The sequence below is a fragment of the Halochromatium roseum genome (assembly GCF_016653315.1).
Classification (GTDB): Bacteria; Pseudomonadota; Gammaproteobacteria; order Chromatiales; family Chromatiaceae; genus Lamprobacter; species Lamprobacter roseus.
On sequence record NZ_NHSH01000044.1, the window covers coordinates 1 to 114,830 of the forward strand.

110 protein-coding genes and 1 tRNA gene (1 of these 111 running past the window's edge) are annotated in these 114,830 nt (G+C 61.4%); 39 read left to right on the forward strand and 72 right to left on the reverse strand.

Annotated features, from left to right (window positions below; genetic code table 11):
• Nucleotides 1–173, forward strand: a 173-nt coding sequence (locus CCR96_RS05730) for an IS1 family transposase (RefSeq protein ID WP_242518334.1), incomplete at its 5' end; no start/stop codon positions are given.
• 31 nt (nucleotides 174–204) lie between these two features.
• A complete protein-coding gene (locus CCR96_RS05735; protein ID WP_201218741.1) occupies nucleotides 205–759 on the forward strand; it encodes a hypothetical protein in 555 nt (184 codons plus the stop codon).
• An 11-nt stretch (nucleotides 760–770) separates the two neighbouring features.
• Here CCR96_RS05735 and CCR96_RS05740 read toward each other — a convergent pair whose 3' ends face one another.
• From CCR96_RS05740 to CCR96_RS05755, 4 genes are all read right to left on the reverse strand, one after another.
• Complete coding sequence (locus tag CCR96_RS05740; RefSeq protein WP_201218743.1) at nucleotides 771–1,712, reverse strand: aldo/keto reductase; 942 nt, start codon at nucleotides 1,710–1,712, stop codon at nucleotides 771–773.
• Between the two features lie 5 nt (nucleotides 1,713–1,717).
• Nucleotides 1,718–4,567, reverse strand: coding sequence for a cation-transporting P-type ATPase (locus CCR96_RS05745; protein ID WP_242518604.1), 2,850 nt, complete (start codon nucleotides 4,565–4,567; stop codon nucleotides 1,718–1,720).
• Nucleotides 4,568–4,863: 296 nt separating this feature from the next.
• Nucleotides 4,864–6,690 carry a hypothetical protein gene (locus CCR96_RS05750; RefSeq protein ID WP_201218745.1) on the reverse strand — a complete coding sequence of 609 codons (1,827 nt, stop codon included), beginning with the start codon at nucleotides 6,688–6,690 and terminating at the stop codon, nucleotides 4,864–4,866.
• A gap of 262 nt (nucleotides 6,691–6,952) precedes the next feature.
• Entirely contained in the window at nucleotides 6,953–7,132 is a 180-nt protein-coding gene (locus CCR96_RS05755) for a hypothetical protein (protein WP_201218747.1), read from the reverse strand.
• Nucleotides 7,133–7,478: 346 nt separating this feature from the next.
• Between CCR96_RS05755 and CCR96_RS05760 the strand changes: the two genes are divergently transcribed.
• On the forward strand, nucleotides 7,479–7,679 hold the full coding sequence (locus tag CCR96_RS05760) for a hypothetical protein (RefSeq protein ID WP_201218748.1): 201 nt from the start codon (nucleotides 7,479–7,481) through the stop codon (nucleotides 7,677–7,679).
• Here CCR96_RS05760 and CCR96_RS05765 read toward each other — a convergent pair.
• The 6 genes from CCR96_RS05765 to CCR96_RS05790 form a co-directional block, all read right to left on the reverse strand.
• Complete coding sequence (locus tag CCR96_RS05765) at nucleotides 7,676–8,083, reverse strand: hypothetical protein (RefSeq protein WP_201218751.1); 408 nt, start codon at nucleotides 8,081–8,083, stop codon at nucleotides 7,676–7,678. The two genes, CCR96_RS05760 and CCR96_RS05765, sit on opposite strands and share 4 nt — an antisense overlap.
• A gap of 72 nt (nucleotides 8,084–8,155) precedes the next feature.
• A complete protein-coding gene (locus CCR96_RS05770) occupies nucleotides 8,156–8,458 on the reverse strand; it encodes a DUF3240 family protein (protein WP_201218753.1) in 303 nt (100 codons plus the stop codon).
• Nucleotides 8,459–8,555: 97 nt separating this feature from the next.
• Entirely contained in the window at nucleotides 8,556–11,681 is a 3,126-nt protein-coding gene (locus CCR96_RS05775; RefSeq protein WP_201218755.1) for an efflux RND transporter permease subunit, read from the reverse strand.
• The gene (locus tag CCR96_RS05780) at nucleotides 11,681–12,805 is read right to left on the reverse strand and encodes an efflux RND transporter periplasmic adaptor subunit (RefSeq protein WP_242518606.1); all 1,125 of its coding nucleotides are present in this window, start codon (nucleotides 12,803–12,805) and stop codon (nucleotides 11,681–11,683) included. The genes CCR96_RS05775 and CCR96_RS05780 overlap by 1 nt, the downstream gene beginning before the upstream one ends.
• Before the next feature lie 125 nt (nucleotides 12,806–12,930).
• Nucleotides 12,931–14,121, reverse strand: coding sequence for a TolC family protein (locus CCR96_RS05785; protein ID WP_338035821.1), 1,191 nt, complete (start codon nucleotides 14,119–14,121; stop codon nucleotides 12,931–12,933).
• A gap of 350 nt (nucleotides 14,122–14,471) precedes the next feature.
• Entirely contained in the window at nucleotides 14,472–15,191 is a 720-nt protein-coding gene (locus tag CCR96_RS05790; protein ID WP_201218759.1) for a cytochrome b/b6 domain-containing protein, read from the reverse strand.
• Nucleotides 15,192–15,454: 263 nt separating this feature from the next.
• Here CCR96_RS05790 and CCR96_RS05795 point away from each other — a divergent pair, with 263 nt between their 5' ends.
• The gene (locus tag CCR96_RS05795) at nucleotides 15,455–16,165 is read left to right on the forward strand and encodes a DUF3581 family protein (RefSeq protein ID WP_201218761.1); all 711 of its coding nucleotides are present in this window, start codon (nucleotides 15,455–15,457) and stop codon (nucleotides 16,163–16,165) included.
• A 126-nt stretch (nucleotides 16,166–16,291) separates the two neighbouring features.
• Here the strand turns inward: CCR96_RS05795 and CCR96_RS05800 are convergent, their stop codons facing one another.
• Entirely contained in the window at nucleotides 16,292–16,777 is a 486-nt protein-coding gene (locus CCR96_RS05800) for a CreA family protein (RefSeq protein WP_476702831.1), read from the reverse strand.
• Between the two features lie 294 nt (nucleotides 16,778–17,071).
• Between CCR96_RS05800 and CCR96_RS05805 the strand changes: the two genes are divergently transcribed.
• The 5 genes from CCR96_RS05805 to CCR96_RS05825 all read left to right on the forward strand — a co-directional run bounded on the left by CCR96_RS05805 (nucleotide 17,072) and on the right by CCR96_RS05825 (nucleotide 24,481).
• The gene (locus CCR96_RS05805) at nucleotides 17,072–20,194 is read left to right on the forward strand and encodes an anti-phage-associated DUF499 domain-containing protein (RefSeq protein ID WP_338035822.1); all 3,123 of its coding nucleotides are present in this window, start codon (nucleotides 17,072–17,074) and stop codon (nucleotides 20,192–20,194) included.
• A complete protein-coding gene (locus tag CCR96_RS05810; RefSeq protein WP_201218762.1) occupies nucleotides 20,191–20,823 on the forward strand; it encodes an anti-phage-associated DUF3780 domain-containing protein in 633 nt (210 codons plus the stop codon). Before CCR96_RS05805 ends, CCR96_RS05810 begins: the two co-directional genes overlap by 4 nt.
• A gap of 29 nt (nucleotides 20,824–20,852) precedes the next feature.
• Nucleotides 20,853–21,584 (forward strand): NYN domain-containing protein, encoded by a 732-nt coding sequence (locus CCR96_RS05815; RefSeq protein WP_201218764.1) that lies wholly within the window; start codon nucleotides 20,853–20,855, stop codon nucleotides 21,582–21,584.
• 79 nt (nucleotides 21,585–21,663) lie between these two features.
• Nucleotides 21,664–23,280, forward strand: coding sequence for a DUF1156 domain-containing protein (locus CCR96_RS05820; RefSeq protein ID WP_242518610.1), 1,617 nt, complete (start codon nucleotides 21,664–21,666; stop codon nucleotides 23,278–23,280).
• A 463-nt stretch (nucleotides 23,281–23,743) separates the two neighbouring features.
• Nucleotides 23,744–24,481, forward strand: a complete 738-nt coding sequence (locus CCR96_RS05825; protein ID WP_201218766.1) for a transposase — start codon at nucleotides 23,744–23,746, stop codon at nucleotides 24,479–24,481.
• Between the two features lie 83 nt (nucleotides 24,482–24,564).
• On the opposite strand, the gene CCR96_RS05830 is transcribed toward CCR96_RS05825, so the two are convergent.
• A complete protein-coding gene (locus tag CCR96_RS05830) occupies nucleotides 24,565–26,721 on the reverse strand; it encodes a recombinase family protein (RefSeq protein ID WP_201218768.1) in 2,157 nt (718 codons plus the stop codon).
• Between the two features lie 208 nt (nucleotides 26,722–26,929).
• Nucleotides 26,930–27,079, reverse strand: a complete 150-nt coding sequence (locus CCR96_RS05835; RefSeq protein ID WP_201218770.1) for a hypothetical protein — start codon at nucleotides 27,077–27,079, stop codon at nucleotides 26,930–26,932.
• A 244-nt stretch (nucleotides 27,080–27,323) separates the two neighbouring features.
• Here CCR96_RS05835 and CCR96_RS05840 point away from each other — a divergent pair, with 244 nt between their 5' ends.
• Nucleotides 27,324–28,493 (forward strand): hypothetical protein, encoded by a 1,170-nt coding sequence (locus tag CCR96_RS05840; RefSeq protein ID WP_242518611.1) that lies wholly within the window; start codon nucleotides 27,324–27,326, stop codon nucleotides 28,491–28,493.
• 19 nt (nucleotides 28,494–28,512) lie between these two features.
• A complete protein-coding gene (locus CCR96_RS05845) occupies nucleotides 28,513–28,890 on the forward strand; it encodes a DUF4258 domain-containing protein (protein ID WP_201218772.1) in 378 nt (125 codons plus the stop codon).
• Here the strand turns inward: CCR96_RS05845 and CCR96_RS05850 are convergent.
• Complete coding sequence (locus CCR96_RS05850; RefSeq protein ID WP_201218774.1) at nucleotides 28,866–29,048, reverse strand: plasmid mobilization protein; 183 nt, start codon at nucleotides 29,046–29,048, stop codon at nucleotides 28,866–28,868. The two genes, CCR96_RS05845 and CCR96_RS05850, sit on opposite strands and share 25 nt — an antisense overlap.
• A 29-nt stretch (nucleotides 29,049–29,077) precedes the next feature.
• Between CCR96_RS05850 and CCR96_RS05855 the strand changes: the two genes are divergently transcribed.
• The 3 genes from CCR96_RS05855 to CCR96_RS05865 are packed head-to-tail and all read left to right on the forward strand — an operon-like array spanning nucleotide 29,078 to nucleotide 33,396.
• Nucleotides 29,078–30,379, forward strand: coding sequence for an RNA-guided endonuclease InsQ/TnpB family protein (locus tag CCR96_RS05855; protein WP_201218776.1), 1,302 nt, complete (start codon nucleotides 29,078–29,080; stop codon nucleotides 30,377–30,379).
• Between the two features lie 42 nt (nucleotides 30,380–30,421).
• Nucleotides 30,422–30,622, forward strand: coding sequence for a DUF2283 domain-containing protein (locus CCR96_RS05860; protein ID WP_201218778.1), 201 nt, complete (start codon nucleotides 30,422–30,424; stop codon nucleotides 30,620–30,622).
• Entirely contained in the window at nucleotides 30,619–33,396 is a 2,778-nt protein-coding gene (locus tag CCR96_RS05865) for a phospholipase D-like domain-containing anti-phage protein (protein WP_338035823.1), read from the forward strand. The genes CCR96_RS05860 and CCR96_RS05865 overlap by 4 nt, the downstream gene beginning before the upstream one ends.
• Nucleotides 33,397–33,418: 22 nt before the next feature.
• Here CCR96_RS05865 and CCR96_RS05870 read toward each other — a convergent pair whose 3' ends face one another.
• On the reverse strand, nucleotides 33,419–33,703 hold the full coding sequence (locus CCR96_RS05870; protein WP_201218780.1) for a hypothetical protein: 285 nt from the start codon (nucleotides 33,701–33,703) through the stop codon (nucleotides 33,419–33,421).
• A gap of 52 nt (nucleotides 33,704–33,755) precedes the next feature.
• Here CCR96_RS05870 and CCR96_RS05875 point away from each other — a divergent pair, with 52 nt between their 5' ends.
• Entirely contained in the window at nucleotides 33,756–34,952 is a 1,197-nt protein-coding gene (locus CCR96_RS05875) for an RtcB family protein (protein ID WP_201218782.1), read from the forward strand.
• A 118-nt stretch (nucleotides 34,953–35,070) separates the two neighbouring features.
• Here CCR96_RS05875 and CCR96_RS05880 read toward each other — a convergent pair whose 3' ends face one another.
• The 15 genes from CCR96_RS05880 to CCR96_RS05950 form a co-directional block, all read right to left on the reverse strand.
• Nucleotides 35,071–36,348 (reverse strand): carbohydrate porin, encoded by a 1,278-nt coding sequence (locus CCR96_RS05880; RefSeq protein ID WP_201218784.1) that lies wholly within the window; start codon nucleotides 36,346–36,348, stop codon nucleotides 35,071–35,073.
• Between the two features lie 39 nt (nucleotides 36,349–36,387).
• Complete coding sequence (locus CCR96_RS05885) at nucleotides 36,388–36,819, reverse strand: helical membrane plugin domain-containing protein (protein ID WP_201218786.1); 432 nt, start codon at nucleotides 36,817–36,819, stop codon at nucleotides 36,388–36,390.
• 11 nt (nucleotides 36,820–36,830) lie between these two features.
• Nucleotides 36,831–37,964: an NAD(P)/FAD-dependent oxidoreductase gene (locus CCR96_RS05890; protein ID WP_201218787.1), complete on the reverse strand. Its 1,134-nt coding sequence runs from the start codon at nucleotides 37,962–37,964 to the stop codon at nucleotides 36,831–36,833.
• Between the two features lie 72 nt (nucleotides 37,965–38,036).
• Nucleotides 38,037–38,267: a sulfurtransferase TusA family protein gene (locus tag CCR96_RS05895; RefSeq protein WP_201218789.1), complete on the reverse strand. Its 231-nt coding sequence runs from the start codon at nucleotides 38,265–38,267 to the stop codon at nucleotides 38,037–38,039.
• A gap of 45 nt (nucleotides 38,268–38,312) precedes the next feature.
• Nucleotides 38,313–38,705, reverse strand: a complete 393-nt coding sequence (locus tag CCR96_RS05900) for a DsrE/DsrF/DrsH-like family protein (RefSeq protein WP_242518613.1) — start codon at nucleotides 38,703–38,705, stop codon at nucleotides 38,313–38,315.
• Between the two features lie 120 nt (nucleotides 38,706–38,825).
• Nucleotides 38,826–39,659, reverse strand: coding sequence for an ABC transporter permease (locus CCR96_RS05905; protein ID WP_242518614.1), 834 nt, complete (start codon nucleotides 39,657–39,659; stop codon nucleotides 38,826–38,828).
• 78 nt (nucleotides 39,660–39,737) lie between these two features.
• Nucleotides 39,738–40,559 carry an ABC transporter permease gene (locus CCR96_RS05910; protein WP_201218791.1) on the reverse strand — a complete coding sequence of 274 codons (822 nt, stop codon included), beginning with the start codon at nucleotides 40,557–40,559 and terminating at the stop codon, nucleotides 39,738–39,740.
• Entirely contained in the window at nucleotides 40,556–41,872 is a 1,317-nt protein-coding gene (locus tag CCR96_RS05915; protein WP_420827254.1) for an ABC transporter substrate-binding protein, read from the reverse strand. Before CCR96_RS05915 ends, CCR96_RS05910 begins: the two co-directional genes overlap by 4 nt.
• A 205-nt stretch (nucleotides 41,873–42,077) precedes the next feature.
• Nucleotides 42,078–42,869: an ABC transporter ATP-binding protein gene (locus tag CCR96_RS05920; protein WP_201218793.1), complete on the reverse strand. Its 792-nt coding sequence runs from the start codon at nucleotides 42,867–42,869 to the stop codon at nucleotides 42,078–42,080.
• A 124-nt stretch (nucleotides 42,870–42,993) separates the two neighbouring features.
• On the reverse strand, nucleotides 42,994–43,419 hold the full coding sequence (locus tag CCR96_RS05925) for a hypothetical protein (RefSeq protein ID WP_201218794.1): 426 nt from the start codon (nucleotides 43,417–43,419) through the stop codon (nucleotides 42,994–42,996).
• Nucleotides 43,412–44,161 (reverse strand): thiocyanate hydrolase subunit gamma, encoded by a 750-nt coding sequence (gene scnC / locus CCR96_RS05930; RefSeq protein WP_201218795.1) that lies wholly within the window; start codon nucleotides 44,159–44,161, stop codon nucleotides 43,412–43,414. Before scnC ends, CCR96_RS05925 begins: the two co-directional genes overlap by 8 nt.
• A 36-nt stretch (nucleotides 44,162–44,197) precedes the next feature.
• Entirely contained in the window at nucleotides 44,198–44,566 is a 369-nt protein-coding gene (locus tag CCR96_RS25040) for an SH3-like domain-containing protein (protein ID WP_201218796.1), read from the reverse strand.
• Nucleotides 44,544–44,990: an SH3-like domain-containing protein gene (locus CCR96_RS25045; protein ID WP_201218797.1), complete on the reverse strand. Its 447-nt coding sequence runs from the start codon at nucleotides 44,988–44,990 to the stop codon at nucleotides 44,544–44,546. The genes CCR96_RS25040 and CCR96_RS25045 overlap by 23 nt, the downstream gene beginning before the upstream one ends.
• A 582-nt stretch (nucleotides 44,991–45,572) precedes the next feature.
• Nucleotides 45,573–46,013, reverse strand: coding sequence for a cyanase (gene cynS, locus CCR96_RS05945; protein ID WP_201218798.1), 441 nt, complete (start codon nucleotides 46,011–46,013; stop codon nucleotides 45,573–45,575).
• Nucleotides 46,014–46,107: 94 nt separating this feature from the next.
• Complete coding sequence (locus CCR96_RS05950; protein ID WP_201218804.1) at nucleotides 46,108–46,800, reverse strand: energy-coupling factor ABC transporter permease; 693 nt, start codon at nucleotides 46,798–46,800, stop codon at nucleotides 46,108–46,110.
• A 201-nt stretch (nucleotides 46,801–47,001) separates the two neighbouring features.
• Here CCR96_RS05950 and cynR point away from each other — a divergent pair, with 201 nt between their 5' ends.
• Together cynR and glcF are read left to right on the forward strand one after the other, a co-directional pair.
• Nucleotides 47,002–47,934: a transcriptional regulator CynR gene (gene cynR / locus CCR96_RS05955; protein WP_201218806.1), complete on the forward strand. Its 933-nt coding sequence runs from the start codon at nucleotides 47,002–47,004 to the stop codon at nucleotides 47,932–47,934.
• A gap of 371 nt (nucleotides 47,935–48,305) precedes the next feature.
• The gene (glcF, locus tag CCR96_RS05960; RefSeq protein WP_201218808.1) at nucleotides 48,306–49,604 is read left to right on the forward strand and encodes a glycolate oxidase subunit GlcF; all 1,299 of its coding nucleotides are present in this window, start codon (nucleotides 48,306–48,308) and stop codon (nucleotides 49,602–49,604) included.
• 91 nt (nucleotides 49,605–49,695) lie between these two features.
• Here the strand turns inward: glcF and CCR96_RS05965 are convergent, their stop codons facing one another.
• The 5 genes from CCR96_RS05965 to CCR96_RS05985 form a co-directional block, all read right to left on the reverse strand.
• The gene (locus CCR96_RS05965) at nucleotides 49,696–50,580 is read right to left on the reverse strand and encodes a PhzF family phenazine biosynthesis protein (RefSeq protein WP_201218810.1); all 885 of its coding nucleotides are present in this window, start codon (nucleotides 50,578–50,580) and stop codon (nucleotides 49,696–49,698) included.
• Nucleotides 50,581–51,112: 532 nt separating this feature from the next.
• A complete protein-coding gene (locus tag CCR96_RS05970) occupies nucleotides 51,113–52,585 on the reverse strand; it encodes a sensor histidine kinase (protein ID WP_201218812.1) in 1,473 nt (490 codons plus the stop codon).
• Nucleotides 52,586–52,651: 66 nt separating this feature from the next.
• Entirely contained in the window at nucleotides 52,652–53,317 is a 666-nt protein-coding gene (locus CCR96_RS05975) for a response regulator transcription factor (protein WP_201218814.1), read from the reverse strand.
• 6 nt (nucleotides 53,318–53,323) lie between these two features.
• Nucleotides 53,324–53,620, reverse strand: coding sequence for a PepSY domain-containing protein (locus CCR96_RS05980; protein WP_201218816.1), 297 nt, complete (start codon nucleotides 53,618–53,620; stop codon nucleotides 53,324–53,326).
• 157 nt (nucleotides 53,621–53,777) lie between these two features.
• Entirely contained in the window at nucleotides 53,778–54,158 is a 381-nt protein-coding gene (locus tag CCR96_RS05985) for a DUF6746 family protein (RefSeq protein ID WP_201218818.1), read from the reverse strand.
• Nucleotides 54,159–54,324: 166 nt separating this feature from the next.
• On the opposite strand from CCR96_RS05985, the gene CCR96_RS05990 reads away from it, so the two are divergent.
• Nucleotides 54,325–54,756, forward strand: a complete 432-nt coding sequence (locus CCR96_RS05990; RefSeq protein ID WP_201218820.1) for a DUF3775 domain-containing protein — start codon at nucleotides 54,325–54,327, stop codon at nucleotides 54,754–54,756.
• A 209-nt stretch (nucleotides 54,757–54,965) separates the two neighbouring features.
• Here CCR96_RS05990 and pnp read toward each other — a convergent pair whose 3' ends face one another.
• From pnp to rimP, 7 genes are all read right to left on the reverse strand, one after another.
• Entirely contained in the window at nucleotides 54,966–57,068 is a 2,103-nt protein-coding gene (gene pnp, locus CCR96_RS05995; protein ID WP_201218822.1) for a polyribonucleotide nucleotidyltransferase, read from the reverse strand.
• Between the two features lie 171 nt (nucleotides 57,069–57,239).
• Nucleotides 57,240–57,509, reverse strand: coding sequence for a 30S ribosomal protein S15 (gene rpsO / locus CCR96_RS06000; RefSeq protein ID WP_201218828.1), 270 nt, complete (start codon nucleotides 57,507–57,509; stop codon nucleotides 57,240–57,242).
• 320 nt (nucleotides 57,510–57,829) lie between these two features.
• A complete protein-coding gene (gene truB, locus CCR96_RS06005; RefSeq protein ID WP_201218829.1) occupies nucleotides 57,830–58,747 on the reverse strand; it encodes a tRNA pseudouridine(55) synthase TruB in 918 nt (305 codons plus the stop codon).
• A 44-nt stretch (nucleotides 58,748–58,791) separates the two neighbouring features.
• A complete protein-coding gene (gene rbfA, locus CCR96_RS06010) occupies nucleotides 58,792–59,244 on the reverse strand; it encodes a 30S ribosome-binding factor RbfA (RefSeq protein ID WP_201218830.1) in 453 nt (150 codons plus the stop codon).
• Nucleotides 59,245–59,257: 13 nt separating this feature from the next.
• Nucleotides 59,258–62,080 carry a translation initiation factor IF-2 gene (gene infB, locus CCR96_RS06015; protein ID WP_201218831.1) on the reverse strand — a complete coding sequence of 941 codons (2,823 nt, stop codon included), beginning with the start codon at nucleotides 62,078–62,080 and terminating at the stop codon, nucleotides 59,258–59,260.
• A 15-nt stretch (nucleotides 62,081–62,095) separates the two neighbouring features.
• Complete coding sequence (gene nusA, locus CCR96_RS06020; RefSeq protein ID WP_201218832.1) at nucleotides 62,096–63,598, reverse strand: transcription termination factor NusA; 1,503 nt, start codon at nucleotides 63,596–63,598, stop codon at nucleotides 62,096–62,098.
• A 51-nt stretch (nucleotides 63,599–63,649) separates the two neighbouring features.
• A complete protein-coding gene (gene rimP / locus CCR96_RS06025; RefSeq protein WP_201218834.1) occupies nucleotides 63,650–64,147 on the reverse strand; it encodes a ribosome maturation factor RimP in 498 nt (165 codons plus the stop codon).
• A gap of 294 nt (nucleotides 64,148–64,441) precedes the next feature.
• Between rimP and CCR96_RS06030 the strand changes: the two genes are divergently transcribed.
• A complete protein-coding gene (locus CCR96_RS06030; protein WP_338035824.1) occupies nucleotides 64,442–65,014 on the forward strand; it encodes a SprT family zinc-dependent metalloprotease in 573 nt (190 codons plus the stop codon).
• A gap of 40 nt (nucleotides 65,015–65,054) precedes the next feature.
• Here CCR96_RS06030 and CCR96_RS06035 read toward each other — a convergent pair whose 3' ends face one another.
• Nucleotides 65,055–65,456: a DUF6858 family protein gene (locus CCR96_RS06035; RefSeq protein ID WP_201218838.1), complete on the reverse strand. Its 402-nt coding sequence runs from the start codon at nucleotides 65,454–65,456 to the stop codon at nucleotides 65,055–65,057.
• Nucleotides 65,457–65,580: 124 nt separating this feature from the next.
• Nucleotides 65,581–66,579, reverse strand: coding sequence for an SLAC1 anion channel family protein (locus CCR96_RS06040; protein ID WP_201218840.1), 999 nt, complete (start codon nucleotides 66,577–66,579; stop codon nucleotides 65,581–65,583).
• A 263-nt stretch (nucleotides 66,580–66,842) separates the two neighbouring features.
• Between CCR96_RS06040 and CCR96_RS06045 the strand changes: the two genes are divergently transcribed.
• Nucleotides 66,843–67,517, forward strand: coding sequence for a cysteine hydrolase family protein (locus CCR96_RS06045; RefSeq protein ID WP_201218842.1), 675 nt, complete (start codon nucleotides 66,843–66,845; stop codon nucleotides 67,515–67,517).
• 161 nt (nucleotides 67,518–67,678) lie between these two features.
• Here the strand turns inward: CCR96_RS06045 and CCR96_RS06050 are convergent, their stop codons facing one another.
• Nucleotides 67,679–68,179, reverse strand: coding sequence for a DUF2202 domain-containing protein (locus CCR96_RS06050; RefSeq protein ID WP_201218844.1), 501 nt, complete (start codon nucleotides 68,177–68,179; stop codon nucleotides 67,679–67,681).
• Nucleotides 68,180–68,290: 111 nt separating this feature from the next.
• On the opposite strand from CCR96_RS06050, the gene CCR96_RS06055 reads away from it, so the two are divergent.
• From CCR96_RS06055 to CCR96_RS06075, 5 genes are all read left to right on the forward strand, one after another.
• Nucleotides 68,291–68,842 carry a winged helix-turn-helix domain-containing protein gene (locus CCR96_RS06055; RefSeq protein WP_274601078.1) on the forward strand — a complete coding sequence of 184 codons (552 nt, stop codon included), beginning with the start codon at nucleotides 68,291–68,293 and terminating at the stop codon, nucleotides 68,840–68,842.
• Entirely contained in the window at nucleotides 68,835–70,433 is a 1,599-nt protein-coding gene (locus CCR96_RS06060) for a HAMP domain-containing sensor histidine kinase (protein WP_201218846.1), read from the forward strand. The genes CCR96_RS06055 and CCR96_RS06060 overlap by 8 nt, the downstream gene beginning before the upstream one ends.
• On the forward strand, nucleotides 70,433–74,140 hold the full coding sequence (locus tag CCR96_RS06065) for a CHASE domain-containing protein (protein ID WP_201218848.1): 3,708 nt from the start codon (nucleotides 70,433–70,435) through the stop codon (nucleotides 74,138–74,140). Before CCR96_RS06060 ends, CCR96_RS06065 begins: the two co-directional genes overlap by 1 nt.
• 3 nt (nucleotides 74,141–74,143) lie before the next feature.
• Entirely contained in the window at nucleotides 74,144–75,598 is a 1,455-nt protein-coding gene (locus CCR96_RS06070; protein WP_201218855.1) for a diguanylate cyclase, read from the forward strand.
• Nucleotides 75,599–75,685: 87 nt separating this feature from the next.
• The gene (locus tag CCR96_RS06075; protein ID WP_201218857.1) at nucleotides 75,686–77,269 is read left to right on the forward strand and encodes a C1 family peptidase; all 1,584 of its coding nucleotides are present in this window, start codon (nucleotides 75,686–75,688) and stop codon (nucleotides 77,267–77,269) included.
• 248 nt (nucleotides 77,270–77,517) lie between these two features.
• Here the strand turns inward: CCR96_RS06075 and CCR96_RS06080 are convergent, their stop codons facing one another.
• Together CCR96_RS06080 and CCR96_RS06085 are read right to left on the reverse strand one after the other, a co-directional pair.
• A complete protein-coding gene (locus tag CCR96_RS06080; RefSeq protein WP_201218859.1) occupies nucleotides 77,518–78,012 on the reverse strand; it encodes a DUF2452 domain-containing protein in 495 nt (164 codons plus the stop codon).
• A 143-nt stretch (nucleotides 78,013–78,155) separates the two neighbouring features.
• On the reverse strand, nucleotides 78,156–78,998 hold the full coding sequence (locus tag CCR96_RS06085) for a pteridine reductase (protein WP_274601079.1): 843 nt from the start codon (nucleotides 78,996–78,998) through the stop codon (nucleotides 78,156–78,158).
• Nucleotides 78,999–79,115: 117 nt separating this feature from the next.
• Between CCR96_RS06085 and CCR96_RS06095 the strand changes: the two genes are divergently transcribed.
• A complete protein-coding gene (locus CCR96_RS06095) occupies nucleotides 79,116–80,498 on the forward strand; it encodes a class I SAM-dependent methyltransferase (RefSeq protein WP_242518625.1) in 1,383 nt (460 codons plus the stop codon).
• Nucleotides 80,499–80,536: 38 nt separating this feature from the next.
• On the opposite strand, the gene CCR96_RS06100 is transcribed toward CCR96_RS06095, so the two are convergent.
• Nucleotides 80,537–81,439 carry a complex I NDUFA9 subunit family protein gene (locus CCR96_RS06100; protein ID WP_201218863.1) on the reverse strand — a complete coding sequence of 301 codons (903 nt, stop codon included), beginning with the start codon at nucleotides 81,437–81,439 and terminating at the stop codon, nucleotides 80,537–80,539.
• An 81-nt stretch (nucleotides 81,440–81,520) separates the two neighbouring features.
• Between CCR96_RS06100 and CCR96_RS06105 the strand changes: the two genes are divergently transcribed.
• Nucleotides 81,521–82,354 (forward strand): sulfite exporter TauE/SafE family protein, encoded by an 834-nt coding sequence (locus CCR96_RS06105; RefSeq protein WP_242518627.1) that lies wholly within the window; start codon nucleotides 81,521–81,523, stop codon nucleotides 82,352–82,354.
• 70 nt (nucleotides 82,355–82,424) lie between these two features.
• On the opposite strand, the gene CCR96_RS06110 is transcribed toward CCR96_RS06105, so the two are convergent.
• Together CCR96_RS06110 and CCR96_RS06115 are read right to left on the reverse strand one after the other, a co-directional pair.
• Nucleotides 82,425–83,048, reverse strand: a complete 624-nt coding sequence (locus CCR96_RS06110; RefSeq protein WP_201218865.1) for a hypothetical protein — start codon at nucleotides 83,046–83,048, stop codon at nucleotides 82,425–82,427.
• A 216-nt stretch (nucleotides 83,049–83,264) separates the two neighbouring features.
• Nucleotides 83,265–85,205: a transglycosylase SLT domain-containing protein gene (locus tag CCR96_RS06115; protein WP_201218867.1), complete on the reverse strand. Its 1,941-nt coding sequence runs from the start codon at nucleotides 85,203–85,205 to the stop codon at nucleotides 83,265–83,267.
• Nucleotides 85,206–85,361: 156 nt separating this feature from the next.
• Here CCR96_RS06115 and CCR96_RS06120 point away from each other — a divergent pair, with 156 nt between their 5' ends.
• Together CCR96_RS06120 and CCR96_RS06125 are read left to right on the forward strand one after the other, a co-directional pair.
• A complete protein-coding gene (locus CCR96_RS06120; protein WP_201218869.1) occupies nucleotides 85,362–86,186 on the forward strand; it encodes an inositol monophosphatase family protein in 825 nt (274 codons plus the stop codon).
• 210 nt (nucleotides 86,187–86,396) lie between these two features.
• The gene (locus CCR96_RS06125; protein ID WP_201218871.1) at nucleotides 86,397–86,840 is read left to right on the forward strand and encodes a tetratricopeptide repeat protein; all 444 of its coding nucleotides are present in this window, start codon (nucleotides 86,397–86,399) and stop codon (nucleotides 86,838–86,840) included.
• Nucleotides 86,841–86,909: 69 nt separating this feature from the next.
• Here the strand turns inward: CCR96_RS06125 and CCR96_RS06130 are convergent, their stop codons facing one another.
• Nucleotides 86,910–87,968, reverse strand: a complete 1,059-nt coding sequence (locus CCR96_RS06130; protein WP_201218873.1) for a 3-deoxy-7-phosphoheptulonate synthase — start codon at nucleotides 87,966–87,968, stop codon at nucleotides 86,910–86,912.
• 450 nt (nucleotides 87,969–88,418) lie between these two features.
• Here CCR96_RS06130 and CCR96_RS06135 point away from each other — a divergent pair, with 450 nt between their 5' ends.
• Entirely contained in the window at nucleotides 88,419–89,174 is a 756-nt protein-coding gene (locus tag CCR96_RS06135) for a lipocalin family protein (RefSeq protein WP_201218875.1), read from the forward strand.
• Nucleotides 89,175–89,176: 2 nt separating this feature from the next.
• Complete coding sequence (locus CCR96_RS06140) at nucleotides 89,177–91,324, forward strand: peptidoglycan-binding domain-containing protein (RefSeq protein ID WP_201218877.1); 2,148 nt, start codon at nucleotides 89,177–89,179, stop codon at nucleotides 91,322–91,324.
• A 25-nt stretch (nucleotides 91,325–91,349) separates the two neighbouring features.
• Here CCR96_RS06140 and CCR96_RS06145 read toward each other — a convergent pair whose 3' ends face one another.
• From CCR96_RS06145 to CCR96_RS06170, 6 genes are all read right to left on the reverse strand, one after another.
• The gene (locus CCR96_RS06145) at nucleotides 91,350–91,622 is read right to left on the reverse strand and encodes an oxidative damage protection protein (protein ID WP_201218879.1); all 273 of its coding nucleotides are present in this window, start codon (nucleotides 91,620–91,622) and stop codon (nucleotides 91,350–91,352) included.
• Between the two features lie 18 nt (nucleotides 91,623–91,640).
• Nucleotides 91,641–92,780 carry an A/G-specific adenine glycosylase gene (gene mutY / locus CCR96_RS06150; RefSeq protein ID WP_338035825.1) on the reverse strand — a complete coding sequence of 380 codons (1,140 nt, stop codon included), beginning with the start codon at nucleotides 92,778–92,780 and terminating at the stop codon, nucleotides 91,641–91,643.
• 24 nt (nucleotides 92,781–92,804) lie between these two features.
• Entirely contained in the window at nucleotides 92,805–95,267 is a 2,463-nt protein-coding gene (locus tag CCR96_RS06155) for an AsmA family protein (protein WP_201218880.1), read from the reverse strand.
• Between the two features lie 20 nt (nucleotides 95,268–95,287).
• Nucleotides 95,288–95,671: a putative signal transducing protein gene (locus CCR96_RS06160; RefSeq protein ID WP_338035826.1), complete on the reverse strand. Its 384-nt coding sequence runs from the start codon at nucleotides 95,669–95,671 to the stop codon at nucleotides 95,288–95,290.
• Nucleotides 95,644–95,717: transfer RNA gene (locus CCR96_RS06165), tRNA-Gly, on the reverse strand. Before CCR96_RS06165 ends, CCR96_RS06160 begins: the two co-directional genes overlap by 28 nt.
• 71 nt (nucleotides 95,718–95,788) lie before the next feature.
• Complete coding sequence (locus tag CCR96_RS06170; protein WP_201218882.1) at nucleotides 95,789–97,609, reverse strand: AMP-binding protein; 1,821 nt, start codon at nucleotides 97,607–97,609, stop codon at nucleotides 95,789–95,791.
• Nucleotides 97,610–97,770: 161 nt separating this feature from the next.
• On the opposite strand from CCR96_RS06170, the gene thiS reads away from it, so the two are divergent.
• The 7 genes from thiS to CCR96_RS06205 all read left to right on the forward strand — a co-directional run bounded on the left by thiS (nucleotide 97,771) and on the right by CCR96_RS06205 (nucleotide 103,376).
• The gene (thiS, locus tag CCR96_RS06175) at nucleotides 97,771–97,971 is read left to right on the forward strand and encodes a sulfur carrier protein ThiS (RefSeq protein ID WP_201218884.1); all 201 of its coding nucleotides are present in this window, start codon (nucleotides 97,771–97,773) and stop codon (nucleotides 97,969–97,971) included.
• 298 nt (nucleotides 97,972–98,269) lie between these two features.
• Nucleotides 98,270–99,067, forward strand: coding sequence for a thiazole synthase (locus CCR96_RS06180; protein WP_201218886.1), 798 nt, complete (start codon nucleotides 98,270–98,272; stop codon nucleotides 99,065–99,067).
• 36 nt (nucleotides 99,068–99,103) lie between these two features.
• On the forward strand, nucleotides 99,104–100,036 hold the full coding sequence (gene trmB, locus CCR96_RS06185; RefSeq protein ID WP_201218888.1) for a tRNA (guanosine(46)-N7)-methyltransferase TrmB: 933 nt from the start codon (nucleotides 99,104–99,106) through the stop codon (nucleotides 100,034–100,036).
• Entirely contained in the window at nucleotides 100,036–100,803 is a 768-nt protein-coding gene (locus CCR96_RS06190) for an ABC transporter ATP-binding protein (protein WP_201218896.1), read from the forward strand. The genes trmB and CCR96_RS06190 overlap by 1 nt, the downstream gene beginning before the upstream one ends.
• A gap of 2 nt (nucleotides 100,804–100,805) precedes the next feature.
• Complete coding sequence (locus tag CCR96_RS06195; protein WP_201218898.1) at nucleotides 100,806–101,603, forward strand: ABC transporter permease; 798 nt, start codon at nucleotides 100,806–100,808, stop codon at nucleotides 101,601–101,603.
• A gap of 239 nt (nucleotides 101,604–101,842) precedes the next feature.
• Complete coding sequence (locus CCR96_RS06200; RefSeq protein WP_201219025.1) at nucleotides 101,843–102,373, forward strand: type II toxin-antitoxin system antitoxin; 531 nt, start codon at nucleotides 101,843–101,845, stop codon at nucleotides 102,371–102,373.
• A 4-nt stretch (nucleotides 102,374–102,377) separates the two neighbouring features.
• Nucleotides 102,378–103,376: an Abi family protein gene (locus CCR96_RS06205; protein ID WP_201218900.1), complete on the forward strand. Its 999-nt coding sequence runs from the start codon at nucleotides 102,378–102,380 to the stop codon at nucleotides 103,374–103,376.
• A gap of 378 nt (nucleotides 103,377–103,754) precedes the next feature.
• Here the strand turns inward: CCR96_RS06205 and CCR96_RS06210 are convergent, their stop codons facing one another.
• Both CCR96_RS06210 and CCR96_RS06215 read right to left on the reverse strand, forming a co-directional pair.
• On the reverse strand, nucleotides 103,755–103,994 hold the full coding sequence (locus CCR96_RS06210; RefSeq protein WP_201218902.1) for a PIN domain-containing protein: 240 nt from the start codon (nucleotides 103,992–103,994) through the stop codon (nucleotides 103,755–103,757).
• A 16-nt stretch (nucleotides 103,995–104,010) separates the two neighbouring features.
• Complete coding sequence (locus tag CCR96_RS06215; protein WP_201218904.1) at nucleotides 104,011–104,244, reverse strand: hypothetical protein; 234 nt, start codon at nucleotides 104,242–104,244, stop codon at nucleotides 104,011–104,013.
• Nucleotides 104,245–104,811: 567 nt separating this feature from the next.
• On the opposite strand from CCR96_RS06215, the gene CCR96_RS06220 reads away from it, so the two are divergent.
• Nucleotides 104,812–105,291 carry an AAA family ATPase gene (locus tag CCR96_RS06220; protein WP_207191882.1) on the forward strand — a complete coding sequence of 160 codons (480 nt, stop codon included), beginning with the start codon at nucleotides 104,812–104,814 and terminating at the stop codon, nucleotides 105,289–105,291.
• A 153-nt stretch (nucleotides 105,292–105,444) separates the two neighbouring features.
• Here the strand turns inward: CCR96_RS06220 and CCR96_RS06225 are convergent, their stop codons facing one another.
• The 13 genes from CCR96_RS06225 to CCR96_RS06280 form a co-directional block, all read right to left on the reverse strand.
• Nucleotides 105,445–105,753 (reverse strand): type II toxin-antitoxin system RelE/ParE family toxin, encoded by a 309-nt coding sequence (locus CCR96_RS06225; RefSeq protein WP_201218908.1) that lies wholly within the window; start codon nucleotides 105,751–105,753, stop codon nucleotides 105,445–105,447.
• Entirely contained in the window at nucleotides 105,753–106,025 is a 273-nt protein-coding gene (locus tag CCR96_RS06230; protein WP_201218910.1) for a YlcI/YnfO family protein, read from the reverse strand. The genes CCR96_RS06225 and CCR96_RS06230 overlap by 1 nt, the downstream gene beginning before the upstream one ends.
• A gap of 333 nt (nucleotides 106,026–106,358) precedes the next feature.
• Entirely contained in the window at nucleotides 106,359–109,490 is a 3,132-nt protein-coding gene (locus CCR96_RS06235; protein WP_201219014.1) for a type III restriction-modification system endonuclease, read from the reverse strand.
• A gap of 105 nt (nucleotides 109,491–109,595) precedes the next feature.
• Complete coding sequence (locus CCR96_RS06240; RefSeq protein WP_338035827.1) at nucleotides 109,596–110,768, reverse strand: ATP-binding protein; 1,173 nt, start codon at nucleotides 110,766–110,768, stop codon at nucleotides 109,596–109,598.
• A complete protein-coding gene (locus CCR96_RS06245; protein WP_201218919.1) occupies nucleotides 110,726–111,001 on the reverse strand; it encodes a PIN domain-containing protein in 276 nt (91 codons plus the stop codon). The genes CCR96_RS06240 and CCR96_RS06245 overlap by 43 nt, the downstream gene beginning before the upstream one ends.
• Nucleotides 110,991–111,206, reverse strand: coding sequence for a DUF2281 domain-containing protein (locus CCR96_RS06250; RefSeq protein WP_201218921.1), 216 nt, complete (start codon nucleotides 111,204–111,206; stop codon nucleotides 110,991–110,993). Before CCR96_RS06250 ends, CCR96_RS06245 begins: the two co-directional genes overlap by 11 nt.
• A 69-nt stretch (nucleotides 111,207–111,275) precedes the next feature.
• Nucleotides 111,276–111,521: a type II toxin-antitoxin system Phd/YefM family antitoxin gene (locus CCR96_RS06255; protein WP_201218923.1), complete on the reverse strand. Its 246-nt coding sequence runs from the start codon at nucleotides 111,519–111,521 to the stop codon at nucleotides 111,276–111,278.
• An 88-nt stretch (nucleotides 111,522–111,609) separates the two neighbouring features.
• On the reverse strand, nucleotides 111,610–111,942 hold the full coding sequence (locus CCR96_RS06260; protein WP_201218925.1) for a hypothetical protein: 333 nt from the start codon (nucleotides 111,940–111,942) through the stop codon (nucleotides 111,610–111,612).
• A complete protein-coding gene (locus tag CCR96_RS06265; protein WP_200249280.1) occupies nucleotides 111,942–112,166 on the reverse strand; it encodes a hypothetical protein in 225 nt (74 codons plus the stop codon). Before CCR96_RS06265 ends, CCR96_RS06260 begins: the two co-directional genes overlap by 1 nt.
• Before the next feature lie 6 nt (nucleotides 112,167–112,172).
• Nucleotides 112,173–114,041 (reverse strand): site-specific DNA-methyltransferase, encoded by a 1,869-nt coding sequence (locus CCR96_RS06270; RefSeq protein ID WP_201218927.1) that lies wholly within the window; start codon nucleotides 114,039–114,041, stop codon nucleotides 112,173–112,175.
• Between the two features lie 294 nt (nucleotides 114,042–114,335).
• The gene (locus CCR96_RS06275) at nucleotides 114,336–114,575 is read right to left on the reverse strand and encodes a hypothetical protein (RefSeq protein ID WP_201218929.1); all 240 of its coding nucleotides are present in this window, start codon (nucleotides 114,573–114,575) and stop codon (nucleotides 114,336–114,338) included.
• Complete coding sequence (locus CCR96_RS25050; protein ID WP_274601080.1) at nucleotides 114,572–114,694, reverse strand: hypothetical protein; 123 nt, start codon at nucleotides 114,692–114,694, stop codon at nucleotides 114,572–114,574. Before CCR96_RS25050 ends, CCR96_RS06275 begins: the two co-directional genes overlap by 4 nt.
• Nucleotides 114,691–114,830, reverse strand: partial view of a DUF4391 domain-containing protein gene (locus tag CCR96_RS06280; RefSeq protein ID WP_201218931.1) — the end only. Its footprint extends 592 nt past the window's final position; 140 of the gene's 732 nt are visible here — the last part of the coding sequence; the start codon falls outside the window, past its right edge; the stop codon is at nucleotides 114,691–114,693. The genes CCR96_RS25050 and CCR96_RS06280 overlap by 4 nt, the downstream gene beginning before the upstream one ends.

The following is a 114,830-nucleotide window of genomic DNA, read 5'->3' on the forward strand; positions in this document are numbered from 1 at the left end:
AGCAAGTGACTGGTAAGGCCAATACACAAAAAATTGAACGCAAGCATCTTACGCTCAGAACACGTATTAAACGCCTGGCACGGAAAACCATCTGTTTTTCCAAACTCGACGTCATGCACGATACTGTCATTGGGCTTTTTATCAATCGATATGAGTTCGGCCTTGCCGTGTGAGAAACACATGTAGAGCACTACCCGCAATCTGTTGGAGGCGCGCATTCGTGAACTACGCAGGGAAGCAGTTGGTAAAGCCTTTCAGCAGACGCTGTTCGGTGATGAGACTGCGTCACGCGTTACCGTCACCGATCAGTATGCCTTCGAGTTTCACGCCCAAGCCTATGCACCCAGCCACGACTACGATGGCCGCTTCGGACAGTTCGACTTTCGCAATCATTTCTATGGCCGCATCGGGGATTTCGACAGCAAGGAAGAATTTGAATGCGCCTGCTGGCTGGACATACAGGCTCAACAAGGACGCCTCCAGTTCTGGGTACGCAACCTCGTTCGGCGCGAAGGTAGCTCGTTTTTCCTGCAGAAGGCTGATGGGCGCTTCTACCCGGACTTTCTGTGCCAACTACCCGGAACCGTCGATAAGCCAGGACCGGTTCTCGCGGTCGAATACAAGGGCGCAGACCGCTGGACTGCTGCGGAGGATGACCGCCTGATCGGCGGCCTTTGGGCACGTCTGTCTGAAGGGCGCTGCCGGTTCGTTATGGTCAAGAATAAACGCTGGGAGTGGATCTCAGAACATCTGAAGTAGCATAACTGCCCTCAGAGCGCTGCAAAATCTCGCGCCATCCGCCGCCGCAGCGCCGCATCCGGCAGCGGCTCGGCGGCAGCCGCCATATTCTCGCGCATGTGCGCCACTTGACTGGTCGCTGGAATCGCGCAGGTGACCGCCGGATGGGCGACGATGAACTTGAGCAAGGCCTGCGCCCAGCTCTGACAGCCGATCTCCGCCGCCCAGCCCGGTAGCGGATGCCCTTCAGCCCGATGGATCAGCGTCTTACCCTGAAATGGCCGATTGGCGATCACCGCGATCCCCCGCGCTTGCGCCAAGGGCAGCAGGCGTTGCTCGGCCTCCCGGTCGACGATGTTGTAGGTGAGCTGCACGAAGTCGATCGGCTCGTCGCGCATGATCTGCTCCAACTCGCGATGACGCCGTCCATGCGAAGTGGTGACGCCGATGTAGCGCACCCTGCCCTCGTCCTTCATCTGCTTCAGGGTCTGCAGATGCGCCTGCCAGGCGAGCAGGTTATGAACCTGCAGCAGGTCGAATCGCTGCAGGCCCCAGAGCCGCGCCGATTCAGCGATCTCGATCGGCCCCGCGGGGCCAGAGCGGGTCCAGACCTTGGTTGCCGAGAACAGGCCCTGGGTGTCGTCGATCCGCGGCAGCACGCGCCCGAGCACCGCTTCCGCCGAGCCATACATCGGCGAGGAGTCGATCATGCCGCCACCGGCGGCGAAGAAGGCGCGCAGGATCTCGGTGCGGACCGCCAGCGCCGCCGGGTCATCGCCGACATTGAAGGTGATCCAGGTGCCCATGCCGATCACCGGCAGCGGCTCGCCACTCTTCGGGATCGGCTTGGTCAGCGGCGTGCTTTTCAGCGCGGCAGCCAACCGCGGCGAACCACTCGCGGCCGCCACGGCCAGGGCCAGCCGCAGGAACGCTCGTCGACTGAGTCCGTGCTTGGCCAATGAATCGATCTCCATGCTGATCACTTGCTCACCTCACTGCGCCGGCGACGAACCCGGCCCTTCTCATACTCGACAACGAACAACACCGAGGAGGCAACCAGCACGATCAGCAGCCAATGGCCAGCGCCGAGCGCGGCGGTCCCAAACAGCGTCTGCAGCGGCCCCCAGTAGGTGAAGGCGAGCTGGAACAGGATCAGCAAGCCCACCGCGAGCAGGACATAACGATTTCCGAACAACCCGCGCACGTTGAGCACCGGCGCCTCCATATAACGCGAGTTGAACAGGTAGAAGATCTCGAACATCACCAGGGTATTCACCGCCACGGTGCGCGCATGCTCGATGTTCGCGCCCAGCAAGCGATCGAGCAGGAACAGGCCGAAGGTGCCTAGCATCAGGATCAGCGAGACATAGCCGATGCGCCAGAGAAAGGTCAGGCTCAGCACCGGCTGTCGCGCGTCACGCGGTGGGCGGTTCATCATGCCCGGCTCCGGTGGCTCAAAGGCCAGCGCCAGCGCCAGGGTCACGGCGGTGATCATGTTCACCCAGAGGATCTGCACCGGCGTCAGCGGGAACTGCTGAAAGCCGAACAGGATGGCGCCGAGCACCACCAGCGCCTCGCCGCCATTGGTCGGCAGGATGAACAGGATCGCCTTGCGCAGATTGTCATAGACGGTTCGGCCTTCCTCGACCGCGTTGGCGATCGAGGCGAAGTTGTCATCCGCCAGCACCATCTCGGAGGCCTCCTTGGCCGCCTCGGTGCCGTTGATACCCATGGCCACGCCGACATCGGCGCGCTTGAGCGCTGGCGCATCGTTGACCCCGTCGCCGGTCATCGCGACCACGGTTCCGGTCTGCTGCAGCAGCTTCACCAGCCGCAGCTTGTGCTCCGGGGTCACGCGGGCGTAGACATCCACCTCGGTGACCCGGCGTTGCAGCTCGGCGTCGTCCATCGCATCCAGCTCGCGCCCGGTCAAGGCGGTCTCGGTGCTGAGCAGGCCGATCTGGCTCGCGATCGCCTTGGCCGTGGTCGCGTGATCGCCGGTGATCATCTTCACCCGGATGCCGGCTTGCTGACAGACGCGCACCGCGGCGATCGCCTCCTCGCGCGGCGGGTCCATCAGCCCAAACAGGCCGAGCAGCGTCAGCCCCTGCTCGACGTCCTTGAAATCCAGATCGCTTTGATGCGGCTGACCCGGCTTGACCGCCACCGCCAGCACGCGCTGACCGGCCGCGGCCATGGTCTCCATGCGCTGCTGCCAGGCCGCCAGGTCCAAGGGCCGATCGCCATCCGCCGCGCGCTCGCTCGCGCAGCGTTCCAGCACCACCTCGGGCGCGCCTTTGACAAAGATGAATGACTCCGAGGCATGGTTATGATGCAGGGTCGCCATGAACTTATGGCTGGACTCGAACGGGATCAGGTCCGTGCGCGGTCGCTCCTTGGCCAGCAGCTCGGTATCCAGCCCGGCCTTGACCGCCGCGACCAGCAGCGCGCCCTCCATCGGGCCGCCATGCACCCGCCACTCGCCCTCGTGCAGCTCCATCGCGGCGTCGTTGCAGAGCGTCACCCCGCGCAATGCGGCGATCAGCAGCGGATCGGCCTGGGCATCGATCGGCTCATCTTCGGCCAAGAAGACGCCATGCGGGTCATAGCCGGTGCCGGTCAGGCGCAGCTCGCGCGCTTGGGTGGCGATGGTGCCGACGGTCATCTCGTTGCGGGTGAGGGTGCCGGTCTTGTCCGAGCAGATCACGCCGACCGTGCCCAGCGTCTCGACGGCGGGTAGCCGGCGAATGATGGCGTTGCGCCCGGCCATCCGTTGCACGCCGATCGCCAGCGTGATGGTCATGATCGCCGGCAGGCCTTCCGGGATCGCCGCCACCGCCAGCCCGACCGAAGCCAGGAACATCTCGGCGGCACTGTAATCACGCACCAGGTAGCCAAAGGCGAAGCTGGCCGCGGCCAGCACCAGGATCGCCAGCGTCAGCCAGCGACCGAACTGGGCCATCTGCCGCAGCAGCGGCGTGGTCAGCTGTTGCACCTCGGCGACCATGGCGCTGATGCGGCCGATCTCGGTGCCGGCGCCGGTCGCGACCACGATGCCGGTGCCCTGCCCGTGCGTCACCAGGGTGCCGGAATAGGCCATGCAGCGCCGATCCGCGAGGACCGTCTCGGCGTCCAAGGCCTGGGTGCCCTTCTCGACCGGCACCGACTCGCCGGTCAGCGCCGCCTCTTCGATCTCCACCCCCTTGGCGCGCAGCAGGCGCAGATCGGCCGGCACCTTATCGCCGGACTGCAGCGCGACCAGATCGCCTGGCACCAGGGTGGTCGCATCGACGGTCAGCAGTCGGCCATCGCGCCACACCCGCGCAGTCGGCGACAGCATGCCGCGGATCGCCTTGAGCGCATCCTCGGCCTTGCCCTCCTGCACGAAGCCGATGATGGCATTGACCAGCACCACCGCGAAGATGACGCCGGCATCCAACCAATGCTGCAGCAGCGCCGTCACCACCCCAGCGACGATCAGCACATAGATCAGCACGTTATGGAACTGCGCCAGGAAACGCATCAAGGGCGTGCGCGGCTTGGCCTCGGGTAGCTTGTTCGGTCCATGCTCGCTGAGCCGTCGCTCGGCCTCCGACCGCGGCAAGCCCTCCTCGCTGCCGCCGAGCTGTTGCCGCACGGCGCTGGCCTCCAGCGCATGCCAGTCCGGCACCGCCTCAGCCGGCGATGTCTCCGCGGCTGGCAGGGCCGTATTGCGCCCTCGCCACCACCAGAGCACAGCCCCAGCGGCCAGTGCCAGTATCAACACAGCCATGAGGCCGAACGTCAGCAGCCAAGGAAAACCGGAGGTTGCAACGGTTGGGTCGGGCATCGATCGTCTCGCAGTTAGCGCCTCTAGCCGGGCTTTGATCGCATCCTAACAAGACAAAGGCCATTTCCAAAAACGCTTGTACCGCAGGCTGCCGGACTTGACGGATCATCAAACAACAACGGCCTAGCTTTAAGAAGAACCACGGATGGACACAGATGCGCACAGATCCTCGCTGTTTCTATCCGCGTTCATCGGTGTTTATCTGTGGTTCTTATCTTTGGGAAGCCGGTTACAGTCGCTACGGGGCGCATCATTGGCAGGCTGGTCAAAGCGCCATGAGCAACCTCAATCGCACCTCACTCCGAAGCCTGATGCAAAGTGATCTGGGTGAACGGGATGGTCCAGCCATGACGGTTGCAAGCATCGACCAAGATGCGCTGGATGCCGGCACGGATCAGCTCGCTGCGCGGGGCGGCAGCGCCCTCGAGCCGGACTTCGACGCGGTAATCCAGTGACGAAGCACCAGCGCTCACGAAGCACACACTGACCGCGCGCAACTGACCCTTATCGAGCAACGACGGCAGCTCATCTTCAAGCCCCGCTTGCATCAGATCCGGCACCTCGGTGGTCGCGATGGCCTGATGGCGATAATCGATGCCAAAACGCTCGACGATGCGGAAGCGCTCGGCGAGCCGCTGCGGATGCTGCCGCAGAAAGTCCGGGGTCGGATAGAGGATCTCGGCGCCACCCAGGTCAGTCAGGCGCACCGCGCTGGGGCTTTGATGACTGATCTGACCGAGCAGCCCACCTTCGAGCTGGACCCAATCGCCTTGGCGAGTCGGGAACCAGGCCTCATCGGTGCCAGCGGGACGCGAGTGATAGCCCACCAGGTCGCGCACCGGCAGTTCCTGAACACCACCATCAAGCTCGGGATTGACCAACTTGGCTCGGAAGGCAAGGGATTCGACCCGATATGGCACCTCGTTGAAGAGAATGCGCTCGCCCTCGCGCACGGTGCCAACGTTGAGGATGAGCTTCACCGATTCGATCTGACCCGGCAGGGTATGGATGCTGGCCCAGCCGATACCGAGCAGGAAGATGATGATGATGCCGAGCATGAACCAATCGCCAGCGGCGTTGAACACCGCCATCATCGCCAGCAAACCACCAAGGACGCTGAACGCGTGCAGCAACAACAACGCCAGGCGGCTACTGAATTGATTCTCGGCTTGCGGCTTGCGTAAGCGCATCAGCTGGGTTGCAAGCCAGCGCACGCCAAAAAAGACAACGGCAAAGGCGGCGATCGCCAGCAGCAGGTTCAGACCGCGGGTTTGCACGAAGTGGCGCGCGTAGGAGGTGGTCTCATCCAGCAACGACTGGCGCTCATCGAGCTTATTCTGCAACTGCAAGTCGAGCGCGGTGTAGCGATTGTTCGCCTCGCCAGCGAGCCGCTGCCAATGCTCCAGACGCGCCTCGAGACGCTCGCGTAGCGAGCCTGAAGGCTCTTGCTCAAGCAGCCATTGCAGCCGATCCACCGCCTGCCCGGCTTGGCTCTTGCGCTCAGCGATGGTGTCGAGTTCAGCGCGCAGCTCGCCGATGGCACGCGACTCGGCCGTCGCGCTCTTCAGCTCCGCCAGGATCGGCTTGAGCAGGTTGCTCAGCTCCTGCTGCCAATCGAAGGATTCCGCCTCCTCCTCGATGAAGGGACTCAGGTCGATCTCCAACGCAAAGCGATCGAACTGACGGCGATCCTCGGTCAATTCCGCACGCAACCCGCGCAGACGATCAGCCAGCTCCTCACGGGTAACCTGATCCTGGGCGTCAACCAACTGCTGCTGAACCTCGTCGACCTGTTGCTCTTTACTGGCCAAGGCCTGGTGCAAGGCCTTCAGTGATTCAAGCGCCATCGGGTCAAGCGGATCACCCTCCTCCGCATCGATCTCGGCCGTCAATCCAATCTGTGGGTTGGTGCCCTCGGTGGCTAGGGTATCTTCGCTACCAACACCAATGTCCGACGGTCGCTCGCTGGACGCCTCAGCAGCCGTCCGCGCCTGTACGCCACCGACATCTTCCGACATTGACTCCGGGGCTGACGGCTGGCCCAGCAGTGGGCCTGCGCTGCCAGCCGTGACCAGGATCAGCAGGATCGCAAGCGTTATCGATGGGGAAAAACGTCGGGACATTGCAGAACCTCAGCCTCGATTTCAAACAGTCGATCCGGACCTAATCGCGAGTCACGCCACTTCAGTGCTTGAGCGCGCCAAACCGGCCGCGGACGCAGCGTCCGCATACAACAAGTCGCTGCGCCCGTCGCCCACATGCCAAAACTGGATCAGGCGACAGCGCAGCTTGTACGACGCGATTTAATCACGCTATCGGCACCAGCAGCTTGCGACTGCTGCCTGAGAGTAGCATCGACGAATGCTGCTCGGCGCCGCCAGTCCGTTATTGATATCTCTCGCAGCCGGACTTGTCTTTGATCGCATCCAAGAACACCGCATCGTACCAGGGCACCTCTAAATCGCAGATGTGGTAGAGGTTAACTGAATTGGAGTGCCCCTTGAAGAAAAAGCCAATGCCGACGACCACAATGGCGAACAAAATCAGCGGGAACAGTGATCTCATCTACGTTTCTCCTCATTTGATGGCCGCGAAGCCAATTTTTATTTCGATCTCACTGCGAATAGGAAACCGAAGGCGATTGTTAGAAAAGCTCGTACCGAATTGCGCCGGGTTTTCGTCCGTCTTCAAGGAAACCTGCCGGAAGCATAGCCGGGGATATAACCGGTGATGCGGAGGCGCAAGGCGGGCAAAAAGCCCAGCAAGGCGGTATAAGATTCGACAGAAACCGCCTAAGCACCCCGGCGAGCCTTCAGGGGCACTACTCCCTGAGGTTAGCTGTGGCTGCAGGGCGGGTCAACGCTGAATCCATACGATCCTTGGCCGTTCCAGCGGCGCCGCGAGCTCTCAAATGCCAGCCAAGCCGTTTGCCGACAACAAACCTCCGATCCAGGCCTTGCTACTGGATATGGACGGCATTCTCTATCACGGGAATAGCCTGTTAGCGGGCGCTGCGGCCCTGCTGCGGCGTATCGAGGCAACTCAGCATCTGTTCCTAACCAACAACCAGCTTAATGGACCCAGCAAAAGCCGTTCCCGAATCGCCACTTAGCCGCCGCTGCCGCTGTGCTCAATCTGCACCCTATGGGCGGTCCCAGAGGCTGCGCTCAGGCGCGCATGAAAATGGGCGGCGAGATCCTGCCGATTGCCGCGCATCGGCGCGACCTCAGTCTGCTCGAGCAGTTCGCCATCGGCATCGAGCAACGAGATACGCACCTTGCCCGGGATCATGCCCCGATGCGGGATCACGCGCGCCAGCTCGCCGCTAACGCTGATCGATCCTGCACCAGGCTCGACCCTGACGCGGCTGAAGTGATAACGACTCGAGGTTGCGCGCTCAACCACAAGCGCATCTGTACGATCGCTCAGCGGCTGATTGGCACAGGCTGGCCCCAAGACGACGCTGAGGGCGATGAGCAGCGAGACCCGAGTGATGCGAATTGAGTTTTTGTTCATGAGGTCATCTCCAATGGTTAAACGAAATGATCGACGAGGTGAGACAGCCCACTGCAGCGCGCCGATTGATAATCAGTCGATGTGGCCAGCCGCGAGCATCGGCAGCAGCCAGTAATGCAGCCCACTGCCGCTGAAGTCGGCACGCACGGCCGCGAGCAATGCATGCGCGGCCGGTTCCGGCAGTTCGAGCAGAAACATCACGCGTCGGCTGCGCCCTGCCACTTGCTCGGCCAGGCTCATCGACTGCTCGGAAGAGCCATGACCGGCGATCGGCAGGCTGGTAAAACCGGACACCTCGGCGCGCTCGAGCAGCCATTCGGCCAGGCTGTCCTCGAGCTTCGGCGAGCAGATCAGATGCAGTAGGCAAGCGGGCATCAGCAGTCTCCAGTCAGGCTTAGAATCAGATCGGCGCACCCATCATTCAGGTTGCCGGTCGTCATGTTGCTAGCGGTCAAATGGTCGACGATCCGACTCAGCCGAAGCGCCGATACAGGATCGGCAACAGCACCAGCGTCAGCAGCGTCGAGGAGACCAGCCCACCGATGACGACGATCGCCAGCGGACGCTGGATCTCGGAGCCGGGGCCGGTCGCGAACAGCAGCGGCGCCAAACCGAAGGCAGCCGTGGTGGCGGTCATCAACACCGGTCGCAGGCGACGCTTGGCGCCCTCGACCACCACCTCCTGCATTGGCCGTCCCATCGCCCGCAACTGGTTGAACCAGGTCACCAACATGACCCCGTTCAGCACCGCGACACCGAGCAGCGCGATGAAGCCGACCGAGGCCGGCACCGACAGGTACTCACCGGTCAGGGCCAAGGCCACCACGCCGCCGATCAGCGCAAAGGGAATATTCGAGAGCACGAGTAGCGATTGGCGTAGCGAGCCGAAGGTCGAGAACAGCACCAGGAAGATCAGCACCAGCGCCACCGGCACCACCAGCGCCAAGCGTGCCGCGGCGCGCTGCTGATTCTCGAACTCGCCGCCCCATTCGATCCAATAGCCGATCGGCAGCTCCACCTGCTCGGCCACGGCCGCGCGCGCCTCCGCGACGAAGCCGACCAGATCACGTCCGCTGCCAACATTGGCGATCGCCGTCGACATGCGGTTGCCAAGCTCGCGCGAGAGCACCACCGGCCCCTCGACGCGCTCGATGCGCACCAGGTTCTCGACCGGCACCGTGCGCCCGTCCGGCAGCGCCAATTGCAGCCCACGGAAGCGCGCCGGCGAGGCTCGCAGCGCCTCGGAGGCACGGATCACCAGAGGCCGACGCTTGCCCTCGCGATAGACAGTGCCGACCTCAAGCCCCTCGATCTGCGCGCGCAACATCGCCGCCAGCGCGTCGGCATCGACCCCAAGGCGCCCTGCCTCGAGCCGATCGACGACCAGATTCAGATACTGCGCCCCCTCGTTCTTCGGCGTGAACACATCCTCGGCGCCGTCGAGCTGCTCAAGCACGGCGACGATCTCCTCGGTGATCCGGTTCAGCTCGTCCTGATTGCCACCGAAGACCTTGACCGCCAGATCGCCACGCACCCCGGTGAGCATCTCCGAGACGCGCATCTCGATCGGTTGGGTAAAGGCATAGTCAAGTCCCGGGAAGCCCTCGAGCACCTCGCGGATCGCATCGACCAGTGCATCCTTGGTCGCGAAACGCCAGTCCTCGCGTGGCGCCAGGATCAGGAAGCTGTCGGTCTGATTCAGCCCCATCGGGTCCAGCCCCAGCTCATCGGAGCCAGTGCGCGCGACGACGCCGCGCACCTCGGGCACCGCCTCCATGATCGCCTGCTGCACGCGCAGGTCGATGTCGAGGGATTGCTCCAGGTTGATCGACGGCAGTTTCTCCAGCTGCACGATCAGATCGCCCTCATCCATGGTCGGCATGAAGGTCTTGCCGACCCGCAGATAGAGCGCGCCAGCGCCAACCAACAGCGCCACGGCCAATCCAACGATCAGCCATTCGCGTTTCAGCGCCCAGGTCAACGAGGGGCCATAGAGCTTGAGCAGCTGGCGCACGACCCAAGGCTCCTCGGCGCCGCCCTTGCCGAGCAGGTAGGAGGCCAGCACCGGGATCACCGTGAGCGACAGCAGCAGCGCGCTCACCAGCGCAAAGACGATGGTCAGCGCCACCGGCACGAACAGCTTGCCCTCGAGACCTTGCAGGGTGAGCAGCGGCAGGAACACGATGACGATGATCAGGGTGCCGGAGGCAACTGGCAGCGCCACCTCGCGCGTCGCCCGATAGATCAGATGCAACCGCGGAAGCCGACGCGCGCCGACTTCGGCCCGCGGCTCATCCCCCGCATCGTTTCCGGCGCCTTTAGCGGCCTTGTTCCCATGGCCGCCCTGACGCGCGAGCTGAGTGACCACGTTCTCGACCACGACCACCGCCGAATCGACCAGCATGCCGATCGCGATCGCCAGGCCGCCGAGCGACATCAGGTTGGCCGAGAGTCCAAACATCCGCATCAAGACGAAGGTCGCCAGCGCCGCCAGCGGCAGGATCAGCGCCACCGTCAGCGCCGCGCGCAGGTCGCCGAGGAAGATCACCAGCAGCAGCACGACCAGCACCACCGCCTGCACCAAGGCCATGCTCACCGTCGACACCGCTCGGTCGACTAGCACGCCGCGATCGTAGAAGACATCGATCTGGATACCCTCGGGCAGACCGGCCGCCAGCTCATCGAGCTTAGCCTGGACGCTGGCGACCAGCTTGCGCGCATTGGCGCCGCGCAGTCCGAGCACCAGCCCTTCGACCGCCTCGCCGTCGCCGTTACGTGTTACCGCTCCATAGCGGGTCAGCGCCGCGCGCCGCACCTCAGCCACATCGGCGACGCGCACCGGCTGGCCGGCATCGCCGCCGACGACGATCGCGGCCAGATCGTCCAAGGTCTGAATCGCGCCCTCGCTGCGCACCAGCAGCACCTCTTCGCCATCATCGAGCCGGCCAGCACCATCGTTGCGATTATTGGCCTCGATCGCCGCGCGCAGTTGCCCGAGACTGATGCCGTAGGCACTCATGCGCGCGTTATCTGGCTCGACCTCGAAGGTGGTCACGAAACCGCCGAGGGCATTGACATCGGCGACACCGGTCACCGAGCGCAGCGCCGGACGGATGGTCCAGTCGAGCAGGTCGCGCTTCTCGGCCAGGGTCAGCGCATCACCCTCGATACTGAACATGAACATCTCGCCGAGCGGCGTGGTCAGCGGTGCGAGGCCGCCCTCGATGCCCGCCGGCAGGTCGCCACGGATCGCCGCCAGCCGCTCCGCCACCTGTTGGCGCGCCCAATAGATATCGGTGCCTTCGTCGAAGTCGACGGTGATGTCGGTGAGGCCGTACTTGGCGATCGAGCGCAGCATGACCTGATTCGGAATGCCGAGCATCTCGATCTCGATCAGGCTGGTGATCCGGGTCTCGATCTCCTCCGGCGTCATCCCGGGGGCCTTGATCACCACCTTCACCTGCGGCACCGAGACGTCGGGGAAGGCATCGATCGGGGTCTGTTGGAAGGCGCGCCAACCGGCCCCGACGAGGGCCAGGGCCACCAATAGCATCAGCAGCCGCTGGGTCAGCGCGAAACCGATCAGGCGACCAAACATCAGCGATCGGCTCCCTGCTGGAGATCGGGTTTCGCATCCGGTTCGGGAGCGACATCAACCTCCGGCCGGGCGCCGAGCCAGGCCGCCTTGAGCTCGACCACGCCCTTGACCACGACCTGATCCGAGGCCTGGAGCGGTCCGGTCACCACGGTCTCGCCCTCCTCCTCGGCGACCAGCCGCACTGGGACTGGCTCGAAGCCGCCCTCGCGCGCGACGAACAGCATTGCCTCACCGGCTTGGCGCACCACCGCCACCGCCGGCACCCGCCAGCGTCCACCAGCCGCGCTGGATGCAGCGAGCTGAACCTCGATGAACTGGCCCGGACGCAGCTGCTCGGCACCATCGGCGACCTCGGCACGCACCAACACGCCCTGGTCTTGGCTATGGACCAGGCGACCGATGGTAATGATCCGCCCCTCAATGCCCAGCGTCGGCAGCAGCGCCTGGCCGTCGGGCGCGAGCCCCGCGACCTGGTCGACCGGCACATGCACCTCAATCCACAGGGGCTTGAGGTCGGCGATCCGATACAGCGGGGTGGCCGCGGTCAATGATTCGCCGGTGCTGACCATCTGCTCCAGCACCACGCCCGCGATCGGCGCACGCACGGGCAGGCTGGTGGTCAGGGTACGGCTGCGGGCGAGGGTATCGAGATCAGCTGCGGACATTCCGGCCAGCGCCAGCACCTGGCGGCGCTGCTCGACCATGGTCGCAAGCTCGTCGCGGCGCGCTTGGCTCTCGAGCAGTCGGCGCTCGGCGATCACCCCTTCGCGCTGTAGCATGCGATCGCGCGCGACCTCGCTCTCGGCCAGCGCCAGGCGGGTCAAGGATTCGAGATAGTCGCTCTGCGCCGAGACTAGATCCGGACTCTGCAGAAGTGCCAGCATCTGCCCCGCGGTTACGCGTTCGCCTTCGGCGACCAGCAGCGTCTCGACCACCCCGGCCTTGCGCGCGGCCACCACCCGCAGTTGCGGATTCGGCACCGCGACGCGTGCCGGATAGCGGCGGGTCAACGTGGTTTCAGCGGGTTGCGGCGAGGCGAGCTGGATGCCGAAGCGGTCCTGCTCGGCTGGTGTCAGTGGGATCAGATCAGCTGCGGCTGCACTCTTAGCGCTCGTGGCACTCAAGATAAGCAGGGTCGCTCCTAGTGCGAGGCCAAGCCTCGGAGCGAGCGCGCACAACAAGCGCTGAGCTCGGCCCGACTGCGCTGTCATATCTGAGGCTGGCAACTGACCGTTGCGGTTGGAGCACATCATTGCGGGATCATCCCTAAGGCTTGATTGACTCGCGCCAGCGCCTGGCCTTGTTCGGCGCGGCGCAGGGCGAGGTCGAGATTGGCTTCGCGGGCGCGTCGCTCGGCAAGCAGCCGCTCGGCGAGATCGGTCTCGCCGAGCTCGAAGGCACGCTGGGCGACCGACAGCGCATCGGCGGCCAAGCTTGCGCGCCGTTCGGCGACCTGCAAGGCATCCGCGGCGCCGCGCCGACCGAGCACTGCCGCCACCAACTCCCGCTCGGCCTCGCGGCGCATCCGGTGCAGCTCGGCCAGGCGCTCGGTCACCTGCCGCTCGCTGGCGGCGATCTCCGGTGCCGATTGACTGGCCAGGCCGAACGGGATCGACAGCTCCAGCTGCAGAGCATCGTCGTCAGGGAAGGCACGCGCGTCGCGCGTCCGCCTGCCACCGAGACTCAGAATGGGATTGCCACGGCGATCGCTGACGACCTGATCACGCTCGGCGCGTGCGCGCGCCAATGCGGCATCGGCCTCGGCGAGGAGCGGATGATCGTTGGGTAGGCCGCCAGCGCCCTGGCCGTCATCGGCAAAAGCCCCAGCCTCCTGGCCAGCAGTGATCGGTGGCAGGCTGGGCCAGTTCAGTGGCTCCGGCAACTGCAGCCGGCCAGTGATCTGCACATAGGCCGCTCTCGCCTGCTCCCAGTCCGCAAGCGCCGCGGTCAGCTCGGCCTGGCGAGCGAGTGTCTCCTGCTGCGCCGTCAGCAGATCGAGCCGCGCCAGCTCGCCAGCGTTGTAGCGTTTAGCCACCACTGACTCGAGTCCGCGTGCGGCCTCATAGGCGGCGTTCGCCTGCTGCAGCTGGACCTCGGCGAGCTTGGCTGCCCAGACCGCATCACGTACCACGCCGGCAACCTCCCAGCGCAACAGCCGCGCCAGGGCCTCGGCCCGCAGACCGAGCGAGTTCGCCAGCTCCAGGCGCGCGCGGCGCTGGCCGGGCAGCCAGAGCGGCAGCTCAAGCAAGGCCTCGACCTCGTAGGCACCGTCATCGCCGGTGAAGCGATCGGACACCCCTTTGAGGCGCAGCGCCGGATCAGCGGCGGTCCAGGCACCGGCCTGGCGACGTACCGCGTCGGCCTCGCCGCGCAGCGCATCCGCGCGGATCAGCTGCCCGGCTTGCTCCAATGCGGCAGCGACGGCCTCAGCGAGCGTCACAGGTGATGCCGCATTGGCTCCAACGGCACGAGTCTTATCAGCCGTACCAGCAATAGCAGCAGCACCAGCAGCGTTAGCAGCACTAGCAATACCAACAGAACCAGCGATATCAGTAGACGCTAAAGCGCCGGCAGGCGAAGCAGCGTCAACCGTCATGGATGCTGTCAGAACCAACATCGACAGCAGAAACCAGGCTGCACTAAAGCGCGCACTCAAGCTCTTGCAACGCCATCCAGCTGGCACCTGCACGCGCGCACCTGCTCGCCCAGTCAGGCGCCGAGCACCGGGAGCGACTTGGCGCCAAGAACCAGCATAGGTGACGCGTTGGCACCTAAAAGCGGCGGGCAGATTCATTGGCCGAGCGGTCGTTTGCGACCAGTGACCATGCTGCGTGGCAGGTTCTCGCGCGTGACGATGCTCGCGAAGACGACGCCTACGATGTGCAGCAAGACCAGTATCAGGACCAGATTGGCGAAGGCTTCATGCAGTTCCTCCCAGAGCTCCTCGGCGCCCTCCTGCGCTTCGCGCTGTCCAGACCCGCGCTCGGTATAGCCTTCACCGGCGCGCTCGCCATGTTCTTCGTCGTCATCATCAGCCTGAGCCGTCGAGACCAGTGCGAAAGGCGCGGCACCCTGGTTGAACTCATCGGTACTCACGAAACCCGCGAGCGGCCCGGCGTTCTCCTCCAGTGCATACAGCACCAGCCCAGAACCAACGATGGCGAGCATGCCAGCCAGCAGAGCCCAAACCATCACCGCCCCAGCCGGGCTATGCCCGATGTGGCGGATCGCCTTGAAGCGGACCAGGTCGATCAGATAGGCCAGCACCGCCTTGAGCGGAAAGGCGAAATCGGAGAACCGCGCGTGCTGCGGTCCAACGAAGCCCCAGATGATCCGTGCCAGGACCAGGACGCCGATCAGATAACCGGTCCAGACATGCAGCAGCTCCACGTCCTCGCTGAAATAGGCGACGAAGAACCCGACCGCGAGGGTCCAATGGAAGACGCGGACGAAGATGTCCCAGACCTGAATCGAGTCCGGCTGAGGGGCTGCACCGCTTGGATCGGACATGGCGTTTCTCGCTTGGTCGCAGAGCGTCACCCGCCTGCTGTCAACCAGTGAACGGCCGCTCGCGGGGACTCGAGATGGAACTTGATCGCGAGAGCCTAATGGTTGAAGCTGAAACCAAACTGAAAGGCGACCATGGCCGGGTCGCAAATCCCGTCTGGGCCCTGGACTTCAGCAGCCAGCGACCTGCCCCAGCGGCAGCCCTAGTCGCAGTCCCAGCCGCAGTGGCAGTTCGTCGGGCCGCCCCTCTCTTGGAGCTTTGAGCCATGTTTCTCGATCCTTTCCACGCCGTCGAAGACGGCAGGCTGCGCATCTCCGGAGCGCAAGGCAGCGCCTTCGCGAAGCAGATCGCGGGTGACTTCAATCCGATCCACGATGCCACGCATCCGCGCTTCTGTGTCCCGGGCGATCTGCTCTTTGCGCTGGTCCTCGCCCGCTGTGGTCTGGCGCGTCGGATGACCTTTCGCTTCACCGGAATGGTCGCCGCGGATGCCGCGTTGACAGTCATTGAGCAAGACGACGGTATCCTGGTCGAGACGGCCGAGGGCAAGCCCTGTCTCGAGGTCGAGCGGTCGGGACCGGTAACCAAGGATTTGGCCTTGATCGAATCGCTGGTCCGCCGCTACGTCGCCTTTTCGGGGCAGAATTTTCCGCACATCCTGGTGCCGCTGATGGAGCAGCAGGGGGTGATGATCAATCCGGATCGGCCGCTGGTGATCTATGACCGGATGGCGTTCGAGCTGGACCGAGTGGACGACCCGGACGTGGACATTGCGCTGGAATCGACCGAGCTGGAGGTGAAAGGCAAGCGCGGCGAGGCCCGACTCGGATTCCGCCTCACGACGGCCGGAGAGCCGGTCGGACAGGGCGCCAAGACCCTCATCCTGAGCGGGCTGCGGGCCCATGAGCCCGCCGTGTTGCAAGGGTTGGTCGAGCGCTATGCCGAGCGCAAGGCCGCTGGGCTCGCTCGGGTCTGAGCGACTTGTGCGGAGCGACTTGTGAGGAGCGACTTGGCAACCGCGCCGCAGCGCCACAGCACGCGGTGGTCGGTCCCGGCTCCTTGCCTGTTCGTGCCCCGGCCAACGGGGCTTGCCGACTCGCGATTAAGGCTTCACGGTCGCGGCCCAGGGGCGGATGACGACCACCGAGAGGCTGTTCTTCGGCGAGCCTTCGATGATGCGGTCGCTAAAGTTCAAGTAGACGAGGGTATTGCGCGGGGCATCATAGAAGCGGACCACCTGCATGCTCTTCGTGAACAGCGAGGTGCGCTTCTTGAACACCTCGTCGCCGTCGCGCTTGCCACTGGCGATCTCGTCGGGGAGACTGATCGAGCCGACTTGGCGGCAGGCCAGCGAGGCGTCCGAGGTGTCCTCGGCGACGCCCACAGCGCCACTAACGCCGCCGGTCTTGGCCCGGCTCAGGTAGCAGGCGACGCCAGGGATATCCGGGTCTTCGAAGACTTCGACGACGATCTTGTCGTTGGGTCCGACCAGCTTGAACTTGGTGCCGACCTCGCCGACCAATTCGGCACGGGCGGCAAAAGGCAGGACCAGGACAACGAACAGGGTTAGGGACAGGGTGCGGATGATCGGGAGCAAGGGCGTCTCCAGGTTGCGGGTCGTCGGGGGCTTCGCCGGCTTCAGACGGATTATCCCTCAACCGCAGCAGGGCTTCTCAGCCCTTGCGTTACCGGGGAGCCATGCGACTCTGATAGGCGGACAGAGCGCACCTGTTAAGGATAGCGGTTTGCGGTGCTGCTGCCGAGTCCTATGGGCCCTTTTCCCTGACCCTTTGGCGAGTCGTCGGGCCTACCTGAACATATAGCGATTCACAGGTTGATAGAATGCGCCTGATGGACACTCTGATCGACACCGGGGAACACTGTGCTTGCGACCGTTCGTGACGCCTGCCAAATCCATCCGATGGTCCACGACTACCGGATGACCGAGGCCATCGAAAACCTCTCCGATCTCATCACCGATCAAGGTGACGGACGCGCCTTCTTCGCCCGCAACTACATCACCCAAGGCATGGCCGACCTGTTCCGCGAGGGCCTGTTGCGCCTGAGCGGAAAGTCCGATCAAGCCGCCTTCGAGCTGGCCCAGGCGATGGGTGGCGGTAAGACGCACATGATGACCGCCTTGGGACTGCTGGCGAAGCATCCTCACCTGCGCGCCGAAGTGCTTCCCGCGGAGCTGGCCGCGCGCCTGGATTTCGGACCCGCGCGCATCGCCGCGTTCAACGGCCGCAACGACCCGGATCACTATGTGTGGGGCGAGCTGGCCGAGCAACTGGGTCAGGCCGAGCAGATTCGCCCCTACTGGATCGATGGTCCGCGCGGCGTCGATGAGGCCAAATGGATGGCGATCATCGGCGACACGCCAACCCTGATCCTACTCGACGAACTGCCACCGTATCTGCTCAACGCCAGTACCCGTGCCGTCGGCAAGGGCTCATTGGCCGATGTGGTCACCTACAGCCTGAGCAACCTGCTCACCGCCGCGATCAAGCTCCCACGCTGCTGTGTGGTGATCGCCAACCTCGCCGGTAGCTACGAGGCGCAGACCAAGGACCTGGCACGGGTCATGTCCAATCTGCAGCAGGAAGCCAATCGCCAAGCCCAGTCGATCACCCCGGTACAGCTCGCTGGCAACGAGATCTACGAGATCCTCAAGAAACGGCTGTTCACCGACTTGCCCGATGCCACAACGGTGGATTCCGTCGCCGAGGCCTTCGCCGAGCAGGTCAAAGCCGCCGAGGATGGCGGCTACATCACCGCCCGCTCCATGGAGGAGGTGGCTGCTGAGGTCCGCGAGACCTATCCCTTTCATCCCTCGTTCAAGAACCTGGTGGCTCTGTTCAAGGAGAACGAAGGCTTTCGCCAGACCCGCGGACTGATGCAGTTCACCGCCCGCCTGCTGCGCAGTGTCTGGACCCGCGAGGCAAACAATGTCTTCCTGATCGGCACCCAGCATCTGGATCTCAACAGTGTCGAGGTGCGCGATGAGATCCAGCGCATCAACCCCGCGCTGCTGCCGGCGGTGGTCAACGACATCGCCGACCGAGGCAACGCGCGCGCCGAGGAGATCGATGCCGATCTCGGTGGCGATGCCACCGCGCAGGTCGCCAAGCTGGTGTTGTCGGCCTCGCTGTCGCGCGCCGCGGAAGGCCGTTTTGGGCTAACCCAGGCCGAGATCCTCGAATACCTGGTCGCCCCCCATCACAAACCCGATGAGTTCCTCACCGGACTTGAACGTCTGCGCGATCGTGCCTGGTACCTGCATCGCGAGAGCGAGCAGTTCTACTTCAAGGAGACCGAGAATCTCGGGCGGCGCATCGAGCGTGATGCCCGCCAGGTGCCGGCACCCAAGCTCGAGCAGGCCCTGATCAATCGCCTGACCGGCCTATTCCAAGCGCAGAGCAAGTCGCGCGCCGCCTACCAGGAGGTGCAGATCATGCCGCGGCTCGACGACGTGAAGCTGTCCGGCAGCCGCATCCTGCTGGTGGTGCAGCCCGATGGCCGCACGCTCCCCGAGGCGATCCGAGGCTTCTACGAGTTCCAGCAAGAGAAGAACAACGTCCTCATCCTGTCCGGCAACGACAGCCATCTGGCCAACGAGGTCGAGGCGCGGCTGCGCGAGCTGTACGCGATCGAGAAGATCCACGCTAATCTCAAGCCGGGCGATAGCCTCTATGACGAGGCCCGCGATAAGCTCGAAGAGCTCGAAGAGCGCTTCACCAAGGCCGTCTCCGGTGCCTACAACCGGCTGTTCTATCCTGGTCCCAGCGGGGGCGGCGAGGGCGAGCTGGTCATGGCGACCATCGACAACGGGCTGAGTTTCGGCGAAGGCGACTACGCCGCCGAGGCACAGATCGAAAAACTGCTCGCCAGCGCCCGCTGCGACAACAAGCTCGCGCTCGATATGCTCGACGAGCTGCCGAACTACTGGTCCATGGCCGAGACCTTCCTCTGGCCCGCGTCGGATCGGCGCGTGCCCTGGCGCGATCTGGTGATGCGTGCCAAGACCGATCCGACCTGGCCCTGGCTGCCGGGCGCGCGTGGCTTGGAGCTGTTGCGCGATGAGGCCCTCAAGCAAGGCCGCTGGCGGCAACATCCCGACGGCCAGCTCGAAAAGGGACCCTTTCCAGCCGAAAAGACCTCGGTCAACGTCATCACGCTCAGCACCAACCGCGAGACCGGGGAAACCAGCCTCTCACTCACCCCGCGCAATGCCGGGGAGAGTCCGCGCGTCTATGTCCTCAAGACCTCATCCGTGTCTGAACAGGACGAACAGGTCGAGGATCTAGAGGAATATCGCACCACCGAGGCGACGCTGTATTTCATCGCCGTCGACAGCAGCGGCAAGTACCAGACCGGCGAGCCAACGCGCTGGACCGCCGAGCTGACCATCCGCCATGAGCTGCATCCGGTCGCCGATGGGCGCAAGCTCGAGCTGCGCTGCACGCCCGCTGCCGAGATGCACTACAGCCTCGACGGCACCAACCCCAAGGAAGGCACCCTCTACCGCGAGCCCTTTACGGTCCCGGCCGCAGCCACGACCCTCTTGGTCGCCGCCAAGGCGGGTGAGGTCGAGAAGACCACGAAGATCAGCATCCCGGCCGATGGCGACGACCGGCTGATCATCGACGACGCCAAGTCGGCCCGGATCAGCGACAGTAAGCGCATCGCCATCGACAACACCGACAAGGTCTTCGAGCTCATCAATACCTTCAACGAGCGCGCTGACATTCGCCTGCGCGGCGTGATCATCGTCATCGGCGAAGGCGAGCATGGCGTGCAGATCCGTTTCAATGAACGCGAACTGACGCCCACCGCCATCGAGACCGCCATTCGCGGCGTGCGTGAGGCGATCGGCGACGAACAGGCGAGCGTGCAGGTCACCATCCGCGGTGGCATCGACTTCGGCGACGGCTATGCCCTGAAACAGTTCGCCGAGCTGGTCGGGATCGGCCTGGCCGCGGGCGATGTGGATCAGGACGTATGAGCACCGCTGTCGCTAAGGTGCGCATCGCTCGACCACGCAAAGCGGCGGCCAAAGTGGTGTATGCCCACCCAACGCTGGGCTTCGGGGTGCCGGCCACCTCCGATCCGCATCATTTCGTCGTAAGCATCCCGCGCGGCAATTCAGCCGCCGTGCTGATCAGCGAGCACTTAGGCATGGGTGCCGGCACGGCATCCGAACAGGTGTTGGATCGAGTGATGCTGCAGCGCCTGCGCTGGAGCGGCATTCGCGCCGAGGTGCAGCGTGCCTTCAACGCCCGACTCAAGGAGCACAACCTGGCCCCTGGGACCTGGAAGGTCGGTGACAATCCGGTCGACCGCCTGCTCGGCAAGGAGCTGTGCGTACTGGCCTGGGCCATCGAGCAGCTTGATCCGGAGAAGATCCCGCTCGCCGTGCGTAATTGGTTGGCCCTGCGCCCGGAGGAACGTTGGTGGCTGTTTGGCATGACCGCTGTTGCCAGTGGTGGCCTGCAAGATGGCGAGAGCGGCTGGCGGGTCGCCTTGCGGTATGCGCTCGGCGATGTGGCGCAAAATGAGCTGATGCGCACCCGTCGACTGGTGACCAGCACTGACAAGCGACCCAAACCGTCGCTCGGGCTGTTCGACGACTAGGCCCACCCTGGGACAGCAAGGAGGTCATCATGCAGTCCTCGGACGAGACGTCAGGCGTGGCCGTAGCGCTCTACATCGATGCCGACAATCAACCGGCGCACTGTGCGAAACCCCTTGTGGCTCTGTGCCGCGCCGACTTCAGCGCGCGGATCATCGCCGCCACGGTGGCCGGCAATCACCTCGGGCAGAAGATCGACGGTTGGTGCGAGGCGTTACTCGCCGAGCAACCCGATCTGGCCATCCAGGCACTGGCTGTGCCGCCGCGCAAGGATGGCGCGGATATCGCGTTGCTGATGGCCTTGGGGGCGGATCTCGAAGGTCACCTGCGCGATCAGGTGTTGGTGATCATGGTCTCGCGCGATGACCTGCTGATCGGCGCCGCCGAGCATGCCAAGGCGCGCGGCTGCAAGACCCTGATCGCCTATGCGGACAGCGATCTCCAGACCGCTCGCCACAGCCAGCTCACCACGCTGTTGCTACCGGTACCGAACAACAAACCGACGGCAGTTGCCGCGTCTACACCGACGGCGCCGAGCGCATCAGAATCGCCATCGCCGAACACCCAAGGCGAGGTCCAGGCGCTGCTGCACGAATTACGCAGCCTATGTCAGCCACAGCCAGGCGGCGGCTATCCCGCCGGGATCGTCGGCCATGCCCTCGCCAAGCTCGGGTATGACAAGGCGGCGCGTACCCGGTTTTTGACCACCACCCCTGGCATCCGCAAGCAGGGGAGCGGTGCTTCGCTCACTTATCTGTTTTGACGGTACCGCGTTGCGCTGGACAGCCACAGCAACCGGCTATTTGCGCACCACAACGCCTTGAGGATTGGAAAATCTCACGATGAACTCAGAACAAGCTCAACCCCGGCTCGAGCCTTTTGCCCTCAAGGATGCACCGGCGCTGATCGAGGCCGTGTTCCCGGCGCAGAAGGTGTCGTTTGAGGCGCAGCGCGAACGCAAGGCCGGTGCTGGGCAGACGCTGACAGCGCTGGGTTCCTACTGGAAAGGTCGCAAGCCGCTGATCCTGGTACGGGCAATCCTGCTCGGCAGTCTGCTGCCTCAAACCGATGATCCGGAGAAGGATCTTGAGATTTTTGAGCGGCTGATGGCGTTCGATAACGGCGGGTTGGCACGGCGTGAGCCGAAACTCAAGCCCGCTGACATCGCCGAGCGGGTCGCCCTGGTCCATCCCTGGCAGGTTTTCAGCTACACCCTCAAGGGCACCTCCCACAGTGTTGAGGAGATCGACCGGCTGCAGTTCCCCATTCAACTTGCGGACTACCCAGGGTTGACGCTGCGCTGGCGGCGCGATCTCCAACCGGACGCCAAGCTAGAGTTGCTGGCTCAAGCACTCGCGACCTTCTCGACCTACGAGGAACGCGCTGCCCTGTGCAAACGTCCAGAGGAGCTGGATCAGACCGCACTCTATGCGCCGATCTGGCCGGCGGTGAATGCGCATCTGGGGCGCTTTGGCATTCAGGCCCAAACCCATCAGGAACTGGTCGAACAGCTCGGTATCCTGCGCTTTGGCCATCGACCCAAGGTGGGCGACACCTTCTGCGGCGGCGGCTCCATTCCGTTCGAGGCAGCGCGCCTCGGTTGCGATGTCTATGCCTCGGATCTCAACCCCATCGCCTGCATGCTGACTTGGGGAGCTCTGAACATCATCGGCGCCGCGCCCGAGCAGCGCGCGGAGATTGAGCGGACACAACGGGATGTGGCCAAAAAAGTTGATCGGACCATCACGCGATTAAGGATCGAGCACGACAGCCAGGGCAACCGCGCCAAGGCCTATCTCTACTGCCTGGAGACCCGTTGCCCGGAGACCGGCTGGATGGTGCCGATGGCGCCAAGCTGGGTGATCTCAAAGACGCGCAATGTCGTCGCTCAGTTGGTGCCCGATCATGCCAACCAGCGCTTCGAGATCGCGATCAAAAGCGGCGCCTCAGCCGCCGAGATGCAGGCCGCTGAACAGGGCACGGTGCGCAACGGCCATCTAGTTTATGCGCTGGATGGCAAGACCTATCGCACCTCGATCAAGACCCTGCGCGGCGATTATCGCGATGCCGAGGGCAACACCGCCAATCGGCTGCGACGCTGGGAAAAGCACGACTTCAAGCCGCGCCCAGAGGATGTCTTTCACGAGCGGCTCTACTGCATTCAATGGATGACGCGCGAGACGTTGGCGTCGTATCGGCCGGAAACCTTCTTTGCGGCAGTGACCGAGGAGGATTTGGAACGCGAGCGCCGGGTTGAGGCAATAGTGGCCGAGCATTTGGCCGACTGGCAGGAAGAGGGGTTGGTGCCGGATATGGCGATTGAGCCTGGCGACGAAACGACGCGCCTACATCGCGAGCGCGGCTGGATGTATTGGCATCAGTTGTTTGCGGCAAGGCAAATTTTTGGAGTTATTGTCCCGCCATTTACCATGCGGATTAGCAAATTCTTAATATCATAACCAAATCAGCTGGTTGCAAAAATGAGGCTGTCCGGATAATTGTTAACTGGACAATAGCTTATTCATTAAATATGCGCGGAAGTATAATAAGCTTCTTTCTAAAATATTAAGCTTTTCTCCAGATGGTATACAGAGGGGTAGTAAATTGTGTCGGATCGACGTCTTCCCTGGTCCTGGGCGTTTACCAAAAATCGTCGAGACTTTTTCGGATCAAGCACTTAACCCTTTATATAATTACGGTGTACGAGGTTGGGCTTATTGGGAACCTGTTTTTGATGGTGCAAAAGACATCCATAGGAGAAAAAGCGTCGATGAAAGTGTTGAAAAGCTGGTTTTTTCAGAAGAATCGAGCGCGATTTCTCATAATTGTAGTTTATGGATCACTGACCCACCCCTCTGTACAGTACAAATCAATTAAATACTTGATAAAATAGTACTTTACCCACCAACCCCTGTTCTGACCGTGACCGAACTCGACTCAGTCAAGGCACTCCGTGGGGTGCTAAGCACCCATCTGAACTGGCATGGCGCGCGCTTGGAGTTCCTCGCCCGCTTCATCCTGGCGCTCCTACAGGTGCGCTCGGTGAACCTCGCGCGGCTCGCGCCGGTGTTCTCTTCGAGGGCAAAGATCAGTTCCAACTATATCCGTCTGCAGCGATTTTTCCGCACCTTCACGATCGATCAGGCGGAGATCGCCCGCACCATCGCCTGGCTGCTGTTGCCCAAGGACAGCCCCTGGGTGCTGACGCTCGATCGCACCAACTGGAAGCTCGGGCGGGCCGAGATCAACCTGCTGGTGCTCGGGGTCTCCTACCGGGGGCTGAGCCTACCCTTGTTCTGGAGCGCCCTGCCCAAGGCGGGCAACTCCAACACCGCCGAGCGCGTCGAGTTGCTCGCGCGCCTGCGCGAGACATTCCCGGTGCAGCCGCTGGCTTACTTGCTCGCCGACCGTGAGTTCGTCGGGCGCGCCTGGGTTGAAGCACTGCGTGCGCAGCAGATCCCGTTTCGCCTGCGCCTGAAGGCCAATGCGCGTATCCGCCGTTCCCGCTCGGGCGAAGAGGTCCCGTTGCTGCGCGCGTTTCAAGACCTGCAGGTCCACGAACAGCGTGGGCAGCGCTTGTCCGCGTTGGCTCTGGGGTCAGCCCCTGTACCTGAGCGCCAAGCGCCTGGAAGACGGCGAATGGCTGCTCATCGCCAGTGAGGCCTACGCCGCCCATGCACTGCAAGAGTATGCCGAGCGCTGGACGATTGAGATTGACCAGCCATGCTGCCTCCGTAGAACTGTCAGGCGGATTGGCCGGCGGATGCGCCGGCGGTGGATTCGGTCTGTTTCACCCAGCGGCGAGGGGCTTGGCGCCGCGAGCGCAAGCGCGCAAGTTCGTCGTCATCGGCCCAGATCAGCCACTGCTGGTGACCGCCACGCGGGACCTGACGGGCTTGCAACCAGCCTTTGCGCAACCAGCTAAAGAGCGTGACGGCCGGCATCTCCAGTGTTCGGGCGAGCTCGGGTAAAGACCATTCATGGGCGTCGCGCTCTGGCCAGGGCGCCGCCTTGGCATGGGTCGCGCCCGCAGGTAGGCCCTGGTGGGCGAGTAGATTGGCGACCATGGAGCCATTGAACGTGGCTCGGCGTTTCGCCGGTCGCCAGCCTTCGGCGTTGAGTTGCTCGGCGATCTGCGTACAGCGCTGTCCGGCCTGATGCAACGCCAGCACGCGGGCGAGCAGTTGCGGGTAATCGCTCAGCTGCTCCAAGCGTGCCACAGGCCGCACCAGGTGGGTGCGGGTGTGATGGCCGCCGATCCAGTGGACCTCCACGGCCACGCGCTCGCTGTCATCGATGACGGTCACGATCACGCGCTCGATGAGCAAGCGGACGATCGCTTGGCGCTCGGCATCGGTCGTGGTCTTGGCCTTCCAGAGCATCGGGATGTCCGCCGCCAGCGCTCGGATGCGCGCGCGCTCGCTCTCTGAGAGCGTTTGAGGCGCGTTGGCGAGGAAACGCGCATAGTCGGCCTTAAGGTGCGTCTCAGCACTCAAGGCCGCCTCCCACTGCTGCTCCAAGGTGCGCGCCACTAAGCGATGCTCAGGCTCGACTGCTTGGTACTGGCGCTCGGCGCGCTCGGCCTCGTAGCGTGCCCGCTCAAGTCGCTGTTGCCAGGCCGCGTGATGGCGTGCGCGTTCACCGTCGAGGTCGTCGGCGACCTGCAGACTGATCTCCAAGGCCGCCGGCTGCAGGGCGTCCAACACCAGGCGCGCGATCAAGGCGTCCAGCGCCACACCGCTGAGCGATTGACACCGCGGCGCACCATAGTCGACCGCATCGCGCGAGCAGCTGTAGCGCAACCCCGTGGCGTTGTTGGTGTATTGGGTCACCATGCGCAGACCACAGCGCCCGCACACGAGGCGTCCTGACAGCAACGAGGGACCTTGACGAGCGACACCTCCAGCCTGTGCCGTGTTGGCGGCGAGCTGACGCAGATTGGCCTCGTACTGGCTCCAGCTGATGTAGGCCGGTAGGCGATCCTTGAGTAGGACCTCCCACTGCCCGGGGCCGGCGACCGTCCGTCCGGTGGAGGGACGCCCTGGCTGGCGGCGGCGCGGGTCGCTCGGGCGACGACCATAGACATAGGCGCCGGCATAGGTCGGGTTATGCAGCAGATTGCTGAGCGTGACGCGGTTGGGCCGGCGCCATTGCAGCTGCCCGGTCTGCGCGCCGCTGATCACCCGATAGGGCAGTTGGAGCTGATGCTCGACCAGATAGCGCAGCACCCCGTTGATCGTTGCGCAGCGCTGAAACTGCAGAAAGATGGTCTCGATCACCCCGCGCGCTTGGGCGTCCGGGTCTTTGGTCACCGCCCCGGAGGGTGCGCGCACATAGCCCATGGGCAGCAAGGTCTTGAGCTCGCCACGGCGCGCCTTGGCCCGCTTGCCTTCGAGCATGCGTTGCTTGAGGATGTGGAGCTCGGCTTCGGACATGGTCCCCTTGAGTCCTAGTAGCAATCGATCGTTATACGTCTGGGGATCATACAGGCCGTCGGCGTCGCCAATCAGCGTGGAGAATAACGCGCAGACCTCCAGCAGCTGGTACCAGTCACGCGAGCTGCGCGCTAAGCGCGAACTCTCGATGCCGAGCACCAGACCCACATGATCCAGACTGACCTCGCTCATCAGACGCTGAAAGCCCGGGCGCCCCTCGGCGCTTGCCCCGGAGCGCCCGAGGTCATCATCGATGACCTCAACATGCTCAGGTGCCCAGCCGAGTGCAACCGCACGTTCAGTCAGGGCGTATTGCAGCCGGGTCGATTCCTGATTGCGCTCGACCTGCTGCAGCGTCGACTGGCGCACATAGACGATGGCGAGACGGTTGAGATGGCACGCCTGGATCTTGCCGACCACGAACGCGGCCGCCGGGGGTTGGACCGGCGAGAGGGTGGCACTCATCGACGGTCTCCTGCCCCTGGGCGGGCTGCAGTTGGCGTTCCACCAACCGGCTCAGCAGCGCAATCAGCGGCGCTCGCCGCGTCAGCGGCAGGGTGCTCCAGTCGATCGGAGCCGGACGCGTCACGCCGCTGATCCAGCCATTGCGCAAGCCTCAATAACGCCTTTGAATCAAGTATTGGTGGCGTTTGCGGCGCTGTCAAAAAAACTTCTATAGCGGTTTCTGTGATGGGGTATCGAAACCTTGTTTGCCGCCCTCAAGGGCCATGGCTTCCACCTCGAAGACACCCATCTGACCAAGCCCGAACGCCTCGAGAACCTCCTCGGCCTGCTCGCCTTGACCAGTACCTGGGCTTTGCATGCTGGACTCTGGGCCCATGAGCAACAGCCCATTCGCGAAAAAAAACACTTCAGCGATCGCAGTTTAGCTTCTTCCGCTACGGGCTCGACCTGCTCCAGCGCCTCGTCGCTCAACGCGAGACCTTCGGGGCTCAATTCCTGCGTCTGCTCGGCTTCCTCCTCGATGGTCAACCCTTGCAACTCCATCCCTCGATGCCCTGCGAGATGCGACTGGTCTGGCCGTAGCGGAATGAGTTTGGCGTGATTTGTACTGTACAGAGGACCCACCCTACGCCGACGCCGTCAACTACCACGAAATCACCGAATTCTTCATCGCCTGGCTGCGCAAGAACCCACCACCACCCTTCGACCAATGGACCTGGGACTCACGCCGCGAGTTGGCCATCAAAGGCTCCGGAGACGACTTCCGCCGCGGCATGGTGGACGCCTACAAGGCCATGACAGAGCAGATGCCGGACAACGGCATGCAGTGCGTGATGTTTGTGCAGACCGATCCGAATGTTTGGTCCGACATGGTCAGCATCTTCTGGGCCGCCGGCCTGCAAGTGGTCGGCGCCTGGTATATCGCCACCGAGACGACCTCTGAGCTGAAGAAGGGCGGCTATGTGCAGGGCACCGTGATCCTGATGCTGCGCAAGCGCCCGGCCGGCGATCGCCCCGGCTTCAAGCAGCGTATCCTCCCGGCGGTCAAGCGCGAGGTCGACGAGCAGATCAAGCAAATGCTGCATCTGAACAGCGAGACCGAGGCCAAGATGGGCGCGCCGGTCTTCAACGACTCCGACCTGCAGATGGCCGGCTACGCCGCGGCACTCAAGGTCCTGACCGGCTTCACCAGCATCGGCGGCGAGGATGTCACCAGCTTCGCACTGCGCCCGCGCCGCCAGGGTGAGACCACCGTCGTCGATGAGATCGTCGGACAGGCCGCCGAGACCGCCAATGGCATATTGGTCCCGGACGGCCTCGACGCCGAGACCTGGGGCGCGATCAATGGCATCCAACGCTTCTATCTGCGCATGCTGGACATGGAGACCACCGGTGCCTCCAAGCTCGACAACTATCAGAACTTCGCCAAGGCGTTTCGTGTCGCCGACTATGCCGCGATTATGGCGAGCATCAAGCCCAACGCCGCCCGCCTGAAGACGGTCACCGAGTTCAAGCCGCGCGACCTGACCGAGCGCACCGAGCTCGGACCCACCCCGCTCGGCGCGCTGATCATCGCCCTCCAGGAGTTCCTCGCCGACAAGGAGCCGGAGGCGGTGATGGCCAACCTGCGCGAGGCGGTCACCGACTACCTCGGCCTGCGCCCCAAGCTGATCGACATGGCCCAGTTCATCGCCGCCAAGGCCCGCCAAGCCGAGACCCGACGTGCCGCCGAGGCCATCGCTGGGCGGATGCGCAACCAGCGGTTGCAGTGACAGGCAGGGTCCGAGTGCCATGAGCGAATCCTTCAACAGCTATCGCTTTGGCCGGACCGTCTGGCTGACCAATCATGCGATTGAATCGATGGCGAAAAGACAGGTCACCTTGGCTGAGGTCAAACACCTCATCGAGGAAGGCACCTACCGCGCCAAGACGGCCACCGATGGCTGGATCTTCGGTCACTTCGATGACCGTGCCGATAATCTCTTGTGCGCGGCTGTCGTCACCAAGCAGGCTGTCATCATCCGCTGTTGTACATGGATGTCCAATAGTCCCCCGGCGGTGTTGCCTGGCTTGCCAGGTCCCCGACACACCGAAAGAGCCATTCGCCGTAGGGCTTGCCCGGAGCGGGGCGACCGGGGGCCTGCTCACGCATCCGCCCCATTCGGTTGAGTTCGCGCGGCCTCGAGGGCCAGCGCGATGATCCAGGTGGCCGTCGGCAGCCCGGCGCGCTTGGCCGCCTCCTGCAGCGCCGCCTTTTGTTCGCGGTTCACCCGCAGCTCGATCTTCTCACGCTTGGCGTCCGGCGACGGCTTTCGACCTCTTGCCATGACGGGATTTAACCTCTACAATTCTTGTCATGGCGAATAATAACACCATCCAGCGCAGCTATCAGTTCCGCGTCTACCCAAACGCGGTGCAGCTGATCCTGCTCACGCAGTTCTTCGGCGCGGCGCGCTGGGTCTGGAACACGGCGCTGGCCTGGCGCTCGCACTGCTACAAGGTGCTCGGCGAGCGGGTTAGTGGTGTGGACTTCTCCCGCGAGCTCACCTTCTTGAAAACGCTCGCGCCGTTCGCCTGGCTCAAAGCGGTGCCGGCGACCATCCTGACCCAGACATTGCGCGATCAAGACCGGGCGTTCTCGAACTTCTTCGCCAAGCGTGCGCGCTACCCGCGCTTCAAGAAGCGTCGGGCCGGGGCCTCGATCCGCTTCCAGCTCGATCAGCGCTGCGTGATGAACACCTACTGCGCGGGCGAGCTGCTGAAGCTCCCGGGCCTCGGTGCGCTGAAGGTGCGCTGGTCGCGGGTCCCCGGCGGCGCGCCGAAGATGGTCACGCTGCGGCGTGATCCGGCTGGGCGCTACTTCGTTGCCTTCATGGTCGAGGAGCAGATCGAACAGGCCGCGCCAAGTCAGCGCAGTGTTGGCATCGATGTCGGCGTCAAGGACGTCATCATCACCAGCGACGGGCACAAGTCGGGCAACCCGCGCCACCTGCGCCGCTACCGTCGGCGCCTGAAGTGGGCGCAGCGTCGGCTCGCGCGCAAGCAGAAGGGCTCAGGCCGCTGGCACAAGCAGCGCCAACGGGTCGCGCGCCTGCATGCGCGCGTCCACGATTCCCGACAGGATTTCCTGCACAAGCAGACCTCGGCGTTGGTTCAGAACAATGGCGTGATCGCGATCGAGGACCTGAACGTGCGCGGGATGAGCGCGAGCGCCAAGGGCACGACCGCGGCGCCGGGGAAACAGGTCCGACAGAAATCCGGACTGAACCAATCGATTTTAGATGCGAGCTTCGGCGAGCTTCGCCGCCAGCTCGACTACAAGTGCCAATGGCACGGGCGCGTTCTGTTGGTCGCTGACCGCTGGGCGCCCACCAGCAAGACCTGCTCAGGTTGCGGCGCGGTGCAAGCCGAGATGCCGTTGCAGATCCGGGACTGGACCTGTCCCGCCTGCGGAGCCGTGCATGACCGAGACGTGAACGCGGCCATGAACGTACTCAAGTTCGCTACGGGCGGGGAGCCCGGAGGTGATGCGCGTGGAGGGTGGACAACCCCAAGCGCCGGCGTCGATGGCGCCGCCGGAGTGCTGGCACCCGAGGAAACGCGAACCCAACCGAAAGCCGTTGCTAAGCATCCAGGACGATGCGCGGCGGCGGCTTAGGGGCGGATTCCAAATGGTCAACTGGACTGAACGGGAGCACCTATGAAGATCGTGTATTACGAAGACGATGACATCTTATTCATCGAGATATCGAAGGGGCCGATTGTGCGCGATGAATCGCTGAGCTGGAACCTGAACATCGGCTATACCGCCGATGGCATTGGTGAGATCACGATCCTGGATGCCCAGAAAAGCGGGCTCTACCCGCTGCAGATCGAGCGGGTTGTCTCCGAGGCAGCTTGATCGAGGAACCGCTGGGCGTCCAGTCGCCGGTTGATCCCATGACCCTCCAGCGCTTCTCCTCTCGCAACCACCGTCTCGACCAGAGCTTTCTCGCCGAGCAGCTGCAAGGTGCGCGTCGCTATTGGCGCATCGCCGGCTACTTCACCAGCTCGTTGTTCGAGATCGCCCACGAGTGGCTGGAGCCGATCCCGGAGGTGCGCATCGTCTGCAACGTGGATCTCTCACCGGAGGATTTGAAGGTCGCGCAGTTGCGGGAGATGCGCTTGCTTGGGCGCTGGAACGAGCGCTCGATCGAGGCCGAATCCTTGCTCAATCGCGAGCGCTATCAACGGCTGGATGCCTTTCTGGCCAAGCGCGGCCAGGTGATCCGGGTTGCGCCCGATAGCGTCTGCGGCTTCGTGCATGGCAAGGCCGGCGTGATCGAGCGCGCCGATGGCCGTACGCTGGGCTTTATCGGCTCGATGAACGAGACCCGCCACGGCTGGCAGCAGCACTACGAGATCCTCTGGCAGGACGACTCGCCCGAGGGTGTCGCCTGGATCGAGGCCGAGTTCGAGTTTCTGTGGAACGCCGCGCGGCCCTTACCGGAGGCGGTCTGCCATGAGGTGTCCCGCCGCGGTCGACGTGTCGAGGTGCTGCTCCCCGAACTAGAGCAGGAGGAAACGCTTACCCCCGCCGCGTTGATCGAATCGCCGCTCTACCGTGAGGGCATGGCCCTGCAGCCCTGGCAGCAAGGCTTCGTCAGCGAATGCCTGCGCCATTACCAGGAGCACGGCCAGGTGCGCCTACTGCTGGCCGATGAGGTTGGCCTGGGCAAGACCCTGTCGCTCGGCACCGCGGCACTGACCCTCTGTCTACTCGATGAGAAGACCCGAAAACGCCGCAAGCCGATCGTCATCTTCGCCCCGGCGACCCTCTGCGAGCAGTGGCAAACCGAGCTGCTCGACAAGCTCGGCATCCCCTGCGCGCGCTGGCACTCGACCCGCAAGGTCTGGCTCGATCCCGAGGAGCGGGCGATCTCCCCGAGCGGACCGGAGCAGATCGCCCGCTGTCCCTTGCGTATTGGCATCGTCTCCACCGGTCTGATGATCCAGCCCTCGCGGGAGAAAGCCGTGCTGCTCGGGATTAGCTACACGCTGGTGATCCTCGATGAGGCGCACAAGGCGCGCTCACGCCAGGGCATCGGCGCCAAGGCCGGCGAGCCCAATGCCTTGCTGACCTTCATGCTCGCGGTCGCCAACCGAGCTGAGCATGTCCTGCTCGGTACCGCCACCCCGATCCAGACCCGAGCTGAGGATCTGTGGGATCTGGTCCGCGTGCTGCATCGCGGTAGCACCGGGTTCGTGCTCGGCCACGAGCTCTCACCCTGGCACAACCCCCCTGAGGTGTTACCGATCCTCTGCGGCGAGCTGCGCATCGATGGCCCCGAGGCCGGCTGGCGACTGCTACGCTCACCGCTCCCCAGCATGACCTCCACCAACGAGCCGAATGCGCGCCGCCTGTTCCGCAATCTGCGTGAGGAGCTGGAGATGGCGCCCAAGGCGCACCTGGCCGGCGCGCTGAGTGAGCTGCCGGCGGACCTGCGCGAGGATCTGGACACCGAGCTTGAGCGCGTCATCGACGGCGCGACCTTCTTCCAGCGCGAGAACCCCTTCGTGCGCCATGTCGTGCTGCGCAAGCGCACGACGCTGGAGGCGCGTGGTCTGCTCGAGCGCATCGCCGTCAACGTCCACCCGGATCAGGGTTTGGTCCAGGCGCCGTATCGCTTCTCGGCGCTGTTCCAGGAGGTGGCGCTGCGGACCACGCCGGACTTCGATCGCGCCTATGAGGAAGCGCGCCGTTTCGGGCGCGTTCTGGCCAAGCGCGGCCAGGGCAGTGGCTTCATGCTGACGCTGATGCAGCAGCGGGTCTGCTCCAGTGTCATCGCCGGCCTCAACACGGCGCAGACCCTGCTGGCTGGGCGTGAGGTGCAAGAGGAGACGGACGACCTCGACCTGAAGCTCGCGATCCAGACGGATGCGGAGCGAGCGGCACTGGCGAACCTGATCGCCGCATTGGAGGCTATGGACGAGGACCCAAAACTGGCCGCGGTGCGGTTTTATCTGAAAGACGAGGGCTGGCTCGACCTCGGCTGCATCATCTTCAGCCAGTATTACGACACCGCAGGCTGGGTGGCCGACGCCTTGGCGGCGGAGTATCCAGAAGAGACGATCGGCCTCTACGCCGGCGCCGATCGCAGTCGACTCTACCGCGATGGGCAGGCGGTCGGCATCGTTCGCGAGGAGCTCAAGCGCCTGGTCGCCGATCGCCAGGTGCGGCTGATGGTGGCCACCGATGCCGCCTGCGAGGGCCTGAACCTGCAGACCCTGGGTACCCTGATCAATGTCGATCTGCCCTGGAATCCCACCCGCCTCGAGCAGCGCATCGGGCGCATCAAGCGCTTCGGTCAGGCGCGCTCAGCGGTCGATATGCTGAATCTCGTGCACCAGGGCACGGTCGATGAGGTGGTCTATGCCCGGCTCTCCGAGCGTATGCGCAACCGCTATGACCTCTTCGGTGGCCTTCCCGACACCATCCGCGACGACTGGATCGACGACCTCGAGACCCTGGGCGAGAAGATGGACCAGTACATCGAGGAGCGCCGCCAAGCCACCGGCTTCGACCTGCGCTACAACGACAGCCTGCAACCCAGCGAGGACGCTTGGCGCGATTGTGCGACGGTGTTGGCGCGTCGGGATGTGGAGAATTTGATGCGCAAAGGCTGGGGTGGGTGACCTGGACGATCACGCCGATGCGTCAATGCCGTGATATCACTACCGCCCTAAATCGTCTTAAAGCATCGGCATAGCCTCTGGTTGAGGTTGATGATACAGCCCTTGTTCCGACGGCGAGCCCTGGCTGCGACCATTTTGGCTGCAGCCACCAGATCATGAGGCCGAACAGCAGCACACCGAGCAAGGTCAGCAGCAGGAGGGATATCGGCTTGGCGAGCATAAGGCGTAACGATATCAGTGATGCCAAACGCCAGCTTGCAATCGGCACAACCTTGATGCTGAGATCGATTGCTTGACTGTGCGACATCAAACACACTAGCCCTCATATCGCCGACCACTGAGTCAGTCATTAGGACACCATGACCATCAAACAAGTCATCACCGAGGGCGAGAAGCCAGTCAAGATCTGGACTGATGAACTCGACCCGCGCTCGCGCGAGCAACTGGTGAACATCTCCAAGCTACCGTTCATCCATCACCATGTCGCCGCGATGCCGGACGTGCATGCTGGCATTGGCGCCACCATCGGCAGCGTCATCGCCACCGATCGCGCCATCATCCCGGCCGCGGTCGGCGTCGATATCGGCTGCGGCATGGCCGCGGCACGCACCTCGCTCAGCGCCGAGCAGCTCGACGAGAAGCTGCTGAAGAAGGTCTTCGACCAGATCAGCCGCGATGTCCCCGTCGGACGCAATCAACACAGGGATGAGCGCGCCCTTGCCGAGGCGGCGCAGCCCTTCGCCGCGCCGCTCGCGATCCTGACCGGGAAACATCCTAAACTACTCAAGGCCTTCGGACGCTTCTCCAACTGGGTCAATCAGCTCGGCACCCTGGGCGGCGGTAACCATTTCATCGAGGTCTGCCTGGATGAGGCCGGCCAGGTCTGGGTCATGCTGCACTCAGGCAGCCGGGGCATCGGCAATGCGATGGGCACCTACTTCATCGAGCTGGCCAGGCGCGATATGGAACGCTGGATGATCCAGCTCCCCGACCGCGACCTGGCCTATCTGCCGGAGGGTACCGAGCATTTCGATGACTATGTGGCGGCGGTCTCTTGGGCGCAGGCCTATGCGCGCGAGAATCGCGATCAGATGATGCGTTTGGTACTGGCCGCCCTCGCCCGCCATCTACCGGCGTTTACGGTCACCGAGGAGGCGGTCAACTGCCATCACAACTATGTCGAGCGCGAGCATCATTTGGGCGCCGACGTTTGGGTAACGCGCAAGGGCGCGATCCGCGCGCGTGAGGGCGATCTCGGGATCATCCCCGGCAGCATGGGCGCGCGCAGCTACATCGTGCGCGGCAAAGGTAACCCGGAGAGCTTCAACTCCTGCGCCCACGGCGCCGGTCGGCGCATGAGCCGCACCGCGGCCGAGAAGCAGTTCACCCCGGCGGACCTGGCTAAGCAGACCCAAGGCGTCGTCTGCCGCAAGGATAAAGGCGTGCTCGATGAGATCCCGAGCGCCTATAAAGACATTGATCAGGTAATGGCCAACCAGACCGATCTGGTCGAGGTGGTGCATACCCTCAAGCAGGTGGTGTGCGTGAAAGGGTGATTGGCCGGGCCGCTAGTCACTCACAACACACCCAAGAGGATAATACGACGCCTTAGCGCCTGGACCTCATGCGACCTCTACCAATCGCGTACAGCGCATACGCTGTCCGCCAACAGGCTCAAAACTCGGCAACCGCGCGCAGCCCGAAGATCAGGCCGGTGACGTCGTCGGCACCAGAATAGCTATCCTTCATCCATTGCACGTCGGCACTGATCGCCAACCTGTCGTTGATCGCGAATCGATAGTAGGTCTCAACGACATCGCTCTGAAAAACATCACTGTTGCCGCCGTGGACATGGCCGTAGGCGATGCCGATCCTATCGCTCTCACGGCCCCACGCCGCGCCCTTGAAGTCGAAGCCGCCCTCATAGCCGGACTGGTAAGTGCCCTCCCCATCCGTCAGCCCCCAGGCGGCACGAAGAAAGACACCAAAGACGTCGCCGAGCGCCTGATCAAAGGATAGGAAGAGTCCCGCCAACGGCTCCTGATCGTCCCCAGACGCGCTAGAAAAGTCTTCTGACGTGCCGCTATAAGTGACCCGGTAATGGCCGTCGCCGAGTCCCGTCCGCAACCGGTATTCGATCTCGCCGGCAGACCAGTGATAGGCTTTGCCATCTTCGTTCTGACCCACCGACATACCGGTACCACTGAGGGTCCAGTTGCCTACCTGCCAAACGACAACAGCGCCCCAGTCATAGGCCGGCATATAAAGGTTGCGGGCATTGACGAACGCGGCATTGCTGAACTGAGTAAATTCGTCGTTGGCGTAGGCGTTGCGGTTGAAGTAAGCGGACGGATCAATAATGCCACCGACGAGTTGGATGCGATTATCCTCGCCGAGGGCAAAGATTCGGCTGTACCAGGCTTCTAGCAGGTAGCTGCGACCGCTACCGTTGATGTTCTTGACATCCGCTTCCAGGTCCGCCGCCCAAGACGACAACTCGAACGGGGAAACATTGTTCAGCCCGTTGCCAATCGCGAAGCCGAACTTCGCGAAAAACTGATCCGCAGGTGTCGGCTCATACGACACTTCCGGCTGTAATACGACGGCGCCTCGACAGGCATCATCCGGAGGATTCCCGGCATTTGTCTGCTGGCATTGGTAGACGCCTGCCAACAGGCCGTTGAGCGTGATCTGCTCACTGAGATCGAGAGCCTGCGTCGACAACGGCACAACGAAAATAGTCGCCGCCGCCAGCCAGGACAGCGGGCGACGGGCTAGACCCAGTAGGTTTCGTAAATGCCACGAATGTCCCCCATGCCATGATGCTCGGCCGGCCCTGTTACGAATTCGATGCGCACAACGATCTGCGATCGATGCGGCACTTCGACAGCGCGCATCGCTTTGTCGTGTCGTGATCGTATCCGGCTTATTCGCAAGGCTAACCTTTTCCATGAAGAAGACTCGGCCAACGCGATAACCCTAGCGGGGGCTTTAGCTTCCTCGCCGGTGCATGTCTCGCATGCCTTCGCTAAGGTGAGAAGCAATCAACGAAACCAAGCGTAACCCCTCCTGCACGCCGGGATCGCTGACTAAGCGGAGTAGACCTCGAATTCCACCCGGTGCGGGCGCGACAGTTGCCAAGTCTTTGCTCGCTTGCGTGAACGCATTAGATAAGCATATGAGAAATTCCTGGTTTTCGGGATGGTCCATCTCTCCGAGCAAGTGCACCAACCCCTCATTTCGCGTGAGGCGATCAAGAAGCGTGATTCCTTCGCTAAAAGCCGCCGCGGCACGGCTGACAATATCGTCTGATATTGCGTCACGAGCGGCATTGACGAGTGTCGCTAGTTCAGCAAGCTGATGCAAATCATCAGCACTAATGAGTTCGGCCGCAGCCTTGGACGGTGGGGTCTGATTTGTCATCGCGTGCCTCCTTATAGTAGTCCGCGTACACTAGCCCAGTACATCTTGTTGTACGACGTCTTAAACCAGTGCATCGGTTTGTTAGGCTCCTTGAGGTCTGGAGGATTGACGTAGTCAAACATGGCATAAGTCGCACTGTCGTGACCGGTCTCAATGAAGCAGTAGACTTTTCCATCGTATTCACGAACTGGCGCACCAATCTTGATCTTCGATGCGATATTCTCGGAAACAACCTCGGCCTGAAAATGTGCGGCTGACCCGGTTTTACTAACAGGCAGGTTTGTCGTGTCCCCTAACACATACACATCATCATATCCGTCCATCGTCAGCTGGTAACGATTAGTCGGTATCCACCCACCCTGACCCAGGCTATTTTTTTCAATCGTCTCCATACCACGATGGGGCGGGATAGCAATGAGCATATCATATGCTGCTTCAGTGCCCTCCTCGCTCATGACCACGCTATTTTTAACATCGACCTCTTTGACGTTGAACAGCGTTTCATACTCAATCCCCATGTTGTCGAAGGCGGGCTTCGCCCACTTTGCGACATTCTCGATGGTATGAATCCGGCCGATTGGGTAATGATACTTGATCTGAACCTTATCGCGAATTCCTCTCGATTTGAAATAGTCGTGGAGCGAGAAGACGAGCTCTACCGGTGCAATCGGGCACTTATGCGGCACACCCACAACAATCGCGATCTTGCCGCCCTCGAATCCACGTAGAGCCTTGAACATCTTGACTGCACCAGCCTCGGAATAGAAGGTTTCAGCGCCCTCAGCTAAACCGGGAATTTCCTTCGGCACGATACGCGATCCAGTAGCGATGACTAAAACATCATAGCCGTAAGATTTTCCGCTGATGGTCTTCACAGTCTGTTGATCAAGATGAAACTCATCGACCGGATCGACGTGAAAGTCAATACAGGCTTCAAGCAGGCTTTTTTGTTTCCGATACAACTCGTCGGGCATCATCTGTCCAAATGCCACATACAGAAGTCCAGGTTGATACATGTGCTGATCGGATGCGGAGAGCATCGTGATTCGAACTTTGCGCGAACGTATTTCTCCCGCGAGCCGACGAGCTAGGTTATTAGCAACGATGGTACCGCCTGTGCCACCACCGACGATCAAGATTCTCATGATGTTATCGCCTCCAAAATTAGGGCAACCTTGCAAATAGCCTCGAGCGTTCTAGCCTCAGCAACTAACCCACTACTTGGCCTTACGAACCTTGACATGCCAAACACCATCGATCTTTTCGCTACTGATCAAATCGTGTCCTACCTTGTTGACCCAATCAGGCACATCACCAGCAGACCCTTCATCGGTTGATAAGAGTTCAAGCGTATCCCCGACATTAGCTTGTTTCATGTAAGTGATCAGCTCCATCAGCGGACCAGGGCAAAATGTATTTCTTGCGTCGATCGTCTTTAGTTCACTCATGCGTCTGATCCTCGTGGATTGGTGTTACAGGCTTGGCTCGAAGCATTAGAATGTGAAAACCTGGCTGTCGGCAGTGTCGCCTAAAAAGCTCGTTAACCCGGTTGGAGGCCCCAATTCAGGATCGAGATCGTCCCCCTTGAGCCCCATTAGATCGAGCGCCATGGAGCAAGGCAAGAGCTTCGCACCGCCCATATCCACGGCGAAAGCGAATAACTGCTTAAATGGCGGAACACCATGGTTTTTTTCAATGAGAGCTCCGAACTCTCCCTCGGCCGGAGCCTCATTGTTTTGCCCTTTGACGAAGTACCGCAAAGCATTCATCGAGATAAAGACCATGACTTCGTCCCCACTAGCCGCGGCCACTGAAGCGATCATAGCCGCCATTTGTAGCTTCTCGCGCGCACCCGAGACGCAGACGATACTCATTTTTTGCGCCAAGACTCATTCTCCAAAGTTAGGTAAGTGCGTTGCCATCTGGTAAGTCGCGGATAGAATCGACCAAGCCACTGCTGTTACACGACTGCCACAGGCCGGCCGATCTTGAATTTATGATCTGGACTATCCTCGGTGCCAGCTATAGCGTTTGATCAGCAACACAATGGTGCTATCCAAGACAAAACCCACTGCGCCTATAACCACGATGAGCGCCATAAGATTGGAATACTCAAGGCTTTCCCGAGAATCTTGAATGGCATATCCGAAGCCCGAGGTAACCCCTAGAAACTCAGCTGGTATGATGACGATCCAGGCAACACCGAGCGCCAGACGGATGCCGGTCAGCACGTCGAAGGTAATAGCCGGGAGGATGATTTTAGTCAGCATCTGCCAAGGCTTGGCGCCGAGATTGCGTGCAACCTTAAACCAGCTAGGGTCGATCTTCGCTAGCCCCGCAGCGGTAGAAAAAGCCACAGGCCATACCGCCGCCACGGCAATCAGAAAAATGATTGCCTCTTCCCAACCGGCGAATACCACAACCGCAATTGGCTCCCAAGACAGCGGGCTGATCATGCGCAACAACTGAAACGGGGCATTGGTCAATTGCTTGAACCAAAGGCTGCGGCCCATCATGATGCCAATTGGCACTCCAATCACGATGGCGAAGAACATTCCCATACCTAGGCGAAAGCCGCTGCTGCCGATCGCATCCGGAATGGTTCCGTTCCGCCACAGTTCAGGCAATGCCTGGAGGGCCTCGTTAGGTGCGAATGCGCTGAACTGCGACACAGAGGGGTTTAACGTGACTAGGAAGATCGCTAGCCACCATAGCGCTACAAGCGCTGCCAAACCCACCACGATGTGTAGAGCCTTGGTGCCTGACGATTGGAATACATCGCACAAATTGGCGTATATACCCCCGGAAACGCGAGGCATCGCAATATCTTGGCTAGTCATTAGGTTCTCCGGCTGCAATCAGACTCATGGAAAAAGAGTCCCTGCATTGACTGCTTCGTCTATATTGGCCTATTTCCCTCATGCGTGCCCCCGCTGCCAGCTGTAGCGATTGATCAATATAACGATGATGCTGTCGAGGACGTAACCAATCACGCCGATTGTCAGCACAAGTGCCGTCAAGTGGTTGTAGCTCAGTGTCTCGCGAGCATCTTCGATGGCATAGCCCAAACCAGAAGTCACGCCCAAGTACTCAGCAGGAACGAGTACGATCCAAGCGACGCCCAAGGCCAATCGGATACCGGAGAAGACGTCGAAAGCAATCGCGGGCATGATGACTCGAGTCAGCATCTGGAGCGGAGTCGCACCCAAGTTACGCGCAACCTTGAACCAGCTCGGATCAACCTTGGCGAGCCCCGCCGCCGTGGAAAACATCACCGGCCAAACCGATGCGATGGCGATCAGGAAAATGATCGACCCGTTCCAGGTCGCAAACACGAGCACAGCCAAAGGCATCCAAGCGAGCGGACTGACCATACGCAGGAATTGGAATGCCGCGTTGCTGTACTCCTGGAACCACTTCACTCTACCCATGAGTATGCCGATCGGCACGCCAATGCAGATCGCGATCAGTAAGCCCATACCAAGTCGGTAGCCGCTGGCGGCCGCAGCCGCCTGAATTTTTCCGGCTCCGAATAACTCAGGAAATGCCTGGAGGGTTGGAATCAGCCCAAAGGCGGCAAAGCTCTGCGTCGTCGGGTTTGCCTGCAGCCAAAGGCCGGCAGCAAACCATAGTGCCGCCAAGATGGCGACACCAGCCACGCCCCATGCGAACCGCCGCAATGCCGGGTGTTCGATGAAACGGGACACGACGCCACCACGGAAGGCGACTTCTTGAGTCATAGCTCGATCACCTCTTTACGAACAAACGGATCACCTGTTTGTGGAACGCTGAGGTCCGCCTTCCAGCCCGGATTCGCATTCAAAGCCTTCTTGATGTAGTCGTACTGCACCAGATCCTCAGCCACGAAATCAGGCGAGAGGCCTTCCAGGAAGGCAGTTTCACCACCCACCAGCGTCGTATTCATCTCACTGACCACTGCTTCAGTGGCGCTTGGGAAAGGCCAACCTTGGAAGTTGATACGACTTTGCTGCCATTCCGGGTGCTGGATCGCAGGTGGCTGAGCGTAATCGGCCGGCGAGTAGAACATCATGGCTCGCTCCACTACCTCCGATGGGAAAGGCAAGTATTTCTTGCCATCTCGAGACAGCATCTCTGCCGTTGCTTTACGGTTGGCGCTGATATGAAGCTGAGCTTTAACGATGGCATTGTGTACGCCTTGCGCCCATGCTGCGCGGTCGGGATCCATCGCATCGTCCTCATGCATGCAGACCACACAACAGGGGTGCCCCCTCCAAACATCGCCGGTGAATCGCAGGACTTCCCCGCCGGCTCTAAGCTCACCAAGCGCATTGAATGGTTCCGCAACGCAGTAGCCGTCGATCTGGCCAGCGGCAAGGGCTGGCGGCATATCCGGCGGATTGAGCACCAACAGGTTGACCTCATTGGGAGCTAGGGCTGCGTTCTGTGGACGGATTACCGGCGTAAGACCGGCATCGCGCATAATCCGTTGGGAAATGATGTTATGGATGGAATACCAGTAGGGGACCGCGAACTGCTTACCACCCAAGTCCTTTGGCTCCTTGATCTCGCTCTTCTTGCTAACGACGATCGCCGACCCGTTGGTATGATTCCATGCGGTAATCTTTACCGGGAAATTGTTGTTGTAGCGCATGTAGATCGGCACCGGGATGAGGAGGTGCGTCAAATTGAAACGCTGCGCAGAAAAGGCTTCCACAAGAGGCGACCAACCGCGAATCAATGTTGGTGGCTCAGACTCTAAACCCTCGTCTTTGAAGAAGCCCATTTCATGCGCGACCAGCAGGGTGGCAGCATCTGTAATTGGGATGTATCCGATTTTTACTACCGGGTCGAAAGGCTTGATGTATTTCGTTCCATCGGCTTCTTTCTGCTGTGCCAGCGCAGCGCTCGATGACATCATGGCGCCCAGTCCGCCTAGCCCTGCGAATGCGGCAAACTTGAGCATGTCGCGGCGACTTACGCCGGTTCCCAGCACCGAACTAAAGAGCGGATCATAGTCGATAGCAAGACTAGGATCGGCCTTGCCATCTGCAATATCCGGGTCCTGAGGCATTACAGTCCGAAGCCGCTGATCAACTGACCCGGCTTTACCGCAGGTACCGCAGGAACAGCCGTCGATGTGCACGAGCGCATGTGTTTGACTCTGCGATCTATCGTCAGATTTTTTCATGATGGATATCCTCTGGTTAAGGGGCCGATGATCCGAAAGGTATCTGCGTGATTGAGCAGACGGGCGCCGTCACGGGTGAACAATACTGTTAATCTACGAGTGAAACCGCTTCTGGCTTTTGGTAGTTGGCCGCCTGTTGGAAGTCATCCATGAGCTTGGCGCGCAGCGTCTGGACACGTGGATCAGTTCGGTCGCGCGGATCGGGTAAGTCCACATCCAATTCACGTACGATGTTGCCAGGCGATCCAGCCATGATGACCGCGCGGTCGGCCATGATGACTGCCTCATCGATGTCGTGGGTGACAAGGATGATGTTGAATCCTAAGCGTTTGGCGATAGCGCGAACGTCATGCTGCAGCGAGGATCGGGTGAATGCGTCGAGAGCCGAAAAAGGCTCGTCCAACAGGAGTAGCTCGGGCTCCATTACCAGAGAGCGAGCTAGCGCAACGCGCTGCTGTTGACCACCGGAGAGATCTTGCACATTTGACTGAGCGAAGTCTTGCAGTTCGACCAGTTGGATTGCCTCATCAACTCGGCTATCAATCGTTGACTTATCCCAATTGCCAAACGTGAGCCCCACCCCTACGTTTTGCTTTACTGTCATCCAGGGAAAAAGATGGGGAGCTTGAAACATCATGACCCATTTTGGCGATGGGCCTTGGATAGGAGTACCGTCGAGTTTGATGCTACCCTCGGACGCTTTGAGCAATCCTGCCACAATATGTAGTAGAGTCGACTTACCACACCCGGATCGGCCAATGATGGCGAGGGCCTCGCCTTGCGGCGACTCTAGATCGACCCGATTGAAGGTCACCGTGCTACGTGAGCCATAACGATGAGTCAGTCCTTCGATCTTAATATTTGTTCCGCGTATTGCCATCTATTAGCTCCTCTATTCGTTTTCCCGCCGTCAATGGTTTAGGGATGATCACAGGGGCACTTCTGAAAAACCTCAGAAGTAGCGGCCGGTGAAGTGATTCACCGACCCACTCGACGCTAAAGCCTCAGGCGCTGTGTAGTCGTTCTCTCACCACCTCGATGCGGTGGGTCAGGTCTTCTTCGTCCAGCATTCCACGCGCAATCATTGAGTGTGCAAGTGCGAGAAGTTGGCGTTCCGGGAAAGGCACATCTTCATAAATCGTCGCGGCCAACTCGTCTTCCTCAGCACGCCTCTCCAACGAGGGCAGGGCACATGATCCTGGCACGACCTCATCGTACGACTTCACACACGAATCGCCCGCCAACATGTCACAGGTGGCCTCCAAGTCGATCTGCCACGGCGGCTCTGGGTTTGTGACACCATATTGAATGGCCAGATCCTCCCATACCCGCCCCCGCATCTTGATCGTCTCGAGAAGAGGAATAGGCTTAAAATCAGGCTCTTGCCAGCCAGTATGGGTCATGTACTCCTGTTGTTTTGGCTCAACCATGATGGGCACTCCCCGCATGATGATGGTGGTGGTCGTCGCCGTGATGATGATGAACCGGATTAATTGCTTTACGCACGCGGCGTTTTGCGTTATTCGTGATGCCCGGCTTAGGGACCGCCACACCGATGAGACAATCGCGTGTGACAATCTCCGCTAATTGCTCCTCGGTCCAGCCATCCGTCCCTTCGGGACGCGTCGGCATAACGATGTAACGTGTCTTCTGATTAGAATCCGCAACCCGAATCTCTACATCTGGATCGAGCTGCAGGCCGAACTCGGAAAGTACTTGGCGAGGCCAGCGCACTAGGCGGCGGCGATAATTCGGAGTACGGTACCATTCGGGTGACTGGCCCAAGATTGGCCGCGGGTAGCAGGAGCAGAGGGTACAGACAACGACGTGCTTAAGTTTTGGTGTATCAGCAAGAACGCGTAGATTACAGTAGTCGCTTGGGGTACCAAACTGCGTCGGCGGACTGGTCACCCAATTCACACCAACTGCCTTGCTCGCTTCGACCCCGTCTTCAATGCACAACTCTTTGTACTCGGGATCGAGCCATGCCTTGGCAACTAAACGCGCGGCTGGCAATGGACCCAACGTATGTACATATTCTTTCCACACCCGATGATCTTCAGTCGAGAATAGACCTTTCTCGATGGCAAGCTCGCGAACTGCTATTTCGAGAATCTCGAAATCGCTAACCTCATCCACCATCGGCGCAGGCTTGTGATCATGTTCAGACATCTGTGATTTCCTCTAACAAGTAAAGTCCGCGCCTAATCAGGCCGATTGGAGATAGGTCTCGGGGAACTCCGTCTCCAAAGAGTCGTTCGAATAGGCCTCGCTATACTCTGGCCACAGATCCCGTTGCTTGAACACGATGCTGTAGAACCACACTGGATTATCGGTGTTATCCCAAGCCTCATCTTCAGCGGGAGGACTTTCGTAGACTAGACGCACGACCGTACCGACCGCCCCCCTTGTATATGCCATGGTGCGAGAGTAGAAGATATCCGGCAGATCACGAATCTTCACTTGATCGCCCACCTTAAATTTTGCTGGCCCAGCTTTGCCTGCAAAGCATTGAGGATCGCCAATGCCACTAGCGATCTTGGCATGGTGGGTTCTATCGTGCTGTGCTTTGCTCATTACGGCTTTTCACCTCATCTATCTTGTTAACCAACTCAGTGAGCGTGACGTATTGTTTATCGACCAGAATCCGCGCGGCCGTAATCAGCCAGCGCCCGTAATACGGCAGGCCTAGGTAGGCCGTTTGCCCAACATCAACGTTTTGGCGCCGCCGGCGTTCCTCGGCATTCCACACGCCGCGCCAGGCCAGACACTCGCAAGTCGCAAATGTGTTAAGCTCCCAGACCTCTTCCTCTTTTTCCTCGTATTCGATGGGAACATCGTATTCTCCGCCAACATCGTGCACTGGCCTGGTATAGGCGCGATAGAGTTCATGGTTGATCTCGTCAGGTGCAGGTGCATGCGTCTGTTTGTGCAGCGCAGGCTGAAGATGGCCGACGCGTTGAAGATGCCTTAGCACCTCATCTCTAGTAGACGATGACATTGCATTGAGTCTCCTCTGGTTGATTACGAAAATGGCTATATCCGTAACGGACTAGATCTAAGCCACGAACCGCAGACCACGGGGCTTCACGTTGGTTACTCGACGGGGCGAAGGTAATACCCTCGCTCTGAATAACATCGCTGGTGTAGCGCTTAACACCCTAGGCGGATCTAACTATGAGACATCAGCGTAATAATTCCAAAGACGAAAATCCGATAGCCTCCAGAGGCTTTAACTATGCATTCTAGTCAACATTTGGTGGTCAATGCAGATTCCAGCAGCGAACGGAGCTGCGGTTCACAGGCAATAGCGCGGACATGCTGGCCGCCGCATCTTTATTAGAGAAGTAGAGTATTATTAAAAGCAGAAATAGTCAGCGTGTTCAGCCGACGCTGATCAGCCGACGCTTTTTACACGATTCAGTTAAACTGGCACGCGAAGGATTCTTGCCTGGAAAACCACAGCCAAGGCTATTCAGCAAATAAGGCTCAAGACGCGGATTAATACTAGGCAATAGACGGCGGGACGAAATTAAATGGTAGGCCTAGCTGTAGGTGGCGATAGCTTGGCTAATTCGCTACACTACCAAGATTTGTAGGGTAGAAACTTACCGCTGATGGTGACATGAACACGATCGCCCTGCGGGTCTTTCTCACGGTCGACCTTTATCTTAAAATCAATAGCACTCATGATTCCGTCGCCAAACTCCTCATTAATCATCTCTTTAATTGTCTCGCCATAGACATTAATCATCTCGTACCAGCGATAAATCAACGGATCGGTAGGAATAACCTTATCCCAAGACTTGTTTGGAAAAGCTTGCAGCGCGTCTGCCACCTCACTAGTGAGGCCGAGAATTTGCGCAACTGCTGTTGCACTTGTCTCCTGCAAATGGTTCATGCCAAGACAGGCAGAACAGGTAAACTCTGGAGACAAGCCTGCAGCCTCTGCAATCGCGCTCCAAGCCAAGCCCCTTTGATGCTTGGCTTCGAGAATGGCTTCCTTCATCTCTGCTTTATTCATGTCTCAGCTTCTTTATCCTAGATTCGTTAATGCATAAAGCTGCCGACCCACACCTCTTGGCGCAGAATGCCGGCAGCTGCCAGACGTCCCGAGTTTAGGCCGAGGCTAAGTGCAGGCGAGTATTGAACACCTTGCCCCTTACTGCATGCCCTTCGGAGTCGGTTGTCGCCTTGACACCGGCCAGGATCGCGAGATCCAAAGCTGGCTCAATGATGATGACTGCTAGGTATGCCGTCGCAAAGGTGGCAATCTGAACAAGGCTCTCAGCCCCGAAGCCTTGGCCGTACACCACCCAAAACCCCACCCAGGAGACTACTGCACCTTGAAAGGCTGCGGATATCTTGAAAGCCTGCGCGTAGCTCACATCCTTGTAGGCAGTGTCAGCTGGAATAACCCTACGTGCGATAGCGCCGGCCAAGAACAGTGGCACCAGCAATGTAGTAACATTCATGCCATACTGCGGCAGGTCCGTTGGGGCGAAAAACAAGCCCTGAGCGAGCAAACCAGCGGCGAGACCGATGGCTGCAGCTCCGGCACCGAACATTAGAAAAAGGGTTGCGCCAAGAATCAGGTGTACCTCAGACACCCCGACTGGGGCGTGCGGCAAAACCTGAAACATTCCCAAGACCAATGCCGTAGTAATTGAGCTGCGAATGACGAGCGCAGTCATTCCGACTTCTTTAATCGTGTCTAGCGAAAGCTTGGCGGCATAGCCAATAGCTCCCGCTGCGGTTAGGTAACTGAGCGCGGTTTTTGCGCCTTCTACAACGCCCGGTTCAATATGCATGTCATCGCCCTGAGTTAAGAATATTAGAAATTACCTGGCAACCAACTGCCCATGGGTCCCAGCTAACGGTGCGGGGCCTAATGAAACGGCTTGCCGCTTGATAGAGTAGGCGCGTCCCATATGCCACCGCTGAATCGATTCTCTGTCAGGCGCGCCTATTATTCCAAGAACAAATTCCGATTGAGACTATAGGCTAACGTTATGGAAAGAAATCCTGTCTTTCCCAGATCGATTCAGTACTTGATGGCGGTTGCCGAACATCAGAGCTTCACCCGGGCAGCGGAAGCGTTGTACGTCTCGCAGCCGACCCTCTCCCAGCAGATTAGGCAGTTGGAGGATTTGCTGGACACTCAGCTGCTCGATCGCTCCGGCCGCGTGGTACGGCTCACGGCTGCCGGCGAGGTGTATCTACAGTATGCGTACCGAGCACTTAGGGAGCTGGAAGCAGGAACTCGGGCCATTTACGACTTGCAGGATCTCAGTCGCGGCTCTCTTCGGCTTGGCATGATGCCCGTTACCGATTACCTCACAACGCCGCTGCTGCATGAGTTCATCGCCCGCTACCCGGGCATCAACGTGAGCACCACGGAAATGTCTCAGGATGACATCGCTGCCGCGCTGACGGAGGATCGCATCGATGTGGGCGTTTCCTACAACTGTGTGCTTGCCAACGACAAGCACCCCGACGACATCGACACCCAAACCCTGTGCGTCGAGAGGCTCAGCCTCGCCGTCGGCTGCGACCACGACTTGGCCCAAGAAATCGGACCCTTGAACAGCATCGAAGTGCTGGAGCGAGAGCCGATGGTGATGCTCAATAACAACTATGCATTGCGTCGTCACATCGATAGTTTCTGCTTCGAAAACAGCATCAAACTCACGATCGCAATGGAAGCAACCTCCGTTAGCCTGATTACCGAAGTTGTCCGCCTTGGGCGTCTCGCCACCATCCTGCCCGATGTCATCTGCTCCGCTCAGCCTAGGCTGCACCAGATACCCATGACGCCTGAACTGCCGCGACATGGTATTAGCCTGTTCTTCCGCAAAAGCGCCTACAAAAGTCCCGCATGCGTGGCATTTGGGGAGCTGGCATCAGAGCTGACATCGACCCGCTGCAGAATTAAGCAGGGTTAATAGCTTAAACCCGCACTCACTTCATCTTTAGCGCGTCCAGTCCAGCATATTGTCCAGTTAACAATTATCCGGACAGCCTCATTTTTGCAACCAGCTGATTTGGTTATGATATTAAGAATTTGCTAATCCGCATGGTAAATGGCGGGACAATATATAGCGACTGAAAGGAGATCGTAGCTATAGGAGCAGGCTATCAACCAAATTGAAATTTGATCTTGGACAAGGCGCGCTCCCGAAGATAAATAAACGGGCATATCCAATCGGTTTGCCAAGTCGCAGGTGTTTTGCGCCTTGAGGCGTCGTCACCACGGCCTGCGACGCCTTCAAATTCGACAGGCAGCATCCATGGAAATTAGGCCTGGGTACTTGAAATGCAGATAGAACTTGCGGAAAAGTATCGAGACACGGCCATAGCACGCGAGGGGCAAGAGGTGATCTCGCCTTGCGTGCAGTGTGGCCAATGTACCTTCGTCTGCCCTACCTTTCGTCTGCTGGACGACGAGTGGGACGGACCGCGTGGACGCATCTATCTGATCCAGCATCTACTCGAGGCAAAAACGCCCAGCGCCGATTCGCTGCCGCCCGCCTATACCCTGGCTCCTCTGGAGGGCAACACACTCGCCGCCAACGTTCAATTCCACCTCGACCGCTGCCTCACTTGTCGGTCCTGCGAAGCCGCCTGCCCTGAAGGGGTACGCTTCGGGCGCTTGCTGGACATCGGCCGTGAACTTGTCGAACAGGAGTTGCCGCGCCCGTTCAAGGAGCGCGTGTGGCGCCGAGCCTTGCGGGCGACGCTCCCGCACCGTTCACGATTCACAGCATTACTGCGCGCAACCCAATCCCTACGTCGGTTGCTGCCGGCTAGGCAGCGCGACAGGATTCCGACAAGACGTGTCGCTGGCCACTGGCCAACCGAAAGCCAGGCTAGAACGATGGTCGTCTGGGAGGGCTGCGTCCAACCCGCCTTGGCCCCGGAAATTAATGCCGCGGCCGCACAGGTTCTAAACCGTTTCGGTATCCGTCTGATCCCGGCTCCTGACGGCTGCTGCGGAGCCCTCAGCCAACACATGAGCGCGATGGACGATGCGCGCTCACACATGCGACACAATATCGACGCACTTTGGCCATTGTTTGAAGCGGGGGCCGAAACCCTGGTCCTGACCGCTAGCGGCTGCGGCGCACATTTCCGCGACTACGGGCACCTTCTGCGCGATGATCCGCAGTACAGCGATAAAGCCCAGCGTATCTCCGAGCTGACCCGAGACATCGCCGAGGTGGTCTCCGATGAGTGGCAGCAGGAAGAGGGGCCAGCACCGTCGTCCCGCACCCAAGGACAGCGTATTGCCTACCAGTCCTCCTGCAGCCTGCAGCACGCACAGCGGCTCAATGGCGTGGTGGAAGCACTGCTTAAGCGTGCTGGATATAAGCTGGTACGCGTCAGCTACCCCTTCATGTGCTGTGGCTCGGCCGGGGCCTATTCCATCCTGCAGCGTGAGCTCTCAGAATCGCTGCGCAAGCACAAGTTGAACACCATCATGGCTTGCCGCCCCCAGGGCATCGCGACCTCTAATATCGGCTGCTTGACACATCTCGCCGAAGCCTCACCAGTTCCGGTCAAACACTGGATAGAATTGCTCGCGGACAGCTTTCTCCCCGCACAGCTGTCGTGACCTAGCTGCGATCCAGACCTCCCCCGCACAGCGCAATCACTTCGGGCGCTGGCGATGGGGGCCTTGTCGAGTCCACCTCGAGACTCAGTGATCAAAGTAATTCGCCGCGCAGAACCGGAATAACCCGTCCACCCACGCTGACGTCAAGCGCATCCCCCTCCCCGCGGGCCCGCACTAAGACGAGTGACGGACGGTAGACCTCGTGACCTTGTTCAATGCGCAGCGAGAGATGACTGCCCCCAAACACATCATGCGCCAGCAGATAGGCGCCTAGGAAAGAGGCGCCGTTGCCCGTAGCCGGATCTTCCCGCACGCCATGGGCCTCGAAGAAAAAGCGCGCAGACAGGTCGTTATCCTGCTGATGTGTCTGGTGGCAATAGAGGTAGACCAGCGGCGGGAAACCCTGGGCGGCCAGCGGCGCATAGGCGGCGAGGTCCAGCCGGCAACGCTGGAGGGCATCCAGATCACGCAACGGCACGATCATCGCCGATATCCCCGCGCTGATCTGCTGGATGGGGCTGCTGTCGGCGATGTCGGCCGGGGCAAGGCCTAGCGCAGCGGCCATGGGCTCGCGCGGACAGACCCTACCAAGCGCTGCCGGCGGCGCCCGGAACCAAGCCACTTCACCGAGCTCTGCGCTACTCTCAAAGGCGACATTAACCTGCCCCACTCCCAGATTAAGCAACCAGGGTCCGGCGACATGCTGGCCAACGCATTGGCGGAGCACCCAGGCAGTGCCTAGAATGGGATGCCCGGCGAAAGCCAGTTCGCGAGCCGGAGTAAAGATGCGGACCGGATAACCCCCATCCTCCGCGAGCACGGGCGACACGAAGGTGGTTTCAGAGAAATTCATCTCTGCCGCGACCTGCTGCATCGTTTCAGCAGAAAGGTTGTCGTCGCCGACAACCACCGCCAGCTGGTTGCCTGTGTAAGGACGCTCGGCGAAGACATCGACGATATACAAAGGGTATGTCATGGTTACGCATGTCTTTTTGGCTAAAAAAGAGGGCATCCATTTGATTTCGCCAGCCACGTTTCTGGCCCGCGAACAACGCCTGTAGCCCATTTTTGGTCCCGCGGCCGAGCGGAAACGGTTTCAAAACGAGGGCGAACACCCTTGAAGCGACTTCCAACAGATCCCTACGGCCGAAGTCCAGCGCATCGACCACAGTGCCCAGCTCTTTCCTGCCTCACGCGGGAGCATCGGCTACGGTTCCGACCAAACACTGGTCATCGGTCACCCCCTCAGCTCGACTCCGCGAGTATCTTGCAGCAGCTAGCCAGCTTGCCTTATGTCGAGCGCATCGTCGAGAGCCACTTTGAGTGATGGCGCGCTTGCAGACACTGCTCAAGCTGGCTTCGTCCTAACGCTCATAAGGCGCTGCCCCTGGAAAATGAATCGCGTGGGATTTAGGTTAATGCGCACATACTGTCCACTCCGGCACATGAATCGCGCGAGATTCACGTTAACCGACATCGCACGTCGCCGCTCAAGAGACTGAACATACTCAAACCGACGCGACATCGGTACCCAGCACGCCAGGCAATTCAACGCTAGCGCGAAAACCGCCGAGACTCGGTGAGCGGCCAAGCCCGAGCCGGCCTCCGTAGAGTTCGAGGATCTCACGCACGATCGAAAGACCAAGGCCGTGGCCTTCGACGCGCTCGTCGACACGCACACCGCGTGCGCCAATCGCCGCGAGCTCGATCTCACTGCAGCCTGGACCATCGTCTTCGACCCAGAGGCGCAGGTCCGCCGCGCTGGGCTCAAACCGGCAATGCACCTCGCTGTTTGCCCATTTGCAGGCGTTGTCGAGCAGGTTGCCCAGCAGCTCGAGCATGTCTTCGCGGTCGACCGTCAATGCTGTTGAGAGCGCGTTGTCATAGCGGATGTTCAAGCCCTTGTGCGCATACATGCGCTCCAGCAGTTCGATCAACACCGGCAGGTCGGCGCTGATATCGAAGGTCGAGCCAGTCCGCAGACCGCCGGCGATGCGCGCGCGTTTCAGCTCGCGCTCCACCAAGGTCTGCACCCGCTGCACCTGCTCGACACAGCGCTGGCGTCGCAGTCCGATACAGCGCTGATGCTGCGACCCGATACAGCGTTGCGCTGCATCGGGCGGATCATCCAAGCGCTCGAGCTGCTGCAGCAGCAGGTTGAGCGGCGTCTTGAGCGCATGCGCGAGATTTCCAGCGGCGTTGCGAGAACGCTGCAGGCGCTGCCCATAGACGACCAGCAGTGCGTTGAACTTTCGCACCAGCGGCAGGATCTCGATCGGGACGGCTTCCGTGATGGCGTCTATGGTGCCACGCTCCAGCGCATCGATGTCTCTGTAGATCGGCTGCAATTGGCGCAACGCCCGCCGCACAATCAACCGTTGCACGAAAAGCATGAGCAGGAGTCCACCGATGGCGAGCCCCGCGAACAGCTGCTCGAATACCTGCAGCTCTTCCAACAGTGGATTCAGATTTTCAGCAACGGCAATCGTCACCGTCGCATCGCCGATCCGATAGCCGGCGCTGCGCACTAGGAGCCGCTGGTTAAGCGGACCCTCGGTCTCCCAATCGATGATCTGGCCGGCTGGCAACGATTCGGCAGCAAGCTGTTGGTCCCAGAGCGAACGTGACAGGCTCCGGGAGCCATCAGCGCCAATGACCTCGTAGTAATGGCCGGAGAATGGCTGCTGATAGATCGGGCCGAGGATGCCCGACAGGGGTTGGGGTCTGAGCTGCTGCTTGGTCTGGTGGTGCGGCAGAAATTGAGGTTGAGGCCTGATCTGGGGCTGGGATGGGGATGAGAGCACTGCATGAGTCTGCGAGAGGCTGCCAAGCAAGGCCTCGGCATCATGCTGCAGTCTCGACAGCACATAGGCCTCAGTGCTGCGATGCAGCGCTGCATGGCCGAGCCACCAAGAGGTCGTGATCACCAACGCCAGGCTGATGCCGAGACCGAGATGCAGGCGGGCTTCGAGCGATCTCAAGGAAAGCGCCCATTGTCAGCAGCGCGGACAACGACGGCAGCAGTGGCGACAACACCAGCAGCGCTATCAGGGCTTCGAGGGAAACACATAGCCCTGTCCACGCTGAGTGCGCAGATGCTCTCGGCCAAGCTTCTCGCGCAGACGCCGCACATAGACCTCGATCAGGTTACTGCCGTGCTCGGCATGTTGATCGTAGACATGGGCGATCAAACGCTCCTTGGAGAGCACCTTGTCTGGATTCAGCATGAAATAGCGCAGCAGCCGGAACTCGGTGCCCGTTAGCTCAACCTCACAACCGTCAGTTCGCGTGACGCGCTGATGTTCGTCGTCAAGCCACAGGCCGCCCGCGCTGACGCCGGCACAGGCTTGCCCAACAGCACGACGGATCAGCGCCTGCAGACGAGCGATCAGTTCCTGCACATGGAAGGGCTTACCGAGATAGTCATCGGCACCGGCCTTGAGGCCATCGACCCGCTCATGCCAGGCATCGCGCGCGGTAAGCACGAGCACCGGGGTGCGCAAACCCTCAATCCGCCAGTCGCGCAGCACCTCGAGCCCCGGCTTCCCCGGCAGCCCCAAATCGAGCACGATGGCATCATAGGGCTGGTCACTGCCGAGAAAGGCGCCGTCGATGCCGTCAAGCGCCCAATCTACCGCATAACCGTTGGCCATCAAATCAGCCCGCAGGCCACTGCCGAGCGTGCGATCATCCTCGATCAGCAACAGACGCATCGACCCTCAGTCCTCATCGCCATCCACATCGATCAACTGGCCGGTCCTGGCGTCAAACACGATCGACCAAACCGCACCATCAGGATCGAGCATCTCGATCTCGTACACATAGCGGTGCGGATCGTCCTCCGCGTGCAGTTCAACCTCGACTGGGATACCGGGCCGCACTGACTGCGCCCGCGTCAGGAATTGCTCGAGGGGTAAGATGCGGCCCTGTGAAAGCAGATGCCGGGCAAGCTCGGCATCATCATCGCCTGCATCCGCCCCCCTTGGTATCAGCACGGCAACGGCGAGCATCATCATCGGCCAACAACAATCCCTGGCGGCGACCCTTCCATGCCGCATCGCCACGCAGCCTTTGTGCAACGCTCGCGTCCCCTGCATCAGCCCAACGCATTCAGCTGTCGCTGAAGCCATCTTTGGCGACACGACAACCATGTGGGTGCATCCTTGAACTGGACTAATCGTCGAATTGATCCGCCATCAATAGATATTCACGACCCGACTCGAGCACCACGTCCAGGTCACCCCTCTCTGAAGCGAGATGAACCTCTTCCAAGGAGGTTGTCAAGCTGACAAGCGCAGCCTGCATCTTGGCGATGGCGTTCTCGAGGGTATAGGTCAGCTCGTGGATGTGAGCGAGATCGGCGCCTTCGATACTGTCGCCATTGAGGTATTGCTTGAGCTTCTCGTTGCCCTCCTCGAAGTGACGGAAGGCCTCCTCGACGGAATCGGCTTGCTTGCCCGTGAAGTGGGGACGGCCATCGGGTGAGAGGTCGTCCGCTGCAACGCTCCCTGTCATCGTCAGAAAAAAAGCTAGCGTGATTGGGCTGAATTTCATTGACTGAGTCTCGAAGAGTCGGGTGGATAGAGTCTGTGTCTGCAAGATGAGGCTACACAACCGGAACCCAATCCTTGAGCGCCGATGACGAGGAAGACAGGCCCTCGCTTGTTCCTCGTCAGACAAGCAGCCAAACAGCGCGTAGTAAACTGCGGCTACGATGATAATGACAGTCCCCCGAACCACGGGGCTCGAGGAGGCGAAGGTGCGGCTGCACATTCCACTAGACACGCTCTGCTCACTGATCGAATTGGCCCGTGAATTCCAGGCCAAAGAATCGGTCGTCTTCCCTGAGGTACCCACCAGTCCAAGCGACGATTGGGCAATGCAGGTGTTAGCTGACCATGGCGACGATTACAACGTCGCCGAATTCAGCAACATCGTCACCGAGATGTCAGAGCGCCAGCGCTCTGAACTCGTGGCCCTGATGTGGGTCGGGCGTGGCGATTACAGCGTCGAGGAATGGGAGCAGGCGGTCGACGATGCGCTCGGTGACTTCAGCATCCGGGCAGCGGCCTATGTGTTGGCCCATCCGATGGTCTCTGATCATCTGGAAGAAGGGATGATCGCGTTCGAGTTGTCTTGCGACGAAGACTAAGGCTGACCAAAAAACCGGGTTTCAGGCAGCCGCCCTAAGGCTCATGCGCGGCACCAGCCCGAACCATGAATCGCGTGAGATCCCGGTAAAAATCGCCACAGCTGAACACCTATTGGAGCAGATCAGATCCTCGCGTCTTCGATCCGCACCGGGCGGTGTCCATCCGTGGCACTCATCCTCGGTTACCAGCCTCGCGGCCAGAACCGATCTCAGGCGTCAGGCACCTCGCCTTCCGCCACCGCCTTCATGCTCAGGCGAATGCGGCCCTGCTTGTCGACCTCGAGCACCTTGACGCGAATCACATCGCCCTCCTTGAGCTTGTCGCTGACCCGCTCGACGCGCTCATCGCTGATCTGGCTGATGTGCACCAGCCCATCGCGGCCTGGCAGGATGGTGACGAAGGCTCCAAAGTCCATCAGACGCGCGACCTTACCCTCATAGATCTTGCCAACCTCGACGTCGGCGGTGATCAGGCGGATGCGCTTCTTGGCCTCCTCGCCGGCGCTCTTCTGCACCGAGAAGATCTTGACCAGACCATCGTCGTTGATGTCGATGGTGGCGCCGGTCTCTTCAGTGAGGGCGCGGATGGTCGCCCCACCCTTGCCGATGACGTCGCGGATCTTCTCCGGATGGATCTTGAACTCGATGATGCGCGGGGCATGCTCGGACATCTCGGAGCGATGGGTGTCGATGACCTTGCTCATCTCGCCGAGGATATGCAGCCGGCCGTCCTTCGCCTGCGCCAGCGCCTGCTCCATGATCTCGCGGGTGATGCCGTCAATCTTGATGTCCATCTGCAGGGCATTGATGCCCTCCGCTGGACCGGCGACCTTGAAGTCCATGTCACCGAGATGGTCCTCGTCGCCCATGATATCGGTCAGCACCGCGAACTGATCACCCTCCTTGATCAGCCCCATCGCCACACCCGCGACGGGCGCCTTGATCGGCACGCCGGCGTCCATCAGCGACAGGCTGGTGCCGCAGACGCTGGCCATCGAGCTGGAGCCGTTCGATTCGGTGATCTCGGAGACGACGCGGATCGAGTACGGGAACTCGGCGAGGCTCGGCATCGAGGCCAGCACACCGCGCTTGGCCAGGCGACCGTGGCCGATCTCGCGCCGCTTCGGGCTGCCGACGCGACCGGTCTCACCGACGCAGAAGGGTGGGAAGTTGTAATGCAGCATGAAGGGCTCGCGCCGCTCGCCATCCAGGGCATCGATGATCTGCGAGTCACGCTCGGTGCCGAGCGTAGTGATCACCATCGCCTGGGTCTCGCCACGGGTGAACAGCGCCGAGCCGTGGGTGCGTGGCAGCACGCCGGTGCGGATGCTGATCGGACGCACGGTTGACGTGTCACGGCCATCGATACGCGGCTCGCCAGCGATGATGCGTCCGCGCACGATCTCCTTCTCGAGCTTCTCGACCGCGCCATACACCAGCGGCTGCGGCCAGGGCGAATCCTCGCCCGCAAGCTTGTCGAAAACGGCCTTGCGGATCTCGGTCAGCGCGGCATAGCGCTCCATCTTGTCCTGGATGCGATAGGCCGCGCCGAGCTGATCCGCGCAAGCCTCGGCCACCGCCGCCTTCAGCTCAGGGTCGCTCTGTACCGGCTCCCATTCGATCTGTGGCTTGTTGACCTCGGCCGCGAGTTCCTTGATCGCCTGGATCACCACCTGCATCTGCTCGTGGCCATACAGCACGGCACCGAGCATCACCTCTTCCGATAGGCTGCGCGCCTCGGACTCGACCATGAGGACGGCGCTCTCGGTCCCGGCGACGATCAGATCGAGATCGCTATCCGGACTCAGGCCGATCATCGCCGGATTCAGGATGTACTCGCCATTCTTGTAGCCAACGCGAGCCGCGCCGATCGGGCCATTGAACGGCAGCCCGGCGATCGACAGGGCCGCTGAGGCGCCAATCAAGGACGGGATCTCGGGGTTGACGGCGGGGTTCAACGACTTAACCGTCGCGATCACCTGCACCTCGCGACCGAAGCCCTTGGCGAACAGGGGGCGCACCGGTCGGTCGATCAGCCGCGAGGTCAGGATCTCAGACTCGCTCGGGCGGCCCTCACGACGAAAAAAGCCGCCGGGGATGCGGCCGGCGGCGTAGGTCTTCTCTTGGTAGTCGATGGTCAGCGGCAGGAAATCCTTCATCTCCGTCGCTCGCTTGTCGACGACCACGGTGACCAGCACGACGGTGTCATCGACGTTGACCATGACCGCTCCGTCGGCCTGGCGTGCGATCTCACCGGTCTCGAGCGTTACCGTCTGATCGCCGTATTGAAAGGTCTTGCGGATTGGGGTCACTAGGACGGTCCTCTGGGTGGTCCCCAAACGGGGATCAGGGCACGAACGCGTGCAGCCTTGGCTGGCCGGCCCGTACCTGGCATGGGAATAAGGTGGCGTGGGCGCCTGCAAGCGCGAGCTAACGCCACCCTTGAGGTCCGGACCGAGGCCCGAACCGAACTCCGGACGCGCTTATCGGCGCAGGCCAAGCTTCTGAATCAGCGCCCGGTAGCGATCCAGATCCTTGCGCTTGAGATAGTCGAGCAGCTTGCGCCGCGAGTTGACCATGCGCACCAGGCCACGGCGCGAGTGATGATCATGCTTATGCTCGGTGAAGTGTCCGGTCAACTGCTTGATGCGCGCGGTCAGCAGCGCAACCTGCACCTCGGGTGAGCCGGTATCGTTAGTGCCGCGAGCGTGCTCTTCAACGATCAGGCGTTTCTCTTCGGCGGTCATTGTCATTGCGAGTCTCCTCAAGGATAGCGACGCCCAGCGTGGCGTCAGTCATGGTCACCTTGGTCCCCAACAATGACCTCAGGGAACAAGGCGTTAATCTGTGATACAAAGCGCACTCGGTCGCACCGAGCCCGCAGCCGAATCGTATCGAGCGCGATTCTACGGACTCCGTCATCGGTTTGAAACCAACGCACCCGAATCGCCTGGCGTGGATCAGCACCAGACCCAAAAATGGTCAGCACCGAAGCCTGACGCGCACCAGATATCAGGCACAGATCGAGCACAAAGCCGCTGGCTTTCAGCCTTCAGCCTTCAGCCTTCAGCCTTCAAACCAAGCGCTTCGGCTGCACCCGACCGTCGTCAAGGATCTCACCAACGCCGAGGAACCGATCGCTCACGTCATAAAGCCGGACCAGCCCTTCGGTCGGCGCCTGCGGTACCAGCACGGGCTGTCCCTGGCTCAGATAAAAGGCGCTGTTGGCGGAAAGGCGCACCGCGGGGCAGTGCCCGAGGGTCGTCTCCAACGGCAAGAGCAGCGTATCGAGCGACTCCGGCCCTTGCGCCTCGGCCTGAGCCTCGAGCTCGGCCATGGTGACAAAATCCGTCTCTCCCTCGATATAGGGTCCGACACCAGTCCGACGCAGCGCCGACACATGGCCACCGCAGCCCAACTGTTTACCAATATCCTCGGCCAGCGTGCGCACATAGGTGCCTTTGGTGCAGTGCACGTCCAGCACGATATCCGGCAACGCCATCTCCAGCAGATCGAGCCGGTGGATGGTGATCTGGCGCGCGGCGCGCTCGACCTCCTTGCCCTCGCGCGCGAGCTTGTAGAGGCGCTGACCTTCGTGCTTGACCGCCGAGTACATCGGCGGCAGCTGTTCGATCTCGCCAATGAAGTGGCTGATGACCTCGAGCACCCGGGCCTCGGTGATGCCATCGACCGGCGCGGTCGCGATCACCTCACCTTCGGCATCGGCGGTCTCGGTGGTCTCACCAAGACGCACGCGGACGCGGTAGCGCTTGTCGGCATCGAGCAGGAAGGCCGAGAACTTGGTGGTGTAACCCAGGCAGAGCGGCAGCAGGCCAGTCGCGAGCGGGTCTAGACTCCCGGTATGTCCCGCCTTCTGTGCACCATAGAGGCGCTTCACGCGCTGCAAGGCGTGGTTGGAGGAGATGCCGGAAGGCTTATCCAACAAAAGGATACCATTGACCTCGCGGCCCTGTTTGCGTCGTCTTCCCATGATGTTCCAGTTTAAGAGGCGGGCTCAGCAGTTAAGAAGCGGGCTCAGCGTCCGCTGTCGGAGGCATCCGCAGCCTCATCGGTGCGTCGATCATCGTCGCCATGGATCTGCGATTCGATCCGCGCGTGCTCGACATCTTGCCCCACGACTTCATCAATCAGTGCGGATAGCTGCTCGCCACGGATGACTGATTCATCGTGGACGAAATGCAGCTGCGGCACCGTGCGCAAGCGCGCGGTCCGCGATAGCTCATAGCGCAAGAAGCCCGACAAGCCGCCATTTAAGAGTCGTTGCTGCTCCGCGGCACCATCATCGGCCGGAAAGCAAGTGAAGTAGACCTTTGCATGCGCGAGGTCGCGGCTGACCCTGACCTCATGCAAGGTGATGTCGCCGAGGCGCGGGTCCTTCGCGCGCCGGAGTAGTTGGGTCAACTCACGCAGCAGGGCGGCGCCGATGCGCTCGCCCCGATCGAAGCCGCGCTGGGATGCTCGACTCATTGCGCCATGGCTCTCATAGCTCGCGCGCCCGCTCCTTGCGCTCGAAGACCTCGATCTGGTCGCCCGGCTGAACATCGTTGTAGTTCTTCACGCCAATGCCACATTCGGTGCCATTCTTGACCTCGCTGACATCATCCTTGAAGCGACGCAGCGACTCCAAGGCGCCTTCGTAGATGACCACGTTGTCACGCAGCACGCGGATCGGACTGTTGCGCCGGATCACCCCCTCGATCACCATGCAGCCAGCGATGGCGCCAAACTTCGACGAGCGGAACACATCGCGCACCTGCGCCAGACCGATGATCTCCTCGGTCACGATCGGGCTGAGCAGACCAGAGATGGCCTTCTTCACATCGTCGATCAGCTCGTAGATCACCGAGTAGTAGCGCAGATCCAGCCCCTGCTCCTCGATCACCCGGCGCGCGGCGGGATCGGCACGGACATTGAAACCGAGCATGATCGCCGTCGAGGTCACCGCCAGGTTGGCATCGGACTCGGTGATACCGCCGACGCCGGAGGCGACCACCGCCACCTTGACCTCGTCGTTGCTGAGCTTGACCAGCGCCTCCTTGATCGCCTCGACGCTGCCTTGCACATCGGCCTTGAGGATGATGTTCACGCTCTTGAGATCACCATCCTTGAGCTGCGAGAAGAGCTGATCCAAGCTCGCGCCGCGCTGCTCGTCCATGCGCGTCTGCCGATCGCGATCACGGCGGAACTCGGCCACCTCGCGGGCACGTTTTTCATCGGTGACGGCGATCACGTCGTCACCCGCATTGGGCGAGCCAGACAGGCCAAGAACCTGTACCGGGATCGACGGACCAGCGCTCTTCACCGAACGCCCCAACTCATCGAACATCGCCCGCACACGGCCATACTCAGCGCCGCTGACGATCATGTCGCCGGTGCGCAGCGTGCCCGACTGGACCAAGACGGTCGCAACGGTGCCACGACCCTTCTCGAGACTGGACTCGACAATGGTGCCATGCGCAGGCCCATCGACCGGCGCCTTCAGCTCGAGCACCTCGGACTGCAGCAGCACCGCATCGAGCAGATCGTCGATCCCCTCGCCGGTCTTCGCCGAGACCTTCACCAGCATGGTATCGCCGCCCCACTCCTCGGGTACCAGCTCATGCTGGGTCAGCTCCTGCATCACCCGATCCGGATTGGCATCGGGCTTATCCATCTTGTTCACCGCGACCACGACCGGAACCTCAGCCGCCTTCGAGTGCTGGATCGCCTCAATGGTCTGCGGCATCACGCCATCGTCGGCGGCGACGACCAGGATGACGATATCCGTCGCCTTGGCCCCACGGGCACGCATCGCCGAAAAGGCGGCATGGCCCGGTGTGTCGAGAAATGAGATCGTGCCCTTGTCGGTCTCGACATGATAGGCGCCGATGTGCTGGGTGATGCCGCCGGCTTCACCCGCCGCAACCTTGGCGCGACGAATATAGTCGAGCAGCGAGGTCTTGCCGTGGTCGACATGACCCATGATCGTCACCACCGGTGGGCGCGACTGCGCCTCGGCCTGACCAACCTCCTCTTCGAGCAGCGCCATCAGCGCATCTTCGGCATCCGCTTGCTTGGCCTCGACCGCTTTGTGGCCCATCTCTTCGACGACCAGCATCGCGGTGTCACGATCGAGCGTCTGGTTGATGGTTACCATCATGCCTTGCTTAAAGAGCTCCTTGATGACCTGCCCGGCCTTGACCGACATGCGCGACGCCAGCTCGCCCACCGAGATCGTCTCCGGTACCTCGACCTCGCGCACCACCGGTGCGGTCGGACGCTGGAAGCCATGCTTGTCCTGCAGCTGCGGTTTGCCCGGCTTCTTGCGCCGCCGCACCGATGGCCGCGTGATCACGGCCTCATCTGAGGTCTCCTCCTCAATCGCTGCCACTGGGTCGCGAACCTTCGACCGACCAGGCTCTTTACGCGCCGCCTTGCGCTCCTTCTCTTTCTCGACGCGTTCACGCTCCAGACGCTCTTTCTCCGAGCGCTCGGCGTGCTTCTTCGCCGCGCGGCGACGCTCGTCGCGCTGTTGTTCGGTCTCGCCCTCGGCCTCAACCGCACCCGCTGCCGGCAACCGCTCGCCGCGTACGCTCGGCTGATAGCCTTCAGCGGCATGCTCTTCTTGTTGCACTGATTGTTCAGTAGCACGTTGTTCAGTAGCACGTTGTTCAGCAGCACGTTGTTCAGCAGCACGGCGACGCTCTGCCTCAGCCTTGGCGCGGGCTTCTGCCTCAGCCTTACGCCGCGCCTCTTCGCGCTGACGAATCTCCAGCTCCTCTTGCTCCGCGAGGCGGCGTGCCTCCTCCTCCGCTCGACGCGCCTCGAGTTCAGCACGACGACGCTGCTCATCGACAGGAGCGCGCGCGGTCCTCGCGTCCTGGGCTTCAGGCGCTGGACGCGCCGTGGTGCGAACCGAGGTCGCCGGCATGGCCGGCTCAGGCGTGCGCTTACCGAAGCTGCGCTTACGTCGCACCTCGACATTGACTGACTTGCCCGTGCGGGGAGTGGCAGCGCCAGGCCGCGCCGTAGGCGCTCCGCGAGTAGGCGTTGGACGCGAAGGCCGTTGCACACGGCTGTCAGCCGCTGCCGGCGGGCGTCGCCGCACGCTCGTCGCCTCACTGGGCGGCGGTGCCTCAGCCGACTCGTCTTTCTTGATGTGGCTGCGCCGCAGATGCTGCAACAGCTGGATCTTTTCACTCTCAGTGATGGTGGCATCCTCGGCCTGGGCCGAGATGCCCGCCTCTTGGAGCTGCGCAAGGAGCCGCTCCACAGGAATCCCGACTGTCGTCGCGAGTTGCTTGACCGTGACTTCAGTACTCATTCGCACCTCCGATGACTAGTCGTTCTCCGAGCCGGCGAACATAGGCTCGCGGGCCGCCATGATGAGGCTGGCCGCGCGCTCCGGGTCCATGCCGTCGAGCTCCAACAGTTCGTCTACTGACTGATCGGCAAGATCAGCCACACTGATGATGCCGCGTCGAGCCAACCGATAGGCCAAGGCCTCTTCCATCATCGGCATGGCGAGCAGATCATCGCCCGGCACCGCGTCCGGGTCTTCGTCAGTCGTAACCGCTTGGCTCGACACCGCATCCAATGCCCGCTGCCGCAGAAGACCAACCAGTTCCTGATCAAAATCCGCGATCGCCAGCAGCTCCGACTCGGGCACATAGGCGATCTCTTCGCTCGTCGTAAACCCCTCCTCGGCCAACACCGCGGCGACATTCTCATCGACGCGGAGATCGGCCATGAAGCGTTCGATCAGACGGCGCCCTTCCTCCTCGCTCTTGGCGGCAGCCGCCTCCTCGCTCATCACGTTCAGCTCCCAACCGGTGAGCTGACTTGCAAGACGGACGTTCTGCCCCCCCTTGCCGATCGCCTGCGAGAGGTTCTCTTCCTTGACCGCGACATCCATGCTGCGCGCCTCCTCATCGATAACGATCGAAACGACGTCAGCCGGCAGCATCGCGTTGATCACGAACTGCGCCGGGTTCTCGTCCCAGGGGATGATGTCGACGCGCTCACCAAACAGCTCGTTGGAGACCGCCTGCACACGCGAGCCACGCATCCCGACGCAAGCGCCGACTGGATCGATACGCGGATCATTGGTCCGCACCGCGATCTTGGCACGGGTACCCGGATCACGGGCAGCGCCGACGATCTCGATTACGCCCTCACCGACCTCTGGCACTTCGAGCTTGAACAGCTCGATCAGCAATTTTGGCGAAGTCCGGCTGACGAACAGCTGCGGACCCTTCAGCTCGGCGGCCACCTCGTAGAGCAGCCCGCGCAGCCGATCGCCGGGACGCGCAGTCTCCTTTGGGATGACCTGGTCGCGTGGCACCAAGGCTTCGGCGTTGTTACCGAGATCGATCACGATGGTGCCACGCTCGGCCTTCTTGACGATGCCGGTCACTAGCTCGCCCTCGCGGCTCTTGAACAGCTCGACGATCTTCGCCCGCTCGGCCTCGCGCACCTTCTGCACGATGACCTGCTTGGCGGTCTGCGCGGCGATGCGGCCGAACAGCACCGACTCGATCTGCTCTTCGATATAGCTGCCCAGCTCTAGCGAAGGGTCAAGCTCCTTAGCCGCCGAGATGGTGATCTGACGCTCCGAGGCCTCGAGGGGCTCGCCGTCTTGATCCTCAACCACCTCCCAGCGACGGAAGGTCTCATAATCGCCCGTGCCGCGGTCGATCGACACGCGCACCTCGATATCACCACCGTGCTTCTTGCGCGTCGCCGAGGCGAGCGCGGCCTCGATCGCCTCGAAGATGATCTCTTTCGAGACATCCTTCTCATTCGAGACGGCATCGACGACCATCAATATTTCTTTGTTCATCGGTCCCTACCTGATGTCGGTCGCTCTCGGCCCCGTCCGGCATCCGGTTCGTTAGCGAGCGGACTGTGAAAGGTTGAATTCGGGCACTACCCGGGCGCTTTCGACCTGATCGATTGGAAGCTGCACGCGACGTTGCGCGTTGCCCTCATCGAGCCCCAGCTCCAAGCTCCGGCCGTCATCGCTCACTGCGAGCACTTCACCCTCGAAATTACGGCGTCCCTCGTGCTTTTCCGCGAGCCGCACGCGGATGCGGTTGCCAAGCTGGCGTGCGATCTGCTCAACACTAAATAGCGGCCGATCCAAGCCTGGAGACGAGACCTCGAGCGCGTACTGGCCACTGATCGGGTCTTCGACATCGAGTACGCTGCTGAGCTGCCGGCTCACCGCCTCGCAGTCGTCCACCGTGATGCCGTTGGCATGATCGATATAGACCCGCAAGACCGCCTCCGCGCTCCCCGCCGAGGCATGCTCGACACCGATCGCCTCGTAGCCCATCGGCTCAACCACCGATGTCACTAGCTTCGTCAGTCGATCATTTGCCCGTCGCATCAAAAATTCAGCACCACTGATATGATTTCGTTGCCAGCTTGGCCGGAGAACGGCGCAAACGTCATGGCCCCGGCGTCGCCCAGGCCAGACCAAATGCCAGAACCAAAAAAAGGGCCGTTGGCCCCTTGTTCGGAGCAGTACCGTACGAGCCTCTGCCGAAAGCAGCCTCGCCTGGGTCTGCAGCGGATCGCGGATGAAAAAAAACCCCGATACCGGGGCCATCGCGCCAGGGGCATCAAGCGGCATGTTGCCAGCTCTACCCTCGTATCTCAGCCTACGGATGATAGCCCTATCGTGAGCGAAACGCAAAACCAGAAGCCGCGAGCCAACTCGGACGACATCCGCAACAGTGGCTCAGGCAGTGCCAGCCTCCGGGCGCTCACGGCTCAGGCAAGGTCTCAGACCAAGGCCCTGCTCGGCTCAATACCAGACGCCCAGATCGAGGTTCGTTTCGATCTGCGCGGCAAGACCGCCGGCCAGGTGCGAGTTCGCGCCCGCGGTGAGTATCTGATCCGGTACAACCTCGAGCTGCTTGAGCGCGGCGGGGCCAACTTTATCCAGCGCACCGTGCCACACGAGGTTGCCCATGTGCTCGCCTATCACCGTTACGGCCAGCGCATCCGGCCGCATGGCCCCGAATGGCAGCGCATCATGCGCCAGCTCGGCGCCGAGCCGACGCGCTGCCATGATTATGACGTGAGTGGGCTCAGCGCCCGCACGCTGACCTATTTTCGTTACCACTGCGGCTGCATGGAGCACCAGCTCTCGAGCATCCGCCACAACAAGGTCGCTAAGGGGCAATGCTATCTCTGCAAGCGCTGCGGCGAGCCGCTGCAGCCTGGGCGTCGCACTGGCGCCGCGCTATGAGCGATGGGGTGACGCCTCAATCGAGGCGAGGAACACCGACTCAGCAGGCCGGCTGCTCAACGATCGCCTTGACCCAGCGCTCCATGGCCTCGTTCGCCGGCGGCATCGGTGCCTCGAGAAAGGTCACCGTGAAGCGGTCGCCTTGATCGACAACCCCGATCGAGCGCGGCCGCACCGCCATCACATGCGGATCGGGTAGCTTGGTGCCAAAGCAGAACAGGATGTGCTTAGCGGACTCGATACCCTCGGCGATCTGTCCGTTGGCAAGCGACTGCGTGTGCGCCATGTGATCGAACTCACCGATGTAGCTCGCAATATCGTGCGTATCGATACACTCTTTGAGATAGGCGATGATCGAACTCGCGTCGGCGAATCGAGTCTCGTCTTTGCTCACCTCGAGCGTGTAGATGGGGTACTTCTCTTGCAGCAGGGTCTGTTTCATCAGTTTTTTATCTCCAATGAGTTGAAAAAAGCAATGGGGCGTCAGAATGGAACCATGAGTGACGACCTATTTAGGGCTGGCGAACGGCTACGCCAGACCCTAGTCGACGCCCAGATTGATGCGCCTAATGCCCGGGCACACAGATGCCGTGACGGATAACGGCATACAGCGTTCTAAACAGCAAAAAGAAGACGACCAGGGACAGGATCAATAGCAGACCAGCGCCGATCCAACGATAGACATCACCCTGACCTTGTTCGAACATGAGCATGCTCGCAATGCTGATTGCCGCGAGCGGGAAGGTATAAGCCCACCACGACAGGAAGAACTTCAGCCGCGCGAAATAGCGTGCCTGCGCAAACAGCAGCAGCGTGAGGAACAGCGCGCTGAAGTAGAGCACCATGGCCAGCGGATCGAGATCACCAACCAACCGTGTATAGGCGATGAAGCCGACAGCCGGCGGCGCGATGAGGATAAACAGGGTCGGCATAAAGCGTTCTGGGATCGGGGTATGGAACAGCAGCCGATAAAAGATGATGGTCATCAGCAAGCCCCAGAACAGCATGCCGATACTGAAGAAGAACCAGGAGACATCGACGAATCCCAGCGGCACCCCGGCAACCGGCACCAACACGTTACCAACCGCAGGGATAAACCAAGCTGGATTCATGTGATGGACCTCGAAGTGCTCATGGTGAATCCAAACACTGACTACATAGAGCGTGAAGAGCAGATGCAGGCTGGCGCCGACCATCCAAAGCGGCCTACTGATAGTGTCATCAATGGGCAAGAACGCGATCGAGAGCAACAAGAGGCTGATGGAAACTGCTGCAAAGAAATTGAGCTTGATCGGATGACGCAGTTCCTCGAGTACAGCCTTTGGATAGACGACGAGCTTGGCCGTATAGAAGAGGACTAGGAGCGCAAAGACGCTTGCCGTCGCACCGGACATCCAAAGGCCAATATTAAGCGTTGAGTCGAACCCGATATCATTCAGCTCGAGTGCAAACACATGCAGCGCCTTCTCCCAGGCGATGGTCAGCCCGGAGAGCCCCATCACCAATGCAAAGAAGGAAATTGGGAAATTGGGAAGTCGACGCGAGTCGATCGCAGTCTGTGGCATAACAGAAGGCCGCAACGCGGGATAGGACATAACTGAGGAGAATTTTAAGGATTACGCGCGGGTTGGCATTGAAGAAGCGCAACAACCTGCGGTCAAATCGAGTCGCACGGCCGCTGGACGCCGCCTGACACTTGATGAGCGAAGCCCCATGCACGACACGCGAGCAAAGCTGTAGATGACGCTGCACCGACGATCTGGCAGAGTGATCTGCGATCAGCATCATGATCCCCACCACTCCAGCCTTTTTTCCGGAGCCGAAACCGATGACCTGGAAGACTGCTCACCGCTCGTTTTATTACTCAGGTGCTCCCGAGCCCGCTGACCCAGTGCTCAAGCCCAGCGAAACCGCGCTGCTCTGCATCGATGTGCAGAACTACGGTATGGTCTTACACGACGACCCCGCCGAGCGGGCACGCTGGGCACCCTTCCACGAGCGCATGCGCGGCATGGTCATCCCGCGGCTGCAAGCACTGCAGCAGCAGTTTCGAGACAACGGCCTGGACGTGATCCACGCCCGCATCGCCTGCCAGCTCGAGGACGGTCGCGATCGCTCGCTGAGTCAGAAGCTGCCCGGCTGGAACAATCTGCTGATGCCCAAGGACAGCGCGGCCTCGCAGATCATCCCTGAGCTCGCCCCCGCGCCCGGCGAGATCGTCGTCACCAAGACCACCGACAGCGCGCTGACCGGCACCAACCTGCGCCTGATCCTCAGCAACATGGGCATCCGCAACCTGATCGTGACCGGCATCTATACCGATCAGTGCGTCTCCTCGACCGTGCGCAGCCTGGCCGACGAGAGCTTCCAGGTGATCTTGGTCGAGGACTGCTGCGCCGCCGGTACTGACGAGTTGCACCAGCAAGAACTCGCCATCATCAACATGATCTACTGCCATGTCATGACTAGTGAGGAGTTGCGTGGTTTGATGAGGCTCGGGTAATCCACCGCTTGGGCTGGGCGCCACGCGCTTGACGCCACGCGCTTGACGCCACGCGCTTGACGCCACGCGCTTGACGCCACTCTCTCGCCGCCATTGCTACGAGCCCGGCCGCCACGCCACCCTTGCGGGCTTGATGACGGCCAAGCGCTAGCGCTGCTCAGTCAGAGACCGACGATGGCATCGAAGAAGAGCGGGTCGATGTATTGCGGCTCATAGTCGAGGCCCAGCGCGCGCAACTCCCTGACGAAGGCACGCAGATGGTTCTTTGAGCCTTCCAGCAAGTGCCCATAGGTCCGCTGCAAATCAGGCTGGTCTGTTGCATCGATCGCCTGTTGCAGATCGAGAATATCCAGATCCTCGATGGTTGCGCCGACCATCAGAGCCTGCGCCGAAGACTCGAGACCGCTCGCTACCAACTCATCGTACAGGGCCTGCAGTTCCAGATCGCTGAAGACCCCGGCACCTGGCAGTACCGGGTCCGCCAGTGCGTAACGGTCGATCTTGCCGCCGAGGGCGTCGAAGTGGCGCTGCTCAGAAACGGCGATGCGCTGCAGAACGAGCAAATCCCACTGTGCGTCCAACGCGAGATAGACGTCGTGCGCGAGTTTCTCCTCCTCGCGCATCCAGAGCAGCGTATCGGCCTCCTCAACGCTCAACGCCACTACCGGCGCTTGTAGGCCTTGGCCTTGACCCGTGTCCGCAGCATCTCCCTATCCTGCTGTCCACCACCTGAGCCGGATTGAGCCCGCGACTGGCTTCGCTGCTGCGTCATCTTGCCTTGGCCGCCACCCTCACCTGGCAGCGACGGCTTGGCCCTGACGCGCGAGCTGCGCACACAGTCTCAGGTCCCAATTCTGATGCTCTCGGCGCGCGGCGAAGAGATCGATCGGGTAGTGGGCCTAGAGCTCGGCGCCGATGATTATCTGGCCAAGCCGTTCAGCCCGCGTGAGCTGCTGGCGCGTTTAAGGGCCCTGTTGAGACGCGCCCAAGCCGCCCCCGCAGCGGTCTCAGCGCGCGATTGCTTCGGCCCTTATCGACTCGATCGAGCGGCGCGCAGACTGCTCGCCGACGCTGTCGATGTCGGCCTGACCAGTGCCGAATACGACCTCATCGAGGTGCTGATCGATCGACCCGGACGGGTACTGACCCGCGATATCCTGCTGGATCTCCTCAAGGGCTATGATCGCGACCCCTTCGATCGCACGGTGGACCTGCGCGTCGCGCGTCTGCGGCGCAAGATCGAGCCAGACCCCGCCCACCCAATCTATATCCGCACCGTGCGCGGGCTTGGCTACCTGTTCAATCCCAAGGGCGCCGATGGCTGAGCCAGCGCGAGCGCTTTCGCCCCACCGGCTCAGTCTGCGCCAGCAGAATGCGCTGCGCCTGGCGCTGATCTTCGTCCTCTTCGAGCTGGTTTCAGCCTTAGCCGTGGTCTTCCTGCTCATGCTGCCGATGGCCGAGCGCGCGTCCGCCGATCTCGCTGGGCTGATGGTGCTGTCGGCACAAACGCACAGCGAGCTGCCCCCCGGGACGCGCCCAGCCTTCGAGAAGGAGCTGTTGCGCGCCCATGGCCTGGAGCTGCGCACGACGCCGCCGGTTGACGCCAAGCCACAGGATCGCCACGGGCTCTATCTGCGCGCGCTTGAGCACCGGCTCAGCGCACGCACCGGCCAGGAGATCAAGATTCTCGCGACCAAGCAGGCCCAGGCGCTTTGGCTCTGGGCGGGCCTGCCGAGCGGCGGTCAAACGCTCTGGCTGGGCTTTCCGCAAAGCCGCGTCGGCCCCCATCCCTTGGCCGCCTTGCTGCTGACGCTGAGCGTTGGACTGCTGCTCGCCGCCCTGGCTGCCTGGTGGTTGGGCGGCGTGATCCTGACGCCGATCAAGCGCTTCGATAGCGCCGCTGCGGTCCTTGGCCGTGGTGAGACGCCAACCCTTCTGCCTGAGCAGGGTCCGCGTGAGCTGGCCGGACTCGCGCATCGCTTCAACCGACTGAGCGCACAGATCCGCGAGCTGCTCGAGGCGCGCACCACCCTGCTCGCCGGGCTTTCCCACGACCTACGCACACCGCTTGCACGCATGCGGCTTGCACTCGAGATGCTCCAACGCCGACCTGATCCGACCTGGATTGAGCGACTAGACCAGGATATCGGCGAGATGGATCGGCTGATTGGCAATGTGCTGATGCTCGCCCGCGGCCTCAGTCAAGAGCCCTCCGCGCCGGTTGAGCTGTCCGCACTCCTGGAGGAGCTTGCAGCCGCGGCGCGCACGACAGGCGCCGATGTGCGGGTGCACTGCCCAAGGATTGAGATACAGACAGCGGTCGCGGCCTTGCGGCGGGTGCTCGCGAACCTGCTCAACAACGCGCAGCGCTACGCCGGGGCACAGCCAATCGAACTGCAGGCTGAGCGCTCTGCCAAGCACTGTCGCATTGGCATCTTGGACCTCGGGCCGGGCATCCCAACCACCGAGCTGGGAGCGGTCTTTCGCCCCTTTCATCGGGTGGAGCACTCCCGTAGCCCGAACACCGGAGGCACCGGGCTAGGACTCGCCATCGTCAGACAACTCGCGCAGGCGCATGGCTGGCGGGTTTGGCTCGAGAATCGGCCGGATGCAGGGCTCGCGGCCTGGGTGGAGCTGCCGGACGAGATCGATCCAGAGTCCGGTTCAACGGCGCCCTCTCAACCGCCGTCTGATCATACAATCAACCACAGCAACCCAACCCAGACCCGAGCATGGATGCGTAGTTTGAGTTTGAGTTTGAGTTTGAGCTTGTCCTCGGTCCAGATCCTAACCCGGCAGCAATGCCTCTTGGATGCGCTCGATGTAGAAACCGAAACCGCCTTCAGCGATTGCCTGGACGTTGGCGATACTCTAGGCGAAACGCAGAGCACTCACTCGTTTCAGTGGAGAAGCTGATGCCATTGCCCAATTCGGCCCGCTGCTTGGCAAGCGTCAACTTCAACCCTCAGCGCTGGCTTAAGCGCGCATTACATCATCGCATCACCGCCTGGGCGATCCTGGCCCTGTCGCTCCTACTCACAGCACTGGCCTGGTCCATCTCCGCCCAGGCGATTCGCGCCAAGGCCGAGCAGCGGTTTCGCTTCCAGACGCAAGATATCGTCGCGGCGATCAGCAAGCGCCTACTTACCTACGAGACCGCCTTGCGCGGCGGCGTCGGCCTGTTCAACGCATCAGACGAGGTCACGCGCCAGGAATGGCATCAATACGTCTCGGATCTGCAGCTGCAGCAGAATTTTCCCGGCATTCAGGGGCTCGGCTTCAGCCTAATGCTGTCTTCCGGCGAACTCGAGACGCATCAGGCAGCGGTGCGAGCCGAGGGATTCCCGGACTACAGCATCCGCCCCGCGGGTGAGCGCGAAACCTACAGCGCCATCGTCTATCTTGAGCCCTTCGACTGGCGCAATCAGCGCGCCTTCGGCTACGACATGTTTTCCGAGCCGGTCCGGCGCGCGGCGATGGAACGCGCGCGAGATTCTGGCCAGCCGGCGATATCGGGCCGGGTCACGCTGGTGCAGGAGACGGACGAGGATGTCCAGTTCGGGTTTCTCATGTACGTGCCCCTGTACCGTCCCGGCTGGCCTGTGACGACCATTGCCGAGCGGCGTGCGGCGCTGCTGGGCTTTGTTTATAGCCCGTTTCGCATCAAGGATTTTCTCGAGGGCATCCTGGGCGCTGATCAAGGCGGAATCAATCTGGAGCTGTTCGATGGCGACACCCCTTCGCGTGACAGCCTCCTGCTCCACAATTCGTCCGAAGCGATGCTCACTACGCTCGCCCCGAAGGATTCCGACGCACTCAGCGCGCTGGTGCGCATGCCAGTCAATCAGCACCTCTGGACACTATCGCTGCATGCGCTACCCAGCTATTTGTCAGCGGTGGAGAGCGCGCAGCCGCTGATTGTCGCGGCTGGCGGCATCACCATCGATATTTTCCTGTTCATCATCATCGCTTCCATCAGTCGCCAACAGCGCTCCGACGAGCATCTTTCGCAACAGCTGCGCGCACAGCTTGACGACAGCGAGGCGCGTTATGGCGCCCTCTTCAAGAGCGCCAAGGCCGTCATGCTGCTGATCGATCCAAACACCGGTGCCATCCTGGAGGCCAACCCAGCCGCACAGCGCTTTTATGGCTATGACCAGGCCCAGCTGCAACGGATGCGCATCGCGGACATCAATCAGCTGCCAGCTGATGAGATTCAGCGCCGGATGCAAGCCGCGTATCAACAACAGCAGGACTGTTTGCTCTTCTCCCATCGCCTCGCTAATGGCGAAGTGCGCCAAGTCGAGGTGCACTCTGGACCCTTCCGCTACGGCGGCCAGCCGGCGCTGTATTCCATCATCCACGACGTCACTGAACGTGAGCGCATTGCCGCCGCGCTGATGACCAGCGAACGCCGCTATACCGTCATTCTTGCCGTCACCGGCGAAGGCCTTTGGGATTGGGACATCGCCACCAACCAGGTGACCCACAATGAACGCTGGGTTGAGATTCTGGGCATTGAGGATCTGGCCGCCGAACATCCGTTCGAGGAGTTCAAAGCACGACTGCACGAGGACGATCGTGCCGAGGTGCTATCGGTCATGCGGGATGCCCTGGCAGGCCGTGCGCCCTATCATCACGAGCATCGCATGCGCCGCCAGGATGGACAGGTGATTTGGGTGCTGGATCGAGGCCAGGTGGTCGAACGTGACGCCGCCGGCAACCCCCTGCGCATGCTCGGGAGTCTGGTCGATATCAGCGAGCGGGTCGCCCAGGAAACCGCGCTCGATACCGAGCGCAAACGCCTGCAAAACGTCATCGATGGCACCCAAGCTGGCACCTGGGAGTGGAATATCAACACCGGAGAGACCCTGTTCAATGCCCGCTGGGCGGAGATGATCGGCTATACGCTGGAAGAACTGGCGCCGATCTCCATTGACACCTGGGTGCAGCTCACCCACCCAGACGACTTCAAACAATCGACCGTGCTGCTGCAGCAGCACCTCGCCGGCGAGACTGCGTATTACAGCTGCGAGCTGCGCATGCGCCACAAAGCCGGGCATTGGGTCTGGATGCAGGACCGGGGCAAGGTGACGAGCTGGACGCCTGAGGGCAAACCCGAGATGATGTCCGGCACGCACCAGGACATCACCGCGCGCAAGGAGGCCGAGAAGCAGTTGCGAGAGGCCGAGGCCTTGCTGCGCTCCGCGCTCGAAACCATCCACGAGGGCTTCGTCATCTTTGACCCGCAGGATCGACTGGTCTATTGCAACGAAGAATACCGAGCGCTGTTTCCGCGCTCGGCCGCCATCATCGAGCCTGGCCGCAGCTTCGAAGAGATCCTCCGCCATGGCGTTATCAATGGGCAATATATGGCCCTGGAGGATCGCCATGGCGGTTGCGTGAGCGAAGAGGACTGGATTACCGAGCAACTGGCAGCTCACCGCGAGGGAGACCGGGAAGTGCTGCGCAAGCTCAGCGATGGCCGCTGGGTGCAAGTGCGTGAGCGGCGGACACCGACCGGACATACCGTCGGCTTCCGCGTCGATGTCACCGAGCTCTACCAGGCCAAAGAAGCGGCTGATAGCGCCAATATCGCCAAGAGCCGCTTTCTCGCCACCATGAGCCACGAGATCCGCACCCCGATGAACGCCATTCTCGGCATGGCGCAGATCCTCTCACAACCACAGCTCGCCGAGCACGACCGCATAAGCTACGCGCAGACCATCTGGGATTCCGGGCAGATCTTGCTCAAGCTGCTCAATGACATCCTCGACGTCTCGAAGATCGAGGCCGGCAAGGTGCGACTCGACCTAGCGCCCTGCTCGCCCGCCGCACTGCTGCAGGATGTGCATGCGCTCTTTGCCGCCCATGCACAGAGCAAGGCCCTGCAGCTCGAGCAAGACTGGCGCGGGCCGCCGGAGCAGGGCTATGAAGCGGATGCCGATCGCCTGCGTCAGATGCTGATCAATCTGGTCAACAATGCGATCAAGTTCACCCAGCACGGCAGCATCCGTCTCGAGGCCAGCGAGATCTCCCGGGATCAGAGCACCGCCCTGCTTGAATTCGCCGTCACTGATACCGGTATCGGGATCGAGCCGTCACTGCAGAGGCTGCTGTTCAATCCCTTCTCACAGGTGGACAGCTCCACCACGCGGCGCTACGGCGGTACCGGCCTCGGTCTCTCGATCATCGACAGCCTGGCGCGGCTGATGGGCGGCGAGGTCGGCGTGGACAGCACTGTAGGACTCGGGTCGCGTTTCTGGTTTCGTCTTCGCGCAAAGCGCGTGGCCCTGTTGCTATCGCAGCATCCTGATGCAGCGTCTTCTACTATCGCCCCGATACACGCCAACCGCACGGCCATTGAGATCTTCGATGATCCGCTCAATCAACGCCAGCCGGACCCAATCCGAGTCGCCAGCCTCATCGCCGAGCTCAAGCCGCTGTTGGCGCAGCATAAGCTCGATGCGCTCGCGGCCTTCCAGACCTTGCAGGCTGAGGCCGCAGGAACCCCGCTCGCGGCGGAGCTGAGCGAGATCAGCGCAACCTTAGCCAACTTCCGATTTGATCAAGCGCTAGAACAATTACATCATCTCGCCCAAGCTCAGGGCTGGGAGCTGTAACCCATGACGAGTCAGCGCCCTCGCATCTTGGCCATCGACGATACACCAGCGAATCTCATGGTCCTGGGATCAGCGCTGTCCGCGGAGTTCGATCTGCAAATCGCCACATCCGGACCCGAGGGGCTGGCACTGGCCACAGAGTCGCCTCCTGATCTCATCCTGCTCGATGTGATGATGCCGGGCATGGATGGTTTCGAGACCTGCGAGCGGCTCAAGGCGATGCCAACGCTGCGGGAGATCCCGGTGATCTTCATAACCGCGCTCAACGAACTCGACGCCGAGTCGCGAGGCTTGCGCTGTGGCGCCGCCGATTACATCCTCAAGCCGATCAACGTCGGCATCACCCAGCAGCGCATCCGCAACCTATTAGAGCGGGATCAACTGCGCCGAGAGGTTGCTCACCAGCGCGACCAGCTTGCCGCGCGCCTCCAATCGCTACAACGTCACGACACCTGGATGATCCAGCGCAACCAGATGATCGAACGACTGCTCGCCTGCGCCAGCCGCGAGGAGGCCCACCAGGTCATTGCACAAGGCGCCGCTGAGCTCTTTGCGGGCCATGCTGGCCTGCTCGCGACGCCAGACAAGGCCGATCGCACACAGCTCAAGGTCGTCGCAACCTGGGGCGATGTCCAGACGGTGCCGGAGCGATTCTCAGCGCAAGACTGCTGGGCGATGCGACTGAAAAGCGTCCACGAAGTGACAAACCACGCCAGCATCACTCAGTGCCGACACTTCACCCAAGCACCGCCCAGCGCTTATCTCGGGGTTGCCCTGATGGTGCGCGGCGAGACGCTCGGTCTATTGCACATCAGTCTCGCCAATGCGATCGACGCCGAACAACGCCGAGAGCTGCGCAGCCTCACCCTTGCCGTCAGCGAGTCGATCAAGCTGGCGCTCTCGAACCTTCAGCTGCAAGAAGAGCTGCGTGAGGCAGCCATCCGCGACCAGCTCACCGGACTCTTCAACCGCCGCTACCTCGACGAGACCCTACCGCGTGAGCTGCACCGTTGCCAACGTGATGGCACGCTGCTGGTCGCGGCGATGTTAGACGTGGATCACTTCAAACGCTTCAACGACCACTACGGTCACGATGCTGGCGATGCGGTGCTGCGGGGGGTCGGCGCGTTACTGAACCGCAATTTGCGCGCCGACGATCTCGCCTGCCGCTACGGCGGTGAGGAGCTGACGTTGATCTTGCCGAATGCCACCGCGGAAGAGGCCAGGGGTCGGCTGGAGCGTATCCGCAGCAACATCATGGCGCTGCGCGTCCTCTATCAGGATGGGGAATTACCTCCGGTCACGATCTCCATCGGCATTGCCGCCAGCCAGGTCGGCGAGCTGGACGCCGTCGCACTGCTAGCGCGGGCCGATGCCGCGCTCTATCAAGCCAAGGCCAATGGGCGCAACCGAATCGTGGTCGCGGCCGAGCAACGGCGTACATCCGGGCAGACGTGAACGCCATCACATAAAACCAAAGAGGCTCTATCTAAACTTGGCGGCAGCCACGCAGATTGTCGTGGCCATGACCCAACGGAGCCACCCGTGCGTTTCCCACACCACCCCAGAGTGCTTGCTTACCACCTCCAATTTGACCTCAAATGGTTTCAAGCGGCGACATTTGGCCTGATTGTTTCACTCCTTGCCCTTGGCAGCACCAATGCGGGCGCTGATCCAAAGCGGTTTCCGCTCGGTGACATCCCGCTGCCCGACGCGGTCTATCAGCGCTATCTGAAGGCGCCACCGTTCATGGATCAGTCGACCAGCAGCCTGGAGTTCGCCCTACCTGCCAGCTATGACGCCCGTGATGAGGGCATCGTCACTCCGGCCAAGAACCAAGGCAGCTGTGGCTCCTGCTGGGCCTTTGCGACCGTAGGCGCCATGGAGTCGCATCTGCTCAAAGCGCTCGGCGTCGGCCCAGAGAACCTCTCCGAGCAACAGCAGGTCTCCTGCAATACAGCGAATTTTGGCTGTGACGGCGGCTACTCCACGGCCGTTCGCTATTGGGAGGCGCCTCCGCAGCCAGACAAGGGTGCGCTGGACGAATCCGTTTCCCCCTATACCGCCAGTGATACGACCGCCTGCTATGAGCCGTCCGGCGAGCAGATGCCTTATCGCATCACCAATTTCCATACCCTCCCGGCGGATACCCTGAGCTTCAAGACCTCGCTGATCGAGGATGGCCCAAGCTATTGGCGCTACACGGTCTATAGCGACTTCTACACCTTTTGGGGAAGCTACAATCCTGGCGCTGTCTACATCAACGCTGGCGGCACTTACGAGGGTGGTCACGCCGTGCTCTTGATCGGCTGGGACGACGCCAAGGGCGCCTTCCTGGTCAAGAATAGTTGGGGAACCGGGGGGCCAAACGGCGATGGCACCTTCTGGATCGCCTACGACGGCCACCTCAACAACCTCGGCTTCGGGATGGTCAACTTCGATGTCGTCGCCATCGCGACCTGTAGCAGCGACGCCGACTGCGACGATGGCGTCTACTGCAACGGTGCCGAGATGTGCGGGGCCGGGGGCACCTGCGAGGCCGGCACGCCGGTGTCGTGCGCCGATGATGGTCTGTTCTGCAACGGCAGTGAACAGTGCAGTGAGAGCGCGCTGGCCTGCATCAGCGTCAATCCTCCTTGCGGCCTTGATGAGCAGTGCATCGAAGACGGCCAATACTGCGCACTCCTCAGCTGTGGCAACGGCGTCTGCGAGATCGGCGAGGATTGCAGCACTTGCCCCGCCGATTGCATTTCCGGACCAGGCGGCGGCACCGAGCAAGCCTGCTTTAAGGGCGTCGCTGACGGCTCCTGCCATCCGAACAAGGAAGACGCCAGCTGCATCGACTGCTCACCAGGCTACTGCTGTGGTGACGGCGTCTGCACGGTCGGCGCCGAGGATTACCTGAACTGTGCGCAGGACTGTGGTTCTGAGCCGATTGCCGAGATCTGTGACAACGGTCTCGATGATGACGGCGACGGAGCGACAGACTGCGCCGACAGCGATTGTTCCACCTTTAGCGGCTGTTTGGAGCCTCCACCCCAGGACTGCGGGCTGAAGAAGGAAACCTGCTCCACTGGTAGTGACTGCTGCTCGGGGCGTTGCAACACCAACCAAGGCGTCTGCCTGTAACGGCAAATCAATCGCAGCGGTCAGCCGCGGCTGGCCACTGCGTTTGCTCCTACGCAAGGATAGCCAGCCCTATGTACTGACCAACATTCGCATAACCCCTGCATTGGGAAAAGCGACCTGCCAACAACTCCTGCTCTTTGCGCATCCCGATCGAAAGCGCTCGTCACTCGGTCGATGATCCTGACCCGACGGCAACAACATCGGCCAGCGTGAGCCATCGCCAGCCTGAGCCTGCATGACTCTCGGTCTCAGTCGAGGTTGCGCGACAAGCTATCAATACGCAGCAGCTGCTGCACCAGATCGCCGGTATCGTCGGCCTGATCTAAATCTTCGAGCGCAGTCCAAGAATAATCGGCTTCGAGTCGATACGAGGCCAAGTAGGGGTGCGGCGGCGCGCCGCGCCAGTCCTCGGGCGAGAGCATCGAGAAGTAGCGCTTGCCATCGGGCTTGCGATAAAGATGGTAGATCTTCCCTGGCAGGCGTTTGAAGGCGCACTCGGCATGCGTGAGTGCATGCTCGTCGCGGGCCTCATCCAGGGCCTTACGCGCCTCGGCCTGCAACGCCTTGATCTGATCGGCGATCACGCGCAGCTTGGCGCTGGTGCGCGCGCTCAGCATGGACTCGGCACGCTCGATCTCCTCAGCTAGGGCTGGGGCCTGGAATGCCGGCGCCAGCCGGCTCACCGGATACGGCGAGCTTCGGTCAGAACCTTGATGTAGGAGGGCCTTCTTCTCGTCAGTCATTGGATTCCTATGTGTCGATTTGCCGCTCAGCCAAGATCACTTGATCAGGGGTCTGATGGGGGCAACGCCGGTGATCTCAGCCAGTGCTCGCAGGTTGCTTCACAGTCTGTGTCTGCTGCGCGGATCGAGGCTGCGGGTCCTGATCATTGCTGCAAGGTGCGGCCACCATCGACTGCAATGATCTGGCCGGTGATGTAATCGGCATCGCGCACCAAGAACAGCAGGGTCCGGGCGATGTCGTCGGGCATCCCCGCGCGCCCGAGCGCGGTGCGCGACAGGATCTCGTCCTTGGTCGCGTCCGAGAGCCCTTGCTCCGGCCAGAGGATCGCGCCCGGCGAGATGCCGTTGACCCGTACCTCGGGGCCAAGTTCCCGCGCCAGTGTCTTCACCATCATCGCATTGCCAGCCTTGGCGATCGAATAGATCGGGTGTGACTTGAGCGGGCGTTGGGAATGGATGTCGACCAGATTGATCACCGCGCCGCGGCTCTGGCGCAGCAGGGGAGCGGCCGCTCGCGTCAGAAAGAACGGCCCTTTCAGGTTCGAGCCGAGCAGGTCTTCCCACTGCGTCTCGGTCGCCTCCTCGAGCGGCGTTGGATAGAAACTGGAGGCATTGTTGACCAGGACATCGAGACGACCATGGTAGGCTTCGACCTCGGCGATCAGCGTCGTCAGGCGAGCGATGTCGCAGAGGTCCGCTTGCACCAACTGCACCGAACCCTTGCGCTCCCGCTCAAGCGATTGTTGTAGGGCCTCGGCGGCCTGGCGAGACTGGTGATAATGCAGCGATAGATGGGCGCCTTCGGCGTGCAGCAGCCGGGCGATCCGCGCGCCAATGCGATGCGCCGCCCCGGTGATCAAGACGACCTTGCCCTGGAGCGATCCCGAGCCTGAGCGCGCTTGCCTTGGGTCATCTTGCGCCGGCGTATCTTGCGCTCGGTTGCCGCGCACTGCGCTCGCTGGATGGGCTGCTGGCTGATCAGTCAATCGATTTCTCCTGGTAACGCCCATGGCGCGGTGCCATTCCGGAAAATGAATTGCGTGAGATTCACGCTAACGCAGGCTACAGATTGCTAGAAGAACAGAACTTGATGGAACGGACCGATGGTTGATACCGAAGATCATGCCACGCAACACCGCCTGGCACTCGAGGCGCTGATCCGCGCTGAAATCAAGGCCGCCGGCGGCCAGCTCCGTTTCGACCGCTTCATGGAGCTTGCGCTCTATGCCCCAGGGCTTGGCTATTACGTCGCCGGTACCACAAAGCTGGGGGCGGCAGGAGACTTTGTCACCGCCCCCGAGATCTCTCCGTTGTTCGGACGCTGTCTCGCGGTCGCCTGTCGCGAGGTGCTGACCGCACTCGAAGCGCATCCCATGCACAGCCGCAACACCAGCACCAGCACCAGCACCAGCACCAGCACCAGCACCAGCACCAGCACCAAAAACCGTAAAGCCAAAGCAGGCATAGGCAACGGTAGCCTTAACCGCGCTGCCATTAGCAGCCAGAGTGCGGAGCTACAAGCGAGCGGCACGGCCCCGAGCAGCGGCGCCGACCTGCTCGAACTCGGCGCTGGCACCGGCGCGCTGGCCGCCGAACTCCTGGCCAGCCTCGCCGAGCAAGGCCCACTACCAGAGCGCTACCTGATCCTGGAGCCAAGCCCAGACTTGGCTGAGCGCCAGCGCCAAACCCTATCTGCCCGCGTCCCGGCGTTGCTCGAGCGCTGTCACTGGCTCGATCGGCTGCCAGCGCAATTCGACGGCATCGTCATCGCCAACGAGGTCTTGGACGCGATGCCGGTCAATCGCTTCCAGATCGGCAACGAGGGCCAGATTCAAGAGGTCTGCGTCGGTATCGATCGCGATCGCGATCGCGATAGCAATGGCGATGGCGATGGCGAGCGTTTCATCGATCGCCTCTCGGAATCGGCATCGCCGGCACTGATACAGGCCGTCTTAGCGTTACAGTCAGCCGGTCTCGCCACCCAGCCCGGCTACCGCTCGGAGATCAACCTTCGGCTTGCACCCTGGACTCAGGCGCTCGGCACCATGCTCGGCACAGGCCTGATCTTGGTCATCGATTATGGTTATCCGCGCGCCGAACGCTATCTGCCCGAGCGCGATCAAGGCACCCTGATGTGCCACAGCCGCCATCAAGCGCACGCCGATCCCTATCGCGACATCGGCTTGCAGGACCTGACCGCTCATGTCGATTTCACCGCCTTGGCCGAAGCCGGGCGGCACGCTGGGCTTGACCTGGTCGGTTACACCACCCAAGCCAACTTTCTCATCGGCTGCGGTATCGATGCACTGATCGCAGAGGCCGCAGCCACCGACCCCATGGCCATGCTTGAGCTGACCGCCGGCGCTAAGCAATTACTACTACCGAGTTTGATGGGCGAACGCTTCCAGGTACTGGGATTGAGCAAAGGCCTCGACGAGCTTACGCTCAGTGGCTTTTCGGTACGTGACCTGAGCGCCCGCCTCTAGCGCTCGTCTCTAAGCGACCGCGCCACCGACAAGACCTCTCAGCGCAGGTAGGTCGGTACGATGGTCTCGATATCGCTCGGATGGATGCCAAGCTCGAGCAGCCCATTATGCTCACCGCAGATGCTCGGGGTCTGCATCGACCAGTAATTGTCCATCGTGAACGGCTTACCCGGCAAACGCTCAAAGAGTGTTGCCTGCCAACGCGAGGCGCGATCATTGAGCCCAATCAGCAGGCAGCGCTTGCCGATCCAGCGCGCGGTTTGCTCGACCAACGCCTGCAAACGAAACCTCCGCGGACCACAGAGATCGTAGCGACGGCCAATGGTTCGCGGATCATCCAGGGCGCGCGCGATCGCCTCGCAGACGTCACCCACCCAGACCGGCGCGAAGCGCGCATCAGGGCAGGCCAGCGGGAAGACGCCCGGGGTCAGTTCCAGCAACGCGGCGAAACGGTTGAAGAAGCTGTCGCCACGACCAAAGATCACCGACGGACGAACACTGGTCACTTGCAAGCCTTCAGCCTGGTGTGCCAGGTCTTCGCCAGCGCCCTTAGAGCGCAGATAGGCACTGCCACCGCCGACCGCGTCAGCGTTGAGCGCGCTCATCTGGATCAGCCGCGACACGCCAGCCTCGGTTGCCGCCGCGCTCAGCTCGCGCACCAGCTCGACATGGGCCCGCTCGAAGGTCGAGCTGCCATCCTCGTTGAGGATGCCGACCAGGTTTACCACCGCATCACAACCTGCGAAGAGTTCAGCCAGGGTCGCTCGATCCAGGCTGCTAACCGGCAGCAGGCTGAGGTGCCGGATCAGTTTGAGGTCGCGGTGCCGGTGTGGTCGGCGTGTCGGCACGCGGCAATGCCAACCGGCCTCGCCGAGTCGTCGGACCAGATGCTGACCGACAAAGCCGGCGCCACCGAGGATACAAATTGTCTTGGTTCTCATCGGACTCCTGAAAACGCGCGAACCGATGTCAGCGCGGCTAGGGACCATGCTGGGAAACAGCGGTCGATCTGGGCGCGTATTATGCCCCATCAACACCCGGAGTCGACCCTAGCCGTGATGGACCCTCTCGCCCTCGTTGCCTTTCTCGCCACCGGCGCGCTCGCCGGTCTCCTCGCCGGACTGCTCGGGATCGGTGGCGGCGCGATCATCGTGCCCGCGCTGATCGGCATCTTCGGCTATCTGCATCTGGATGGGCTCTGGGCACCACATCAAGCGGTCGCGACCTCGCTGGCGACGATCATCGCGACCGGCTCGGTCTCGGCCTACTCCCACCATCGCCGCGGCGCGGTTGACTGGCCCATCGTTCGCTTGCTCGGCACGGCCCTGCTGATCGGCGCCGGGCTTGGGGCCTTAGCCGGCGGAGAGATCACACCAATCTGGTTGCAGCGGATCTTCGCCTTGTTCTTGTTCTACAGCGGGGCGCGGATGTTGCTGAAGTCCGCCCAGCAGGCGCCACAACAACCGCTCCCGCCCCGGCGACGGCTGCTAGGAGCGGGGATCGGCTTCGGCGCCTTGTCCGCCTTGCTGGGCGTCGGTGGCGGCATCCTGGTGGTGCCCTTCCTGGCCCGCCATGGGATTGCGCTGAGGCGCGCTGTGGGTACCGCGAGCGCCTGCGGCGTGCCGATCGCCGCCGCCGGCAGCTTGGGCTTCGTGCTCTCAGGCTGGGGACGCGCCGGGCTGCCCCCGCACAGCCTCGGCTTCGTCTACTGGCCGGCGGCGCTCGCCATTATCGCCACCAGCATGCCACTCGCACACCTCGGTGCCCGACTCGCCCATCGACTCCCAACCGCAACCCTGAAACGTGTCTTTGCCCTATTGCTGCTGGTGGTCGGTATTGGGCTGCTGCGCGGTTGATGCTGCACGGCTGATACTGCACGGCTAATACTGCACGGCTGATACTGCGCGGCTGAATCAGTCAGCCAACTCAGTCAGACGAGGAGCCAGTGCCGAAAGGGTTGCCAAAACCCGATTCTTCGAGCCAGAGTCGGCGATAGAGGTAGGTCTTGCCAGCGGCGTCGCGAAGTACCAAACGCCCGCGCTGCTCGGCGACCTCGTAGGCGCGAACACTCTCGCTGCTGGGCTCATAGAGCGCGATGCGATCACCACGGCGCTGGAAGAGGCCTTCGATATGTCCGCCCTGGGCCGCCTGCAAACGAAAGCGCTGACCACGAATGATCATCAGGCCACCGTCGCGCCCCTCCCAGATACCATCGAGCCCACTCCCGCCACTGCCCCAAGGCCAGGCCTTGCCGCTAGCCCACTGATCGCCCATGCCCTGCATGCCAAAGGCGGTGATCGGGTCATTAAAGACGCCGTAGCCGGGCATCTGGGTCCAGGGCATCTGGCCGTAACCGAGATTCCCCATACCCGGCATCATCGACGGCATTGTTGGCACCGCTGGGCCGGAATCGCCGTCGAATAGCCCCATTGCCTCCATCATCCGCGCCATGGCCTTGGCCATGATGTCAGCAGCATCGCTGCCAACAGCACTCGCTGGCAACAGCACCGACAGGCCCAGCACGAAAGCGATCAGAAGGCGAAAACGCATGATGAAGATGGCAATGAACGCAGCGATGGAGCAATGATGAAGACAGCCATGGGGACAGCCATGGGGGCAGCCATGGGAAGACAGCCATGGAGAAAGCTATGGCATCAGTAAAAGGCGTGACACGACGAGTGCGCCAAGTCAAAGCCAAGCAGGATAACAGAGGCGAGAGACCGAGCAGCGCACGACGATCACGCAGCATCGGTCGCGCCCGCTGGATCAGGGAACCGAGCGCAGCAAGGCACCCACCCGCAATGGCGGCAATCCCAACCGGTCCCGATAGAAGATGCGATAGGTCAGCACCCGGCGCACATATTGGCGCGTCTCGCCATAGGGGATCTCGGTCAGCCAGAGGTCGCCGGCCATGGGCGTCTCCGGCAGCCAGCGACTCACGGCGCCCGGCCCGGCATTGTAAGCGGCGCTAGCGAGCAGCGAATGGCCGCCGAAGCGCTGCTGCATCTGCGCCAGATAGGCGGTGCCGAGCGAGATATTCAGCGCCGGATCGATCAGATCGAGCCGCTCCGGCTCGGCAAGACCATGCTTCAACGCCACCTCGCGCGCGGTCGGCGGCATCAGCTGCATCAGTCCGACGGCACCCGCGTGGGAGGCGATGTCCGGATCGAAGGCGCTCTCTTGGCGGATCACGGCATAGACCCAGTCCAACGGCAGTCCCCGTTCGGCAGCGGCCTCGCGCGCCAAGTCCGCATAAGCAAGCGGAAAACGCAGATCGAGGTCATCCCAATAGCCCGCCTGTGAGAGGGCCAGGATCGACTCATTGGCGAGTCCGAGCTCAGCGGCGGCAACCGCAGCAACCAGTTTCTGCTCTCGGGGCAACAGGCGCACCAGTTCGAGCCACTCACGCCGCACCTCAGTGTCGCGACCGAGTGCTTTCAGTGTCTTCAAGCGCTGTACCAGGTCGGAGTGCATCAACTGGTCCAACGCACGCTGCTCCACCGGCACCGGTTGATGCGCAAGCGCTGGCGGGCGCCCAATCAGTTCCGCGGAGAGAAAGCCCCAGAGCGTGCGCTCCTCAGCGGCCGAGGCAAAGGCATGCGCCGCCGCCGCACGCTGCGCAGAACTGGAGGCGATCCGCATCAGCGCCTTACCTCGCCAGTAACGCCATTTGCCGAGCTCATCCGCCTCTGGCGCCAGCCCCGCAGACCAATCGGCAAGCTGTTGCCAGGCGCCTAGCTTCAACGCGGTGCGCAGGCGTCGCAGCTGTAGATCCTGATTGTCAGCCCGCGGCTCGAGCAGCGCCAGATAATCAAAGCCGCGGAGATCGCCGGCAAGTGCCAGGGCGTTACCAACGGCGGCATCGGCGCGCTCTGCAAGTGGAACTGACAGAGATTCTGACGCCGCAATCGAGGCCCGAAACTGCTCTGCGCTCGCGGGCGATATGGCCGCTAACTGCCGCAACCCATAGACCAGGATCTGCTGTCGTCTGCCCTGATCCGGCACCCGCTCGGCGGTCATCGGCTGCTCGAGCAAGAGCGACGGTCGCTGATGCACATCCAGCATCAGCGTGAGCCAAGGCTGCTGCTCAGCCGGAAGGTAGCGCCCTTGGTAGGCCGCGACACCGCGATTACCCGCGTCCAGGGCACGCTCGACCCGCGCCCAGACCAGGTCGCTGCGCAGCCCCCCAACCTCAGCCCAAGCCGCAAACAGCGGGTCGCAGTCTGACGGCAGCGAACGCCCCGTCAGATAGACCTCCGAGATTCCAGAGAAGGCCTCAGCAGCGCGTCCAGTCCCAAGCAGCGCTCGCCGGTACCAACAGTCTCGCTCGGTGGACCCGTTGTCGACATGCGCAGCAAGATAGTCGGACCAACGTCGCTCGCGCACCAGCCGGCGCAGCCACTGCTCGCGCAGGCGCTCGGCCGCAGCCGTGCCCTGATAGCGCGAGAGGAAGCGCTGTATTGCATTTACGTCGGCCGTATCGAGCCGTGCACGCAGATCGGCATAGGCGCGGTCGGCAGCCGACAGCGGCAGAGCCGAGTCCGCTACCGCGGTGACAGCCGCCTCCTCGTCCGAAGTCTGCCCTGCTGCGATTTGCCCTGCTGCGGTCTGATCTGCTGTCGTCTGGGCTTCAGTATCGCCATCTGCCATCGTAACCATCGCCGCCGGCACGAACAGGATCAGCAGCGCAACAAGGACAAGAGGCACAACAAGGCGAGCCCGCAACAGACCCGAACCAAAGCGCTGCAAGACGCCGATTTGTTGGACCCCTGACTCTGTCCCGATTGATTTGCGTCGAATCGCGTTCATCTGTGCTCGGCAAGCCTCTCAAAACCAGTCAGCGCAGCGCGCCGTACCCTCATTATGACCAACCTCGACCCGCCCGATATCGAAACCCTGAGCCTGCTCCTGCGGCAGGTCGCTCGCGAGGAGCTCATGCCGCGCTTTGGCCAACTGCCAGCGAGCGAGAAGGCCGATGGCAGCTTGGTCACCGAGGCCGATCTCGCGGTTCAACGGCGCTTGGTCAACCTGCTCGCCGCCAACTGGCCCGGCATCCCGCTGCTCGGCGAGGAGATGTCCGCCGACGCACAACAACGTTTGCTCTCAGATCAGGGCACAGCGCTCTGGTGCCTAGACCCGATCGACGGAACCAGCAACTTCGCCTGCGGCTTCCCCGGATTCTGCATCTCACTGGCCTTGCTGCGGGCCGGCCGAGTCGAACTCGGCCTGGTCCTAGACCCGGTACGCGATGAGTGTTTCAGCGCCCTGCGCGGCCAAGGCGCGACCATGAATGGTCAACCGATCAGGCCGTATAGCCCCGGCCAACAGCTCAGCGACTGTCTGGCAATGGTCGATTTCAAGCGCTTGCCGAAGGATCGCGTCGCTGGACTTTTTGGCGCTGATTCTTTCCGCTCACAACGTAACCTGGGAGCGGTTGCCCTGGAATGGTGCTGGCTCGGCGCTGGCCGTTTCCAGCTCTATCTGCACGGTGGCCAAGGGCTTTGGGATCACGCCGCCGGCCGTCTTATCGCAACCGAGGCTGGCGCCGCAACCCGATTGTTGGCACCCGGCAGCGCACAGCCGGAATCAGCCATCACACTCGCCAAACGCGTTGCCCTTGGCGCCGCAAACGAGGAGTTACTCAACCAATGGCAAACGCGGATTGGGCTTCCGCTGAGCGCTCGTTAAGTGACTGTCCATTTTCTACTTGTCCGTTTTCTACTTGTCCATTTTCTACTTCCCGATAATCGTTCAAGCATGGCCATCGAATCGGGAAGAAGTTGATGGACAGGTTCTAAGCGTCACTAAACCGTTTCCAAACAGCCGCTCGACTCTGGCCGATCGGCCCCAACTTCCAACCCATCAGTTCTAACCTTTTGACGACGAGGAGCCTCCCCGATGTCCGAACAGATCAGCAACCAAGACATGGATCTCAGCAGCGGCATTGCCGCCTTCGAATCCAAGCAGTTTTCGCGCGCAGTTGGCCTGTTAGGGCCGCTCGCCGAGGCCGGTAATCCGGAGGCCCAGTATCGGGTCGCGATCATGGCGCAGAACGGCCTCGGCATGCTCGAGAACCCGATGCAGGCGTTCAAGTACATGCGCGCCGCCGCCGAGGCCGGACTCGGTGTCGCCCAGCACGGACTGGGTTTCATGTACATGGAGGGCGAGTGCATCGACAAAGATGCAAACAAGGCGGTCGCCTGGTTCAAGAAGGCCGCAGAGCAGGGGCTCGCTGGCTCACAGACCACGTTGGCGATGATGTACGAGGAGGGTCGTGGCGTCGAGAAAGACCTCGAAGAAGCCCGCCGCTGGTACCACCTAGCGGGCTTCGACGAAAAGTAGCTTCCGATCATCGCAGCACAGTGGCGCTCAAATCGGGAAGCATTTGATGGATCGTTTCTCAGCGGCGTATCAGCGGCCTGAGCGACGTCGTTCAGCGGCCTCGGCCAACTGCATCAACATTGGCCCGGTCTGCTCCCAAGCGAGGCAGGCATCGGTAATGCTCTGGCCATACACCAGCTCGCCGGCGGCGGTGAGGTTCTGGCGCCCACCGATCAGATTGCTCTCGATCATCGCGCCGTAGATGCGGGTCTCGCCGCGGGCGATCTGGCCAGCGACATCCTCGGCAACACGCAGCTGCTTGTCCGGCTGCTTGCGGCTGTTAGCGTGACTGAAGTCGATCATGATCTTCGGCACCAGCCCCGAGTCTTGGATCGCAGTCGCGGCGATGTCGACGCTCTCGGTATCGTAGTTCGGCCGGCTGCCACCGCGCAGAATGATGTGGGTGTCTTCGTTACCCGTGGTGGTGAAGATCGCTGAATGCCCCTCTTTGGTGAGGGACATGAAGACATGGGGACGTGCCGCAGCGTGAATCGCGTCGATAGCGACCTTAACGCTGCCATCGGTCGCATTCTTGAAGCCCACCGGGCAGGAGAGGCCTGAGGCCAGCTCGCGATGGCCCTGACTCTCAGTGGTACGCGCCCCGATAGCGCCCCAGCTCACCAGGTCGGCGATATATTGCGGGCTGATCAGGTCCAGGAACTCGGTACCGGCTGGCATACCCTGGTCGTTGAGATCAATCAGCAACCGCCGCGCCAGCCCCAGCCCCTTGTTGATCTCGAAGCTGCCGTCCAGGTTCGGGTCGTTGATCAAGCCCTTCCAGCCGACCGTGGTCCGTGGTTTTTCAAAATAGACCCGCATCACGATCAGCAACTGATCACTCACCTGATCACGGACGCCAGCCAACTGTTGGGCGTACTCGAGCGCTGCGGCGGGGTCGTGCACTGAACAAGGGCCGACCACCACCAGCAGCCGGTCATCCTCACCATGTAGGATGTGCTGAATGGCCTTGCGGGTCTCATGCACCGTAGCCGCCGCCGCCTCGGTGATGGGAAACTCGGCATGAAGGTCTTTTGGCGCAATCACCTGTTTGATCGCGCGGATGCGAAGATCGTCTGTTTCGTAACGCATGCTCTTCCGTGGTGCGCGTTAAAGCGCACCCTCATCTCTAAACGGCAAATTCTACCTGCGACAGCACCCGCATCGCCATGCGATTGGCCCAAGTTTTGCGGAGTTTCTGCAGCCCTTGCCAGCCAAGACCCGGCAGACCAGCGTGTCGCCAGGTAGAATCACTGACCTTGCGTCGACCAGCGGTTGGCGTCTGGGCTTTTGGGCCTAACCTTTATCGAGACCGATGACAGCGGCTGATACCACCGCTTGCCACGGCCGATTGATCAGGGCCGATTGATCAGGTCAATCCTGATATCGAGCCACCTTACACCGAATGCCTCGAGCCGGCTCGCTGTCGTGCCGATGCAGCTATCTTTAGGCGTCAACTTGACGTGAGCAGCAGCAACACCTCTCCATGATGTCACCCCGAGAACAGCCGAACCTAGCCAGCCGCTCCGCAAGGACTCGAACATGACGGATCATCCGCCACCGAACCGCCGCCCCACCAAGCCGCCTGCTGCCGATCGTAACAGTGATCCCAACTCCCCCGGCAGCACCGCTCGCGGCAAAGCCGATGCTCGCGCTGCCAAGGGTGCCGCGAAGAGTGCCGCCAAGAGCGCACCGGGACTCTCCGACTGGGCCGAGGAGATCTACACGGCCCCGCCAGAGAGCCGGCAGCGTCATGACGTCGACGCCCAGGTTACTGTCAGTACCCGCTTGCGCAAGCCCAGGGTCCATCTGACCGCGCCAAGCACGGTGCAACACCTGGACCTGAAGCGCTACATGGGACGCTGGTATGAGATCGCCCGGCTACCCTATTTCACTGAGCGCCGATGCACCAAAGATGTGCAAGCAGACTATCTGCTCGGCGACGATGGTATGGTCTATGTGACGAATCGCTGCACCCATGCCGATGGTGGCATCGGCACCGCGAAAGGCATCGCCCGTGTGGTCGATCGCAGCAGCAACAGCCGTTTCGAGATCAGTTTCCGCATGCTTTACGGCGTGCATGTGCTCTGGGACCATTACTGGGTGATTGGCCTCGGCGATGACTACGAGTATGCCTTGGTCGGTCAGCCCTCGCGCCGCCGTGGCTGGGTGCTGGCGCGCGATCCACAGCCAGCCGAGGAGCTCGTCCAACAATGGCTCGACGAATTCTCAGAAAAAGGTTTTCCGGCCCAAGCCTTCGAGCGCACCCGCCAAACGGGCCAGGCCGCTGCAGGGTGATCATGCGGCGACCAAGGAAGCCGACTCATCACTACTGGTCGCTGGCGCTTGGCCTCGGACTCTTGGCTGGTGGCCTGATGACCGCCTCAGCAGACTCTGACATCGCCAATAAGTCTGGCATCGCCAATGAGACGGACGAAAGCCAGCATGTCCTCGATCAGCCGCCAAGCGCACAAACGCTGGCAATAGCGGAATATCGTGCCCAGGCCGAGGCTGAGGCGCGCAACTACGATCGCACCCAAGACATCTCTCCACGCCAGATGCTGATCTTGCTCGAGATGGCGCAACGAACTGGAAAGAGCCTGGGTCAGGCACTCGCAACCGGCGAGTTCGAAAGCGCGCGGACTTGGAACGACTTTGTCCGACCGACGATCGCGGAAGGCCGGCTCGGCTCGGCGACCGGGGTCTGGCAGTTCATCCCCTCAACCTTTTACCGCATCATCAAGCGCTATGGCGCAGAGCTGTTAGCGGTCAGCGCGGCAGACCCATCCCAGGGTCGCGACCACATGGATCTCGGCGCCGGGCCATTCAACGATCAGCAGGTGCGCTCGCTCATTGCAGAGACGGTTGCCGGCGTACGCGATGCCGAAGATGAGCAACTGCAGCTCCTGCGGCACAATTTCGCGGTTCTTGCCTTCGCCAAGCACTATCTGAGCGTCGACTCTGGGGCCAAAACGCCGGAAGAAGACTACCTCTTCCACTTTCTCGGCGAGAAACGCGGCCGGCAGATCTTGGCGCTGGCGCGAGGGGAGGCTCGCCACACCCTGAGCGTTGCGCCGGCACAGACCAACAGCGAGCTGCGGCCGGCAACAGGGTTAGGCCTCGCCAGCAGCAGACAGCGACAATCCATCCAACTCCCGGGCAGTCGCCTGAGCCCGGGGTTGTCTGACGCCAACCCACTGGCCGCCGCCAGGCAGCGGCGCCTGTTAGCGACAACAGGACTCATCCCGAAAGATCGGCCATCCTCAGGCTCAAGACCAGATCGGCTCGGCACGCTAGACCCTCGGCTGAGCGGCTCCGCGGTGTATCGCAGGCCGTCCGGTGCCTTATCAGGCCCTGCCATTTGGACGAGTCCAGATCGCAGTCAACCTGCCCGCCTCTCATCTCAATGGGGCTTTCCGGCCAATTCACCGGTAGTGACCGGAAACGCGGGCATGTTTTATCGCGACGCCAGCACCAAGACCAACCCTTACACCTGGGCGGAATTCTTGGATGCGCTCTCGGCACGCGTCCAGGCCAAACAGCAACCAGCCATGGTCCGCGCCAAATATGGCGTCGGTTTCCAGATCAACGGCGGCGACATGCCAGACTGGTCGCTGAATGGCGAGAAGATCACCAACAGGCTCGAGTTTCGCCATGAACTCACTGGCAGCCTGTTACTGCCGGCGCCATTGGTCAATGGGCCGCTCGATGCCGCCGAGACTCAGGCCTACAAAGAGCGCCTCGCCGAACTGATTCGGAAAGGGGATGACAAGCCCCTGACCCGTTTGCCGCCGGAGGCCCGCTCCGCGCTGCAACACCTCGGGGTTTTGGCGCCGGATGTGAACGCTGCGGACACCAATCACCCAGCGGTTCGCGAGGCGCTGCAGGCCTTTCGCGATCTCGTCGGCAAGGACAGCCCGGTTGATCCCGCATTGGCTGACAGCCTGATGCCGAGCGAGCGTGTCGCGCTCGAACTCTATGATCAGCGCATCGCCCGCTATGCAGCCCTGCAGGCCGGTCAGCGAGCCGCGCTGCAAAGCGGCTTGGATCTAATGGCCATCAACCGGCTCCTGAAGAGCCATCAGCGCAGCTCGAGGCCGCACATCGCGCGACTGCAGCAGGCGCTGGCCGAAAAAGGCCTACAGACTCAGACTCATGCGCGCAAACGCACCCAGACGGCGCAATTCGACGGCATTGCCGGTAAGCTCACGCAAGCCGCGCTCAACCAATTCCAGCTACGCAATGGTCTAAGCCCGACCGATGGTCTGCTCGACCCAGTCACGGTCGCGATGCTCGACCTGCCGCCGATGGGTCGCAACATCTTCCTACCGCCATCCGGCCCCTATTCGCCAATCGACGCCGCGCCCGAGAACCCTCGGCACTGCGCAACGCCCGAGGTGACGCGCAATCTTGCCTTCTATCACCTGCTGCCGAGACCGGATGGATAACATTGAGCTAGGCCGAGAGCCCTGGCTACTGCTTTGGTGGCACGTAACCCTCAGGCATCTGCGCGCCGTCGCCGAAGAAGTACTGCTCCATCTGCTCCTCGAGAAACTTGCGTGCCTTTGGGTCCATCGGGCTCAGCCGGTTCTCGTTGATGAGCATGGTCTGATGCTTGAGCCAATCGGCCCAGGCCGGCTTCGAGACGTTCTCGAAGAGACGCTGACCAAGCTCGCCGGGATACGGCTGGCGGTCCAGACCTTCGGCTTCGCGGCCGAGCTTTACACAGTTGACCATGCGGCTCATCGGGCTACTCCTGTCGTTTCATTTGCTTGGTTGGCGTTCGCTATCGGCCTCGGCAACAGCGCGAGGCGTGGTTGTTCCCAGCTCGGTGAGTAGGCGTCGTATCGGCGCCGGAAGCCCGAAGGCGCCAGGCTGAGCCGGATCGATCCAGCTCGTCTCGGGCTGATCGCCGACTCGGGCAGTAGTTGCCGCCAGCTTGACCAACACCGGTCGCATCTCGAGCTGGAAGTGGCTGAAGGTATGTCGGCGCCGAGGCAGCATTTCAAGTCGCAACACGCATGCACCGAGCTGCGAACGGCACCAATCCTCGGCATCGGCATCGACGCTTAGCTCAGGCGGCGTCCAGAGCCCACCCCAGATCCCGGCCGGCGGCCGGCGCTGCAGCAGCACCCGCCCGTGCGGGTCTTGGATCAACAACAGCTGTGCGGCACGCAATGGCACCTGCGTGCGCGGCTTGGGCGCCGGATAGGCACTGACAGCATCCTGCGCCAAGGCTTGGCAGCCATCCGCCAGCGGACAGACCGAGCAGGCCGGGCTTGCGCGCTTACAGAGGGTTGCGCCAAGGTCCATCATCGCCTGGTTGAAATCAGCGACCTGCTCGATCGGGGTCAGCGCCTCGGCCAGCGCCCACAGCTGGGCCAAGACAGCGTTGCTGCCCGGCCAGCCCGGAATCGCAAAGTAGCGCGCCAAGACCCGTTTACAGTTACCGTCGAGGATCGGATGGTGCTGGCCAAGCGCCAGCGACAGAATGGCGCCAGCCGTCGAACGGCCGATCCCTGGCAGCGCCTCGAGCGCCTCGATCTGCTCAGGAAAGCGACCCTGATGCTCGGCAACGATCACCCGCGCGGCACGATGCAGGTTGCGCGCCCGCGCGTAGTAGCCGAGCCCAGACCAGAGGTGTAACACCGCATCCTGGTCGGCAGCGGCTAGCGACTGCAGGTCGGGGAAACGCGCCATGAAACGCTCGAAATAAGGCACTACCACCGCGACCTGGGTCTGCTGCAGCATGATCTCCGAGACCCAGACACGATAAGGCGTCGCATCGCGTTGCCAAGGCAGGTCGTGGCGGCCATGGCGCTCGAACCAATTGAGCAGGCGCTGCGCGAACTCGTTGGCGATCGCCGAGGTTGGTGTCGGCGGGCACCTGAGTTTAGCCTGCACCTTTCACCTTTGCGTCCTGCTGACTCACCGCCCGAGCAGCCCCGGCAGGATCTGCCGTAGCCCATCGCCGAGCCCCTTGATGCCGGTGCGTTCTTCGATCTCGTCGAACAGTCCACTGTCTTCGCGCAGCGCGCGCCGAGCCGCTGTATCGAGCGCGCTCCGCACATCGACCTCCCAGCGTGGATCGGCCCAGGGGCCACGCGCGCTAATCGGGATTGGGATGCCTTCCAACTCCTTGATACCCCGGCCCTGGCCCTTGGGTGGTTTGGTCATCACCGCCTGCAGGTTGAGCGCAATCTGCTCTGTGGTGAGGTCTAACTCACCGCGGCCATCGATCTTCAGGAGGTTCGATCGCAGCTGAATGTCGTCACTGCTGAATTGGCCCTCCGCCCCTTTTGCGCTCAGAGTCAGGGCATGAAAGCGGGTCAGATTCTCGGCATCCTCGCGCGAGACACCAATCGCACCGATGGTGCCGGTGATCAACTGCCCGAGATCAACCATGGTCACAGCACCGTCGCGCACCGCAAAGTCGGCATCACCACCCAAGGTCGAGAGGATCGAGGCCGAATCGGCACCGCGAGCAAACAGATCGAGATCGATCTCAGCGAGACCGGTGATCGGTACCTGATCGTATCCGCCGAGCTGGAGTTCAGACAGGAGTGCGGCCAGATCGACGCCGCTCGCAGTCGCCTTGAGCCGCAGGTCTGGCCCCGACGCCAGAGCACCCGCGGACTGCGCATCGAGCGCTCGCGCTGATCCAGATCCGGGTCCGGACGACGCCTTATCTGCAGCGGGCGCTGAATCCGGCTCTCGCCATGTCTGTGGGCCCTGCGCACTAGCAGCCAACTGACTTGCGGCGAACTGTGTCTCCAGACGACCACCGTAGAAGTCAGCGTTTGAGTCAAGCTCGACCGAATGCGGAAGCAGATGCCCACCGAGCTGTACCGAGCGAAAGCCGAGACCACCGCCAAGGCGCAGCTCGCCGGCAGCCAGTTGCAGCCGAAGACCCTGCTCAGGCTGCCTGGCCGCCGGTGGCAGGGGTGGTAACGGCGGCAGCTGAGTTGTCGCCCGGTTGAGCGAGGCGGCAGATGCGGCTAGCGCGGCATTGGCCGCAGCAGGAGGCACAGTCGACACAGGGTTGGCCGAGGCAGTGAGCGCTGGCGCAGCGTCAGCTGAGACGGCAGGCGCGGTTGGCCCAGCAGGCCCAGAAGCGGCCCCAGAAAGAGGCACGGCGCCAGCCAGATAAGGATCAAGATCAAGCCGGTCGATGGCCACCGCGAGCCGGCCTGAGAACGGAGTCAACGGCCCCTGCGGCAGCCGGAGTCGCGCCACCGCGGCCAGCGGTGTCTGATCGATGATCAACGCCGCGTTGTCGATCGCCACGGCAAGGCCACGGAGCTGCAGATCAAACTGACCGCCAACCCGCCTCAAGGTCACCGCGTTACCGGGCAGCGTCAGCGCGGTCTGCTCAACAAGCCAAGCACGCAGATCAAACGGTGGCACGCGAACCTGACCGTCGATGCCGAGACCCGAAGAGGTCGGAAACAACTGCGCAGCCCCAGTGATCTGCAGCCGATCGGCGAGCAGTTTGAACGGATCGATCGCAAGGCGAGCACTTATCAGATCGAGTCGAGCCTCCGCATCAATCTCGATCGGCGGCCCCTGGCCACCCGCACGACGACCAAACCGCAGGCTCAACGGTCGCAACACAAGCTCAGTGAGCGGATCTGCCAGCCTGATCTCGGCCTCGGCTAAGCCAGGCAGCGAGATCATTGGCGTCAACAGCCTAAAAGTCGCATCCAAACGACCACTGCGTCCCGGGACAATCGGACCTGCTGTCAGGTTCAACGCCTCCAGACCAAGCCTTGAGGTCGTGCCGGTCGTCGTGGCTGGCCCCATCAGCTCGCCATCGCGAATCATCAGGCGGCGAATCGGCGGCAGTGTCGGCAGCAGTGTCGGCGGGGAGGCCACGGCTGCAAACTGAGCATCGGCGGCAGCTGCATCGGCGACACCTGCCAAGAGGTGATGATCGCGCTCGCCCCCGCGACGCATCAGATGGCTCGCAGTCGGAGAAGGCGTAGCCTCAGATGGAGACGGAGCAGCAGAGGCCATCGGCAAGCTGAGCTTTGGACGATCGAGCAGCACTTCGGCAAGCACCAGACGCCCCATCACCAAAGGCCAGATGGCGGCCTCCAGCTGCAAGGCCTCGACCGTTGCCAAGACTGGGGCCTCAGCTGCAGCAGTCTCGGAAACCCGCAACCCTTGGAGGCGAAGACGCGGCGTCGGCAAGAGCCGCAGCTGCCCGATGGACTCGACCTGGGTCGGCCGGCCCAGCGCGAGGCTGATCTCGGCTTCGAGGTCGCGCAATAGCGGCTGCTTGTCGATCAGCGCCGGCGCGACAGCGGCAGCAGCCACGACAAGCAACAACAGCGCAAGCACTAGGCCTAGGGCCAGCTTGATCCAACCCGGCGTGATCCAACCTGGCATGATTCAGTGCCTTTCTGGCATCAGTCAGCGCCCTTCAATGTTCCTGGCCACAACGCCTCCTGGCCACAACGCCAACAGAGGTCGAAGCTGCCATCGACCAGCTCGCCGCATCCGCGACAGACCCAAGAGGCTGCCGCAGCCCGCGCCTGATTCTCCGCGAGCCAGTCGTTGAGCAAGGTCTGAGCACGTGGCAAGTCTTGGTCTTCGATGACCCAGATGGTGGGATAGACATCGGCGGGAAGCTCACCGGCCGCACCGGAGAGATAATCGCCAAAGACACGGGTCTCGACCTTGTGCCGGTCGAGCAGATCACGCAGCAGCTGTGCCTCGATGCGGTCGGCGGTCTGATAGAGTTGCTGCATGATCGGAAACAGAGTGGAGCGGGCGATGGGAATCGAACCCACGTTAGAAGCTTGGGAAGCTCCTGTTCTACCATTGAACTACGCCCGCTTCGACCTTGGATTGTAGAGCCGGCGCCGAGCAACTGCAACGGCGCATCGCATCATTAAATACCACCGACCTCAGTGATGCTCGGCATACATCTGCTCGACAGCGTCTTTGTACTGCTCAAGCACCTGATTGCGCTTGACCTTCATCGTCGGCGTCAGCATCGCGTTCTCGATCGTCCAGGGCTCCAGCGCTAAGGTGACCCGGCGCACTTTGGCGTAACCAGGAAAATCGGCGAGCGCATCGCGGATACGCTTTAAGATATCGCGCAGCAAATGCGGGTCCGACAGGCTCTCGCTGCGATTCGGGTCGAGGCCATACTCGCTTGCCAGACCAGGCCAAAGGTCGTTGTTCAGGACCATGATGGCGGTCAGGTAGGAACGCCCCTCGCCGAGGACCAGCACCTGCTCGACCAGCGGATCGAGGCCGATGGTCATCTCCATGTCTGCCGGCGGCACCTTCTCGCCATTCGAGAGCACCAAGATATCCTTGAGACGGCCGGTGATATAGACATGCCGATCATCAATCCGCGCTTGGTCGCCCGTCCGCAGCCAGCCGTCTGCGGTGAACATGCGTGCGGTTGCGACATGATTGTTCCAGTAGCCAAGGGTGTTACAGGGGCCTTTCACCTGTAGCTCATCATCGGCGCCGATACGCACCTGTATGCCACGCAGCGGGATGCCGACACTGTCCGGCCGATTGTCTTCCAGTGGGTTGACCGCCACCACCGGGCTGGTCTCCGTGAGGCCGTAGCCCTGCACCAGCGGCAGCTCAAGCCCGATGAACAGCTGAGCCACTCCGAATGGCAGCGGCGCGCCGCCACTCACCGCCGCGCGTAAGCGCCCGCCGAGACGCTCGAGCACCGGCCGCGCGACCTTGCGCCGTAACCAGGGCCAGAGCAGGAGCAACGGATGCCAGCCACGCCGCCCCTGGCGTCGCTCAAAATCGATCCAGCCGACCTTCACCGCGAGCCTGAACAGCCACCGCAGCAGCCTGGGGCGTCCCTCGAGCTGATCCTGAATGCGCTGATAGACGCGCTCGAACACCCGCGGCACGGCGATGATCACGCTCGGGCGGACCGTCTGCAGATCCTCGGCAAGCTGATTGATCGAGCGCGCATAGGCGACCGTCGAGCCGGTCATCATCGGCAGGTAGTAGCTGCCCATGCGCTCGAGCATGTGCGACAGCGGCAGGAACGACAGGAACACGTCTTCCTGGTAGACATCCAGCATGGTGACGCTGGCGTGCGCATTTGCCAAAATATTCAGGTGGCTGAGCATCACGCCTTTGGGCCGCCCAGTGGTGCCAGAGGTGTAGACGATCGTCGCTAACGAATGTGGATCGGCATCGCGTTGCGCCCAGGGCTCGCCCTGCTCTGGCAGCCAGTTTGCGGCAACCACGACACGCTCGTCGTAGGTGGCGACGCGGCGCGACTGCTCGCTGTCTTCGAGGATCACCACGCGCTCCGGATAGAGTGCCTCGCCGATCGCTGGCGCCAAGCGCTTCCAGCGGTTGGCATCCTGGATCAGCAGCACCTTACAATCGGCATCTTGGAGGATATGCGCGGCGTTGTCGGCGCGGTCGTCGGTGTACAGCGGAACGGTGATCAACCCCAGCGACAACGCAGCCTGGTCAAAGATCACCCACTCGATGCAGTTTCGCAGCAGCACGGCCACCCGATCACCCGGACTCAGCGCCTCCGCACTCAGCGCCGCTCGCCAACGCGCGATCTGATCCGCGGTCTCGCGCCAACTGATGCTGCACCAGCGTTCGCTGACGCGATCGAACCATTGGTAAGCAGCGCGGTCTGGTGATCGGCGCAGGCGTTGATGAAACAGTCCGTCGAGCGTACAGGCGCGCTCGACCGAGATCAGATCCTCGGACCATCGATTCACTGTCGGTGCCTCCCCATTGAGCCTTTATATTGTTTTCGTCGGCGCTGCAGTCTAGTGAAATTGCCCGCCGCCCACCAATAAGGATGTTGCCCAAGGATGTCACCAGTCGCAGTTCCGCACCTCATCAATCACGCTTATTTGCTCACAGGAGTTACTCGAGGATGCAAATCCAGCTCAACGGCACCCCAACCACGGTCCCAGACGCAACGCACATGTCCGGCTTGATCGAACACCTTGGCCTGACCGACCGCCGCTTGGCGGTTGAGGTGAACCGCGAGCTGGTGCCACGCAGCCGCTTTGCCGAGCATGAACTCAAGGCCGGTGATACGGTCGAGATCATCCATGCGGTGGGTGGCGGCTGACGCACCCAAGGTCGCAGCGAGCGCTGCGCCATAATGAGCCTTAGCCGAGCCCATCCGGTCCTTGCCGAGCGGATAACGGACAATCCGCAGCGCCACGAGCCAAGCCGATCAGCTATTGTCTGAGCACCGCCCATCGAGACAGCCTAGTCTGCGCCGAGTCGGCATCAAGACCGTGCCGGGCCTGGCATGGGCATTGACCACTCCGAGGCTGCTCATCGGGTGCTGAACATCACTGCTCTGCGTCCCGAGAACGCCTTACTCTGATTTGACGACCCTGTTAAGACCGACGCCCATCGTTATGACTGCATCGACGACCTCTTCAGACAGCTTCTCCATCGCCGGCCGCGACTATCAATCGCGCCTGCTGGTCGGCACCGGCAAGTACAAGGACATGGATGAGACCGCGCGCGCCATCGCGGCCAGTGGCGCCGAGATCGTTACCATCGCCGTGCGCCGCACCAACATCGGTCAAAACGCCGATGAGCCGAACATCCTGGATGTGCTGACCCCAGATCGTTACACCATCCTGCCCAACACCGCCGGCTGTTACGACGTCGACAGCGCGGTGCGCACCTGCCGGCTGGCGCGCGAACTGCTCGACGGCCACAAGCTGGTCAAGCTCGAAGTGCTCGGTGACCAAAAGACCCTGTTCCCGGACGTGCTGCAGACCGTCGAGGCCGCCAAGATCCTGGTCGCCGATGGCTTCGACGTGATGGTCTACACCAACGATGACCCAATCGTCGCCAAACAGCTCGAGGAGATCGGCTGCGTCGCGGTGATGCCGCTGGCGGCGCCGATCGGCTCCGGGCTCGGCATCCGCAATCGGTTGAATATCCTCACCATCGTCGAGAACGCGACGGTGCCGATCCTGGTCGATGCCGGGGTTGGCACCGCCTCGGACGCGGCGGTGGCGATGGAACTCGGCTGTGATGGCGTGCTCATGAATACCGCGATTGCCGCGGCCAAGGACCCGGTGCTGATGGCCAGCGCGATGCGCAAGGGCATCGAGGCTGGGCGCGAGGCCTTTTTGGCTGGGCGCATGCCAGCGAAGCGCTTCGCCTCGGCCTCATCGCCGATTGAAGGGACCTTTTTCTGAGGCCTCGACAAGACCACCCGCAACGCCATTCAACGCATGGCCAAGGCGCTCAACCTCAGCAATCCAGACCCGGGCCAGGCGGCCGTGCCAGCGCCTGGCTCAACAGTCAAAGCGGCTGATCCAGCTACCGGCTCAGGCTCAGCCCGAGAGACCGCCAAACCCGCGACCGGCTGTGGCGCTGAACCCGTTGCCGATCCAGTTGCCGGTGAATCCGCTAGCACCAGTGCCGCTGGAGCTGCTGGTCCAGCGATTGCCGAGGCGGGTGAGCGGATACCGCGTCCAATTCGCAGCTTCGTGCTGCGCGAGGGGCGGCTGACGGCCGGCCAGGAGCGCGCCTTTCGCGAGCTCTGGCCGCGCTTCGGCGTCGACTGGCAGCCAGGCGAGACGCTCAATCCGCAGGCGCTGTTTGCCGGCGCCCTGCCCGATCTCAGCCAGCCGCGCCCCATCACCCTTGAGATCGGCTTTGGAAACGGCGAATCGCTGGCGGCCATGGCCGCGGCGGCACCGGAGCGCGACTTCATCGGCCTTGAGGTCCATCGACCCGGGGTTGGCCATCTGCTGCTCTTGCTCGAGCAACAGGGGCTGACCAATGTGCGCGTGCTGCGCGCCGATGCGACGGCCCTGCTTGAGTCCGGCCTGCCCCCTGCCAGCCTAGACCGGGTGCAGCTGTTCTTCCCCGACCCCTGGCCTAAGAAGCGCCATCACAAGCGGCGGATCGTACAGCCGAGTGTTGTCGCCGCCGTCGCTCGGGTGCTGCAACCGGGTGGGGTCTTTCACCTGGCGACCGATTGGACCCCTTACGCGGAATGGATGCTGACCATGCTCGACGACGCCAACGCGCTGTTTGAGAACTGCGCCGGACCGGGCCAGTTCAGCCCACGCCCGGCGCAGCGACCGCTGACCAAGTTCGAGCGCCGCGGCCAGCGCCTCGGTCATCAGGTCCATGACCTGCTCTACCGGCGTCGCTGATGGCTGCTTTAACCCTCTCGCGGTTGCAACCACGTGTCCTCGCCCCGGTCGATCTACAGATCAACGCCGGCGAGCTGATCTTCATCTCCGGACCCTCAGGCTCCGGCAAGAGCCTACTGCTGCGTGCCATCGCCGACCTCGATCCGAATCAGGGCGAGGTGCTGATCGACAACCGGCCACGCAGGTCGATCCCAGCCCCGGAGTGGCGTCGGCGCGTCGGCTTGCTGCCGGCCGAGAGCGGCTGGTGGGCCGATCGCGTGGGTGATCATTTCATCACTGCTGCCGCCAAGACCGCTTCTGTTGCGTCCACGGCCAGTGGTCCCTCGACCGCAGCCAATGCCACCAGAGCAAGCGCTGCTCCAGCCGCACGCGCTACATCATCTGCTGATCCTGCCGACGACAACGCCGATCGCGACCCTGCTGTCAGCACAGCGCTGCCGCATCTGCTCGCCCGCCTCGGCTTCGAGCGCGACGTCCTCGATTGGGACATCCAGCGACTCTCGACCGGCGAGCGCCAACGCCTCGCGCTGGCGCGACTGCTGCTCAATGACCCGGAGGTGCTGCTCTTGGACGAGGCCACCGCCAACCTGGACCCAAGCAACCGCGAGCACGCCGAGCAGCTGATCGATGACTACCGGCGCCAGCGGCAAGCGGCCGTGCTCTGGGCCAGCCATGATCCAGACCAGCGCCAGCGTCTAGCCCAAGCCGCCGGTGGACGTTGCTTGGTCATCGACAGCGGCCAGCTCATCCCAGAGCAACCCTTTTAACCATGGATCTCATCTCCCTCAGCCCCTTCGACCTCTCGCTCGCCGCCGGCCTGGTACTGCTGCTCGCCGCCCTTTCCTGGCGCCTGCATCTCGGCATCGAGCGACGCATCCTGATCGCCGCCGCGCGCAGCACGGTGCAGCTGGTGCTGCTCGGCCTGGTGCTCAAGGTGTTGTTCGCGACCACCGATCCGCGCTTGATCGGGCTGCTCGCCTTGGTGATGCTCTCGGTCGCGGGTTGGGAGGTGATGGCGCGGCAGCGACGCCGCTTCCGGGGCGCCTGGGGCTACGGCATCGGCGCGCTCTCGATGTTCCTGTCCTCGTTCAGCATCACCGTGCTGGCGCTGACGGTGATCATCGGCGTCACGCCCTGGTACCAGCCGCAATACCTGATCCCGTTGCTCGGCATGCTGCTCGGCAACACCATGAACGGCATCGCCGTCGCCCTCGACGGACTCAGCCGTCAAGCCTGGGAAGGCCGCAACCGCATCGAGGCGCGGCTGCTGCTCGGCGCCACCTGGAGCGAGGCGATCGCCGACATCCGCCGCGATGCGCTGCGCGCGGGCCTAATCCCGATCACCAATGCCATGACCACCGCTGGCCTGGTCAGCCTACCGGGCATGATGACCGGCCAGATCCTCGCCGGCAGTCCGCCGATGGAGGCCGCCAAGTATCAGCTGCTGATCATGTTCATGATCGCCGGTGGTACCGGGCTCGGTAGCATCGCCGCGATCTCGATTGGTGCCCGGCGGTTGTTTGATGGTCGGCATCGGTTGCGGTTGGAGCGGCTGCGGGTGGTGTAGCGCTGCCCCCGATGGTCTCGGCTGTTAGCCGCACTTTGTTTCGCTTGAGCGACTCATCGGCGACCCATCGCGCGCAGCGCTGCTATGGCCCCGCGTAAGATAGCAGGTCGCAGTACATTTGCAGCTAGTCTGACACGCCGCTAGGGAGGGATGCAGTACGAGCCCAAGGACGGGCGAAGTTAGGACAATGCAGGAGCAATTGCCGAGAGTGAAGCAGGAACCCAGAACCGAGGGGAGCCATGGCCACCACTAAGGCCGCCACACTGACCTTTAGCATCGATCCCAGCGTGAAGGAGGCGCTGCGCACGACCGCACAGCAGGAGCACCGCTCCATCGCCAACATGGTGGAGGTGTTGATCCGGGACTATTGCGGGCGCAATGGCATCGAGCTCGAGGAGGTACGCCAAGTCCCAGACCCTCAGTGTCAGGACAAGTGTCTCCTGCCCGGCAGTACGGTCTTCTTCAACAGCAAGGAGAACATCGACGCGCAGATCGAGCAGGTCATGGTCGAGATCGATCATATCCAGCAACACATGACCCCGGTACTGCACGACTGTCTACATACCCTCCTGAAGCAGAACGCCGACCCGGAAGAGTGGGAATACTCCCTCCCCAAGGACCAGATCGACACCGCTCTGATCCACGCCCACTACTTCTCCCGTAAGGACATCGACACCTGCCTCACCTTCGACAGTCACGAGGGCGCCGCTCCCTTCAGCGAGTTGTTCGACGCCTTCCAGGAAGCCTATCGAACCGAGGCAGAGTACTAGTGGAATGGCCTATTCCAAGCCCTGGCAAAGCTACGCGGAGCAACTCGACCTGCTGGTCTCCCGTGGCCTGATGGTGACGGATCGACCCAAGGCTCTGGAGTATTTGCAGCGCATCGGTTACTACCGCCTGAGCGGCTACTGGTTTCCCTTCCGGGAACGGTCGGGGCTGCTGATCCTGCTTGACGAGAACGGCCGGAAACCCGCCAAGAAGCAACGGAAGGAAACGAGAATCGCTCTCGATGATTTCCGGCCCGGCGCGACCTTCGAGGATGCGGTCAAGCTCTACGTCTTTGACAAGAAGTTGCGCATGCTGGTGATGGACGCGCTGGAGCGAATCGAAATCGCGCTGCGGGTGGATGTCTCACACACCCTGGGCAAGCTCGACCGCTTCGCCTACCTCAATCCCGCGCTGTTCCATTCGGAATTCAGCGAGAAACTGCACAATGATAAGGGCGTAACCAGCCACCATGAATGGTTGGGAAAGCACGCCCAACTGATCAGTCGCTCCAAGGAGGAGTTCGTCCTTCACAACAAAACCAAGTACGGTCAGCCCTTGGCGATCTGGGTCGCTTGCGAGGTGTGGGACTTCGGAACGATGTCTCGACTCTTCGACGGAATGAAAGAGGTGGATCAGGACACCATCTCGGCCCGGTACGGCATCCACAATGGCCGCATCTTCGCCACCTGGCTGCGCAGCCTGAACTACCTGCGCAACGTTTGCGCCCACCACAGCCGCTTGTGGAATCGGAACATCGTCGATCAGCCCAGGCTGCCACCGGCGACCGAAGTGCCCTGGGTTGCGCCTTTCGAGGATAGCGGCCATCTCCGGGCACGCTGTTTCTTGCTGCTGCGCATCGCCCGACACCTGCTCCAAGTGGTGAACCCCAATTCGAGTTGGCCGGTGCGGATAAAGGAGCACTTGCAGGACTTCCCAGACCTGAACCACCTGGAGTTGAACCTTTCAGGGATGGGAGCACCGGAGTGTTGGGAAGCTGATTGGTGAGAAACGCCAGGCAATAAAAAAACCCCTTAGCGATCATCCCGCCGAAGCGGTTCCACCGAAAGGGGCCGTGTTATGCGTAACCTTAGGCCCACTGGGCCTGGAAATCAAGCCTGAGATGGCTTGCCTCGGATTACTTCGGACCGTCCGTCACGCCGCTTACAGGCTACGCGGCAAGCGTCGCGCCGGGCTGCGCCGTGCTTGGTTCCGGGCCGCCAGACTACCTCCACAAGCTCCGGCAGACTAGCTTAGTGCCACTTGTTGTGGTCTGTTTATCTGCAGCATGATCCATTTCGACACCCACAAGCACCTATTTCTCAACGTCCGGCATCCATTGCCCATTCTGTCGGGGTAGTACAGATTCAGAACACCACCCTTGGGTCATGTGCCACCTTGCGCTTTGATCACTTTGGCCAGCTTGTCCATCCGCACCAGACCCTCGCTCACCAGTTCGGTCAGCCGCTGACTGATGGTGTCGCGCTCGACCGAATAGACCTTCTGCAGCACATAGACCACCTCGCAGGCGACCTCAATGGGGAGTGTCACCTGTTGCTGTTCGAGGATTTCCGCTGCCCGAGGGGAGAGCTCGGCATGATCCTCAAGCAAATAGCGCAGGACCACATTGGCATCGACCAGGTCATGGAGCGTCGCTCACCGCATCCGACCAGGCCGTCTGTTCGCGAGCCATGCGCTCGGGATGCGCATACTCTTTGAGGCTTCCGCGCAGACTCTTGCGTGGCTTGGTGACAGGGGCCGGTTCGTTGGCGGTGGCCAAGATGATGACCTCCACCTCCTTGCCCCAGAAGGCTTCGGGCAATTGCAGATGCAGTTCGCCGTGGGTGACCCGTTCAATCGTGCGGATGGCTTCCATGGATGATGTACTCACTGTGACCGAGGGTTTTGCCGAGCCTGAATTCAATTCCAGCCTTCGCGCGCCAAGGCGAGGTACTGGTCGACGGCTTGGCGCGAGTGCTACGCCGCGCCATAGAAGTGCTGGAGGTCGAAGGGCTCAGCTGATGGCTGCGCGGGTAGTGCGGATGCGGGCTCTTCTTGGGCGGGTTGTTGCAGGGCAGATTCCATCAAGTGGAGCCTATATCGGTCATTTGGCTTCGAGGCCTCGGTTTGCGCGACTACTCGTGTCGGTCTGATGATTGTCTGTTCTGGCCATCGTTCGATGTTCCTTTAGTCATCCTTTCGTCCTTGGACCAGAACGGCGCTGAGTATGCTTCTCGAGTATAACGCCAGAGATGACGGTGGATAATCGCTCGCGGCGATGCTCGGCAGAGAGCCCGCGAGGCGGGAGCCACGGCAGCGGCACCACCCACGGCCTGGATGAGCTAAGTGACTGTCCATTTTCTACTTCCCAATCATCGCCCAGCAGTGGCCCTCAAATCGGGAAGACGTTGATGGACGGTTTCTAAGCGCCGGTGAGCATCAGGTGTTGATTCAGCTCTATCTCATCAACCGCTGGCTGGAGAAGGGCGGTGTTGCCCTGATCGACGAGCCCGACCTCTATCTGCACCCGTCGCTGGTCTCGAGCTTTCTCGCCCGACTAGAGAAGATGGTGGCCGACCGGGACGGACAACTGCTCATCACCTCCCACGTGCCCGAGGTGTGGAGCCGCTACGAGGCGCTGGGGCGGCGCATCCTGCTCGAGGTTTCATTGGAGCGTCAAAACGGTTGGCATACTTCTTGGCGAAGGCATCCCGCGCCTTATTCAGTGAGGCTTCGTCCAGATCATCAAGGCTGGCACCGAGCACGGGTTGAGCGGACCAATCCTGCGCCAGTGTTTGCTGGCGGATCAGGTCCTGCTTGTCCAAGCCCAAAGAAACGAGGCTTTCAAGCGCAGTCCAGACCGCGCAGATTCGCCTCGTTGCTGAGCGCCGAGAAATACTCACCGATCCTGTCCGAGCTGTAATCGTTGCCGGCTTGCTTGAATTCCACGACCTCGTTCTCCCAGGTGTGGATCAAGGTTTCGAGCAAGGCTTTCAGGGCTGACTGATCCATGCCAAGACGACCTACGAGCCTTCGACTTCGGTGGCCGGCATATGCTGGCGGAAGAGCTGCCTGATCAATGGTAGTCGCTCTCGCGCTGATGGCGCACGGCCAGGATGGTGACCGTCTCGGCGTCCTCGATCTCAAACAGGGCCACATAGCCAGAATCGCCAAATGGGATCAGCAGTTCACGGAGAAACGGCGAGTCGATCGACGCCTTGCGACAAGTAAATGGAAACTGCTCCAGTGTCACCATGGCCGCGCGAATCGCCGCTAGCGCCCGCTCGGCTAGCACCCAATCCGTGGCATCCCGCTCAAGAATGAACCTGTACAGTCTGAGCAGATCGTCCTCGGCTTCTGGAGTGAAGCGAATCCGATAGGGCATCAGAGCGGTGTGCCAGACTTGTGCGCATCAAGCATCGCTTGGAGCTGATCGACCACTGCGGACGCCTCGACATAGTGTCCGGTCTGTCTCGCCTGATCACGCGCCCTCAAGCCGCGTTCGATAAACGCTTGTTCGGCCTGACGATAGGCCACGCTCTGACGAATGGCCTGCTCAACGAAGCTCGACAAGGTCTCGCCCTCCTGCAAGACGCTTTCTGCAGAATGCCGCAGTTCCGGATCAACCCGCAGGGAAGGAATCGTGGCTGTTTTCATCTCAGCACCTAGTGCGTTGCATTTGCGATGCACTATGCCCGCTCTTTGGCAACAGCGCAAGCGCTATCCTGCTGGTGTCTTGACGAACCGCGCCTTGGCTGGACGGCTGACGTCGGCCTCTTCCGAACAGAGATAGAGCAGCAGTGACAGGATCGGGACGAGGTCGTGCGCATCCTGCTCTGGCGCAATCTGCTCGAACAGCGCGAGCTTGTCGGGTAATCACAACAATTCGCGGACATGTAAATCAGTTAACGCCGTCTGCACCACAGCCGTCTGCAGATCGGGCGGATAGCAGAACATCGCCTGCGACGGACGCGTTGAAGACAGGACGAATCAGGCTGAAGCCAGGCCAACCACATCCAGCAACTTGGCATAGTCGGTGATGACGTCGTACTTCACCTTGTCATGGGTGATGCGTTGGCCGATCTCGTCGAAGAACTTGCGCGCGCAGGCGATCTTGGTCTGCTCGATCTCGCGTAGCTTCATCGTGGACATACTGCCCTTGGTCTCGGCGACGAAGTAGATATGCCGGACGCTCCCGGCGGTGAACGAGATGGCCCAGTCCGGGTTGTAGTCGCCAACCGGTGTCGGGATCAGGAAGCCGCGTGGCAGCTTGGCGTAGACCACCACTTCCGGGCGGGTCTCGAGGTCGTTGACAAAGTCCCGCTCGACCTTGGAGTCGACGATGGCGTAGTCGTAGACATGGTGCTTGAGCTTGGCCGTGGCGCGCGAGAAGTCATGGCCGGTCTGGTTGGCGGTGAAGATGTCGACGTCGTAGCGATCGTCGATCGCGTCATAGGCCAGACGCTCGATCACCATGGCGGCCTTCTGCTCGGTGATCAGACGCGAGGCCTCGGCGATGAAGTGTTCGGGGTTCTGACGGAACTGCTTGAAGACCGGGGGCTGGATGCCGCTGAGGATGCTGGCGACGGTTTGCCTCACCAACTGGGTGTTCTCGGCGAGCTTGCCCAAGAGGTCATAGCTCACCCCTGAGTGAACGGAATCGCCCCGCTCGGTGGCGGTTTCCATCACCTTGAAGCCGTCTCCCGCTCGCAGTTGCTCATCGGTCAGCGCACCCTTCTGTTCGCCTTTCTGCACGATGTACTGCAGCGGCGTCACGCGCAGTTTGCTGTCCAGCACGCTGATGCACTTGTCGATCAGTTCCTTGGACTCGAAGTCGACGCGATAGACCGCCTTGCGGTTGATGCGCTGCCAGAGTTCCTGGAAGGCTTGCTTCTCGAAGTTGCCGTTGAGCGGGTTGGTCTTTGGCTTGCGACCGTCCTCGGGGGTTGGTAGTTGCTTGTCGCTGAAGACGCTATCGATCAGCTCGAAGACCTGCTCGGCATAGGACTGCAGCTCAGGCGGTAGCTCCGCCAAGGTGCCGGTGGCCTTGGCCTGGTGATAGGCATCGGCAATGTGATCGGCCTCGTCCGTGTAATCGTTCTTGACCAGATAACGGTAGAGCTGCTTCGCCAGCGGTGCCGACAATTCGACCGGTCCCTGCGCGGTCTGCAACACCTTGCCGGTGAAGTAGGCCTCGGTCGCCTGTCGCGGGCGCGCGGAGAGGGTGTCGACGATCTCATGCTGCAAGCCGGCGACAAAGTCCTTGTAGCTCTCGCTGGCCACCACCGTCAGCACATTGACCTGATGCACCAGGCTCGGATGGTCCATGCGCTCGCCCTGCTGGTCCACGCTCAGGCGCAGTCCGCGTCCCACCTCCTGGCGACGCGAGATGCTATTGTCGCTGTGCTTGAGCATGCACATGACGAACACGTTCGGGTTATCCCAGCCCTCGCGCAGCGCCGAGTGCGAGAAGATGAAGCGTACCTGTCGCTTGGCGCGATCCTCGGGGCCGTCGTGCGGGCCGGGAAAGGCCAGCAGGCTCTCCTTGTCCTTCAGGATCAGGTCGTAGGCATCGACATCGTCGGAGTCGACCGCCTTGGCGCCGACCTTCGGGTCTTTGAGGCGCTTGGTCTTCTTGTCGACCGCGAAATAGCCTTGGTGGGTCTTGGCGGGGTCGATCGCGCCGAGGTACTTGCGATACGCCTCGTTGTCGATCGCCAGCTCGGACAGATACTCATCCTTGAGCAGCGCGTATTCTTCCTCGAACACCCGCGCATACTCGCCCTGCTCGTCGGCCTGGTCGTAGTCGCGGTACTTCACCACCTCGTCGATGAAGAACAGCGAGAGCACCTTGACGCCCTGGGCAAACAGCTGCTTCTCCTTGTCGAGATGCGCCTTGATGGTCTCGCGGATCTGGATGCGGCGGATGTCGCGCTCGGAGACGTCGCCGTTGGCCTCGCCGGCCTTGAGCACCTCGCCGTTGGTGAACTCGACCGTGTCGGTGGTGTAGTCGATTTGGCTGATGATGAAGCCTTGGTATTGGTCCAGCTCGCCGGATGCGACGAAGAGATCGTCGCGAAAGCGCAGCCGGCGCAGTTGCCGCTTGATCTCGCCGGACTTGAGCTTGACCTCCAGCTCGATGCGCGCCACCGGCGCCTGCTTGGAGATGTCGATGCCTTCGAGATAGAGATAGGCGTTGGTGCCGGCCAGCCCACGGGTCTGGATGCCGCGCACCGCGATCTTCTTCACCAGCTTCTGGTTGAAGGCATCGAGCGCGTCGAGCCGATGCACGCGGTGATGCTGGGTGCGATGGGTCGCCGAGTAGCGCAGGATGAACAGCGGCCTGAACTGCGGCAGTGCCTCCAGCGTCGCCTTGCCTTCCATCTTCTGCGGCTCGTCGATGATCAGGATCGGCCGGTTTGACGCGATGACGTCGATCGGCTTGCGCGATTGGAAGTCATCCAGCTCCAGGTAGATGCGGCGGTTGTCGGCCCCGCGCGCATTGAACGCCTGGATGTTGATCACCATGACGTTGATGCCGGCATCCGAGGAGAAGCTCTCCAGCTCATGCAGGCGCTTGGAGTGGTAGATGAAGAAGCGCGCCTTCTTGCCGTAGCCCTCGGTGAAGTGCTCGGCGGTGATCTGCAGTGACTTGTAGACGCCCTCGCGGATCGCGATCGAGGGCACCATGATGATGAACTTCGACCAGCCATAGCGCTGGTTCAGCTCGAAAATGGTCTTGACGTAGCAGTAGGTCTTGCCGGTGCCGGTCTCCATCTCGACGTCCAGATGGATCGGCGTCGCGGCGAAGGCCTGCTTTCGATAGGTGGCCGGCGCGGGCACCCGTGCGCCCTTGTTGTTGAACGTCGTGAAGTCGGAGAGCGACGATGAGACCGGCAGGTTCTGCCGGCGCTGCACCGTCTGGATGTTCTCCAGGATCTGCGCCTCGCTCAGGGCCAGATCGGCGTTCTTGAAGCCCTCGTCAAAGGCGCTGACCTGTGCAATTCGGCCGGGGTCGATGCGGTAGGTCAGGCCGGAGGTCATCGGCTGGCCGGTGAAGCAGTCGACCACCGACTCGACGGCGTTGGTCTGGTAAGGCTGGTTCTTGAACTTGAGCTTCATGAAATTCTCTTTCTGCACCCTTTCTGCATCGAACATGATACGCATCCTTGCAGAAAGCCTTATCTTTCTGATTTATAAAGCATTACTTTCTTTCGCTGGCTCGTTTCACTCTGCAAGCTTCCAGCTTGGCTGTCCCCGTGACCCGACGTTACGAATGCGTCCCTGGCGTCTTAGCTTAGTCAGCAGGTTGCCAATCTTGTGCTCCTTTTGTTCCGGTGTCAGCGCGTCGCTGAGCTTGGTCGCCAGCAGATTGTTGATCTCAGCGCGATTCGCCTGACCAAAACTGGCTAGGTAGTCAGTCAGCAGCTTGGCATAGAACGCGTCGTCTTGAGCGCGGGTATGAATATAGTCCGCCTTGCTGGCCGTCACCTTGGCGACGCTGGCAGAGACGAAATACTTGGGCTTGCGACCCTCGATCAGCTTAGCCCGTTTTAGGCGAGTTACCGCTTCATCAGGGATCGGCAGCCGCTTCTGCACCCGATCCAACGCCAGCACATCCGCGAGCGGCAGCTCGGTTTGCTGGATCAGCAAGCGGCTATAGGCCGGATCGACCATGCCGCCATGGATCGTCAGCTTCACTGCTCCGGGCTCGCTCAGATCGTAATCCGGCATCGGCAAGTAGCGCCCCGCCTGACGCACAAACATGTCATGGATGCCGTAGCCCATGGTGTCGATCATGTTCAGCTCGGCCATCGCCTGGGCTAGGAAGGGGTTGCGATAGCGTCGCGGAACGCGGTTTCCTTCCAGGTAATCATCGGGCTCGCCATCGTAGAAGTTGCCGTCGTTCTCGAACAGGAGCCGGTCCGGCTGTTCGATCACCACCACGCGCGCGTTGCGGCTGTAATCCTGGTGCGCGATACAGTTATGCAAGGCCTCCAGCACCATCCGCTGGTCATACTTGGAGACCTCGATGGGCAACAGCTCATCCTCTGGCAGCAACCGCAACTGGATGTTGCGGATGCGCTGATACAGCTGCGAGGTGGTCAGCAAGAAGGGCGGCGCAAAGTGTTCGTAGGCTCGCTCGATCCCTTCCAGTTTCCAGGTCATCTGCGCAGGATGGGGCGACAGATGCCAAGCCGACTCACGCTTACCAAGCAGCAACAAGGTAGCCCGCGTGAGCTGACCATGCTGGGTGACGCGCGCACGATCCAAAAAGGTCGGTAACGGCCAGGCCTGCACCTCGTCGGCATTAAAACGGTTGGCATACTTCTTGGCGAAGGCATCCCGCGCCTTGTTCAGTGCGGCTTCGTCCAGATCATCGAGGCTGGCACCGGGCACGGGTGAATCTCACAGTCGCGATACCAGTCCTGAATGATCTCCCGCAGCCTCGTCTCTTCGATCTTTGCCTTTTTCAACAAATTGCTGCTTGCTTCACGAATCACTTGCGAGTTGATCCAGGGGCGCTCTAGCCCGAGGACGAACTCAGCCGCGATCTCATGTCGAGGATCATCGTCTTTAGCAACCAACGCATAGAGCCAGAGATTGGTGTCGACAAAGACCTTAGCGGGCATTCGCATCCTCTCGGCTCATGGGTTGAAAATCATTGACGACTAACGGGGTGTTGACCCATTTGGCAAATGAACACTCAGCAAGGGGTTTCGGTTCATCATTGTCATCCTGATGCCGCTGGGCAAGAAACCGGGCAAAGTCGAGCACTTCGGCCTGTTTCTCTTGTGGTAGCCGCTCTAAGGTTTCAATCAGTTCCGCATGGATCATGGTCTTGATCTCATCTGTGAATCGATAGGTCGATCGGTTGCTGTGATCATGGATATGCTCCTTGCTTGGTTAGCTGCATCGTTTCAGCTCCCACGCGCGCAACTCATCCTCGGGCAACGGCTCGAAGAAGCGCTCATCAACCCGTGCGCGTCCGGCCATGGCGCCGAACCGACGGCCCACCCGAGACGGCCCGATGGCACTGAGTCGCGCAATCGGCACGCCGCCCTCGACGATCAAGATCTCATCGCCCTGGCTGGCCTGTTCGATCAACTTGGACAACTGGGTTTCGGCCTCATGCACACTGACTTGCTGCATCGGAACGCTCCGGTATGATTTGGGTGGGGTCGCTGACAACGCGTCGGATGGAAGCGGTCTGGTGCGCTGGATTCCGTTCCGAGTCAAGTCACGCCGCATGCGACAGCACCTTGTTCAGCTCATGCCAGAAGATCGCGGTTTGCTCGGGCTTCTGATCGAAGAAATCCTCGAAAAACCCTGGCGCATTTAAGGCTGCAGGATAAGCATACTGCTCGCCGTCCTCACCCAGCTCGGCGACCCAGTCGGCTGGCTGCTCGGCATCGATTACATCGAACAGCGTGTGTGGGTACAGGTAAGGCTTGCCGGCATCGTTGAGTATCCGAAAATCGTCGGCCTCGATCCCAATCACGAAGTACGGTTGGTTCGCAGAAAGATCTGGATACTCGGGGTGTGTCGTTTTCAGACGAACAATCATCGCCATCAGAGCCTCTTCATCTTGATTTCAAATCGTCCCAAGCCTTGATGCTCGTACCAGTGATACTCATAGGTATCGCCCTGATACTCGACATGCGGGCTGCTCTTCTTGACCCACTTCGAGGCCACCCCACCGTAGGTCGCGACCAGCCGATCCACGTCGCGGATACGCCGGCCCTTTGCGATGACACGCGAGCCTGAGATCAACGCCTTAGTCAGCGGCTCAGACATGCCGATTCAAAGCGCCTTGACCTCGGTGACCGGCGAGAGCTGGCGGAAGATCTGTTCGACGTTGATCTTCACCGCATCCGAGACGAAGCCGTTATCGCGGAAGACGACGCGCAGGGGCTCATGGCCGGCCAGCTCCTTGACCAGCTCCTCGGTCACGCCGCGCTCGAAACAGGCGACCAGAGCGTTGTCGTCGACGAAGAACACCGTCTTGCCCTGCAGGGTCTCGCGGCGGATCGGTAGGGTCAGGTCCACGCCCCAGTCGACCAGCACCTGGAACAGCAGGTCTTCATCGCTGCGGTCCTCCTTGACGTTGTCGACCATGTCGAGCAGGTCGGACTGTTTGACCTCGTCGGGGCGGTAGTAGACGTCCTTCATGTTTGAGGTGTCGACCTTGAGGACGCGAAAGCCAACATCTCGGTTCCAGTCGGGGTGGCATTCGCCTTCGAGGATCTTTTTGCCGGCTCGGCGGATGCGCTCCCGAGAGATCTGAGCAATATTCGTGAATGTTGTTCCGGCGAGGTCGTTTTGTCTCTTCAGCTTTTCAGGCCACTGTACTTGAATGAATTTAAATCCTAAGTTTTTCTCTGCATTGCTCTCCAGTACAGCATGAGCAAAGCTTGATGAACCGGCAAAAAAGTCAATCACAACGCCACCGTTACCGAACGTCTCCAGAAGGCGTCTCATGAGGCGAACGGGTTTAGGTGTATCGAAAGGGGAAGCACCGTCGAAGAGTTCCTTCATCTCAAGAGTTGCCTCCTTGTTGTGCCCCGCCTTTTCATAATCCCACCATGTATGCGGTGTTGTCGTTGCCTCTTTTTCCTCCAAATACGACTTAAGCATTGGGCGAGCAGAACCATCGACACCCCACCATATCCGCTCCTCCCTTACCCATTCGTTGAATTGCGCCTCATTGCAGCGCCAGTAACGATTAGGTGGAGGCCTAAACTCCTGTCCATTTCTAAAAATCGTGAAAAGACCCGCTTGGTAAGGCTTACTCGCTGACAAATCTTGTGCTCGCCATCTCCCTCTAGGATCATTGTCCGGATTTTTATACGCTTGGAGTTGTTCCTCCGTCAGTGGCCACTTCTGAACCTTCGCATCTGCAGCACTCTTAGAATAGACGTGTATAAAGTCGTGCATGTCTGATATGTGTCGCGCTGTAACATTTGCGACGTATCTCTTTTGCCACGCAAGAGTCGCGACAAAATTCTCTTCGCCGAAAATTTCATTCATGACTTTCTTGAGATTTGCTGACTCGCCATCGTCGATTGAAACACAGATGAATCCAGTTTTTGATAGCAAGTTTCTTGCAACCTTGAGGCGCGAATAGATCATCGATAGCCAATCCGAATGAAAACGGCCATTAGACTCTAGATTCGCGACCATGCGGTTGCCGATGTCATCAGCTTGTAGCGACTTGATGAGAAACTCTTCTGCTGATTTCGAAAAATCATCGTCATAGACGAAATCATTACCAGTATTGTAGGGTGGGTCGATAAATATTAACTGTACTTCACCAAGAAATGGCTCCTGTAGTATCTTTAGAGCCTCAAGATTATCTCCTTCGATAAATAGGTTCTCAGTTGAATGAAAGCGGACACTTTCTCCCTCATCAAGCCGTAAAGTTTTCGCAATTGGAGCATTGGCTGCAGCCAACGCTTCCCGCTTACCCGGCCAATCCAACCGATACCGCTCCTGCGGCCCCTCCACGACATGGTCGCTCAACTCCTGCTTGAGCTGATCGAAATCCACCGCCAAACGCAGCTTTCCCGTCGCTTCATCGCGCGCCTCAGTCACACAGCCGGGGAACAACTCGCGGAGCTTCGCGATGTTGTCTTGGCTCAGGTCGGGGCTGTGCATTTTCAGTTTGTCCATGTCTCTTTCCTCAATCCGGTTGCTTAACTCGGTTCGATAGCAGGCATAGCGGGCTAGGATTGAATCAAAGGCGCGTTCGGCCGCGCTGCCTAGCTTGACCATTTTCGTAACGCCACGAAAATGGTTTCTTGGGTACGCAACCTGTTGTTTCGCAGAACTTAATGGCGTGCATTATGGTCGTCTGAAAGTCTCCCCGCGCGCATGGCTAAGCGGCTCTTGAGGGTCATGGGTGAACGCAAAGCCCGCCAGAACCAGTTGGACGAGCGCGTAACCGGCATCGCTTCAAGCAACTCGTTAGGCAACCTCTGCTAATTTTTGTACGACGCCTTTACCATAAGTTGAGGGCGGCAATGGTTTTCCTTCTCTTTTCCACAAATCGAACCATTCCTCTACGATCTCACAAAGCTCTGAATAAACCTCTTTTTCATCTTCCCCATGACAGCAGGGGCCGATCACACCTGGGCATTGGCCGATAAAGCATTGATCTTCATCCGACCATTCAACAATTTTTAAGTATTTTGCACTTTCTTTCATTGTTTTGCTTCTCGAATTTTCTGCGCCACTTCTTTTTCTTGGTAAGACTTTGCATCGTCCACAGGTTGGCTAGGCGCGTCAATGTGGCCATCTAGCCGCTGAATCGCATCTGATTTCATCTGATCAGTCCCTCAAGTTCCTGCTTGGCCGCACGCAGCTCAGCATTGATAGCGACGCGTTTGTTGAACTGCTTCTCGCGTGCCAGCTGCGCTTTGATACGCTCGACCTCGCGGGTCTTCGCCTTGACGGCCTCGG

Coding starts and splice junctions, on each gene's coding strand:
- CCR96_RS05740 (WP_201218743.1), bottom strand. CDS start 1,712: ATGGAGATCGATTCATTGGCCAAGCACGGACTCAGTCGACGAGCGTTC.
- CCR96_RS05745 (WP_242518604.1), bottom strand. CDS start 4,567: ATGCCCGACCCAACCGTTGCAACCTCCGGTTTTCCTTGGCTGCTGACG.
- CCR96_RS05750 (WP_201218745.1), bottom strand. CDS start 6,690: ATGTCCCGACGTTTTTCCCCATCGATAACGCTTGCGATCCTGCTGATC.
- CCR96_RS05755 (WP_201218747.1), bottom strand. CDS start 7,132: ATGAGATCACTGTTCCCGCTGATTTTGTTCGCCATTGTGGTCGTCGGC.
- CCR96_RS05760 (WP_201218748.1), top strand. CDS start 7,479: ATGCCAGCCAAGCCGTTTGCCGACAACAAACCTCCGATCCAGGCCTTG.
- CCR96_RS05765 (WP_201218751.1), bottom strand. CDS start 8,083: ATGAACAAAAACTCAATTCGCATCACTCGGGTCTCGCTGCTCATCGCC.
- CCR96_RS05770 (WP_201218753.1), bottom strand. CDS start 8,458: ATGCCCGCTTGCCTACTGCATCTGATCTGCTCGCCGAAGCTCGAGGAC.
- CCR96_RS05775 (WP_201218755.1), bottom strand. CDS start 11,681: ATGTTTGGTCGCCTGATCGGTTTCGCGCTGACCCAGCGGCTGCTGATG.
- CCR96_RS05790 (WP_201218759.1), bottom strand. CDS start 15,191: ATGTCCGATCCAAGCGGTGCAGCCCCTCAGCCGGACTCGATTCAGGTC.
- CCR96_RS05795 (WP_201218761.1), top strand. CDS start 15,455: ATGTTTCTCGATCCTTTCCACGCCGTCGAAGACGGCAGGCTGCGCATC.
- CCR96_RS05810 (WP_201218762.1), top strand. CDS start 20,191: ATGAGCACCGCTGTCGCTAAGGTGCGCATCGCTCGACCACGCAAAGCG.
- CCR96_RS05815 (WP_201218764.1), top strand. CDS start 20,853: ATGCAGTCCTCGGACGAGACGTCAGGCGTGGCCGTAGCGCTCTACATC.
- CCR96_RS05820 (WP_242518610.1), top strand. CDS start 21,664: ATGAACTCAGAACAAGCTCAACCCCGGCTCGAGCCTTTTGCCCTCAAG.
- CCR96_RS05830 (WP_201218768.1), bottom strand. CDS start 26,721: ATGAGTGCCACCCTCTCGCCGGTCCAACCCCCGGCGGCCGCGTTCGTG.
- CCR96_RS05835 (WP_201218770.1), bottom strand. CDS start 27,079: ATGCAAAGCCCAGGTACTGGTCAAGGCGAGCAGGCCGAGGAGGTTCTC.
- CCR96_RS05845 (WP_201218772.1), top strand. CDS start 28,513: ATGAGCGAATCCTTCAACAGCTATCGCTTTGGCCGGACCGTCTGGCTG.
- CCR96_RS05850 (WP_201218774.1), bottom strand. CDS start 29,048: ATGGCAAGAGGTCGAAAGCCGTCGCCGGACGCCAAGCGTGAGAAGATC.
- CCR96_RS05855 (WP_201218776.1), top strand. CDS start 29,078: ATGGCGAATAATAACACCATCCAGCGCAGCTATCAGTTCCGCGTCTAC.
- CCR96_RS05860 (WP_201218778.1), top strand. CDS start 30,422: ATGAAGATCGTGTATTACGAAGACGATGACATCTTATTCATCGAGATA.
- CCR96_RS05870 (WP_201218780.1), bottom strand. CDS start 33,703: ATGTCGCACAGTCAAGCAATCGATCTCAGCATCAAGGTTGTGCCGATT.
- CCR96_RS05875 (WP_201218782.1), top strand. CDS start 33,756: ATGACCATCAAACAAGTCATCACCGAGGGCGAGAAGCCAGTCAAGATC.
- CCR96_RS05880 (WP_201218784.1), bottom strand. CDS start 36,348: ATGGAAAAGGTTAGCCTTGCGAATAAGCCGGATACGATCACGACACGA.
- CCR96_RS05885 (WP_201218786.1), bottom strand. CDS start 36,819: ATGACAAATCAGACCCCACCGTCCAAGGCTGCGGCCGAACTCATTAGT.
- CCR96_RS05890 (WP_201218787.1), bottom strand. CDS start 37,964: ATGAGAATCTTGATCGTCGGTGGTGGCACAGGCGGTACCATCGTTGCT.
- CCR96_RS05895 (WP_201218789.1), bottom strand. CDS start 38,267: ATGAGTGAACTAAAGACGATCGACGCAAGAAATACATTTTGCCCTGGT.
- CCR96_RS05905 (WP_242518614.1), bottom strand. CDS start 39,659: ATGACTAGCCAAGATATTGCGATGCCTCGCGTTTCCGGGGGTATATAC.
- CCR96_RS05910 (WP_201218791.1), bottom strand. CDS start 40,559: ATGACTCAAGAAGTCGCCTTCCGTGGTGGCGTCGTGTCCCGTTTCATC.
- CCR96_RS05915 (WP_420827254.1), bottom strand. CDS start 41,872: ATGCCTCAGGACCCGGATATTGCAGATGGCAAGGCCGATCCTAGTCTT.
- CCR96_RS05920 (WP_201218793.1), bottom strand. CDS start 42,869: ATGGCAATACGCGGAACAAATATTAAGATCGAAGGACTGACTCATCGT.
- CCR96_RS05925 (WP_201218794.1), bottom strand. CDS start 43,419: ATGGTTGAGCCAAAACAACAGGAGTACATGACCCATACTGGCTGGCAA.
- scnC (WP_201218795.1), bottom strand. CDS start 44,161: ATGTCTGAACATGATCACAAGCCTGCGCCGATGGTGGATGAGGTTAGC.
- CCR96_RS25040 (WP_201218796.1), bottom strand. CDS start 44,566: ATGAGCAAAGCACAGCACGATAGAACCCACCATGCCAAGATCGCTAGT.
- CCR96_RS25045 (WP_201218797.1), bottom strand. CDS start 44,990: ATGTCATCGTCTACTAGAGATGAGGTGCTAAGGCATCTTCAACGCGTC.
- cynS (WP_201218798.1), bottom strand. CDS start 46,013: ATGAATAAAGCAGAGATGAAGGAAGCCATTCTCGAAGCCAAGCATCAA.
- CCR96_RS05950 (WP_201218804.1), bottom strand. CDS start 46,800: ATGCATATTGAACCGGGCGTTGTAGAAGGCGCAAAAACCGCGCTCAGT.
- cynR (WP_201218806.1), top strand. CDS start 47,002: ATGGAAAGAAATCCTGTCTTTCCCAGATCGATTCAGTACTTGATGGCG.
- glcF (WP_201218808.1), top strand. CDS start 48,306: ATGCAGATAGAACTTGCGGAAAAGTATCGAGACACGGCCATAGCACGC.
- CCR96_RS05965 (WP_201218810.1), bottom strand. CDS start 50,580: ATGACATACCCTTTGTATATCGTCGATGTCTTCGCCGAGCGTCCTTAC.
- CCR96_RS05975 (WP_201218814.1), bottom strand. CDS start 53,317: ATGCGTCTGTTGCTGATCGAGGATGATCGCACGCTCGGCAGTGGCCTG.
- CCR96_RS05980 (WP_201218816.1), bottom strand. CDS start 53,620: ATGATGATGCTCGCCGTTGCCGTGCTGATACCAAGGGGGGCGGATGCA.
- CCR96_RS05985 (WP_201218818.1), bottom strand. CDS start 54,158: ATGAAATTCAGCCCAATCACGCTAGCTTTTTTTCTGACGATGACAGGG.
- CCR96_RS05990 (WP_201218820.1), top strand. CDS start 54,325: ATGACAGTCCCCCGAACCACGGGGCTCGAGGAGGCGAAGGTGCGGCTG.
- rpsO (WP_201218828.1), bottom strand. CDS start 57,509: ATGACAATGACCGCCGAAGAGAAACGCCTGATCGTTGAAGAGCACGCT.
- truB (WP_201218829.1), bottom strand. CDS start 58,747: ATGGGAAGACGACGCAAACAGGGCCGCGAGGTCAATGGTATCCTTTTG.
- rbfA (WP_201218830.1), bottom strand. CDS start 59,244: ATGAGTCGAGCATCCCAGCGCGGCTTCGATCGGGGCGAGCGCATCGGC.
- infB (WP_201218831.1), bottom strand. CDS start 62,080: ATGAGTACTGAAGTCACGGTCAAGCAACTCGCGACGACAGTCGGGATT.
- nusA (WP_201218832.1), bottom strand. CDS start 63,598: ATGAACAAAGAAATATTGATGGTCGTCGATGCCGTCTCGAATGAGAAG.
- rimP (WP_201218834.1), bottom strand. CDS start 64,147: ATGCGACGGGCAAATGATCGACTGACGAAGCTAGTGACATCGGTGGTT.
- CCR96_RS06035 (WP_201218838.1), bottom strand. CDS start 65,456: ATGAAACAGACCCTGCTGCAAGAGAAGTACCCCATCTACACGCTCGAG.
- CCR96_RS06040 (WP_201218840.1), bottom strand. CDS start 66,579: ATGCCACAGACTGCGATCGACTCGCGTCGACTTCCCAATTTCCCAATT.
- CCR96_RS06045 (WP_201218842.1), top strand. CDS start 66,843: ATGACCTGGAAGACTGCTCACCGCTCGTTTTATTACTCAGGTGCTCCC.
- CCR96_RS06060 (WP_201218846.1), top strand. CDS start 68,835: ATGGCTGAGCCAGCGCGAGCGCTTTCGCCCCACCGGCTCAGTCTGCGC.
- CCR96_RS06065 (WP_201218848.1), top strand. CDS start 70,433: ATGCCATTGCCCAATTCGGCCCGCTGCTTGGCAAGCGTCAACTTCAAC.
- CCR96_RS06070 (WP_201218855.1), top strand. CDS start 74,144: ATGACGAGTCAGCGCCCTCGCATCTTGGCCATCGACGATACACCAGCG.
- CCR96_RS06080 (WP_201218859.1), bottom strand. CDS start 78,012: ATGACTGACGAGAAGAAGGCCCTCCTACATCAAGGTTCTGACCGAAGC.
- CCR96_RS06095 (WP_242518625.1), top strand. CDS start 79,116: ATGGTTGATACCGAAGATCATGCCACGCAACACCGCCTGGCACTCGAG.
- CCR96_RS06100 (WP_201218863.1), bottom strand. CDS start 81,439: ATGAGAACCAAGACAATTTGTATCCTCGGTGGCGCCGGCTTTGTCGGT.
- CCR96_RS06105 (WP_242518627.1), top strand. CDS start 81,521: ATGCCCCATCAACACCCGGAGTCGACCCTAGCCGTGATGGACCCTCTC.
- CCR96_RS06110 (WP_201218865.1), bottom strand. CDS start 83,048: ATGCGTTTTCGCCTTCTGATCGCTTTCGTGCTGGGCCTGTCGGTGCTG.
- CCR96_RS06120 (WP_201218869.1), top strand. CDS start 85,362: ATGACCAACCTCGACCCGCCCGATATCGAAACCCTGAGCCTGCTCCTG.
- CCR96_RS06125 (WP_201218871.1), top strand. CDS start 86,397: ATGTCCGAACAGATCAGCAACCAAGACATGGATCTCAGCAGCGGCATT.
- CCR96_RS06130 (WP_201218873.1), bottom strand. CDS start 87,968: ATGCGTTACGAAACAGACGATCTTCGCATCCGCGCGATCAAACAGGTG.
- CCR96_RS06135 (WP_201218875.1), top strand. CDS start 88,419: ATGACGGATCATCCGCCACCGAACCGCCGCCCCACCAAGCCGCCTGCT.
- CCR96_RS06140 (WP_201218877.1), top strand. CDS start 89,177: ATGCGGCGACCAAGGAAGCCGACTCATCACTACTGGTCGCTGGCGCTT.
- CCR96_RS06145 (WP_201218879.1), bottom strand. CDS start 91,622: ATGAGCCGCATGGTCAACTGTGTAAAGCTCGGCCGCGAAGCCGAAGGT.
- CCR96_RS06155 (WP_201218880.1), bottom strand. CDS start 95,267: ATGCCAGGTTGGATCACGCCGGGTTGGATCAAGCTGGCCCTAGGCCTA.
- thiS (WP_201218884.1), top strand. CDS start 97,771: ATGCAAATCCAGCTCAACGGCACCCCAACCACGGTCCCAGACGCAACG.
- CCR96_RS06180 (WP_201218886.1), top strand. CDS start 98,270: ATGACTGCATCGACGACCTCTTCAGACAGCTTCTCCATCGCCGGCCGC.
- trmB (WP_201218888.1), top strand. CDS start 99,104: ATGGCCAAGGCGCTCAACCTCAGCAATCCAGACCCGGGCCAGGCGGCC.
- CCR96_RS06190 (WP_201218896.1), top strand. CDS start 100,036: ATGGCTGCTTTAACCCTCTCGCGGTTGCAACCACGTGTCCTCGCCCCG.
- CCR96_RS06195 (WP_201218898.1), top strand. CDS start 100,806: ATGGATCTCATCTCCCTCAGCCCCTTCGACCTCTCGCTCGCCGCCGGC.
- CCR96_RS06200 (WP_201219025.1), top strand. CDS start 101,843: ATGGCCACCACTAAGGCCGCCACACTGACCTTTAGCATCGATCCCAGC.
- CCR96_RS06205 (WP_201218900.1), top strand. CDS start 102,378: ATGGCCTATTCCAAGCCCTGGCAAAGCTACGCGGAGCAACTCGACCTG.
- CCR96_RS06215 (WP_201218904.1), bottom strand. CDS start 104,244: ATGGAAGCCATCCGCACGATTGAACGGGTCACCCACGGCGAACTGCAT.
- CCR96_RS06225 (WP_201218908.1), bottom strand. CDS start 105,753: ATGCCCTATCGGATTCGCTTCACTCCAGAAGCCGAGGACGATCTGCTC.
- CCR96_RS06230 (WP_201218910.1), bottom strand. CDS start 106,025: ATGAAAACAGCCACGATTCCTTCCCTGCGGGTTGATCCGGAACTGCGG.
- CCR96_RS06235 (WP_201219014.1), bottom strand. CDS start 109,490: ATGAAGCTCAAGTTCAAGAACCAGCCTTACCAGACCAACGCCGTCGAG.
- CCR96_RS06245 (WP_201218919.1), bottom strand. CDS start 111,001: ATGCCCGCTAAGGTCTTTGTCGACACCAATCTCTGGCTCTATGCGTTG.
- CCR96_RS06250 (WP_201218921.1), bottom strand. CDS start 111,206: ATGATCCATGCGGAACTGATTGAAACCTTAGAGCGGCTACCACAAGAG.
- CCR96_RS06255 (WP_201218923.1), bottom strand. CDS start 111,521: ATGCAGCAAGTCAGTGTGCATGAGGCCGAAACCCAGTTGTCCAAGTTG.
- CCR96_RS06260 (WP_201218925.1), bottom strand. CDS start 111,942: ATGGCGATGATTGTTCGTCTGAAAACGACACACCCCGAGTATCCAGAT.
- CCR96_RS06265 (WP_200249280.1), bottom strand. CDS start 112,166: ATGTCTGAGCCGCTGACTAAGGCGTTGATCTCAGGCTCGCGTGTCATC.
- CCR96_RS06270 (WP_201218927.1), bottom strand. CDS start 114,041: ATGGACAAACTGAAAATGCACAGCCCCGACCTGAGCCAAGACAACATC.
- CCR96_RS06275 (WP_201218929.1), bottom strand. CDS start 114,575: ATGAAAGAAAGTGCAAAATACTTAAAAATTGTTGAATGGTCGGATGAA.
- CCR96_RS25050 (WP_274601080.1), bottom strand. CDS start 114,694: ATGAAATCAGATGCGATTCAGCGGCTAGATGGCCACATTGACGCGCCT.